Below are 115,343 nucleotides of genomic sequence, written 5' to 3' on the forward strand. Positions count from 1 at the left end.
CCATCTCCAGCGTGAAGCCCGACGGTGCGGCGAAAGTCTGGCCGACCATCGCGACGCGCACCTTGTCGACCTCGGTGCTCTTTGCTTTCTCGACCGCCTGCTTCCACATATGAATGCCGACGAAGGTCGCTTCCATCGGATCGTTGGTCACGCGCTTCGTGCCGCCCGGCAGGTTGTTGTCCTTGACCCACGTGGCCCATTGCTTCTTGAACTTCTCGTTGGACGGATTGCGCAACGACATGAAGTAGTTCCAGGCCGCGAGATTGCCGACGAGCGGCTTCGTATCGATGCCGCGCAGCTCCTCTTCGCCGACCGAGAACGCGACGACCGGCACGTCCGACGCCTTCAGCCCCTGGTTGCCGAGCTCCTTGTAGAACGGCACGTTCGAATCGCCGTTCACGGTCGAGATTACGGCGGTCTTGCCGCCTTGCGAGAAGGTCTTGATGTTCGCGACGATGGTCTGATAGTCGCTGTGGCCGAACGGTGTATAGACCTCCTGGATGTCGGCTTCCTGCACGCCCTTCGATTTGAGGAACGCGCGCAGGATCTTGTTGGTCGTGCGCGGATATACATAGTCCGTGCCGAGCAGGAAGAAGCGCTTCGCGCCGCCGCCTTCGGCGCTCATCAGGTATTCGGTCGCGGGAATCGCCTGCTGGTTCGGCGCGGCGCCCGTATAGAACACGTTGCGCGACATTTCCTCGCCTTCGTACTGCACCGGATAGAACAGCAGGCCGTTCAGCTCCTCGAACACCGGCAGCACCGACTTGCGCGACACCGAGGTCCAGCAGCCGAACACCACCGCGCACTTGTCCTGCGTCAGAAGCTGGCGCGCCTTCTCGGCGAACAGCGGCCAGTTCGACGCCGGGTCGACGACCACTGGCTGGATCTGACGGCCCATCACACCGCCGTTCTTGTTGATGTCGGCGATCGTCATCAACGCGGTGTCTTTCAGCGACGTTTCGGAGATCGCCATCGTGCCGGACAGCGAATGCAGGATGCCCACCTTGATCGGGCCGCTATCGGACTGCGCGTGCGCGAACGGCACGCGGCCGGCGAGCGCGAGCGCGCCGGACATGGAGCCGTACTTCAACAGACTGCGACGTTTCATGTGCTTTCCCCTTGTCATTGATGGTCAATGTTTATGAGCGTCGATTTCAGCCAGCCTGGCTGAGCTCGCACGAGTAGCCGCTCGTCTACTGCAAGGCACATGCCATGTGACACACTCGACGCGGTGCGCGTGCGATGCCCATTGCGGCGCGGCTATCGGCGCGAGGGCGGCGCGTCGAGCCATCGATGCCGCGGCGCGAAACTGGTGCAGTCGCGCGCGCCGCGCTTCGTTCGGGTGCGTGTCGTGCCGCGACGAAGCGCACTTTGCCGCCAGCGAAGCGCCGCTGGCGCGCGCTGGGCATTGGCGGTGCATCGGCGGCATCGGGGCGCCGCGTCTTTGTGCATGACGTGGGATTTGGGTGGACTGAAAGAAAGACCGCCGATGCCGAACAGGGAGAGCCGACACGACAGAACGCGCCCCCGACAGCCCATCCGATATGTCAGCCTTCAGGGGACTTGCTAGTCGCAGCTAATCTGCTTGACGATTCCACCGGGGCCATAGACAAGCCGGCATTCTTTATAGGAAGCGGATAGTTGCCTTGTAAGCACGATGCCAGTGCCTTCGTATCGACACCCGAGCCAGATCGGGACGCCGCTTGATCGAAAACGCCAGCGGGCTATTCGCTCGTGGGCCGGCAATGCTGTGTCGCTAGTCGGGGCGATGCTTGCGTTCCTTTTGGGATCGGCATCGAAGAATGTTATCCCCTGCAAAAAGCGAGGCGACATATCCATCTGGGGAGTCCATTCTTCGGATATCGGCTGACTCAATGACTCATTGACTGAAATTGATGGCAAGCACGCCAGTTCTGTTGCGCAAGCCTGATTGGTGAGAACGAGATCCAGTGACTCGATCAATTCCGCGCCTCCCTCGATATCTTCATGCCCCGGTAAAACCAGACACTTCCATCTGCCCATCGCCGAACACGTCAATTTCGATGCGCTGTCCGACGACGGTTACTAAAACCAGCACGCTATCAGGTCATTGGCGGCTTAGGGAATAGTGAATCCTGGCATCATCAAGTCTGTCGCAGGTCGTACAGTGGATGAGGCATTGCTATCGTGCCAGTATCCTAAACCGATGATTCGGGTTCTACTTCAAGGGAATCAAACTCTATAAGTAATTCAGCGCCTAGTGTGGCCTCAAGAACCGCAATGTTTTTCAACGGCTTCCCTTTCCCCCACGAGTAAGCTTTGTCCAGCGAGGCTAGTGCCTTCCGGTACTCATCCGAATTGAAATCGGTTAGCACCTTGATTGAGTAGACGATGTTCTGTATCAGAAAGTCGTTGGCCCAACATCGGGTGGCCCCGCTGAACAACAGCCGTACTCGCTCTTTCTTGTTATCGAACTCCCGTTGCTGGCAGTCTCCTGCCAAATGACCGTTTACACAAAACTTTTTACACTCTCGTTGCCCCTCCATCAAGGCCAATCGAGTGTCTCAGTGCTTACCAGGCATGGTCCCGCTCATGCCCATGGCCGGATCGCTAACCGAGTGCTTGCCGGTCTCCACCCGTCCTGCAAAGCGACGGTAGAACGCCTTATCGCTATCGCAGGTCACAGCAAAGTCGTACCACTGGCCACTGGACGCCAGAAACCAGTGAAGCGAGTCCATGCCTGTGCCTGCCAGTTGAACCTGCCATGGGCCATCGGTGCGGTAGGCCATCGGCGTAATCGTGAAGTTGCAGGCACTCTTGCCGGTATTCATCAGGTCGGCATAAACGTCGCCGTTGGCGATGTCGTAGCAGACGCGGATTTCCGGCGTGACCCCGCTGTCGGCAAGGCGGCTCAGGTCGCCTTTGAAATGCCGGTGATAACCGTTCGGGCCTAGCACCCAAAGATCATACATGCCGAGGTTGTCCTGCTGCGCGTTCCAACTGTCGGCCAGCGTCTTACCGTCCTCGACCACGTAGCGACGCGGCACGCGATTCAGCTGGTAGCGGTCATACACATGGAACACCGCGGCCTGGGTACCGGTATTGGAAAACAGTAATTCGACAGTGCCGTTGGCCGCGCAGCGCGCGCTTGTGTGCAACTCATAAGGTAGCGCGCGAGAGGGTCGCGTGCCGCTTGCCTGGATCGGTAACTGCATGTCCACCGGCAGCGGCACGGCTGGCAGGGCCTGTTGCGAGTTGCGCAACTGGTCGGCCTCGGCCCGGGTGCTGCGCCCGTTCAGCGTGGGTAACAACTCATTGTTGGGAGTTTTGAAGTTGAAGGCGCTAGTCAGGTCTCCGCACACGGCGCGGCGGTACGGGCTGATATTGGTCTCCTTCACACCAAAGCGCTCTTCCAGGAAGCGCAGCACCGACGTATGGTCGAAGACCTGCGAATTGACCCAGCCCCCGCGACTCCATGGCGAGATCACGTACAGCGGCACGCGCGGGCCGGGCCCGTAGACGCGACCGTCCTGCGCGGGCTGGTCCTTGCTGCCCTGCGGCGCCGGATAGGCGTGGTACTCGAACCGCATGTCGTCATCGGACAGTGTGGTTTTGCCTGCCAACGTCTGATCGGGATTTCGTGACGGCGCCGACGGCGAGGGCATGTGGTCGAAGTAACCGTCGTTTTCGTCGAAATTGATTAACAGCACGGTTTTGCTCCACACTTCGGGCACAGCTGTCAGCGCATCGAGTACCTCTTGAAGGAACCACGCGCCCTGAACCGGACTGGATGGCCCGGGGTGTTCGCAATAGATCGATGGCGCATTGATCCAGCTGACCTGCGGTAGCCTGCCTTCGCGGATGTCGCGCTTGAACGCATCGAGGTAGCTTTCCGGCGTGGTGCCCGGCAGCGTGTTCGCGATGCCCTTGTACAGCGGGTTGGCTGCGTTGTCCGCGGCTGCATCGTAGGCGTGATAGGGCAAGGGCTGCCCGGTATCGGCATAGGGATTGCCCGGCGCTCCACCACTGGCCACGGGGAAGCCCGAGGCCAGATTGGCGCGGCGAAATTGCTGGAAGGCGCCCAGCATGTTGTCACCCCATTCGTCCGGCATGTTCTGGTACGAGATCCAGCTCACGCCCGCATCTTCGAGGCGCTCTGCATAGGTCTTCCAGGTGTAGCCTGTATCGACCGAAGCCGCCAGGCCGTCGATGTAGTCCCACTCATTGTTGACGAAAGCCACGCCAGCGGCAGTGGGACCGTTCGTGCCCGTGATGTGGAAAGAGCGGTTGGCATCGGTACCCGTATGCATCGAACAGTGATACGCATCGCACAGCGTGAAGGCATTGGCCAGCGCGAACTGAAACGGGATTTCCTTTTCCTTGAAGTAGCTCATCGAGACATCTGTCTTGTAGGTGGGCCAATTCGACATACGGCCGCTGTCCCACGCGTTCTGGCTGTCCACCCACGTGTGATTGGCGCCCGATGCGCGCTGTGCGTTGTTGGCGCTGCCGTCAAGGTGATACGGGGTGAGTACAGCGCCGTTGCCGCGCTGCTGCTGCCAGACCTTGCGGCCGTTGGCCAGCGGAATGGTGAAGCGGTCACCGAAGCCGCGTACGCCCTTGAGCGTGCCGAAATAATGGTCAAACGAGCGATTCTCCTGCATCAGGATAATCACATGCTCGACGTCCTTGATGGTGCCGGTGGCGTTGTTGGCGGGAATCGCCAGCGCGCGGCGGATGCTAAGCGGGAAGCTGGCCAGCGTGGCAGCGGCAAAGCCGGCGCCACTAGCGGCTTTCAGAAATTTGCGGCGTGAAATCATTGAGTGTTCTTCTGCAGGCTCGGTCGTAGCTCAAGGCGCGCAGCGCTTGACCGGGGTGGGTTGTTCGGAATCCGACTTGGTGGGCGCGCTTGTGGACGTGTTTGTGGACGTGTTTGTGGACGAATCGGTACCGCCGCACGAGGCGAGCATGGCGGCCGCGATCAGGGAAGCGGCAAGCGTTCTTATGAGTCTTTGGATGGACATGGCGTCAACATTGTCTAATTTAAGAAAGCTTTATGTTTTATTTTCGAAAGAAAAACGTAATGCTGACCCGAGTGTAGGAAGGCAATGTGACCGCTGTGTGATCCGGTGGCCCGACTGAAGAAGCCCAGGCAGCCTTTAGAGAGACCTGGCAAGGGGCTGTCAATACCGGTCAGATGTCGTAACGCCGTCGTGCCGGGTGCGCGGCGACTACGTGGCTGATAGACCTTCAGCGGACGTTGCGCGCGCGGCATCCGGAGCCCCGCGGTACATGCATTCCTTCGACAGCATCAGTCCCTGACGTTCGCGCAGCTTCCGCATGCCGGGGTTGCAAGCCGGAACCCCAGATTTGCGCGCTGCCATTCCAGTTATGTGCGTGCGGTTTCATGCCATTGTGAAAATGGTCGATATCCAGGTCTACAACAGGTTTCCCATCATCTCCGAATAGCCGCATCTGCCCACTGCCCGGATTCGTGTACCACGTTCCCGGCTCGCCCTCGTTTGGAGTTTTGGCAATGTCGAATGAGTCGACATCAGCGATACCCGACTGGTATTCGAACGGCTGCGCGTCACCAAGCAGCGTCGATGCGTCTCCATCGCCGGCTCGCGCACCGATCACGGCGACAGCGACATCGAGCAGACTGCCGTCGCTGCTGCGACCAGACGCGGAGGCAGGTGCGGCGAACAACCGGACTTGCCGCGTGACCTGATCGTACGGGCCGGACCGCATGAGTCTGTCGTTCGGGAGATCGGCTGCCCTTACCGCAAAATTCCTCAGCGGCGTGCTATGGGTTTGCGGAAACAGGTCAGCACGACGGCCTTTGACGGCAAGCAGGCCTCCCCGCCGTACCTCTGCGAGAAGCGCATTGATGACCCACCAGCCACCGGTGCCAGGGTCACGGTCTCGGAAAGCTTGAAACGGTAGGGACAGACGCCGCCCAATGCTTTTGATCAGATCCTGGTCCCGTTCCCACTCGCTATGGTTCAGTCCGGCGATACCGAGAAATTCTCGGGTATCTGCTTTGGCCCTCTCGAGGTCGGCGGCCTTCCTCAGGCACGCCTTGAAATGCCACTCATCACAGATTACATAACAAGCACCCAAGGGCCTCTGACAGCGCAGCTCCACGGAGTGCATCTCAAACACGGACAAGGACATAGGTACGTCGACGATCTATATGAGTCGCTGCCCGGATCGGCAGCGATCAGATAATCACCGTGCGACAGGTTGTCCGTACATGGGCGACGGCCCAAAATTTTGACTGCTCTAGCGAGTGTGCGCAGCACCAAAGACAAACGGCGCAAGGACCATCAGCCCTTGCGCCGCTTCAATGCGCTACCGCGCGGTAAATCTCAATAAGTCGGAACCGACGGATCGACCTGACGCGACCACGCGTCGATCCCGCCTTGCAGATTGAACACGTTGGTGTGTCCGCGCGATTCGAGGAACATCGCGACCTGCGCGCTGCGCGCACCGTGGTGGCAGATACAGACGATCTGCGCGTCGTCATCGAGTTCTTCGCTGCGCGCGGGAATCTCGCGCATCGGGATCGACACGATGCCGGCGATCGACGCCGTTTGCAATTCCCACGGCTCGCGTACGTCGAGCAGCACGGGTGCGGGGCGCGAGGTATCGGCGAGCCATTCGGCGAGTGCGGGAGCGGTCAGGTTTTGCATCAGCGGGACATCCAGTTAAAAGGACGACGGCTTACTCGCCGCTCGTCCGGATCAACAATACAGCGCGAAGCGCGGCGAAAAAGAGCCGCTTAGAACCTGAACCGCGCCGGCTGCACCGCATTGGCGAGCGGCTCGACATAGGTTTCGAACACGTCGGAGATGCGGTATTGCTTTTCGTCGATGCGCGTGATGACTTGCGCCTTCATCACCGGCGCGCTGCCGACGAACGCCGCGAGACGACCGCCGACCTTCAGCTGTTCGAGAATTTCCTGCGGCAGCACCGGCAAACCGCCCGACACGCAGATCACGTCGTACGGTGCCGCGCCGGTCCAGCCGCGCGCGGCGTCGCCGGTTGCGACTTCGACGTTCAGCACGCCGTTGGCGATCAGGTTGCTCTTCGCGAACTCGGCCAGTTCCGGTTCGATGTCGACGGTCAACACGTGTTGCGCGCGATGCCCGAGCAGCGCCGCCATGTAACCCGAGCCCGCGCCGATTTCCAGCACGCTTTCGTGCTTCTTCACCGCGAGCTCCTGCAGCACGCGCGCCTCGACGCGCGGCGCCAGCATATGCTGGCCGGCCGGCAGCGGCACTTCGAAGTCGGCAAAAGCCAGATCGCGGTAAGCGGCGGGGACGAAATTCTCACGTTTGACGATCGACAGCAGATTCAGCACGTCCTGGTCGAGCACTTCCCAGGGGCGGATCTGCTGTTCGATCATGTTGAAACGCGCTTGCTCGATGTTCATGGTGGATTCGGCGGTTTTGGTTTGGCGAGCGGGCGGCGGCTGCCGCTAACTTTTGTCCTGACCCGGCCCCGGCGGATGGCCGGCGGCCGCGACTTCAGAGCAAGCATTCGCATCGCAAGCCGCGTCAGGGGAACTGCGGGATTGTACCAAATGGCTGACTTGCGCCGGCCGCTCGCGGGCAAGCGCCAGGCCGGGCGGACCCCGTGTTAATCCCTAGCGATCCGTCCTTGCGATTCGCATCGCCATCGCCACAAAATGTAATCGATTACATTTTTGCTGCGAGGTCGTGTGTCCCGAACGCCGTCCCGATCGTCGCCGGCCGTGGTGTCCGGCGCGAGCAGTCAACCGCAACCTCAGCCGCAGAGGCGCTCGCCGCGCGCGGCCGACGGGCCGTCGATCGCCGGCGTGGCCGAGCAGGCGGGCGTATCGGTCGCGACGGTGTCGCGCGTGCTGAACGGCCACGAGAACGTGCGGCCCGCCACCCGCGACAGGGTGCTCGCCGCGATCGACGCGAGCGGCTACCGCGTCAACGAACTCGCGCGCAATCTGCGCACCGCCGAAAGCCGCCTGCTGCTGACGATGGTGCCGGACTTCGGCAATCCGTTTTACGCGGAGATCGTGCGCGGCATCGACAGCGTCGCGCGTCAGCACGGCTATTTCATGCTGCTATGCGACACCGGCGCGGACCCGGGGCGTGAGCGCAGCTACTTCGACATGCTGCGGCGGCGCCGCGCGGACGGCGCGATCTGCCTCGATCCGGCGACGATCCAGCAGGCGCTCGGCGAGGCGTCGCAGGCGCTGCCGTGGGTCGCGTGCTGCGAGTTCGATCCGCAAATGGGCGTGCCGTACGTCGGCATCGACAACTACCGCGCGGCGGGCGACGCCGTGCGCCATCTGCTCGCGCGTGGCCACCGGCGCATCGGCTTGATCAATTCCGACGTCGACTATCTGTATGCGCGCCAGCGTCAGCAGGGCTACCTCGACGCCTTGAGCGACGCGGGCATCGCCCCCGATCCGCGCTGGCGCATGAATCTGAACAGCCTCGATTACGAGGCGGGCGCCTCGGCCGTGGCCGGCTTGATGCTGCAGCCCGATGCGCCGAGCGCGATTTTCGCGGTGTCGGACACGCTCGCGATCGGCGTGATCCACGGCTTGCGCAGCGTCGGCAAGCGCGTGCCCGACGACGTCGCCGTGGCCGGCTTCGACGACATCTCGCTCGCCGCGCAGATCGATCCGCCGCTCACGACGATCGCGCAGCCGATGCGCGAGCTCGGCGAGACCGCCGCGCGTCTGTTGCTGCAACGCCTCGCGAATCCGCAGGCCAACGTGCCGGGCGTGCTGCTGCCGCATCGTCTCGTGATCCGTGGGAGTGCGTGAGCCATGAGCCTCGCGATCCGTTTCGACGACATCCGCAAGGACTTCGGGCCCGTGCGCGTGCTGCACGGCGTGAGCTTCGAACTCGCACCCGGGCGCATCTACGGTCTGCTCGGCGAGAACGGCGCGGGCAAGTCGACGCTGATGAAAATCCTCGCCGGTTATGAAACGGCAACGTCAGGCAGCGTGCTGGTCGATGGCCACGCGCAGCGCTTCGCCGGCTCACGCGACGCCGAGGCGCAGGGCATCGTGCTGATCCACCAGGAGTTCAACCTCGCCGAGCATCTGACGATCGCGCAGAACATGTACCTCGGTCACGAGAAGCGCCGCGGCTGGTTAGTCGACGATGCCGCGATGCGCAGCGACGCTGCGCGCTATCTCGCGCAGGTCGGGCTCGAGCGCGCGCCGGACACGAAGGTGCGCGAGCTGATCGTCGCGGAAAAGCAGATGGTCGAGATCGCGAAGGCGCTGTCGCGCCGCGCGCGTCTCCTGATCATGGACGAGCCGACCGCGACGCTGACGCCCGCCGAAACCGAACGGCTCTTCGCGCTGATGCTGAAGCTCAAGGCCGATGGCGTGACGATCGTCTACATCTCGCACAAGCTCGATGAAGTGGAGCGCATCACCGACGAAGTGATCGTGATGCGCGATGGCCGCTTCGTCGCGCGCGGCGAGACGGCGGGGCTCGCGCGTCAGCAGATGGCGAACCTGATGGTCGGGCGCGACGTGTCCGACATGTTCCCCGACAAGCAGACGGTGCCCGCCGACACGCCGATCGCGTTGCGTGTAAACGGCCTGACGGTGCCCGACTGGGTTGAGGATCTAAGCTTCGAGGTGCGCGCGGGCGAAGTGCTCGGCTTCGCGGGTCTCGTCGGCGCGGGCCGCACCGAGGCGTTCGAGGCGATCATCGGCTTGCGCAAACGCACGGGCGGCACGATTGAAATCGCCGGCCGGGCAGTCGATCTGAAGAACCCGCGCGACGCGATGCGCCACGGTCTCACGTATCTGAGCGAGGACCGTAAGGGCAAGGGTCTGCACGTCGACCTGAGTCTGCAGGACAACGTCACGCTGATGACGCTCGAACGCTACGCGCATCCGCTGCTCGACGTGAAAGCGGGGCGCGCGGCCTTGCAGAAGGCCGTCGGCGAATTCGGTATCCGCACGGGCGACCTGTCGAGCCGCGCGCGCATGCTGTCGGGCGGCAACCAGCAGAAGCTCGCGCTCGCGAAGTTCCTGCAGCCCGACCCGAACGTGATCGTGCTCGACGAGCCGACACGCGGCGTCGACGTCGGCGCGAAACGCGACATCTACTTCCTGATTCATCGTCTCGCCGCGCAGGGCCGCGCGGTGATCGTCATTTCATCCGAACTGGTCGAGCTGATCGGCTTGTGCCATCGCGTCGCCGTCATGCGCGCGGGACATCTGCAAGCGACGCTGACGCTCGCGCATCTGACTGAAGAGGAGTTGATCGCTCATGCGACCGGCACCCACTGAAGCCGTGCAATCACGGCGCGCGCTGCGCGTCGCGCAGCGGCTCTACACGCTCGGGCCGCTCGCCGGGCTGATCGTGCTGTGCATCGTCGGCACGCTGCTCAATCGCGACTTCGCGACGCTCGACAACCTGATGAACGTGCTCACGCGCACGTCGTTCATCGGCATCATCGCGGTCGGCATGACCTTCGTGATCATCTCGGGCGGCATCGACCTGTCGGTCGGCTCGATGGCCGCGCTGATCGCGGGCATCATGATCTGGCTGATGAACGGGCTCGCGGCGGGCGCCGCCGGTCACGCGTTGCCGCCGCTCGTGATCGTGACGATCGGCATCGTCGCGGCGTTCGTGCTCGGCGCGCTGTTCGGTTGCGCGCATGGGCTGCTGATCACCAAAGGGCGCATCGAGCCGTTCATCGTCACCCTGGGCACGCTCGGGATTTTTCGCGCGGTGCTGACATGGCTCGCCGATGGCGGCGCGCTGACGCTCAATGATTCGCTATCAGACCTCTACGGTCCCGTCTATTACGCGAGCCTGTTCGGCGTGCCCGTGCCGATCTGGGTGTTTCTCGTGGTCGCGGCGGGCGGCGCGCTGATCCTCAATCGCACCGCGTTCGGCCGGCACGTGCAGGCGATCGGTTCGAACGAACAGGTCGCGCGTTTTGCGGCGATTCGCGTCGATACGGTGAAGATCGTCACGTACGTGCTGCTGGGGATTTGCGTGGGCGTGGCCACCGTGCTCTACGTGCCGCGCCTCGGCTCCGCCACGCCGACCACGGGCCTGTTGTGGGAGCTCGAAGCGATCGCCTCGGTGGTGGTCGGCGGCACCGCGCTCAAGGGCGGCGAGGGACGCGTGATCGGCACCGTGATCGGCGCGATCCTGCTGTCGGTGATCGCGAACATCCTGAACCTGACCAGCATCATCAGCGTGTATCTGAACGCGGCGGTGCAGGGCGTCGTGATTATTTTCGTCGCGTTCGTGCAGCGTGGGCGGCGCTAGCGGCGCGCTTCAAGGCGGCGGCGCCGCAGTGACGACAGCGCAGCGAAGAAAACGCAGCAAAGCAGGCGTAGCAAGGCAGGCGCGGTAAACCAACGGCAGGTCCGAAAAATCGGGGCGAGCGAACGCCTCATGATTGGAGACACACACCATGAAGCAAGTCATTCGAGCGATCGGCGCCGGCGTGCTGGCGTTGGGGATACTGGGCACGAGCGGCGCGGCGCGCGCCGACGACAAGGTCACGCTGGGCGTCGCGATTCCGACGGCCGATCACGGCTTCACCGGCGGCATCGTCTGGTGGGCGAACAAGGCGAAGGAGGATCTCGAGAAGGCGCATCCCGATCTGAAAGTGATCGTGAAAACGGCCGCCAACGCGCCCGAGCAGGCGAACCAGTTGCAGGATCTCGTGACGGTCAACAAGATCAACGCGCTCGTGATCTTCCCGTACGAATCGGCGACGCTGACCCAGCCGGTCGAGCAGGTGAAGCGAAAAGGCGTGTACGTGACGGTGGTCGATCGCGGTCTGACGAACACGAGCGCGCAGGACGCCTACGTGGCCGGCGATAACACCGCGTTCGGCAAGATTCCGGCCGAGTACCTGGCGAAGGCACTCGACGGCAAGGGCAACGTCGTCGCGCTGCGCGGCATTCCGACCACGCTCGACAACGAACGCTGGACCGCCTTCACCGGCGTGATGAAAAACTATCCGGACATCAAGATTCTCGACGCGAAATACGCGAACTGGAATCGCGACGACGCGTTCAAGGTGATGCAGGACTACCTGACGCGCTTCAAGCACATCGACGCCGTATGGGCCGCCGACGACGACATGGCGGTCGGCGTGCTGAAGGCGATCGATCAGGCGAAGCGCAACGACATCAAGATCGTGTTCGGCGGCGCGGGCTCGAAGGGCATGGTGAAGAACGTGATGGACGGCGCGCCGATGATCAAGGCCGACGTGTCGTACTCGCCGAAATTCATCTACGACGCGATCAAGCTGACGGCCGAAGCGCGGCTGAAGGGCGACAAGCTGCCGGCCACCACGATCATTCCGTCGGTGCTGATCACGAAGGAAAACGCCCAGCAGTTCTATTTCCCCGACTCGCCGTTCTGAGCGGCGCGCCGAGCATCGTCTAGCACGCGCGGGCGCGGCCCGCGCGCAAAGTTCGAGGAACCGTACGATGAAAACCATCAAAGGGCCGGCGATTTTTCTCGCGCAGTTCGTGGGCGACGACGTGCCGTTCGACAACCTCGCGCATCTCGCGGACTGGGCCGCGGGTCTCGGCTTCAAGGGCATCCAGGTGCCGTGCGACCCGCGCCTGATCGATCTCGACAAGGCGGCCGCGAGCGACGCGTATTGCGACGAACTGCGCGAGAGCGCCGACAACGCGGGCGTCGCGATCACGGAACTATCGACCCATCTGCAAGGGCAACTGGTCGCCGTGCATCCGGCTTACGACACGCTGTTCGACGGCTTCGCCGCGCCGCAGGTGCGCGGCAATCCGGCGGCGCGCACCGAATGGGCGATCGCGCAGATGAAGCTCGCGGCGCAGGCGTCGCGTCGTTTGGGCCTGAGCACGCACGTGTCGTTTTCGGGCGCGCTCGCGTGGCCGTACCTGTACCCGTGGCCGCAGCGGCCGGCCGGTCTCGTCGAAGCCGCGTTCGAAGAGCTCGCGCGCCGCTGGACGCCGATTCTCGATGCGTTCGACGCGGCCGGCGTCGATGTCTGCTACGAACTGCATCCGGGCGAAGACCTGCACGACGGCGTGACGTTCGAGCGCTTTCTCGCGGCGGTCGATCAGCATCCGCGCGCGAACATCCTGTACGACCCGAGCCACTTCGTGCTGCAACAGCTCGACTATCTCGCGTTCATCGATATCTACCATGAGCGCATCAAGGCGTTTCATGTGAAGGACGCGGAGTTTCGTCCGACCGGCAAGCAGGGCGTGTACGGCGGGTACAGCGGCTGGGTCGAACGCGCGGGGCGGTTTCGCTCGCTCGGCGATGGTCAGATCGACTTCGGCGCGATCTTCTCGAAGATGGCGCAGTTCGATTTTCCGGGCTGGGCCGTGCTCGAATGGGAATGCGCATTGAAGCATCCGCACGATGGCGCGCGCGAAGGCGCGGAGTTCATTCGCCGGCACATCATCCGCGTGGCCGAGCGTGCGTTCGATGACTTCGCGGGAAGCGGTGTCGATACCGCGCAGCTAAAGAGCGTGCTCGGCATCTGACAGCCGGACGGTTAAGCCGACGCAACAACACATGGGAGCGCAAACAATGCAGCGAAGAAGGCTCAGGCTGGGGATGGTCGGCGGCGGGCAGGGCGCGTTCATCGGCGCCGTGCATCGGATCGCCGCGCGGCTCGACGACCGTTTCGAACTGGTGGCGGGCGCGTTGTCGTCCGATTCCGGGCGCGCGCGGGCGAGCGCCGTCGAAGCGGGCATCGCGCGCAGCTACGCGGATTGGCGCGAGATGGCGCGCGCCGAGGCCGCGCGCGAGGACGGCATCGACGCGGTCGCGATCGTCACGCCGAATCATCTGCACGCGCCGGTCGCGACGGCGTTTCTCGAAGCCGGCATCCACGTGATCTGCGACAAGCCGCTCGCGGTTTCGCTCGCTGAAGGTGAGGCGCTCGCAAAGCTCGCGCAGTCAAAAAAGCGGCTGTTCGCGTTGACGCATACCTATTCGGGCTACCCGCTCGTGCGGCATGCGCGCGAACTGGTCGAACGTGGCGAACTGGGCGAGATTCGCGTCGTGCAGGTCGAGTATGCGCAGGACTGGCTCGCCGAGCCGGTCGAAACAGGCGGCGCGAACAGGCAGGCAAGCTGGCGCACCGATCCGGCGTTGGCGGGGCCGGCCGGGTGCCTCGGCGATATCGGCACGCACGCGTATCAACTGGCCGCTTTCGTCACGGGGATGATGCCGCGCGCGCTGTCGGCCGAGTTGCACACGTTCGTACCGGGGCGTCGTGTCGACGATCACGTGCAGGCGATGCTGCGTTATGCGAACGGCGCGCGCGGCATGTTGTGGGCGAGCCAGGTGGCGAGCGGCGCGGAAAACGCGCTGCGCTTGCGCGTATATGGCACAAAGGCGGGACTCGCGTTCGATCAGGAGGAGCCGAACGCCTTGTGGTTCACGCCGTTGGGCGGCGCTGCCGAACGATTGACGCGCGCTCGGGTGAAAAGTCAGGTTGCCGCGCATGCGACCCGTGTGCCGGCCGGGCATCCGGAAGGCTATCTGGAAGCGTTCGCGCAGTTGTACCAGGATGCGGCGTTGCAGATCGATGCGTTGAACGATGGTCGCCCGCCACCAGCCGAGAGCCTGCTGTTGACGACGGTCGATGATGGCGTCGACGGTTTGCGGTTTATCGAGGCGGTGCTGAAAAGCAGTGCGGCGGATGGACGGTGGGTGGAGATCGAAGAGGCGTGAAGCGTTGCAACAAAACGCCAGGTCGGCGAAGCTGCCGAAGCGTCAACCGCCCTTGCTTTTCTTGATCTGCGCTTCGAACGCGATATCGAGCTTGCTGGCCTTGCGCGGTTTCTGCGGGCCGTAGGCGTCGACGAACTTGACGAAGTCGTCGAGCGTCAGCGGGTCCGACACTTTCTTGTCGACTCCGCTCGATTTGTCGACCAGATAGAACAGGCCGCCGGACAGACTGATCGCGGTGAAGCGCGGGTTGCCGGTGCGCGTTTTCAGGCGCTCGACGGCGTGGATGGCTCGGGTGGTGCGCATGATGGGGACTGCGGCGGCTGATTGACGAGAGCGTTACTTTAACAATTATGCCGACGGTATGCGGTTGGGAACTATGGACGAAAACACGCGATGAACCACGACCCGCTCAGCGACGGCAAGATCATCGCTTGCTGGCAGCGCAACGCGTCGCCGTGGACGAACGCGGTGCGCGCGGGCTCGCGCGCAGGCGACAGGTTAGCGAGGCGACGCTCCGGCTTGCTCGCTCAACTCCCGATGCAACGCCCGATACTCCTGCGCCAGCTTATGCCCCGGATCGAGATGAATGACGGGCGTCGCCAGCTGATGCGACTCACGGATCTTCACCGACGATGACAAGCGCGACCCCAGCACCGGCAAGCCTTCGCCGATCAGTTCGTCGACGAGCTTCTGCGGCAGGCTCGCGCGAGGCTGGAACTGGTTGATGACGATGCCTTCCACCTGCAAGCCGTCGTTGTGATCCTGCTGGATCTCCTTGACGTTTTCGAGCAGCGTGTAGAGCGCGCGACGCGAGAAGTCGTCGCAGTCGAACGGAATCAGACAACGCTCGACGGCGATCAACGCCGAGCGGGTGTAGAAGTTCAGCGCGGGCGGCGTGTCGATGTAAATCGCGTCGTACATGTCCAGTTCGTTCAACGCGTCGCGAAGCTTGTAGATCTTGTAGCGCGATTCGAGCTTGCCGTGGAGAGTGTCGAGGTCGGGATGGGCGGGCATGACGTCGAGATTCTCGAAGCGCGTCGGGTGGATGAACGAGGTTGCTTCCACGGGCCTGAAGCTGAAGCCGAGCGCGGTTTCGAAGAAGCCCGCGACAGTGGGGTTGACCTCGCTCGCCTGCGGGCCGAGCAGATACTGGGTCGAATTCGCCTGGGCGTCGAGGTCGATCACCAGCGTACGCAGACCTTCGTTCGCGCTGATGGCCGCCAGGTTGCAGACGATGGTCGATTTGCCTACGCCACCTTTCTGATTGAATACAACGCGCCGCATGGTCTCCCCTTGAACGGAAGCGGTTACAAAGGGCCCAGCATACCTGAGTCGGGTGACGGCGCTGATTTCGACGGGCTGTTCGTGACCGGGTCAGCGCCGCGCGGCATCCACGTCGACCACCACCTTCACACGTCCAGTCCCACTGGCAACGAGCTGATAGGCCTCGTCCGCGCTGCGCAAATCGAACCGTGTCTGATCGACCACGGGCGCGAGCGCGCCGCTTTCCACGAGCCGCGTCGCTTCGCGCATCATCTCGCCGAGGTGCGCGCGATATCGACCGGTCAGCAACGGATACAGCGTGAAGATCCCTGAATAGCTGGCTTCGCGAAACGACAGCGGCGCAAGCGCATGCGTCCCCCAGCCAAGCGCACTGACCACGTGCCCGAAGTGCCGGACCGCGGCAAACGACGCATCGAGCGAGGCGCCCCCTACCGTATCGACGACCAGATCGAATCCTTCGCCATCGGTCAAACTCGCCACGTACTGTTCGACCGTCTGTGCGCGGTAGTCGATAGGCGTCGCGCCGAGCCGCCGAACCAGCTCGGCATTGTGTGCGCTCGCGGTTGCATATACGTCGGCGCCGAGCGCGCGCGCCAGTTGCACGGCGATGTGGCCGACCCCTCCGGCGCCACCCTGGATCAGCACTTTGGTACCGCCTTGCAGATGCGCGCGATCGACGATACCCGCATACGACGTGATGAACGCGAGCGGCAACGCGGCGGCCTCGCGCATCGACAGATTGCGCGGCGCATGGGCGAGCAGGGCGGCATCGACCGCAGCGTACTCGGCGAGTGACCCCTGGATGCCGCCGACGCCGCCGGTCATGCCATACACGTTGTCGCCGACAGCGAACCCGCCGACGCCATCGCCGAGCGCCTCCACCGTGCCCGCGAGGTCGATACCGAGGACGAGCGGCAACGGGTGTTGCGCGTGCGCGGCCTCGCCCGCGCGAATCTTGATGTCGAGCGGATTGAGGCCGCTCGCGGCGACGCGCACCAGGACCTGGCCGGCAGCGGGTTCCGGGCGGGGCAGCGTCGTGTATTCGAGCGGGCCGTTGTATTGGCTGAGGATCAGAGCGTGCATGGACATGGCGGTCTCCTTCGTTCGACGCGTTACCGTGCGGCCGCATCGACGAGGGCGGCCACACCGCTCACCGGCTTCATCAAGTCGTCCGGCAGACCATGCCGCTCACGAAGATAGGCCGTCGAGTTGAACGATAGCCACGCACGGCCGTCCGCGTCCTCCCAGACGAGCACCTTCAAAGGAAGATCGAGCGCGGCGGTCGGCGCGAGTTGCATCAACGGTGTACCGGCTTTGGGATTGCCGAAGATCAGGAGCCGGCTGAACGGCATCGCCAGTCCCTCGCGTCCAGCGTCACCGCTGAAATCGATGCACGCGAAAACCGTCAGCCCTCGCTCCAGAATCAAGGTTTGAAGACGCTCGGCGGTCGCGTCGCCCGCATGGGTGCTTGCAACGGTGACGATGCCAGCGCTGGCGTTCTCTGCGATCGAAGCGGTGGCCATCATGCCTCCCGTGCGGATGTTGTGCTCCGGCAGCGTTCGCGTGATCAGGTCTGCCGGACGGGCAACGGGTTGACCGTGACGCAGCATGCGTCGCATGCGTGCAATGCGCCAACGGAGAAGCGGACCCATGCAGTGTAGGCGTTCGCTGGCGCGGTGTGGCCGATCGTGCGGACGCGCTGTGAGGGAAGTTCTACCGAAAGGCAGATGGAAGCGGATGGGGTGCTCGCTGCACGAACGGCGGCTTCCACATTCGCGAAGCCGCCGTCAGGGGCGCCTGATCGGCGCCCCGATGCCAGATTACTGGCTCAGGTAAACAAACTTGCCATTCTTGATGGTGCCCATCACGCTCGCCCGCTGATCGAGACCGACGTGATCCTTCGGGCTCGTATTGACGACCCCGTTCGGCACCACCAGCTCATGCGCGTGCTCGAGCTCGTCGCGCAACGCGACGCGAAACGCCGGCGTACCCGGCTGCGCGGTCTTCAACGCGCGCGCGACGGCGTCCTGCAGGCGCGGGTACACGCCGGCCGCGTCGCCCGCGAACTGCGTGACGGTGCCGGGGCCGTACTTCGCCTCGTACGCGTCGACGAACGCGAGCGCCGCCTTCTTCGACGGATGATCGGGCGGCAGCGTGCGCGCGACGACGACCGGTTGCGTCGGGAACAGCGTGCCTTCCACGTCTTTACCGCCGAGCTTGATGAATTCCGGCGTCGCGATGCCATGCGTCTGATAGATCGGGCCCTTGTAGCCGCGCTCGATCAGCGTGCGCTGCGGCAGTACCGTTGGGGTGCCCGCGCCGGCGATCAGGATCGCGTCGGGCTTCGCGGCCATCAGCTTCAGGATCTGGCCGGTCACGCTCGCGTCGGTGCGGTTGTAGCGCTCGGTCGCGACCAACTGAATATGGCGCAGCGCGGCGAACTTGCTGAACTCGTTGAGCCAGCTCTCGCCGTAGCCATCCGCGAAACCGATGAAGCCGACCGTCTTCACGTCGTGGTTCGACATGTAGCGCGTCATCACGTCGGCCATCGCGCTATCGGTCTGCGCCATCTTGTAGGCCCAGACCTTCTTGCCTTCCTGCGGCTCGACGACGATCGCCGAGCCGATCAGCGTGATCATCGGCGTCTGGCTGTCGGCGACCGGATCGAGCGCGGCCATCGCGGCCGGCGTGATGTTCGGGCCGACGATCACGTCGACGTGGTCCTCGTTGATCAGCTTGCGGATGTTGCGCACGGCGTTGCCGGGGTCGGACGCGTCGTCGAGGAAGATGTAGTCGGCTTTCTGGCCGGCGATCGTCTGCGGCCACATCAGCATCGCGTTCTTGCTCGTGATGCCGATCACGGCGGCCGGCCCCGTGTTCGACAGGTCGATGCCGACTTTCAGGTCGGCGTGCGCCGCGCCGGCGACGAGCAGCGCCGCGGCCGTGAGGCCGCGCAGGGTGTTGCGTACTTTATTGTTATGCAACTTCATCGGAAGGTCTCCGTAGCGAGAGAGCGGTATGGAAGCGGTTCAAAGCTCATAGGTTTCGTGTTCGCCCTTCAGCGCCTGCTCGATCAGCTTGCGGTTCAGGCTCGGCGAGAGCAGCTCGACGAGCGTGTACACGTAGCTGCGCAGATACGCGCCCTGTTTCAGCGCGACGCGCGTCACGTTGCTGCCGAACAGATGGCCGACCGGCATCGCGCGCAAATGGCGGTCGCGCTCGGCGTTGAACGCGATGTCGGCCATGATGCCGACGCCGAGGCCCAGCTCGACGTAGGTCTTGATCACGTCGGCGTCGATCGCCTCGAGCACGATGTCCGGGTGCAGCCCGCGCAGACGGAACGCTTCGTTGATCTTGGTGCGGCCGGCGAACGCGTTGTCGTACGTAATCAGCGGGTACTGGGTCAGGTCGTCGAGCGACAGCAGCTTGCGCTCGAGCAGCGGATGGTCGGCCTGCATCACCGCGACGTGGTGCCACTGGAAGCAGGGCAGCGACACCAGATCCTTGTAGTTCGAGATCGCCTCGGTCGCGATCGCGAGGTCGGCCTGGTCGTGCAGCACCATTTCGGCGACCTGGGTGGGGCTGCCTTGCAGAATTGAAAGGTGAACCTTCGGAAAGCGCTTCTTGAACTCCGCGATCGCCGCGGGCAGCGAGTAGCGCGCCTGCGTGTGGGTCGCCGCGATCGTCAGATTGCCCTGGTCCTGCGCCGCGAAGTCCTTGCCGACCCGCCTCAGGCTTTCCACTTCCTGCAGGATTTTTTCGACCGATTGCAATATGATGCGGCCCGGCTCGGTCAGCGAGCGCACGCGCTTGCCGTGGCGGGTGAAGATTTCGACGCCAAGTTCGTCCTCCAGCTCGATGATCGCCTTCGAGACGCCCGGCTGGCTCGTAAACAACGCCTTGGCCGCTTCGGTGAGGTTGAAGTTCTGCCGCACAGCCTCGCGGACGAAGCGGAATTGGTGCAGGTTCATATATAACCTCGCCGCATATAAAAAGAATTTTTTAGTCGTTTGAAATATAAGGCGAGTTTATTACGATCTGTCCATCTTTTTCAATATGGATATCTGTATTTGTTATAAGCAAATGAGCGATGGGTCTAAACGCTCGCTTGCGATAGCTGACAAAGCTGGTATTCAAGCCGCGGCCGAGCCGGACGGTCGCGTGTCAAGCAAGTTTCGAAAAAATTGGGGCCCCCGAATGTACCAATACGATCAGTACGACCAGACCATCGTCGATGAACGGGTCGCGCAGTACGCCGATCAGGTTCGCCGCCGCTTGTCGGGCGAATTGAGCGAAGAGGAATTCCGTCCGCTGCGGCTGCAGAACGGCCTGTACTATCAGCGCCACGCGTACATGCACCGCATCGCGATTCCGTACGGCAACTTGCGCAGCGACCAGATGCGCGTGCTCGCGCAGATCGCGCGTGAGCACGACCGCGGCTACGGCCATTTCTCGACGCGTACGAACATCCAGTACAACTGGATCAAGCTCGAAGAAACGCCGGAGATTCTGCGCAAGCTCGCCTCGGTGCAGATGCACGGCATTCAGACCTCGGGCAACTGCATTCGCAACATCACCGCCGATCAATTCGCCGGCGTCGCGCCCGACGAAGTGGTCGATCCGCGTCCGTGGGCCGAAATCCTTCGTCAATGGTCGACGTTCCACCCCGAATTCGCGTGGCTGCCGCGCAAGTTCAAGATCGCCGTGTCGGGTTCGAAGGAAGACCGCGCGGCTGTGCAGATCCACGACATGGGCGTGTATCTGCGCAAGAACGAACAGGGCGAACTGGTGGCCGACATCCTCGCCGGTGGTGGTCTGGGCCGCACACCGATCGTCGGCGCGGTGATCCGCCGCGATCTGCCGTGGCAGCACCTGCTGACCTATAGCGAAGCCGTGTTGCGTGTGTACAACCGCTACGGCCGCCGCGACAACATGTACAAGGCGCGTATCAAGATTCTGGTGAAGGCGCTGTCGCCGGAGAAGTTCGCCGCGCAGGTCGAGGAAGAGTGGCAGCACCTGAAGGACGGCCCGTCGACGCTCACGCAGGCCGAAGTCGATCGCGTGACGCAATACTTCGCGCCGCCCGCTTACGACAAGCTGCCGGACACCGACACGTCGTTCGAAAAGCATCTGCTGGAAAACCGCGCGTTCGCGCGCTGGGTCGAGCGTAACGTGCGTCCGCACAAGGTGTCGGGCTACGCGTCGGTCACGCTGTCGCTGAAGCCGACCACGGTTGCGCCGGGCGACGCGACGGACGTGCAGATGGACGCGGTCGCCGACTGGGCCGACGAATACTCGTTCGGCAAGGTCCGCGTGTCGCACGAACAGAACCTGATCCTCGCCGACGTCAAGAAGCGCGACCTGTTCGTGCTGTGGGAAAAGGCCAAGGCGCAGGGTTTCGCGACGCCGAACATCGGCTTGTTGACCGACATCATCTCGTGCCCGGGCGGTGACTTCTGCTCGCTCGCGAATGCGAAGTCGATTCCGATCGCGCTCGCGATCCAGGAACGTTTCAACGATCTCGACTACGTGTACGACCTCGGCGACGTGTCGCTGAACATCTCGGGCTGCATCAACGCGTGCGGTCACCATCACGTCGGCAATATCGGCATTCTGGGCGTCGACAAGGACGGCTCCGAGTGGTACCAGGTGACGCTCGGCGGCGAGCAGGGCACCGGCGCGACCGGCGCTCACCTTGGCCGTGTGATCGGCCCGTCGTTCTCTGCCGAGGAAATGCCCGACGTGATGACGAAGGTGATCGATACGTTCGTGGAAAACCGCCAGGAAGGCGAGCGTTTCATCGATACGTACACCCGCATCGGCATCGCGCCGTTCAAGGAGCGCGTGTACGCCGCGCGTCAACCGGCTCACGCGTAACCGCGAAAGGATACTGAACAGATGGCTTCTATCATCAAGAACCGCGCGATCGTCAACGACGACTGGAGCGTCGTGCGTGCCGCGGAAGACGGCGCTTTGCCGGCAGTGAGCGAACTGCCGGCCGGCAAGGTCATCGTGCCGCTGGCGCTGTGGCAGGCCGAGCGTGAAGCGCTCGTCGCTGCGCGTAGCGCCGCCGACCTCGGCGTGTGGCTCGCGCCGGATAGCGAACCGGCGGATATCGCCGGCGACTTCGACAAGCTCGCGCTGATCGCCGTGGACTTCCCGGTGTTCCGCGACGGTCGGGGCTACAGCATCGGCCGTCTGCTGCGCGAGCGCTATGGCTACAAGGGCGAACTGCGCGCGATCGGCGACGTGCTTCGCGACCAGATCACGTTCATGTTCCGCTGCGGCTTCGACGCGTATGCACTGCGCGCCGACAAGGACATCAACGACGCGCTGAAAGCGTTCGACGACTTCAGCGTGCAGTACCAGGGCGCCGTGGACACGTCGCCGCTGTTCCGCCGCCGTGCCGCGCAGGCTGGCGCCGACAAGGTTCCGGCATGAGCACCGCGCAATCGTTGAGCCCGGAGCTGGCAGCGAAGGTCGAGCGTCTCGACGCGCTGCTCGACTCGATCGCCGCGCGTCACGCGAACGTGAAGCTCGCGAGCAGCCTCGCGGCCGAAGACATGCTGCTCACGCATGCGATCCTGTCGCGCGGCGTGAAGATCGGCATCTTTTCGCTGAACACGGGGCGTCTGCATGCGGAAACGCTCGGCATGCTCGACCGCGTGAAAGAGCGCTACGGCTACGACATCGAGCAGTTTCATCCGCAGGCGGCCGCGGTCGAGCAGTATGTGAACGGGCACGGCCTGAACGCGTTCTACGAAAGCGTCGAGCTGCGCAAGCGCTGCTGCGAGATCCGCAAGGTCGAGCCGCTCAATCGCGCGCTTGCCGAGCTCAGCGCCTGGGTGACCGGGCAGCGTCGCGAGCAGTCGGTCACGCGTGCCGAGCTGCACGAGGAAGAGCACGACGGCGCGCGCAACATCGCCAAGTTCAATCCACTCGCGGACTGGACCGAAGCCGAAGTCTGGGATTATCTTGGTGCGTTCGACGTGCCGGTCAATCCGCTGCATGCGCGCGGTTATCCGAGCATCGGCTGCGAGCCGTGTACGCGTGCGATCCGCCCCGGCGAAGACAGCCGGGCGGGGCGCTGGTGGTGGGAGTCGCGCGATACGAAGGAATGCGGCTTGCATATCACGGCGATTACTCCGATTGCGGTCGAGCGCAACGAAAACGCGTCGGCCTGAGCGCCGCGTACCGAGCTTGCGGCGCACTACCGCCGAAACCGATCTGAATACTTTCGCCCGTGCGAGAAGCGCTTGCCGGGCGAACCAACGAAGGACCCGCTATGAGCACCACGCTCGATTCCACTGTCAACGCTCCGCTTGCCAACACGGTCAACCGGATGGATCACCTCGATTGGCTTGAAGCCGAGTCGATTCACATCCTGCGCGAACTGGTCGCCGAATGCAGCAAGCCGGCGCTGCTGTTTTCGGGCGGCAAGGATTCCGTCGTGGTGCTCGCGCTCGCACTGAAGGCGTTCGGCCTCGGTGCGAACCGCAAAACGCAGCTACCGTTCCCGCTCGTGCATATCGACACGGGCCACAACTACGACGAAGTGATCGACTTCCGCGATCGTCGCGCGCAACAGATCGGCGCGGAACTGGTGGTCGGCCATGTTGAAGATTCGATCAAGCGCGGCACCGTGCGTCTGCGTCGCGAAACGGATTCGCGCAATGCCGCGCAGGCGGTGACGCTGCTCGAAACCATCGAGCAGTACGGCTATACCGCGATGATCGGCGGCGCGCGCCGCGACGAGGAAAAGGCCCGCGCGAAAGAGCGCATCTTCTCGTTCCGTGACGAATTCGGCCAGTGGGACCCGAAGGCGCAGCGCCCGGAACTGTGGAGCCTGTACAACGCGCGTCTGCACAACGGCGAACACATGCGCGTGTTCCCGATCTCGAACTGGACCGAGCTCGACGTGTGGCAGTACATCGCGCGTGAACAGCTCGAACTGCCGTCGATCTACTACGCGCACCAGCGCGAGATCGTGCGCCGCAACGGCCTGCTCGTGCCGGTCACGCCGCTCACGCCGATGCGCGAGGGTGAGACGAGCGAACAGGCGATCGTGCGTTTCCGCACGGTCGGCGACATCAGCTGCACCTGCCCGGTCGAAAGCGACGCGGACGTCATCGAGAAGATCATCGCCGAGACGGCCGTCACTGAAATCACGGAACGCGGCGCGACGCGGATGGACGACCAGGTCTCCGAAGCGGCAATGGAACAGCGCAAGAAGCAGGGTTATTTCTAAGCACACTTGGGACCGGAATAAGCGCTGAAGCGCTAACTCCGGCCGACAGAGGGACAAGGAAAATCATGAGCAGTATTCATCAACCAGAAGACCTCGGCGTGCTGCGTTTCATCACCGCGGGCAGCGTCGACGACGGCAAGAGCACGCTGATCGGCCGCCTGCTGTACGACAGCAAGGCTGTATTGAGCGACCAGCTCTCGGCGCTGTCGCGCGTGAAAAACAAGCGCACGGTCGGCGACGAAATCGATCTGTCGCTGCTGACCGATGGCCTCGAAGCCGAGCGCGAGCAGGGCATCACGATCGACGTCGCCTACCGCTACTTCGCCACCGCCAAGCGTAAGTTCATCATCGCCGATACGCCGGGTCACGAGCAGTACACGCGCAACATGGTGACGGGCGCATCGACCGCGCATGCGGCGATCATCCTCGTCGACGCGACGCGCGTGACGTTCGAAAACGGCGTCGCGCAACTGCTGCCGCAAACCAAGCGTCATAGCGCGATCGTCAAGCTGCTCGGTCTGCAGCACGCGATCGTCGCGATCAACAAGATGGACCTCGTCGACTACAGCGAAGCACGCTTCAACGAGATCCGCGACGCGTACGTCGAGCTCGCACGTCACCTCGGTCTGCAGGATGTGCGCTTCGTGCCGGTGTCGGCGCTGAAGGGCGACAACATCGTCACGGCGAGCGAGCGCATGCCGTGGTACGCAGGCGAGCCGCTGCTCGACGTGCTCGAAGCGCTGCCGGTCGAAACCGCGAGCGGCGACGCGCTGCGCTTCCCGGTGCAGTGGGTTGCGCGTCAGGACGGCAGTCAGGCCGACGATTTCCGCGGCTACATGGGCCGTGTTGAATCGGGTGAAGTGAAGCTCGGCGACACCATCGTCGTGCTGCCGGCCAATCGCGAAGCGACCGTGGCGGAGATCATCGCGCCGGTGGTCGGCGGCACCGCCCAGGTGGACCGTGCGTTCGCCGGTCAGACGGTGACGATCCGTCTCGCGGAAGATGTCGACGTGTCGCGCGGCGACACCTTCGTGCTGCGCGAAGCGGCACCGGAGCCGGCGAAGAAGCTCGAAGCGGACCTCTGCTGGTTCGACGACGCGCCGCTGTCGACGCAGCGCAAGTATCTGCTGAAGCAGACCACCAGCACGGTGTTCGCGAAGATCGGCGCGATCAAGGAAGTGCTCGACGTGCATACGCTGTCGCAGGCGACCGATCGAAAGGAACTGGCGATGAACGACATCGGTCGTGTCGCGCTGACCTTGCAGAAGCCGCTCGTGTGCGACGCGTACGACTCGCATCAGGGCACCGGCGCGTTCGTGCTGATCGACGAGGCGACGAACCACACGGTCGCCGCCGGCATGATCCGCGCGTTTTCCGCCTGAGCACGGCAAGGCTAGCAGGCGACGGATGGGCCACACAGGCGGCGCAACGCGCCGCCGCGTACGCTCCAACGAACAGGTTGATGCAAATGGGTAAGGTTTATCTGATTGGTGCGGGACCCGGTGCCGCGGACCTGATTACGGTGCGCGGCGCGCGGCTGCTCGGCGCCGCCGACGTCGTGCTGCACGACGCGCTGGTCGAGCCGGCGATGCTCGACTACGCGCCCGCGCGCGCGAAGCGCATTGCAGTCGGCAAGCGCTGCGGCCGGCTATCGACGGCACAACAGTTCATCAACAAGCAGATCGTCGATGCGGCTTTGGAGCACGACGTGGTCGTGCGTTTGAAGGGCGGCGATCCGATGCTGTTCGGCCGCGCCGACGAAGAGATGCGCGCGCTCGAAGCCGCGGGCATCGAGTATGAAGTCGTGCCGGGCATCACCGCCGCGCTGGCGAGCGCGGCCACGCTGAAGCGTTCGCTGACGCTGCGCGGCGTGTCGCGCAGCGTCGCGCTCGCGACGTTCAGCCGCGCGCCAGGTTCCGAGGAGATCCGCGAGCAGGTCAACGCCGATTCGCTGGTGTTCTACATGGGCCGCGACAGCGGCGTCGAGATCGCGCAGCAACTGATCGATGCTGGCAAGCCCGCGACGACGCCCGTGGCGATCGTCGAGGCGTGCAGCACGCCGCGCGAACGCATGCTGACGCTGACGTTGGAAGATCTTGCGGCCGGCGAAGCGCAGCGCTGGGTCGATGCGTCGCAGCCAAGTCTGTTGATGATCGGCGAGGCGTTCGCGGCGCGGCAGACCGAGGCGAAGCGCTCGTCGAACGGGATGCTGGTCGCGGCCTGAATATCCTCGGCAGGGCCGACCCGAGAGCGGCGAATCTGAGCAACCAGAACGAAAAAATCAGAGCTGCCGCAGGCAATACTGCGCGAGCGCATCCAGCACCGAATCATCCTCGCCGACTGCCACCGCGCAGCGAATCTCGACTCCGGGATGCGCGGCGCGGCAATGATCGACGATCGCGGGCAAATCCGTGCGGACATGACCGCCTTGCCCGAAGAACACCGGCACCACGGTGATCGCATCGCAGCCTTGCGTGACGAGTTGCGCGACGGCCGTCGGCAGGTCGGGTTCCATCAGTTCGAGAAAGGCGAGCGTAACCGCAGGAGCTTCGCCCGTCGCCGCGCGCGCGGCGCGCAGCTTGTCGGCGAGCCGCTCGAACGGCTCGCGCCAGCGCGCATCGCGCGCGCCGTGGCCAAACAGAATCAGTCCGTGCATAGCCATCGCATCAGCTCCTGACGATGCCCCTCAGCCCACTGGCGTTAGTGCCGGTCGACCCACTTCAACCCTACGAGCCCCAGCACCAGGTAGACGAGCCCAGGTGTCGCCGCGGTCAACGGCGCGGGCCACGTATTGAGCGTGCCGATATGCGAGAACAGCGTGTTGAACAGCTGGAAGCTCATGCCGAGCATGATGCCGCCGAACACCTTCACGCCGACCACGCCCGCGCGCGTATGCAGATACGCGAACGGCAGCGACAGCACCAGCATCACGAACACCGCGAACGGATACAGCACCTTGCGCCACAGCGCGATTTCATAGCGCTGCGTGTCCTGATGGTTTTCGGTCAGATGCTGGATATAGCGGAACAGATTGAACATCGACATCCGGTCCGGCGACACCAGCAGCACCGACAGGATCTGCGGCGTCAGCTCCGAGCGCAGCGAATACTCGGGCAGCGTGACCTGATTCGCGCGATAGACCGGATTGAGCGCATCTGCCGGCGTACCCGGAGCGTGGGCCACGTCGAGCAGTTGCGTATCGGTCACGCCGGTCAGCAGCCAGTGGCCCGGCGGTTGATAGCGGCCGCTCTGCGCGATGCGAATGTTCGACAGGCGGAACTTCGAATCGAACTCGTAGATGCGCACGTTGCTGATCGTCGCGTCGGGCTTCAGCTCGCCGACGTTGACGAAGCGCGTGACCTGCTCGCCGTCGGCGCGCTCGGTCAGCGTGTCCTTGACCCACACGCCCGACTGGAAGTTGCTCGACACCGACGAGCCGAGCGCCTCGAGCCGCACGCGCTCGGAGAGCTGATCCGTATACGGGCCGACCACTTCGCCGATCAGATAGGTGACGATCACGAGCGGAATGCCGATCTTCAGCAGCGAGCGCAGCGCCTGATTCGTCGCGAGTCCTGATACGCGGAAGATCGTGTATTCGGAGTTCGCCGCCATCTGCGCGAACACGTAGATCGCGCTGATCAGCGCCGCGACCGGAATGATTTCGTAGAAACGCGACGGCGTTTGCAGCGCGACGCGCAGCACCGCGTACTGAAACTTGTAGTTGCCGTGGCCGACCGAGTTCAGCTCGTTGATCAGGTCGAAGAAGAAGAACAGACCTGAAAATGCGAACAGGATGAAGACGAACGTGAGATAGATCTGACCCGCGAAATACCTTTCATAAATGCGCATCGGTCAGGCTCCCTGCGAACGGCTGAACATGGGGCGCGTAAATAGCGGCCGGTTGCGCACCCGCATCCAGAAGATGAACGCGACGATCCCGAGCACGATCACGTGCAGGATCACGAGCCCGACGCCGAACGACATCTTGCCCTGCTCGATCCACGCCTGCACGACGTTCAGCAGATTCGAATAAGTGAGGTAGATCAACACGGCCATCACGAGGTTGATCGTGCGGCTGCGCCGCGGGTTCTGGTGCGCGAGCGGAATGGCGAGCAGCACCAGGTTGATCGCGATCAACGGAAGACCCGCGCGCCACGCGAATTCGGCGAGATTCTCTTTAGTGGGATTGCGCAGCAGCGTGAGCGTCGGCAAGCCGGTGGTTGTCGGCGTATTGACGACCGGCTGGCTCTGGATCTTCACGCCGTAGCGCTCGAACTCCATGATGCGGAAATCGGGGTGGCCCGGTTCGCCGTCGTAGCGGCGGCCGTTTTCCAGCACGACGAAGCGGTCGCCGTTCTTGTGCGTCTCGATGTGGCCGTTCTTCGACACCACGACGTTGACCTTGCCGCCCTCGGTGCTCGTCACGAACACGTTTTCCACATGCCCCTGGTCGGGCGACATCTTCTCGATGAAGAACACGCGGTGCGTGCTCGGCGATTCGCGGAACTGCCCCGGCGCGAGCAGCGAGACTTCGTCGCGCTGCTGGAAGCGCGCGCGGATCAGCTTGCTCTGCTGGTTCGACCACGGCCAGCCGACGAACACGAAGAACATGATCAGGATGATGATCGGCGTGGCGAAAATGCCGATCGGCTTGATGAATTGCGTGAGACTGACGCCCGAGGACAGCCACACGACCATCTCGGAGTCCTTGTACCAGCGCGTGAGCACGAACAGGATCGACACGAACAGCGTCGCGACGAGCATGATGGCCAGATAGCCGATCACGGTGAGGCCGATCAGGACCAGCACGTCGCGCGGGTCGACCTCGCCCGAGGCCGCGAAGCCGACGATGCGGATCATCATCGTCGTCAGCACGAGCGTGAGGAGAACCATGAACACGGCGCCAGCCGTGTACGCGAGCTCGCGCTGGAGGGAGCGTTCGAAAATCATTATTGATGACGAGAGGGGGCGCTCACGGCGACGCTCGGGTTCGTTCCCGTCACGCCTCCGGTGCAGCCGCCGCGGGAAAAATAGCGGATAATTGCGGCTTTCATCCTAAGCCCAGATTTTATCCGAGGACAAGCGCGATGGACTTTAGCATAAAAGCCTGTGATTGGACCAAAGGCTCGACGAACGGTTTCCTGACCGGGAAATCCGATTGCATCGTGATCGGTGTGTTCGAGTCGCAAACGCTGTCGGGCGCCGCGCTCGAGATCGACGCGGCCACCAAGGGCCTGCTCACGCGCATCATCAAGGCGGGCGACATGGACGGCAAGGCGGGTACCACGCTGTTCCTGCACGAGGTGTCGGGCATCGGCGCGTCGCGCGTGCTGCTCGTCGGACTCGGCAAACAGGATGCTTTCAGTCAGAAAGCCTACGGCGAGGCGGTCCGCGCCGCATGGCGCGCGCTGCTCGGCACGAAGATCGTGCAGGTCACGTTCACGCTCGCGCAACTGCCGGTGCTCGAACGCACGGCCGACTGGTGTGTGCGCGCCGCGATCCTCGCGCTGCGCGAGCTGACCTACCGCTTCACGCAAATGAAGAGCAAGCAGGACAACACGCCGCGCGCGTTGAAGCGCATCGTGTTCAGCGTCAACACCGGTGACGATAAGGCCGCCAAGCTCGCCGCCAGGCAGGGCGCCGCGCTCGCCAACGGCATGGACCTGACGCGCGAGCTCGGCAATCTGCCGAGCAACGTCTGCACGCCGACCTATCTGGCGAACACCGCGAAGAAGCTCGCGAAAGACTGGAAGCTGAAGGTCGAGGTGCTCGGCGAGAAACAGTGTGAAGCGCTGAAGATGGGCTCGTTCCTGTCGGTCACCGCGGGCGCGGTCGAGCCGGCGCAGTTCATCGTGCTGCAGTACCAGGGCGCCGCCGCGAAGGCCGCGCCGGTCGTGCTGGTCGGCAAGGGCGTCACGTTCGACACGGGCGGCATCTCGCTGAAGCCGGGCGAGAGCATGGACGAGATGAAGTACGACATGTGCGGCGCGGGCTCGGTGCTCGGCACGCTGCGCGCGGTCGCCGAGATGGGCCTGAAGATCAACGTGGTCGGCATCATTCCGGCCGTCGAGAACATGCCGTCGGGCACGGCCACCAAGCCGGGCGACATCGTCACCAGCATGAAGGGCCTCACGATCGAGGTGCTGAACACCGACGCCGAGGGCCGCCTGATTCTGTGCGACGCGCTCACCTACGCGGAGCGCTTCAAGCCGGCCGCGGTCATCGACATCGCGACGCTGACGGGCGCCTGCATCATCGCGCTCGGCCATCACAACAGCGGCCTGTTCTCGAAGGACGACGCGCTCGCGGGCGAACTGCTCGACGCGTCGCGCGAAGCGGCCGACCCGGCCTGGCGCCTGCCGCTCGACGACGAGTACCAGGACCAGCTGAAGTCGAACTTCGCGGACGTCGCGAACATCGGCGGGCGTCCGGCGGGCAGCGTGACGGCCGCGTGCTTCCTGTCGCGTTTCACGGATTCGTACCCGTGGGCGCATCTCGACATCGCCGGCACTGCGTGGAAGAGCGGCACCGCGAAGGGCGCGACGGGCCGTCCGGTGCCGCTGCTCGCGCAGTTCCTGATCGACCGCGCCGGCCAATGACGCAGTGCGGTAAGCGCGCGCACGGCGCGCGGCAAGCGGGGCGGAGCGGCCGATGACGAGAATCGACTTTCACTCGAACGTCGGCGATTCGCTGCTGTACGCGTGCCGCCTCGTGCGCAAGGCGTATCTGGCGGGCCAACCGCTCGTCGTGCTGGCCGAGCCCGCGCGCCTGCGCGCCTTCGATGAGATGCTGTGGACCTTCTCGCCCCTCGACTTCGTGCCGCACTGCATGGCGGGCACGCCGCTTGCCGCCGACACGCCCGTCGTGCTGGCCACGAATCTCGACGACGTGCCGCATCATCAGGTGCTGCTGAACCTGGGCGCAACGGTGCCGGCGCAGTTCGCGCGCTTCGAAAGATTGCTCGAAGTGGTCGGTAACGCACACGAGGAACTCGCTGCGGGCCGCGAGCGCTATCGCTTCTATCGCGATCGCGGCTATGCTTTGAACAACTACAAGCAGGGCGGCTAGTTCGTTGCGCTGCGCGTCATGGCCGCGAGGGACGCGGCATACGGACCGCCTGCCCTGGCTTCGACTCAAACACGGAGAGCGCACGTGTCCGATCCCCACGACAATTCGATTCCGGTCCTGAACGAGGTTCTCGTGCCGGGCCGCGCGCGCGAGACGCGCGAGGCGTCGACCGATGCCGCCGCGCCTGCATCCCAGCCGGGCGCCGAGCCCGCAACCCCAGCCGTCGCGCAACCGGCGGCGGTGCCCGAGCCCGCTTCCCGCACGGAGCCCGCGTTCGTGCCACCGCCCGCGCATCACGCCGACCCGACGCTGGCGCCCGAGCCGGTACTCGCGCCCCAACCGGTGCCCACGCCCGAGCAACTGAGTTCGCCGGAGCCCGTGCTCGTGCCGGAGCCGATGCCGACGCGAGAAGCCGCGCATGCGGCGGAGCACGAGCCTCTCGCACAGACCGAGCTTCATCAGCCGCGCGTGGCTGATCACACGCACCCGAGAAAACACGCACGGCCGCATCACGGCATTCATGTGCGACATGGGCATGATGACTTGCATGAGGACGTGGAGGTGTCGCCCGGCGTGTTCGATCGTACCGAGCCCTTCATACCGCTCGAGGCCGGCGCGACCGTGCCGCCGGATATCGACCATGAAGGCGCGCACGAAGCCGCTCCCGCTCAGCCCACACTCGATGCCGATACGCTCGCCGCACGTCTGCACGGACGCTTCCAGCGTTTTCTGACGAGCGAGGGGCGCGGCATCATCGAGGCGCGCTGCCGCGACGCAGTGCAGCAGCACACGAGTCTGCTCGTGAGTCAGATCACCCGCGAGGTCGCGCAGACGCTCGAAGCCGAGATGACCGATTGGGTACGTGAAGCGGTGGAAGAAGAAATCGCGCGCCACTCGCGTTGACGCCGCGGTGACCTGAGAGCGCCGTTATTTGAGCGTCAGCACCCAAGCCGCCAGCGTGGCCGCCTGATCGGGCGTCAGTTGAGTGTTCGCAGGCATCGGTACGGTTCCCCATGCGCCGGTGCCGCCATCGAGGATCTTGTGCTTCAGATAGGTCGCGGCGTCGTCGCGTCCCGCATACCGGATAGCAACGTCGTGCAGCGCCGGCCCCATGAACGGGCGGGTGACCGAGTGGCAGCTCATGCAGTTCTTCTGCTGGGCGAGCACGAGCCCGGCTGCTTCGGCACGGGCTGCGGGACTGGCGGCGCTCAATGCGGCGGCGAGCGCAACAGCGGCTGCTACGGCTGCGTACGACATCGATGTCATTATGGTCTCCGCCAGTGCAGATGCCCGGCTCGTGGTCCACGCATTATAAGAGCAAAGGGGCGCACGGATTTTCGTGCGCCTTGCGTAGCGCGGCGGCGGGTTATCCCTGTCGGGGCGGGCCACGCCGGCCCCGGTCATTACCCCGTCACCGCCCCCCGATTCGCCGGCTGGGCGAGCGCGAAATACTTGGCCATCACGCCGCGTGTGTAGCGCGGCTTCGGCGCCTGCCATGCGGCGCGGCGGCGCTGCAGCTCGGCATCGTCGATGTTCAGTTGCAGCAGCAGCTGGTGCGCGTCGATCGTGATCGAATCGCCTTCCTGCACGAGCGCGATCGTGCCGCCGACGAACGCCTCCGGCGCGACGTGCCCAACCACCATGCCCCAGGTGCCGCCCGAAAAGCGGCCGTCGGTGATGAGCCCGACCGATTCGCCGAGCCCCTTGCCGATGATCGCCGAAGTCGGCGCGAGCATTTCCGGCATGCCGGGGCCGCCCTTCGGGCCAAGATAGCGGAGCACGACGACGTCGCCTGCGACGATCTTGTCGGCGAGGATCGCTTCGAGTGCGCTCTGCTCGTCGTCGAACACGCGCGCCGGGCCCGTGATGACCGGGTTCTTCAGCCCCGTGATCTTGGCGACCGCGCCGTCCTCGGCCAGATTGCCCTTCAGGATCGCGAGGTGGCCTTCGGCGTAGAGCGCCTTGTCGATCGGGAAGATCACCTGCTGATCGCTGCGCGGCTTGGCTGGTACGTCCTTCAACTCCTCGGCGATCGTTTTGCCGGTGATCGTCATGCAATCGCCGTGCAGAAGCCCGGCGTCGAGCAGGATCTTCAGCACCTGCGGAATGCCGCCCGCCTTGTGCAGATCGGTGGCGACGTACTGGCCCGACGGCTTCAGGTTGCAGATCACCGGCACTTTTTTGCGGATGCGCTCGAAGTCCTCGATCGTCCATTCGATCTCGGCCGCGTGCGCGATCGCCAGGTAGTGCAGCACCGCGTTGGTCGAGCCGCCGGTCGCCATGATCAAGGCAACCGCGTTTTCGATCGACTGCTTCGTGATGATGTCGCGCGGCTTCAGATCCTTCTTGACGGCTTCGACGAGCACACGCGCCGATTCGGCGGCCGAGTCGACCTTCTCCTGGTCGGGATTCGCCATCGTCGACGAATACATGAGCGACATGCCGAGCGCCTCGAACGACGAGCTCATCGTATTGGCCGTGTACATGCCGCCGCACGAACCGGTCGACGGACACGCATTTTTCTCGATGCCCTCGAAATCCTCCTGCGACATGCGGCCCGCCGTGAATTCGCCGACCGCCTCGAACGACGACACGATCGTCAGATCGGTGCCTTTCCAGTTGCCCGGCCGGATCGTGCCGCCGTACACGTAGATGCCCGGCACGTTCATGCGCGCGAGGCCGATCATGCCGCCCGGCATGTTCTTGTCGCAGCCGCCGATCACGACCACGCCGTCCATCCATTGCCCTTGCACGCAGGTCTCGATGCAATCGGCGATCACCTCGCGCGACACGAGCGAGTACTTCATGCCCTCGGTGCCCATCGACATGCCGTCCGAGATCGTCGGCGTGCCGAAGGTCTGCGGGTTTGCGTCGGCGCGCCTGATCGCGGTGACGGCCGCGTCGGCGAGACGCTGCAGGCCGGCGTTGCACGGCGTAATCGTCGAGTGGCCGTTGGCGACGCCGATCATCGGTTTGTCGAAATCCTCCTTCTGGTAACCGAGCGCGTAGTACATCGAGCGATTCGGTGAACGCGCGATGCCTTGCGTGATGTTCTTCGAACGACGGTTGTAGGCCATAGGGAGCTCCAGTCTGGCTGTTCTGATGAAAGCGCGGGGTTGGCGTCCGCGTGCGCATCCGTTCAGTGTAGTTCCGCCAGACCGTGCAAACAGGCGGTTTTGCGTGACACGCGTCGTGTGTATTATTCGCGGTTGTTCAGGTCGTAAAATATATTAATCATGCTGCCGACGATCCCCGACCTGCGCCAGTTGCGCTATTTCGTCACCGTCGCCGAAGAAAAGCACTTCGGGCGCGCGGCCGCGCGTCTGTCGATGACGCAACCGCCGCTGTCGCAGGCGATCCGCGCGCTCGAGGAGACGCTCGGCGTCGAACTGTTCGCGCGCACCAAGCGCTCGGTCGAGTTGACGGCGGTCGGCGCCGATCTGTTGCCGGAGGTGCAGCGGCTGCTCGCGGCCGCGGAAGGGCTCAGGCCGCTCGCGCAGAGCCTCGCGCGCGGCGAGGCGGGCGTGCTGTCGCTCGCGTTCGTGTCGACTGCGGATTACGGCCTGCTGCCGCTGCTGTTGCGCGATTTCGGCGCGCGGCATCCGCGCGTGCGGCTCGAACTGACCGAGGCGACCAGCGACGTGCAGGTCGAGGAACTGGTGGCCGGGCGTATCGACGCGGGTCTGGTGATCGCGCCGCTGCCGTCGCGGCATGCGGCGCAGCTGTCGTGGCTGCCGATCGCGCGCGAGCCGCTCGTGATCGCGATGTCGACGGAGATGGCGCAACGCTTGGGGGGCAGCGTGGACACAAACGGCAAGGGCAGCGCTGCTGAAGACCCCGCCGCCGAATGGCTCGACGCGCCCGTCAGCCTGCGCGATCTCGCTGACGCGCCGCTCGTGATCTTCCCAAGGCGTCTCGCGCCAGGCTTTTATGACATCATTATGGATTGCTACGGCGTTGCGGGCCTCGCGCCACGGATCGGCCAGGAGGCGATCCAGATGCAGACCATCGTGAGTCTCGTGTCGGCCGGCATGGGCGTCGCGCTGGTGCCGCAATCTTTGCGTAACCTGCGGCGCACGGGCGTCGTGTACCGGCCGCTGTCCGAGTCGGTGCCCGCGATCGAGACGGGCCTCGTCTGGCGCACCGACGAGGTCAGCCCGGTGCTGGCGGGCTTCATCGACATCGTGCGCGCGCATGCGGCGAGCCTCGCGTCGCGTGTCTAGATCCCGCTTCTGATTCCCTGTAAAAACTGCTTTCGAACCTGAACTGCCCATAACTACACGATGCTCATTCACCCCAATTTCGACCCTGTCGCCATCCATCTGGGGCCGCTCGCCGTGCGCTGGTATGGCTTGATGTACCTCGTCGCGTTCGTCGCGGCGATCGTCGTCGCCCGGCTGCGGCTGCGGCTGCCGTACGTCGCCGCGCAAGGCTGGACCGCGAAGGATATTGACGACATGCTGTTCTACGGCGTGCTGGGTACGATCCTCGGCGGCCGGCTCGGCTATGTGCTGTTCTACAAGGCGAGCTTTTATTTCGCGCATCCGCTCGACATCTTCAAGGTGTGGGAAGGCGGCATGTCGTTTCACGGCGGCTTTCTCGGCGTGACGATCGCGATGATGCTGTTCGCTTATCAGCGCAAGCGCTCGTGGCTGCAAGTCACCGACTTCGTCGCGCCGATGGTGCCCACGGGCCTCGCGGCGGGGCGCCTCGGCAACTTCATCAACGGCGAGCTGTGGGGCCGCGTGACGGAGCCGTCCGCGCCGTGGGCGATGCTGTTTCCCGGCGCCGCGCCTGACGACGCCACATGGCTCGCCGCGCATCCGCAACTGGCCGCGCAATGGCATCTGAACGAAGTGTTCGCGCAATATCACATGCTGCCGCGACATCCGTCGGAGCTGTACGAGATCGCGCTCGAAGGCGTGGCGCTGTTCTTCGTGCTGATCTTTTTCTCGCGCAAACCGAAGCCGCTCGGCGCGATTTCCGCGATGTTCCTGATCGGCTACGGCCTAGCGCGCTTCACGGTCGAATTCGCGCGCGAGCCGGACGATTTCCTCGGCCTGCTCGCGATGGGGCTGTCGATGGGTCAATGGCTGTCGCTGCCCATGATTCTCGCGGGCATCGGCCTGATGGTGTGGGCGTATCGCCGTGGGCGTCGCGAGCCGGCGCAGGCGGTTGGCGCGAACTGAGCGGCGCTCGGCTAGCGTAGCGAGCGTTGCATGAAAAAACGCCACGGCATCGATGGATGCCGTGGCGTTTTCTGTTTGGGCTTGCGCTCGCGCGTCACTTCATCTGCACCGACCCCGACACGTTGACCGTCACCGTCGACGTGCCGCCTTCGAGCGACAGCGGCGCGCTCTTCGCGTCGGCGCCCATCGCGCGTGCGCTCATCATCATCATCGGACGCGGCATCACGCCGCTGTGATTCACGTTGACCTCGCGGATCGAATAGCCGCTAAAGCCGAACGCCTGCGAGGACGCCGCGGCCTGCTCCCGAAACGATTTGATCGCCTCGCCGCTGAGCCGCTGTTCGGCCGCGCGCTGCGCTTCCGGCGACAGCGAGAAACGCACGTTGCCAACCTGCATGATCGATGCCATCTGTCCGGCGAGCTTCGAAGCCGCGGCGAAGTCGCGCGATTCGAGCACGACTTCCGTGCGGCCGCGCCACGTCGAGATGCGTCCGTCGCGGTCCGTCGACGGGAAGATCGAGAACGCGCCCGAGCGCGCAGTCACGCCGCTGACGCCGCGCGCTTTCTGCAATGCCGCGTCGGCGCGTTCGTTCAGCGTCGACGTCAGCGACGACGGCTCGCTCGCTTCCTGCTCGTAAAACAGCGTGATTTCGACTTCGTCCTGCGGGACTTCCGCGCTCGCCTGCGCATTCAGCGACAGCACGCCCGAAGGCTGCGGCATCATGGTCTGCGCTCGAGCGGGCGCAGGGTTCAGTGCGAGTGCCACAGGCGCGCCCAAGGCGAGCGCAAGTGCGAGGGACCGTGCGGTTTTTGTCGTCATGACTGGAATCCTTGTTTGAACAGGTTGTGCACGTTCGACGCGAGCGACGGGTGGTGGCGCGCGGTTTGACGGATGCGCTGGCGAATGGATCGGCTTGCCGTCGAGCGGTCAGTTCGAGCTCACGCTTTCGTCGACCGATTAGGCGCGTTTTACCGACGCTTGGTTCCCCAATTAGTGCTTCCCCGCCGCATCGGAAACGATGACCCGGACGGGATCACGACAAGTGCCGCGTCGCGCGTTCGCTCTTAAACCAGCTGTTTAGTGATGAAGCGCCATTCGGCGTCGGTCACCGGCGTGATCGACAGGCGGTTGCCTTTGGCGAGCACGCGCATGTCCTGCAATTCGGCATGCTCGCGCAGCGCGGCAAGCGGAATCAGCGCGATTTTCTTCTTGAACACGACGTCGACGAGCATCCAGCGCGGCGTTTCCGGCGACGATTTCGCGTCGTAGTACGGACTCTTTTTATCGAACTGCGTCGGGTCCGGATACGCGGTTGACGAGACCTCCGCGATGCCCGCGATGCCGGGCTCCGGACAGCTCGAATGATAGAAGAGCACGCCGTCGCCGACCTGCATCACGTCGCGCATGAAGTTGCGCGCCTGATAGTTGCGTACGCCGGTCCACGGCAAGGTGCGATGCGGTGCGTTGGCGAGGTCGTCGATGCTTGCTTCGTCCGGTTCGGACTTCATCAGCCAGTAGCGCATGAATCGGAGTGAGCGTGTGAGATTGAACGAAGCGCAGCAACAGCAGGCGCGTACGGAAAAGCCCCTGAAAAAGGCGCTCAAACGAAAAAACGACGACCAAAGAAAAACGGCATCGAACCGAAGTCCGATGCCGTTCCAGATAAGGTCCCCGCCTTAGCCGCTAGGCCGGCATCCTGAACCGAGGGTTCAGAATTGGTCGCAGTTAGCAACACTTCGGGTACATCAGACTGAGTGACGCGCACGCCCGTGCTACAAATTTCCGCAACCGTGCACATGGCATTGGTTCAAGGAATATATGACCTTGGCGAACCAGGCAGGGAAGCTAAACCGATGAAGCTACAACACATACCGTTGAACACGTGACCAATTCGAAACCGGCCCATTACTGCTTACTGCAAGCTGTACTGCTCGATCACAGTACCTAGCTGTTCGTTCATTTGCTGCATTGTACGCCGGATTTCTTCAGCGGGAAATGCTTCTCCGTGCCGCACGCTGCTTTGCAGCTTAAGCAGTTCCGATGCCAGCGACAGCGCCGCCATCACCGCGATGCGATCCGTGCCGCGCACGTTGCTGCCGCTGCGGATTTTCTTCATCTCGGCGTCGACGCGCGCGACCGCCTCGAGCAGCGCGCCTTCCGTTTCCGGCGAACAGGCGAGACGATAGGGTACTTCGAGAATCGATACCTCGATCTGCTTGGTGGTCATGCGCTTTCTCCGTGTCGGCTCACGTCGCTTTCCGCTTCCTCGTGTTCGGGCTGGGCGGACTCGAGCAGATCGAGCTGGTTATCCGGTTCGCTGCTCGCGCGTGCGCGCGGCAATTTTTCGAGAATCGCATTCAGGCGCACCTGAGCGTCGTCGATCTTGGCGGACAGCGCGTCGCGTTCCGCCTGCAGCGCGTCGCGCTCTTCGCGCAATTGCGCGAGTTCGGCATGCGTGGCTTGTACTTCGGCACGCGTTTGTGCGAGCTGCTCTTCGAGCGCGAGCCGCGCTTCGTTGTGGCGCTGGCTGATCGCAATCAGCTTGCCGATGTTCTGGGAGAGTGATTCGAGTTCGGTGAGCATGTGCTGCGTCCTCTAAAGACATCGCATTTTAGCGCGGAATATTACAGGTTCCGACAATTGTCTCGTTTCGAGACGTAACAGCATCGCTTCGTGCAGGTTCGTTGCGTGTCGTGTCGTCGACCATAAGATAAAAAACCGGTAATCCATCGGACAATAACCTGCATTCAACAGAACCGATGGCGCTCCGGTTGACCTTTCTTGACGCCCCGCGAGGCCGCTCGTAAACTTCCCGCACTCTGGTGCCCGCGCGCGCTTCTCGGCGCGCGCAGTTAAACGGGAAGCAGGGCGCGCGCGGAGCCAAAACCGGATGCGCGAACCTGCGCTGCCCCCGCAACGGTAAGCGACCGCATGTGATGTGCTCATGCAGGTCGGTCCTGATCGCAAGGTTGGAAGTTCAACGTGCGAGTGTGCCACTGCGCGTCACGCGTGGGAAGGCGGGATCGATGTGTCGTAGCCCGGATACCGGCCAGAAAAGAGGGACGTCCCCGCGAAAACGTTGAACAAGGGGACGCCTCGTGACGCGTCGGCCCGCGGGGAAGCAGGCCGCGCACGCTATCCACAGGAATGTCATCCCATGCTGTCCCCCATCGCCCGCGCAACGCTGCTCGCGTTCGCGAGCCTGCCGCTCGTCGTGCATGCGCAAAGCGCCGAGCCTGCGTCCGCGTCCGCGACGCCGCATTCGTCTTCATCGTCCGCCACGGATGCCACCGCCGCAAACGCTGCAATCGCTGCCAATGCCCCCTCCGCCGATGCGTCGGGCAACGTGCTGTCGCCGATCGTCGTGACCGCGCAACGCGGACCACAAGCGTTGCGCGATGCGATTCCGCAGACCACGCAGTTCGATCAGCAGGACATCGCCGACACGACCGCGACCGATCTGCCCGGCCTGCTGCAACTCGCGCCAGGCGCGCAAATCTCGCGCACGGGTGGCCCCGGTTCGACCACGAGCCTCTTTCTGCGCGGCGCATCGTCGACGCAATCGCTGCTGCTGATCGACGGCGTGCGCGTCGATTCGGTGAGCCTCGGCTCCGCTCAGCTCGCGCAGATTCCACTCGATCAGGTCGATCACGTCGAAGTGGTGAACGGCAACGTGTCGGCGTTGTATGGCTCGGGCGCGATCGGCGGCGTCGTGCAGGTGTTCACGAAAGACGGCGGTGATCATCCGCCGCGTTTCAATTTTTCGGTCGGCTACGGCAGCTATCACACGCAGACGCAAACGGCCGGCGTGAACGGCGCGCTCGATCAGGACGGGCGCACGACCTTCAACATCTCGCTCGCGCGCACGAAGGACGACGGCTTTTCGTCGCTCAATCCGCTCGAGGCGCCGGCCGCGAATCCGAACGCGAACGGCAATCTGAACGAGAGCATCAGCGCGTCGCTGCGTCACAAGTTCACCGACAGGTGGGACGCGGGCGTCAGCTACTTCCAGTCGAACAACGACAACAGCTACGACAATGCATACGGCGAGCCGACCGATCTGAACAATCTCTATAGCAAGGTGCGTCAGGTGTCGGTATTCGCGAACGGCAAGCTGACCGACTGGTGGACCACCCACGTCACGCTCGCCGAGGGCGACGACCGCAGCGTGTCGAACACCAATGGCATCTACAACGGCCGCTTCGATACCGACAATCGCCAGTACACGTGGCAGAACGATTTCGCGCTCGCCGCGAACCAGAAGCTGCAATTCGGCTACGAGCATCTCGACCAGACGCTCGACTCCGACACGTTCGCCGCGCCCGACCGTCACGTCGATTCGGTCTTCGCGGGCTACAGCGCGCGCTTCGGCCGCAACCAGATTCAGGCCAACGTGCGACGCGACCAGTACTCGGATTTCGGTGGAGCGAACAGTTACTATCTCGGCTACGGATTCGACATCACGTCGCGCTGGAAGGTAACCGCAAGCTATTCGGATGCGTTCCGCGCGCCGAGCTTCGACGATCTGTACTATCCGATCAGCGGCAACCCGTCGATCCAGCCCGAGCGCAGTCATTCGGTCGAAGCCGGTTTGCAGTACGCGACCGATGCGCTCGGCGTGATGCGTCTGAATGCATTCCAGACGCGCTATACGAATCTGATCGACTACGTGCAGACGATCCCCGGCATCTACCTCGCGGAGAACGTCGGCCATGCGAAGGTGCAGGGACTCGAAGGATCGTGGAGCGGTCATGTCGGCAAGACCGACGTGCGCGCAACGGTGACGCTGCAGAACCCGGTCGATCTCGACAACGGTACCGACCTCGTGCGGCGCGCGCGTCGGTTCGGGTCGTTCGCGGTGAACCGCGGCATCGGTGGCTGGCGGGTTGGCGGCGAGTGGATCGTCAGCGGTCCGCGCACCGATAGCACCGGCAACCTCGGCGGTTATGGCATCGTGAATCTGTCGGCGCGCTACAACGTCACCAAAGCGTGGTACGTCAGTGCGCAAATCGACAATCTGTTCAACAAGGATTATGAAACGGCCTACTCGTATAACTCGCCGCGACGCGGTGCGTATGTCACGCTCGGCTGGCAGCAGCAGTGACGCGCGCGCCGGGTTGGCCGCATGCGTGAGCGCACGCGGATGAGCCGCGCGTCCGCTTCGCTGTGCGCCGCGATGGCGACGCCGCGCCCGATGAACGCGAAACGCGCGGCCGCGATCTGGCTCGGCCTCGCGCTCGCCGCCATCGCGGTGCTCGGCGCCTCGCTGGTGCTCGGCAGCGTGCCGCTCGCGCCGTCGCGCGTGCTTGCGGCGCTCGTGCCGACGCACACGTTCGGCGGCACGGGCAGCGACGATCTCGCCGGCGAGATCGTGCGCACGTTGCGTTTGCCGCGCGCGCTCGCGGGCTTCGCGTGCGGCGCGTTGCTCGCGCTCGCCGGCTCGCTGCTGCAGGTGCTGCTGCGCAATCCGCTTGCCGAGCCGTACGTGCTCGGCGTGTCGGGCGGCGCGGCCACGTTCGCGCTCGTCGCGATGATCGCGGGCGGCGCATGGTGGATCGTCGATGCGAGCGCGTTCGCGGGTTCGTTCGTGTCGATCCTGCTGGTGCTCGGCCTCGCGCGTCGCGAGCTATGGCGCGGCGAGCCGCAGGACACGTCGCCCCGTTTGCTATTGACCGGCGCGGTGATCGCGGCCGGGTGGGGCGCGCTGATCACGCTGCTGCTCAATCTCGCGCCCGACAGCCGTCTGCGCGGCATGCTGTTCTGGCTCACCGGCGACCTCAGCGGCGGCGCGCTGCCGTGGACCGCGCTGATCGCGCTCGCGCTCGTGTTGCTTGCGATCGTGCCGGCCGCGCCGCGTCTGAACGTGTTGCTGCGCGGCGACGCGGCCGCGCAGGCGTTGGGCGTCGCGGTGATGCCGCTGCGTTTGCGTGTGTACCTGGTCGCGTCGCTGGCGGCGGCCGCGGCGGTGACGACCGCGGGCACGATCGGCTTCGTCGGTCTCGTCGTGCCGCACATGCTGCGGCTCGCGTTCGGCAACGATCAGCGCATGCTGCTGCCGGCGGCCGCGCTCGGCGGCGGTGTCGCGGTGATGGGCGCGGATCTGATCGCGCGTACCGTGATCGCGCCCGCGCAATTGCCGGTCGGCGTGATCACGTCGCTGGTCGGCGTGCCGGTGTTCCTGTGGATGCTGCTCAAACGCCGCCCATGATGCGAGCCGAACCCAGCCCCACCCCTTCCATGCTGAGCACGCAGCGCCTGACGTTGCGCGCCGGCGCGCGCACTTTGCTCGACGCGTTCACGCACACGTTCCATGCGGGCGAAATCTGGTGCATCGCCGGGCCGAACGGCGCGGGCAAGACGACCTTGCTGTCGACGCTGGCGGGCCTGTTGCATCCGGCGGCGGGCCATGTCGAACTCGATGGCGTGCGCGTGGCCGACTGGCAGCCGCTGCCGCTCGCACGGCGCCGCGCGTTGATGCCGCAAGGCGCGGCCGATGCGTTCAACGCAAGCGTGCTCGACATCGTGCTGCTCAACCGCTTCCCGCATCTGGGCGGCTGGGGCTGGGAGCGCGACGAGGATCGCGCGGCCGCGCGGGCGGCGCTCGAACGGCTCGGCCTCGCGGACTTCGCGGCGCGCGACGTGCTGACGCTATCGGGCGGCGAGCGTCAGCGCGTTGCCCTCGCGGCAGTGCTGTGCCAGGACGCGCCGCTGTTGCTGCTCGACGAACCGTTGTCGCACCTCGACCTGCATTATCAGATCGACTGCCTCGAAGCGCTCGTCGCATGGACACGCGAACCGCGCCGCAGCGTGCTGTTCTCCTGCCACGACCTGAACCTTGCGCGCCGCTTCGCGACGCACGCGTTGCTGCTCGACGGCGCGGGCGGCGCGTATGCGGGCCCAGTGCGCGACGTGCTGACGCCCGCGTTGACGAGCCGCGCGTTCGGCTATCCGCTGATTCTGATTCGCGACGGCGAGCACGAGGCGCTGATTCCCGCGCCGCGCGTGGGTCACGAATCGCCTGCCGGTCATGACGCACAGTCAGGCTGATTATTTACTCCTATTCCTTGTTTCGATCCTACCTATGACTCGCATCCCACTCCCGACCGGTTTGCCCGAAGTCGCCCCGCTCGATCAAACGCTGCGCGCCGAGCTGCAACGGATCATCGATACGCGCACCAAACCGCCCGGCAGCCTCGGCCGGCTCGAAACGCTGGCGCGCCAGATGGGCCTGATCCAACGCAGTACACGTCCCACCGTGCAGCGTGCCGCGATGATCGTTTTCGCGGGCGATCATGGCATCGCCGCCGAAGGCGTGAGCCCCTATCCGCAAGCGGTGACCGCGCAGATGGTCGCGAACTTCATCGCGGGCGGCGCGGCGATCAACGCGCTCAGTCGCGTCGCGGGTCTCGAACTCGAAGTGGTCAACGCCGGCATCGCGACGCCGTTGCCGTCCACGGACGGACTCGTCGACATTCCGGTCGGACGCGGCACGCGCAACTTCGCACACGAAGCCGCGATGACGCACGCCGAAGCGCTCGCCGCGATGCAGGCGGGCGCCGCGCGTGTGCGTCATCACGCGGCGCTCGGCACGAACGTGATCGGCTTCGGCGAGATGGGCATCGCGAACACCTCGGCGGCCGCGTGTCTGATGAGTCGCCTGTGCGGTGTGCCGATCGACGACTGCGTCGGCCGCGGCACGGGTCTCGACAACGCCGGACTCGCGAAGAAGCGCAACGTGCTCGCGGCGGCGCTTGCACGTCATGCTGATGCACGCGCGCCGCTCGACGTGCTCGCGACCTTCGGCGGCTTCGAAATCGCGATGATGGCGGGCGCGTATCTGGCGGCCGCCGAGGCGCGCATGACCATCCTCGTCGATGGCTTCATCGCGACGTCCGCGCTGCTGGTCGCCGATGCGTTCTCGCCCGATGTACGCGAGTACTGCGTGTTCGCGCATGCGTCGAACGAGGCCGGGCATCGGCGCATGCTCGATCATTTCGGCGCGCAGCCGCTGCTGTCGCTCGACCTGCGGCTCGGCGAAGGCACGGGCGCCGCGCTCGCGGTGCCGTTGCTGCGCGCGGCGGTGGCCTTCGTCAACGAGATGGCCAGCTTCGATTCGGCGAGCGTCGCCGATCGCGAACCGTGAAGCGCGTGAGCACGCGCTTCGCGATAACGCGAAGCTCGGCCCGCAGCACCGTGAACCTGCACTCGCCACGTTCATGAACCCGCTCGCGGAACTGCGCTATTTCTTCACGGCGCTCGGTTACTTCACGCGCGTGCCCGTGCCGCGTTGGGTCGGCTTCGAGCCGCATTATCTGAACGCCGCGGCGCGCTATTTTCCGCTCGTCGGCGTGTTGGTCGGTGGCTTCAGCGCGCTCGTCTATCTGGCCGCGCTGCGCGTGTTTCCGGCGGGTGTCGCGGTGCTGCTGTCGATGGCCGCGTCGCTCGCGGTCACGGGCGCATTTCACGAGGACGGTCTCGCCGATTGTATCGATGCGTTCGGTGGCGCCTATACGCGCGACGATGCGCTGCGCATCATGCAGGACTCGCGCATCGGTGCTTTCGGCGCCATCGCGCTCGTGATCGCTCTGGCGATCAAGTGGCAAACGCTCGCGGCGTTGCCACCGCTGCGCGCCGCAAGCCTGATGCTTGCGGCGCATGGCGCGAGCCGCGCGTGCGCGATCAGTTACCTGGCCACGCTCGACTACGTGCGCGCGGCCGGCAAAGCCAAGCCGGTCGCGCAGCGTCTGAGCGGGCCGGCGCTGTTGTGCGCCGCGCTGTTCGGGCTGCCGTGGCTGCTGTGGCCGAACGGCCCCGGCATGCCCGACTGGCGTTTTGCCGCGCTCACGTGTGCTGTGCTGTTCGCGCTGCGCTTTGCGATGGGCCGTTATTTCGTCAGACGCATCGGCGGCTATACCGGCGATTGCCTTGGCTTCGCGCAGCAGATCTTCGAATTGAGCATCTACCTGGTGGGGCTTGCATGGATATCGTCCTGATTCGACATCCCGCTGTCGCGCTCGAGGCGGGGGTTTGTTACGGCCATAGTGATGTCGCGTTGGCGGAGAGCGCCGAGGTCACGTCCAATGCGTTGGCGGTGAAGCTCGCGAGCTTGCAGGTGCCGGCGCCGCGTGTGCTGATCACGAGTCCGCTGACGCGCTGCGCCGCGCTAGCGACCGAGATCGCGAACGACTTCGGCTGCGTGGTCAGCCACGACGAGCGCTTGAAGGAAATGGACTTCGGCGACTGGGAAGCGCAGCGCTGGGATACGATCGATCGCGCGCTGCTCGACGACTGGGCCGCCAATTTCGAACATTCGCGCACGCATGGCGGCGAGAGCGTCGCGCAATTCGTCGCGCGTGTGCGAGCGTGGTTCGATGCGTTCGCGCTGACGCGCGAGCTGTCGCCCGCATACGTGGTCACGCACGCGGGCGTGATGCGCGCGATCGCGTCGTGGGTGCTGGAGGTGCCGCTCGCGCATTGCGTGCAGTGGTCGCTGGATATGACGGGGATCGTCTGGTTGCGACGTAACGACGAGACGCTGCAGTGGTCGCTCGTGCGATGGAATGCGTGACCCTCGTGGTCATCGGGAAAACTGATCCCTTTTTCTCGCCACACGCGGCGCCGTCATGGCGCGGGTTGCTTTCTGCGCGAGCGCGCCAGTTCGAGGTCCTCGCACAGTTGCCGCGCGCCTTGCGCGATGCGCGGCGCGGGGCGATTGATCAGATCGCCGTCGATCGCAAACAGGTTGTTGTTCGCGACGGCCGCGAGGCCCGGCCATGCGCGCCATGTGTCGAGTTGCGGCAGCATCGTGTCGGGCCGCGTCGCGCCGGGCGCGGCGGTGACGATCGCCTGCGGATTCGCCGCGAGCACCGCTTCGGTCGACACGGTCGGCACGAGCGGCTGCAGGTCCGCGAACACATTGCGGCCGCCGCATAGCGTGATCGCGTCGCTGATCATGTGCTCGCCGTTGAGCGTCATCAGCGGCCGGTCCCATACCTGATAAAACACGCTGACGGCGGGGCGGTTCGCATACCGCGCGCGCAGACGGGCGATGTCGTCGCGATAGGCGGCCGCCGCCGCATCCGCGCTCGCCGATGTGCCGAGCAGCCGGCCGAGCTTGGTCAGCGACACGGCGATATCGTCGAGACGGCGCGGCTCGCTGAAAAAGAGCGGCACGTGTAGCTCGCGCAAGCGCTCGAGCTGGCGCTGCGCGTTGCCATGCCGCCACACGACGATCAGGTCCGGTTTCAGCGCGACGATGCGTTCGAGGTCGAGCGCCTTGTTGTCGCCGACGCGCGGGAGTTGCTTCGCTTCGGGCGGATAGTCGCTGTACGACACCGCGCCGACCATCTTCGGGCCGCCGCCCGCGGCGTACAGCAATTCGGTCACGTGCGGGGCGAGGCTGATCACGCGCTGCGCGGGCGCGGCGAGCGTGACGGTCGCGCCGCTGTCGTCGGTGACGGTGATCGCGGCGTGCGCGCTCAGTGCGGTCAGCGCGAGCGCTGCGGCGCCGAACCAATGGATGAAGCCGTGCGCGGGCGGGGCAAAGCGGATGGAACGAGCAAAGCGGATCATCGGACGAGGGCGGATCACGAAGCGTTGAGCGGCTTGGGTGCGAAGGTCACTGCGCTAACTCGACCGCGCGGTATCGATCGAGTCAACCGCCTGTTGCAACTGTTGTTCGAAGCGAGTCCATTCGGCTTCATCGCCCGGCAGCCCGAAGCGCACGCTGGCCGATGGCATCCGAAGCAATGGCGGAAAAAGACGCGTCCACACGCCGCGCCGCGCGAGCGCTTCATGCAACGCGGCGGCGCGCGCATCGTCGGTCCATGCGAAAAGCGGCGTGCCGCGTGTCGCGAAACCGTGCGCATGCAACAGCGCGGCAAGCCGCGCGCTGTCGCCGATGAGCCGTTCACGCATCCGCGTTTGCCACGCGGCATCGTCGAACGCGGCGCTCACCGCATGACGCGCGGGACCGCTGACCGTCCACGCCCCCAGCCTGTCGCGCAACGCGGCGAGCAATGCGGGCGCGCCCAGCACGAAGCCGGCGCGCACACCCGCGAGTCCGAAGAACTTGCCGGGCGAGCGCAACACGACGAGCCCGTCCCGGTGCGTATGCGTCGCCAGCGACGCGACCCGCGCGGCCGGCAGCGTATCGGCGAACGCTTCGTCGACGAGCAGCGTGCCGCCGCGTTCGCGCAGCTGCGCGTGCCAGTGCAGCAGCCTGGCGGCATCGATATGCGTGGCGGTCGGATTGTCGGGGTTGACGATCGCGACGTGCGTGAGCGCGGCGGGCAGCGTGTCGTGATGCACGTCGAGCGGCGCGACCGCGTGTCCGGCGCGCGCGAACGCGGGCGCGTACTCGCCGTAGGTCAGCGGCGCGATGCCGACCGTCGCGGGCGGCAGCAACGCGGGCAGCGCGCGAATCGCCGCCTGGCTGCCGGCCACGGGCAGCACGTGCGCGGCATCGGGCGCGCCGTAGTAGCGCGCGGCCCGCTCGGCGAAGCCGTCGCCTTCGTCGGGCAAACGGCGCCACGTGTCGGCGGGCAGTGGCGGCACCGGATAGCCGTGCGGATTGATGCCGGTCGACAGATCGAGCCACTGCGCGTACGCAATGCCGTAGCGCGCCGCCGCTTCGTGCAGGTTGCCGCCGTGCGCGATCGGGCCGCTTGCGGCGTGCTCGCGCGGTTGCGTCCAGTCGGTCATGCGCTCATCCCATCGCTACGCGCGTCGTTCCGCTCAGCCATGAAACGGCACGCTCAACAACGCCAGCACGATCAGCACGGCCAGCCAGAGAATCACCGTGCGTTCGACCAGCATCAACGCGGCGCCCACATGACGCGCCTCGGCGGGACGCCCGAAGCCCAGCGTCGGCCGATGCTCGAGCGTGCCGTGATACACGGCCGGCCCGCCGATCAGCACGTTCAGGCTGCCGGCGCCGGCGGCCATCACCGGGCCCGCGTTCGGGCTGTCCCAGCGCGGCGCCTGCTCGCGCCAGCAGCGCCAGGCGGTCAGCGTGTCGCCAAGCAGCGCGTAGCTCGTGGCGGTCAGCCGCGCGGGAATCCAGTTCAGCACGTCGTCGATGCGCGCGGCGGCCCAGCCGAAGCGCAGATAGCGCGGCGTGCGATAACCCCACATCGCGTCGAGCGTATTGGCGAGGCGAAAGCCGAGCGCACCAGGGCCGCCCGCGAGCGCGAACCAGAACAGCGCGCCGAAGATCGCGTCGTTGCCGTTTTCGAGCGCCGATTCGATCGCGGCACGCGCGAGCGCGGCCTCGTCCGACTGCGCGGTGTCGCGCGAGACGATCCGTGCGGTCAACTCACGTGCCGTGGCGAGATCGCGTTGGCCGAGCGCCCGCGCGATCGGCGCGATGTGATCGTGCAGGCTGCGCGCGCCGAGCGCGAACCACAGCAGCGCGACATGCAGCGCGCAGGCCGCGAACAACGGCAGCACGGCGACAAGCCACCACGCGATCAACACCGGCGGCAGAACGGCGAGCGCCCATGCGAGCAGGCCCTTGAGCCGCAGACGCCGGTCATGATTGAAGCGCGCCTCGATGCGCGCGGCCCAGCTACCGAAGCCGACCAGCGGATGCCGGCGGCTCGGCTCGCCGAACCAGCGATCGACGGCGACGCCCGCGACCGCGAGCGTCGCGACCAGCGGCATGGTCAGCGGCGGCATCACTCGCGGATCGCGCTTTTCAGCACGAGCGGCAGTCCCGCGACCATCAGCGTGGCCGCGCTGCTCAACGCGGCGATGCGCTGATTGAGGCGGCCGAGTTCGTCGACGTAAAGACGCGTGGCTTCGCCGAGCGGCACGACGCCGAGGCCGATCTCGTTGCTGACGACGATGATCTTGCCGCGCGCGCCGGCGAGCGCCGCTTCGAACGCGGCGGCCCGCTCGTAGTAGTGCGACAGCGGCGCCGCCGCGCCGTCGGCGGGACATAGCAGGTTTGCGAGCCACAGCGTCAGGCAGTCGATCAGCAGACACTGGCCCGGCGCGTCGTGTTGCGCGAGCGCGCCGGCGAGGTCGTCGTCCGCTTCGACGAGCCCCCAACGCGCGGGCCGCCGCTCGCGATGATGCGCAATGCGCGCATTGAACTCGGCGTCGTCGGTTTCGCGGGCGGTGGCGATGTAGGTGACGGGGAGGGCGCTGTCGCTGGCGAGCCGCTCGGCATGCGCGCTCTTGCCCGAGCGGGCGCCGCCGAGGACGAAGGTGAGGTCGCGGAGAGTCATCCTATGATTGTACCGGCGCGATGGGATAATGCCGCTCGATTGCATTGCAACGCCACTGTCCATCTTCCACCTTCACCGCCGTGACCCGAATGCCCATTCCTCCCGACACCCTGCCCGTGCCCCGCGGCACGCTGATGATCCAGGGCACCACGTCCGACGCGGGCAAGAGCACGCTGGTTGCGGGACTGTGCCGCCTCGCGCGGCGCGCGGGTGCGCGGGTCGCGCCGTTCAAGCCGCAGAACATGGCGTTGAACAGCGCGGTGACCGTCGACGGCGGCGAGATCGGCCGCGCGCAGGCATTGCAGGCGCTCGCCGCGGGCATCGACGCGCACACCGATCTGAACCCGGTGCTGCTGAAGCCGACCAGCGATCGCGGCGCGCAGGTGATCATCCACGGCAAGGCGCGCATCAATCTCGACGCGCGCGCGTATCACGACTACAAGCCGGTCGCGTTCGAGGCGGTGCTGGAGTCGTATGCGCGGCTGCGCGCGTCGTACGACACGATTTTCGTCGAAGGCGCGGGCAGTCCGGCCGAGATCAATCTGCGCGAGCGCGACATCGCGAACATGGGTTTCGCGGAGGCGGTCGACTGCCCGGTCGTGCTGGTCGCCGACATCGATCGCGGCGGCGTGTTCGCGCATCTGACCGGCACGCTCGCGTGTCTGTCCGACAGCGAGCAGGCGCGCGTGCGCGGCTTCATCATCAACCGCTTTCGCGGCGACATCGGTCTGCTGAAGCCAGGGCTGGACTGGCTGGAAGCGAAGACCGGCAAGCCGGTGCTCGGCGTCGTGCCGTATCTGCATGGCCTGACGCTCGACGCCGAGGACATGCTGCCGCGCGAGCTGCGCGCGGCGGCGAGCGTTGATTCGCGCCGTCTGCTGCGCGTGGTCGCGCCGGTGCTGCCGCACATCAGCAATCACACCGACTTCGACGCGTTGCGCGCGCATCCGCAGGTCGATTTTCACTATGTACGTGCGGGTACGCCGCCGCCGGCCGCCGATCTGATCATCCTGCCGGGCTCGAAGAATGTGCCGGACGACCTCGCGTTTCTGCGCGCACAGGGCTGGGACGACGTGCTCGCGCGGCATCTGCGCTACGGCGGCCGCGTGATCGGCATTTGCGGCGGCATGCAGATGCTCGGTCGCGAGATCGCCGATCCGCATGGCGTCGAGGGCGCGCCAGGCACCTTCGGGGGCTTCGGCTGGCTCGACTATGCGACCGTGCTCACGCGCGACAAGACGCTGAAGAATGTGACCGGGCGCCTGGCGCTGCCCGGCACGCCGGACGTCGCCGGCTACGAGATTCATATGGGCGAGACGCGCGGGCCGGCATTGGACACGCCGGCGCTGCGACTCGACCACGCTGGCCCGCACGAGGGCGGCGCGGACTTTGGCCGTCCCGATGGCGCGATGTCCGCCGATGGTCAGATTCTCGCGACCTACGTGCATGGCCTGTTCGATACGCCGGCCGCGTGCGCGGCGCTGCTCGCATGGGCGGGTTTGAGCGATGCCGAAGCGCTCGACTATCCGGCGTTGCGCGAGGCGTCGCTGGAGCGGCTGGCCGATACGCTGGCCGGGCACATCGATATGCGCAGGCTGTTCGCGGCGCTGGGGTGACGCTTTGGGCCGGCCTCTTTTATCGGCTTGAACGCGATTGCTGTGCGGGCGGTTCGCTCAGTACAACACCATCTGCGTGCAACGAAACAGCGCGATGGTCTTACCATCCGGACCGGTGACCGTCGCGTCCCAGACCTGCGTGCTGCGCCCAAGGTGCACACCCTTCGCGACCGCGCGGATCGTGCCCTGCGTCGCGGTGCCGAGGAAGTTGCTCTTCAGCTCGATCGTCGTGAAGCTGCGCGAGTTTTCGGGCAGATGCGCGATGCACGCGTAGCCGCACGCGGTGTCGGCGAGGCCGATCACCGTGGCCGCGTGCAGGAAGCCGTTCGGCGCGAGCAGCTCCTTGCGCACGGTCAGTTCGGCGACCAGCGTGCCCTGGTCCACGGTCAGCACGCGCAGGCCCAGCAGGTCCGGCAGCGTGCCCTTCTGGCGCTCCAGCAGGCGTTCGACGGTGTATTCCGGGCGCAGTTTGCTCATGAGATCCAGGTCCTTGTCGAAAAAAACGGCGGGTTGAAGCGGCCGATTCGCGATGTGGGGGCTTCGGCCGCGCTGAATTTGTCGATATTATCAACGGCTGTACCGGTTGGCGTCCCTGGAATCCGAACTTCGAACGGCAGCGATGGTGGGGCGCCGCCGGCGCCGGTCACAACTGATCGGCGGGAACGGAGCAATAGCGCGGCAAACCGGCTGGCAGCGTCCAGCCTTCTTTCCGGGAGATTTCATGTCGGTGATTGTGGTGGCGAATCCGAAGGGCGGCGTGGGCAAGAGCACGATATCGACCAATCTGGCCGGCTATTTCGCAGCGGCGGGCGAATGGGTCGCGCTGGCCGACCTCGACAAGCAGCACTCCGCGCATGCGTGGCTCGAATTACGGCCCGCCACGCTGCCGAACATCGAAACCTGGGAGGTCAATCCCGACACGCCGGCCAAGCCGCCGAAAGGCCTCGAGCACGCGGTCGTCGACACGCCGGCCGGCCTGCACGGCAATCGCCTGAACATCGCGCTCGATCTCGCCGACAAGGTGATCGTGCCGTTGCAGCCGTCGCTGTTCGATATTCTCGCGACCCAGGAATTTCTCGAGCGGCTGGCGAAGGAAAAGGCGGTCAGGAAGGGCGCGATCGAGGTCGGCGTGGTCGGCATGCGCGTCGATGCGCGCACGCGCTCGGCCGAGCAGCTGCATCGCTTCGTCGAGGGATTGAAGCTGCCGGTGCTCGGTTTTCTGCGCGACACGCAGAACTACGTGCAGCTCGCGGCGCACGGCCTGACGCTGTGGGACGTCGCGAAAAGCCGCGTGGAGAAGGATCTGGAGCAGTGGCAGCCGATCGTCGAGTGGACGAACGGCGCGGGGAAGAAGGGCTGAGGCGGGGGCTGCCCGCCATCAGTCAAGCGTCAAGCTGAGCTTCGCTCAGCTCCAGGCCTGCGTGGGCACGTGGTCGCTGCTGCCCTTGATCTTGTTGTTTTCATCGACGAACACGAGGTCCGGCTTCCAGCCCGCCTTCAACTCCGCCTCGTCGACCACCGCGAACGCCGCGATGATGACCAGATCGCCGAGCTGCGCGCGACGCGCGGCCGAGCCGTTCAGCGAAATCATGCCGCTGCCGCGCTCGCCCTTGATCGCGTACGTCGAGAAGCGCTCGCCGTTGTTGATGTTCCAGATGTCGATACGCTCGTTTTCGACGATATTCGCCGCTTCGAGCAGATCTTCGTCGATCGCGCACGAGCCCTCGTAGTGGAGCTCGCAGTGCGTGACCGCGACGCGGTGAATCTTCGACTTCAGCATATTGCGTTGCATGATCAATCCAATCCTGTGTGACTGCGCAGTGTAACTGTGTTCGCGCGGGCGGTTGCGGCGTCAGATTTCGAGGTTGTCGATGAGCCGCGTCGCGCCGAGCTTCGCGGCGGCCAACACCACGAGCGGTGCGTTGGCGTCCTGCGCGCCGGGCGCGATCAGGTTCGAGCGCTTGCGGATCGCGATGTAATCGGGATTCCAGCCGCGCGCCGCGAGCGTCGCTTTGGCCGACTCTTCGAGCTTCGCGAAGTCGCGCTCGCCCGCGAGCACCGCGTCGCGCACCCGATTGAGTTCGGCGGCCAGCATCGGCGCCTCGGCGCGCTCGGCGGCCGAAAGGAACCGGTTGCGCGAGCTGAGCGCGAGGCCGTCGGTGTCGCGCACGGTTTCGGCGGCGACGATGTCGGTCGGCAGCGCGAACTGGTGGCACATCTGGCGCACGATCATCAGCTGCTGGTAATCCTTCTTGCCGAACACCGCGACGCGCGGCTGCACGCACGACATCAGCTTCATCACGACCGTGCACACACCGTGAAAGAAGCCGGGGCGGAATTCGCCCTCGAGGATGTCGCCGAGATCGTGCGGCGGATGCACGCGGTATTCCTGCGGCTCCGGATACATGTCCCTTTCGGTCGGCGCGAACAGCACGTAGACACCTTCCTTTTGCAGCTTCTCGATGTCGGCTTCGAGCGTGCGCGGATATTTGTCGAAATCCTCGTTCGGGCCGAACTGCAGGCGGTTGACGAAGATGCTCGCCACGACCGGGTCGCCGTGCTGGCGCGCGAGGCGCATCAGCGACAGATGGCCCTCGTGCAGATTGCCCATCGTCGGCACGAAGGCCGTGCGATTCTGGCCGCGCAACTGGTCGCGCAATTCATGGATCGAGCTGATGACTTTCATGATCGGACAGGGATAGGCTCGCGCGGCGCGCGATCCGGTTGGCGCGATACCTGGCGGAATCGCGCGGGTCATCGCCTCACCGGCAAATGACGGGTTCGGAGCGCGGATTGTAGTGGATTTGGGCAGCGGACGCACCGAAACGCGGCGGCACTTCCGAGCGGCGCGCGGCGCGCTTGCCGCGCACTCCCCGCTGAGGCCTGCCAGGGTTCGCTGCGATGGTTTTCGTAGCGAGATTTCCAGGGTCCGGCCGCGGTCCGGCCGTCAAGCGGCCGTCATTCAGCGCTCAGGCCGGCAGATACGCCAGCCGCACGTAAATCGGCGCGAACGGCTCCGCCTGGGTGATTTCGACGAGCGATTCACGGCACAGCTCGAGCACGGCGATGAAATTCACGACGACGACCGGCACGCCGCGGCTCGTGTCGAACAAATCGGAAAACTCGATGAAGCGCGCATTCTGCAATTGCCGCAGGATCAGGCTCATGTGCTCGCGCACCGACAGCTCCTCGCGCGAAATCTTGTGATGCTGGACCAGCTTCGCGCGCTTGATCACGTCGGCCCACGCGGCGCGCAGGTCGTCGCTGTTCACGTCCGGGAAGCGCGGGGCGACACTCTGCTCGATGTAGACCTCGGCGCGCAGGAAATCGCGCCCAAGCTGCGGCAACTGGTCGATGCGTTGCGCGGCGAGCTTCATCTGTTCGTATTCGAGCAGGCGGCGCACCAGTTCGGCGCGCGGGTCTTCGGCTTCCTCGCCGGTGTCGGCCTTCTTGACCGGCAGCAGCATGCGCGACTTGATTTCGATCAGCATCGCGGCCATCAGCAGATACTCGGACGCGAGTTCGAGATTGGTCTTGCGCAGTTGCTCGACATAGCCGAGATATTGCACGGTGACATCCGCCATCGGGATGTCGAGCACGTTGAAGTTCTGCTTGCGGATCAGGTACAGCAGCAGGTCGAGCGGCCCCTCGAAGGTCTCGAGGAACACCTCGAGCGCGTCCGGAGGGATGTACAGGTCGTTCGGCAGCTTGAACAGCGGCTCGCCGTACAGACGCGCGAACGCGACGCCGTCGACCGTGTCGGGCGTCGAATCGGTGGCGGGCGTGGAAAGCGCGGTGTCGGACGGTGCCGGCGCTGGGCCGTGAACCGGGCCGTGTATCGGGCCGTGAAGCGGACCATGCACCTTGTCAGCGTGACTCATCGTCGGCGTGACTGGGGCGCTTAGAAATTCTGGTAGTACGAGTAAGGCGTCTGCTGCACGCGCGAAGTTTTCTGCTCGGCGCGCTCTTCCAGATCGATCGGCTGTTTGTCCCACAGCAGTGCGCGGCCTTTGCGTTGCTCGGCCTCCAGATTGGGCTTCTGTTGCTTGAGCTGGTTCAGGAACTGCGTGATGTCCGATTGATACATGGCTCGACGTCCGTGGTGGGTAGGGTGGCGGCTCTTGGGCTGGCCGCTGTGCGGTGCCGCGGGGAGGGCGCCGTCGTCCGCGATTTTACCGCATGCGTCGCGCGCGGTCGAAGATCGCCGTGGGCCGCCCATTTTTGAGATGAAGCGCGGGGCTCCGCCGGGGGCACGAGAGAGGCCGATCGGGGTCGCGTTGTGGTCAAATAGCATGCCTCGTTCGCATGCGCGGCCGGGGCGCGAGAATTCACTCATTGGCCGGAGGTCCTGTTTGGCGGGAGGTGCGATCGACATGCCGCGTGCGTTGCGCGGCGAGACCGGCCAGGCGCGCGGGCGCGCGCGTGAGCGCAAGGCGCTCGCGCGGTGCTGGCTGCGTGTGTCGCTCGCCATCGGCCTCGGCCTCCTGATGTGGCTGCTCGCCGTGGGCAAGGCTCACGCGGCGAGCAAGGCACCGAGCTACAAGGTCGAGGTGGTCGCCGAGCCGCGCGCGCTGCGCCGGCTGCTCGAACAGCACCTCGATATCTCGCGTTTCGCGACGCGGCCCGACGTCACCGACGACCAGTTCTCGTTCCTGATCACCGCGACGCCACAGCAGGTGCGCGATCTCGCCGCGACGCAGGGCTATTTTTCGCCGCTCGTCAGCACCGACGTGCGCACCGTCGACAACCTGCGGCAGGTCACCGTGCGCGTGGAGCCGGGCCCGCAGACCAAAGTCACGTCGGTCGACCTGTCGTTTCGCGGCGCGGTGCTGACCGAAGACCCGTCGCGCGAAAACGCGACGCGCTTCGCGTTCTCGCTGCGCGAGGGCCAGCCGTTCTCACAGGGCGACTGGGACGACGCGAAGAACGCGTCGCTGCGCGAGCTGCAATCGCGCCGCTACCTCGCCGCGAAGATCTACCACTCGGAGGCGCTGATCGATCCGCGCACGCACACGGCGAAGCTGTCGGTGATCTACGACAGCGGGCCGACCTTCACGATGGGCCAACTCGACGTGCAGGGCACGAAGCGCTATCCGGAACGCATCGTCCACAACGTCAATCCGATCTCGCCGGGCGACATCTACGACACGCGCACCGTTGCCGAACTGCAGCGGCAACTGCAGAACACGCCGTACTTCGCGAGCGTCGCGATCGACCTCGACAACGACCCTGCCAAGCCGCTCGACACGCCGGTGCACGTGAAGGTGTCGGAGTTTCCGTATCACAGTTTCCGCGGCGGCGTCGGCTATTCGACCGACAACGGCCCGCTCGTGCAGGGCGGCTACACGTATCTGAACACGTTCGGCGCGGCGTGGCCGTTCACCGTCGAGGGCCGCGCCGACAAGACGCAGCAATACGGGCAGATCCAGCTGTCGATGCCGCCGGGCCAGCACGGGTGGACCAATAGCGTGCTCGCGTCGTACACGACCACCGACGTCTCCGACACGCGTATCTACAGCATCCGCGGCGGCGTGCAACGCTCGCGTACGTCGCAGTTCCTCGACTACAGCTATTCGCTGCTGTTCTACGACGATCAGCTCGACCAGAACGCGGCGCCGCCGACCCGCGCGCACGCGCTGGTGCCGGGGTGGTCGTGGACGCGGCGCGACACCGACGACCCGCTGTTCCCGCGCCGCGGCAACCTGATCCACGTCGAGGCGGGCTTCGCGGTGAAAGGTCTGCTCGCCGACCAGTCGTTCATCCGCGGCTACGCGCGCGGCCAGCAGTATTTCCCGATCGGCGTCGACGACATCGTGCTGATCCGCGCCGAACTCGGCGGCGTATTCACGAGCGGCAGCTCGAGGGGCATTCCGGCGTCGCTGCTGTTCCGCTCGGGCGGCTCGAACTCGGTGCGCGGCTACGGCTTCCAGAGCATCGGTAACAACGTCGCCGGCTCGATCCTGCCGACCAAGTACCTGGTGACGAGCGCGGCCGAATACCAGCACTGGTTCTCGCACAACTGGGGCGCGGCCGTGTTCTTCGACATCGGCACCGCGACCGACACCTGGGGCGAAAAAGTTTTCTATCCGGGCGCCGGCGTCGGCGCGCGCTGGCGCAGCCCGGTCGGCCCGGTCAATCTCGATGTCGCTTACGGGATCCGCGATAACAGGGTGCGGCCGTATATCACGCTCGGCATCGCGTTCTGAAGTTTTGACGACAACCCTCTACCTTATTTGCCATCGCATTCACGCATGACCACCGACGTCACCGCCCCACCCCCCGCGCAGCCGCCCGGCGCCATGCCGCCAAGACCGCCGGATGGGCAGCAGCCGCCCGACACGACGCCGCCGAAGCGGCGCTGGGGCCGGTTGCTGCTGAAGACGGTCGCGGGCACGGTGGTCGTGCTGGTACTGCTCGCCGCACTCGCGGTCGGTCTGCTGTACGGGGCGCTGACGACCGAGCGCGGCACCGCGTACGCGTGGCACGCGGCCGTGAAGCTGCTCGGCGGCCGGCTCGCCGGCACGCTTGACGGCGGCACGCTCGCGCGCGGCGTGCAACTGCGCGACGTGCGCTGGCGCAGCCTCGACGGCAGCGGCACCGACATCGAGATCGACCGCGTCGCGGGCAGCTGGGCGCTCGCGCGCGAGCCATGGCGGTTCACGATCGACCACCTGCACGTCGGCACGATCGAGGCGCGCGTCGGCCCGTCGTCGAGCACCAGCGAGCCGCTGAGCGTGCCGCCGGATCTGCAGCTGCCGATGCAGCTGGAGATTCGCGACGTGCAGGTCGAGCGGCTGCTGCTGCACCAGGGCGCGTCGACGACGGAGCTGTCCAGCTTCGCGTTTCACGGACGCAGCGACGGGCGTCATCACGAGGCCGCGATCGATCGGCTCGACACGCCGTTCGGGGCGCTGACGGCAGCGGCGAAACTCGATGGCGTGCGGCCGTTTCCGCTCACCGGCGAAGTCGGTTATGCGGGCAAGGTCAACGATGAAGCCGTGCAGGTGGCCGGCCACCTGAGCGGCACGCTCGAGCAGCTCGTCGCCGAGCTCGATGCGAGCGGCATGAAGCTCGCCGGCCACGCGCGGGTCGAAGCGGCGCCGTTCGCCGCGGTGCCGTTGCAGCGCGCGACGCTGAGCTTCGATCATGTGAATCCGCAGGCTTTCGCGCCGGGTGCGCCGCTGGCCGATCTGGCGGTGCGCGCGGAGCTGCAGCCGGTCGAGCAGGGCGCGGCGACCGCGCCTGGCACAGCCAGCGCGGCGAAACCGTCGGCCGCCAGCCATCCGCACCACATCTTCGGCGACCACCACGCGCCGGCCAAACCGGCGGCGGGTTTTGCCGTCGCCGGCCATGTCTCGATCGTCAACGCGAAACCCGGCGCAATCGACCAGAAACTGCTGCCGCTGATCGATGCGAACGCCGACGTGCGCCTCGACGCCCATACGCAGAGCATCTCGAACCTGAACGTGCGGCTCGTGCGCAATGCGACGCTCACCGGCGGCGGCGCGCTGAGCGGCCGGCACGGCCGGCTCGATCTGAGCGTCGCGCGGCTCGACCTGAACGCGCTGCAGGCGACCGTGCGGCCGACGCAGCTGTCCGGCCCGATCGGCATCCGCCTGAACGACGACATCCAGACCCTGACGCTCGATCTCGCCGACCCCGCCGCCGCGCTGCGCGCCCAGGGCAAGATCACGTTCGACCCGGCACGCATCAGCTTCAACGACGTGCGCGTCACGGCGGGCCGCGGCCGCATCGATCTATCGGGCGCGCTGAAGCACGATGAGAACTCGACCTACAACCTGAAGGCGCAACTGACCGATTTCGATCCGCTGTCGCTGACCTCGCAGATGCCCGCGCGCACGCCCGTCACGACCTCCGGCGCGTCCGCCGCGAGCGGCGCGCAACGTGAGCGGCAAGCGCAAGCCGCGGCGCTCGTGGGCAGCACCGCCGGCGCGAAGAGCTCGGCGCCCGGCGATCAGGGCGCCGCCATCGCAAAGAACACCGCGCAGGCTGCGGTGCAGACCGAAGTGCTCGAGCGCAGGACGCCACCGCCCGCGCATGCAGGTCCGCCAGCGCGCAGGATCGAGGCGCGCGTGAACGCCACGGTCACGGCAGCAGGCGTGCTCGCGCCGGTCTTCACGACGCGCGCCGAATTCACGCTCGGTCCGAGCGTCTACAACGACCTGCCGCTCACGGGCGGCGGCATGATCCAGCTGGCCGGCTCGCGAATCCTGCCGAGCCACGCGAATCTTTCGGTGGCGGGCAACCGGGTGAATCTGCAAGGCAGCTTCGGCGCGGCCGGCGACCGGCTGCGCTTCGGCATCGACGCGCCGCAGCTCGATCGGCTCGGCTTCGGCCTCGCGGGCGCGGTCGCTGCGGACGGCGACGTTACCGGCTCGTTCGCGCACCCGAACGTCACGCTGAACTACAAGGCCGACAGCGTCGTGTTCGCGAGCAACCGCGTCGGCCATGCGGAAGGCCACGCCGAGTTGCGCGACGGCGCGAACGGCGCGCTCGCGTTCACGACCGACGCGCGCAATGTCAGCGCGGGCGGCGTCGACCTCGCCACGCTGACCGCCCGCCTGTCCGGCACACGCGCGAACCACACGTTCGAAGCCGCCGCGACCGGCAAGCTGCAGGACCGGCCGCTCGATCTGACGCTCGCCGCCAACGGCAAGCTGACCGACACGCGCGACGGCTCGCGCTGGGACGGCACCGTCACGCGTCTGCAGAATCGCGGCACGCCGGCGCTCAATCTCGAATCGCCGCTCGCGCTCAGCGCCGGGCCGGGGCACCTCACGCTCGGCGCGACGCGCCTGACGATCGAAGGCTCAGTGCTGACCCTGAAGTCATTCGCGTTCGATCACGGCCGCATCCAGTCGGCCGGCAGCCTGACCGACGTGTCGGTCGCGCACTTGCAGGAGCTGCGTCGCCAGATCACCGGCGAGCCGCCCGCCGTGCGCACCGACCTCGTGTTCGACGGCGACTGGGACTTCTCGCTCGGCGCGACGGCGAGCGGCCACATCGAGCTGCGCCGGCGCAGCGGCGACGTGACGGTCGAGATCGGTCGCGGGCTCGCGTCGATGGGCATTGGCGACGTCCGAGCGCGCGCCGAATTCACCGGCGGCAACCGGCTCAACGCGACCGTGCATGCGCAGGCGAGCCGCGTCGGCGTGATCGATGCCGACGCACACACGCCGCTCGTGCTGCGCGACGGCATGTTGAGCGTCGATCCGCAAAGCGCGCTGTCGGGCAACGTGAACGCGAACGTGCCGTCGCTGCGCACGACGGGCGGCCTGCTGGGCCCGAGCTATCTGCTCGACGGCCATCTCGCGCTGAAGCTCGCGCTCGGCGGCACGGTCGCGAAGCCGAACGTGACCGGCGCGCTGACCGGCGACGGTCTGTCCGCGACGGTCGTGAGCCAGAGCGTGCAACTGAAGGACGGGGTCGTGCGCATCGCGCTGTCGCAGAACATGGTGGACTTCCAGCAGGTCGAGTTCCACGGCGCGAGCGGCACGCTGCGCGCGACTGGGCGCGTGCGTCTCGACAGCTCGGAGCCCGACATGACCGCGAGCATCGTCGCGGACAAGCTCGATGTGTTCGCGTCGCCGGACCGCCATCTGTCGCTGTCGGGCAGTGCGAACATCTCGAACGGCGCCGTGGAGCGCGGCCCCGTGATCGACGGCAAATTCGTGGTCGACAGCGCGCTGTTCGATCTGCCCGAGCAGGCCGCGCCGAGCCTCGGCGACGACGTCGTGATCATCCGCCCGGACGGCACGCGCTCGGGCGGCCGGCCGCGTCCGTCCGAAGGCGGCGAGCGGCCGGCGAGCCCGTTCGCGCCACGCGCCAACGTCGAGATCGGCCTCGGCAACCACTTCCGCTTCCGTGGCAAGGGCGCCGATCTCGGCCTCGCCGGCACGATCACCGCGACGAGCGCGCCGAATACGCCGCTGCGCGCGGTCGGCAACGTGCGCGTCACACCGGGTTCGACCTATACCACATTCGGCCGCAAGCTCACGATCGAGAACGGCTTCTTCACGTTCAACGGTCCGGTCACGAATCCGGGCATCAACATTCTCGCGATGCGCCGCAACCAGCAGGTCGAGGCCGGCGTGCAGGTAACAGGCACGCTGCAGGCGCCGGTCGCGCGGCTCGTGTCGGAGCCGAGCGTGCCGGACAACGAAAAACTGTCGTGGCTGCTGTTCGGCCACGGCACCGACCAGGGTAACAACCTCGGCCAGCAGAGCACGATGACGACCGCGCTCGCGCTGCTCGGCAGCGCGACGGGTCATCGGATCGCGCAGACCGTCGGGCTCGACGAGTTTTCGATCGGCCGCAGCGACGTCGGCCTGACCGATCCGCAAGTCGTGATGGTGTCGAAGGCGATCAACGAGCGGCTCGTGATCGGCTACGAGCAGGGGTTGCAGTCGGCGAGCAATGCGATCAAGACGACGATCAATCTGACGCGATACTGGTCGCTGGTCGTGTATGGCGGCACGTTCTATGGCGCCGACGTGCTGTACACGCGGCGCTTCGATCGGATCTCATGGTGACGCGGGCAACATAAAAAAACGGCACGCCTGGAAGCGTGCCGTTTTCGTCATACCTGCCTGCGGCGAGGTGAGGCCCAGGCGCCCGAAGACGCCGCGCGTTACTTCACGCGCATGCCGGGCTTCGCGCCGCTGTGCGGCTCGAGCACGTAGAGGCCCGGTTCGGCCTTCTCGTCCGCCGCCGATGCCGCCAGCACCATGCCCTCGGACATGCCGAACTTCATCTTGCGCGGCGCGAGGTTCGCGACCATCACGGTCAGCTTGCCGATCAGCTGCTCCGGCTGATAGGCGGACTTGATGCCCGAGAACACGTTGCGGGTCTTCTCTTCGCCGACGTCGAGCGTCAGTTGCAGCAGCTTGTCCGAGCCTTCCACCGCCTTGCAGTCGACGATCTTCGCGATGCGCAGATCGACCTTCGCGAAGTCGTCGATCGTGATGATGCCGGACTCTTCTTCCTTCGCGGCGACGGCCTTGGCGTGGGCCTTCGCCTTGGCCTTCGCGTCGGCCGGCGCCGCTTCCGGCGTGGCCTGCAGCGAGTCGCGATTGGCGGCGAGCAGCGCCTCGATCTGCTTCGGATCGACGCGCGTCATCAGATGCTTGTACGCGTTGATCGGGCGCGCCGAGCTGAGCGGCACGGTGGCGTCGGCCCACACGAGCGGCTCGATGCCGAGGAAAGCCTCGACCGCTTCGGCGAGCTTCGGCAACACCGGCTTCAGGGCCAGCGACAGCAGGCGGAACGCCTCGATGCTGACGCTGCAGGTCTCGTGCAGCGCGACCGCGTTGGCTGGGTCTTTCGCCTGATCCCAGGGCTTGGCGGTATCGACGTAGGCGTTGACCGAGTCGGCGAGCTCCATGGTCTGACGCAGCGCACGGCTGTACTCGCGCGCCGCGTAGTGCGCGGCGATCTGCGGCAGCGCCGCGCGCAGCGTGCCGAGCAGCGGATGATGCATCGCGCTGTCCTGCACGCGGCCGTCGAAGCGCTTGATCAGGAAGCCGGCCGCGCGGCTCGCGATGTTCACGTACTTGCCGACCAGGTCGCTGTTCACGCGCGCCTGGAAGTCGTCGAGGTTCAGGTCGAGGTCTTCCATCGTGCTGTTCAGCTTGGCCGCGAAGTAGTAGCGCAGCCATTCCGGGTTCAGGCCGGTGTCGATCACGCTTTGCGCGGTGATGAAGGTGCCGCGCGACTTCGACATCTTCGCGCCGTCGACAGTCAAAAAGCCGTGCGCGAACACGTTGGTCGGCGTGCGATGGCCCGAGAACTCGAGCATCGCGGGCCAGAACAGCGTGTGGAAATACAGGATGTCCTTGCCGATGAAGTGGTACTGCTCGGCCGTCGAGCCCTTGCGGACCCACGCGTCGAAGTCGAGGCCGCGCTTTTCGGCGAGGTTCTTGAAGCTTGCGTAGTAGCCGACCGGCGCGTCGAGCCACACGTAGAAATACTTGCCGGGCGCGCCCGGAATCTCGAAGCCGAAGTACGGCGCGTCGCGCGAGATGTCCCAGTCGGCGAGCTTGGCTTCGCCAGCGTCGCCGAGCCACTCGCGCATCTTGTTGGTGGCTTCCGGCTGCGCGAGGCCGCCGACCCAGGCACGCAGGAAGTTCTCGCAGCGCGGATCGGACAGGCGGAAGAAGTAGTGCGTCGACGTCTTGCGAATCGGCGTCGCGCCCGAGACGACCGAGTACGGATTGACGAGCTCGGTGGGCTGGTAGGTCGAACCGCAGACTTCGCAGCTGTCGCCGTATTGGTCTTTGGCGCCGCATTTGGGGCACTCGCCCTTGATGAAGCGGTCCGGCAGGAACATTTCCTTGACCGGGTCGTACGCCTGTTCGATCTCGCGCGCGTCGATCAGCCCCGCTTCCTTCAGCGCGAGGTAGACGTTTTCGCTGAGCATGCGGTTTTCGTCGGAGTCCGTCGAGTAGTAGTTGTCGAACGAAACGCCGAAGCTGTCGAAGTCGCGCTTGTGCTCCAGCCAGACGCGATCGATCAGCTGTTTCGGCGTCAGACCTTCCTGTTCCGCGCGCAGCATCACCGGCGTGCCGTGCGTGTCGTCGGCGCCGACGTAGTAGACCTCGTGGCCGTGCATTCGCAGCACCCGGACCCAGATGTCCGTCTGGATATATTCGACCAGATGGCCGATATGAATCTGCCCGTTCGCATAAGGAAGGGCCGACGTGACGAGAATCTGACGGCGGCCGGACGGCTCGCCTGCTGGGAGGTCGGTGGCGGGTGCTGACATAAGTATCGGGGGTGCCTGCGGTGGGACGAAACGGTGATTTTAGCAGGGCGCACGCCGCACGCGGGCCGGGCGCGGCGGGCTGGACGCGCGGAACAGAGGGGGATGCGGGCGGGGATGCGGGCGGGCGCTGCGGTGGGGGACAGCCAGGAACGATGCCTGGCGAAGCGGGGTGCAAAACCGCGCGGGCAAAAAAAACCGGGGTCGATAAACCCCGGAGCAACAACGACAAGAGGAGAATGGTGACGTGATGGCTTCGCCAGCCACGTACCGTAAACACAGACCGCGGATTTTCCGCAGAGTTCGAAATTTTTTTCGGTCCGTCGACAAACCGGTCCGGCGGCTCGTCCCGCCCGCAAGCCGGGCGCGTGCGGCTGAAACGCCCGGCCGGCCCGGCGGCGCCTTCTCCTTGAGACTTGTCCTTATTGCGTCGCGTGCTGGGCCGTGGCGCGCAGATAGATCTCGACGCGACGGTTGGCCGCGCGGCCGGCTTCGGTGTTGTTGTCGGCGATCGGCTGGTTCGGGCCCATGCCGGTGGCCGACAGGCGTTGCGGCGCGATGCCGCGTTGCGCCAGATAGCCGGTCACGCTCTGCGCGCGATTGACCGACAGCGTCTCGTTGTATTGCAGCGAGCCGGTGCTGTCCGTATGGCCGACGACCGACGCGACGACTTCCGGATTCTGCTGCAGCGTCTGCGCGAGCTGGTCGAGCACCGGTGCGAACGACGGCTTGATCGCGTAGCTGCTGGTGTCGAACGTGACCGAACTCGGAATGTTCAGCTTGAGCGAGCCGTCCGGCTGCTCGGTGATCTGCGTGCCGGTGCCCTTGGTCGCGCCCGACATGCGGTTGCGGATGTTGTCCCAGTTGTAGCCGGTGATGCCGCCCACCGCGGCGCCAGTGGCCGCGCCGATCGCCGCGCCCTTGCCGCCGCCGAAGATCGCGCCGATCGCCGCGCCGGCACCAGCGCCCACGCCGGTGCCGACTGCTGTGTTGGTGCCCTGTTGGGTTGCGCAGCCGGCCACCAGCGAGCCGGCCACGGCGAATACGGCCACGCGAGTCATGATTCTTGCATTCATTTTGATTTCCTTTCGAGTGCGAATAAACCAGCGGGAAGCGGTCAGTCTATGCAGCGAACATTTCGGCAATGCAGCGACCATTCAGAAAGTTCGGGAACGATTCCTGCGCCTTGCTTCGCGCGGTCCTACAGCGAAGAAGGGTCTTCCGGCACCGTCTGCCGTCAGACACTACAATAATGCCTGAAACACGCAGCGATGCGACCCTACGGCGTCCCGCGTGCCCCGAAGGGTGCCCGGCACGCTCGATTTTCGCAATGCCGCATAACAATTTCTTGCAAATTCCGCCGCGTGGCCGATCGGTCCATCTCGCCGCGCCGCACCTCTTCCCCACGGAGTATCAATGAGTATCGATCGGGCTTTGGTCGACGTCGCCGTCGCGGCCGTCACTGACCCCAACACGGGCGCGCCGTACGCGGCCGCGAAGAGCATCCGCAACGTGGTTGTGGAGGGCGACGCGGTCAGCATTCAGGTGACGCTCGGCTACCCGGCGAAAAGCCAGTTCGACGCGATCCGCCAGCGGTTCGCCGATGCGCTGCGCGCGGTGCCCGGCGTCGCGAACGTGCGCGTCGAGGTTTCGCAACAGATTGCCGCGCACACCGTGCAGCGCGGCGTGAAACTGCTGCCCGGCGTGAAGAACATCGTCGCGGTTGCCTCGGGCAAGGGCGGCGTCGGCAAGAGCACGACCGCCGTGAATCTCGCGCTCGCGCTCGCGAGCGAGGGCGCGGCGGTCGGCATTCTCGACGCCGACATCTACGGCCCGTCGCTGCCCACCATGCTCGGCATCGAGGGCCGCCCCGAATCGCCCGACGACAAATCGATGAACCCGATGACCGGCCACGGCGTGCAGGCCAGCTCGATAGGTTTCCTGATCGAGGCGGACAACCCGATGGTGTGGCGCGGCCCGATGGCGACCTCGGCGCTCGAACAGCTGCTGCGCCAGACCAACTGGCACGAACTCGACTATCTGATCGTCGACATGCCGCCGGGCACCGGCGACATCCAGCTGACGCTCGCGCAGCGCGTGCCGGTTACGGGCGCCGTGATCGTCACGACGCCGCAGGACATCGCGCTGCTCGACGCGAAGAAGGGCCTCAAGATGTTCGAAAAGGTCGGCATCCCGATTCTCGGCATCGTCGAGAACATGGGCCTGCACATCTGTTCGAATTGCGGGCACGAGGAGCACATCTTCGGCGCCGGCGGCGGCGAGCGCATGGGCAAGGAGTATGGCGTCGACGTGCTCGGCAGCCTGCCGCTCGACATCACGATCCGCGAGCAGGCCGACTCGGGCCGTCCCACGGTCGTCGCGGACCCGAACGGGCGCATTGCGGAGCTCTATCGCTCGATCGCGCGCAAGGTTGCGGTGCATATCGCCGAGCGCGCGCGCGACATGAGCTCGAAGTTTCCGAACATCGTCGTGCAGAACACCTGAGCGGCCGTTCGGGCGAGGGATTAGGGGCGATCTCGATCCCTATTTTCACGAACTCTCGCGGTATCATGTCGACTTCACGAGTTCGGCTCGGCGGCCGCAGGGGCGGCCGCCAGGCCGACAAGAGGATCGCATGGGAAAACGAATCGACGGGCACGCGGTACATGCGTTCATCGTCCTGACTGCCAGCTGTGTGCTGTTGAGCGGCTGTGGCGTATTCCTGAGACCACAGGAAAAGCGCGCCGACGCGCAATTGCTGCCCACCGTGGGCAATCAGGCGCACGGCCTCGTGACGTTTATCGAGCGCTCGGACGGCGTCCAGGTCACCTACAATCTCACGGGCTTGCCGCCCAATAGCGACCACGCGCTGCAGGTGCACGAGCGCGGCGACTGCAACGCCGCCGACGGCTCCAGCGCCGGTCCGGTGTTTTCGCCGGCGGCCGAACGGCTCAAGGCCGGCGCGCGCGTCGAGGGCGATCTCGGCAACATCCATGCGGACGCGAACGGCGTGGCCACCGGCTTCATCGTCGCGCCGGACGTGTCGCTCGACGGCATCCGCTCGGTGCTGCAGCGCGCGGTACTGCTCCACCACGACGCGACCGATCCCTACGCGTACCCTCAGCATGGCGCGGGCGTGGCGATCGCCTGCGGCGTGATTCGCCAGCAGTGAACCGCGAGCGCGCTTGCGCCGCTCGGCCGCCGTTCGGTGGCCCGCCCCGCAACGGCGTCGTGCCAGTCGGCGGACCCCCTTCATCGGGCGCGGCTCGCGCCATCGGCGGCAGCCTCTGCGTGATCGCGTAAAATAAGCGGCCTTCGCCGGCTGGGCGCCGAAGTGCCGGGCGGCCGTTTTCATCTACCTTTCGTCACACCTGATATTCACGTCGAGCAGCTCTCACCTATGACCATCAAATCTGACAAGTGGATCCGGCGCATGGCCGAGTCGCACAAGATGATCGAGCCGTTTGCGCCCGATCAGGTTCGCGTCTCCGAAGACGGCCGGAAGATTGTCAGCTACGGCACCTCGAGCTACGGCTACGACATCCGCTGCGCAGACGAATTCAAGATCTTCACCAACATCAACTCGACGATCGTCGATCCGAAGAACTTCGACGAGAAGTCGTTTGTCGATTTCAAGGGTGACGTCTGCATCATCCCGCCGAACTCGTTCGCGCTCGCGCGCACGGTCGAGTATTTCCGTATTCCGCGCAGCGTGCTGACCGTGTGCCTCGGCAAATCGACATACGCGCGCTGCGGGATCATCGTCAACGTGACGCCGTTCGAGCCGGAATGGGAAGGCCACGTCACGCTCGAATTCTCGAATACGACACCTTTGCCTGCGAAAATTTACGCGAACGAAGGCGTCGCCCAGGTGCTGTTTTTCGAAAGCGACGAGATTTGTGAAACGTCGTACGCGGATCGCGGCGGCAAGTATCAAGGTCAGCACGGCGTCACGTTGCCGAAAACGTGACGTCGGCAGCGTCTTGACCCACCGGTTATTCGGGTGACCGCTGCGCTTTCCAAGTAACGCAGCGGTCGTTTTCTTTTTGGAGAATCGCCCATGAAGTTCCGTTTTCCCGTCGTCATCATCGACGAAGATTTCCGCTCCGAGAACATCTCGGGTTCCGGCATCCGGGCTTTGGCCGAAGCCATCGAGAAAGAAGGTGCGGAAGTGCTCGGGTTGACGAGCTACGGCGATCTGACCTCGTTCGCGCAGCAGTCGAGCCGCGCGTCGTGCTTCATCCTGTCGATCGACGACGACGAGCTGCTGCCGTACGTCGATAACGTGGTCGTCGAAGGCGAGACGCCCGAGCTTGCCGCCGCGATCGTCGCGCTGCGCGCGTTCGTGACCGAAGTGCGCCGCCGCAACGCCGATATTCCGATCTTCCTGTACGGCGAAACGCGCACTTCGCGCCATCTGCCGAACGACATCCTGCGCGAGCTGCACGGCTTCATCCATATGTTCGAGGACACGCCGGAGTTCGTCGCGCGCCATATCATCCGCGAGGCGAAGGTGTATCTCGACTCGCTCGCGCCGCCGTTCTTCAAGGAACTGGTGCAGTACGCGGAAGAGGGCTCGTACTCGTGGCACTGCCCGGGTCACTCGGGCGGCGTCGCGTTCCTGAAGAGCCCGCTCGGCCAGATGTTCCACCAGTTCTTCGGCGAGAACATGCTGCGCGCCGACGTCTGCAACGCGGTCGACGAACTGGGCCAGCTGCTCGACCATACCGGTCCGGTCGCGGCCTCGGAGCGCAACGCCGCGCGCATCTTCAGCGCCGATCACGTGTTCTTCGTGACCAACGGCACCTCCACCTCGAACAAGATCGTCTGGCACGGCACGGTGGCGCCGGGCGACATCGTGCTGGTCGACCGCAACTGCCACAAGTCGATCCTGCACGCGATCACGATGACCGGCGCGATCCCGGTGTTCCTGACGCCGACCCGCAACAACTTCGGCATCATCGGCCCGATTCCGCGCAGCGAGTTCGAACCGGAGAACATCCGCAAGAAGATCGAGGCGAACCCGTTCGCGCGCGAAGCGCTCGCGAAGAACCCGAACCTGAAGCCGCGCATTCTGACGATCACGCAAAGCACCTACGACGGCGTGATCTACAACGTCGAGATGATCAAGGAGATGTTGGGCGAATGGCTCGACACGCTGCACTTCGACGAAGCGTGGCTGCCGCATGCCGAATTCCACGAGTTCTATCAGGACATGCACGCTATCGGCGCGGGCCGTCCGCGCATCGGCGCGATGGTGTACGCGACGCACTCCACGCACAAGCTGCTCGCCGGCATTTCACAGGCGTCGCAGATCGTCGTGCAGGATTCGAAGAACAGCCGCTTCGACAAGCATCGCTTCAACGAGGCGTATCTGATGCATACGTCGACGAGCCCGCAGTACGCGATCATCGCGTCGTGCGACGTGGCCGCGGCGATGATGGAAGCGCCGGGCGGCACCGCGCTCGTCGAGGAGTCGATCGCTGAAGCGCTCGACTTCCGCCGCGCGATGACCAAGGTCGACACCGAATACGGCGACGACTGGTTCTTCAAGGTGTGGGGCCCGGACCAGTTCGCCGAGGAAGGCATCGGCTCGCGCGACGACTGGATGCTGCGCCCCAACGACGCGTGGCACGGCTTCGGCCCGCTCGCCGAAGGCTTCAACATGCTCGACCCGATCAAGGCGACGATCGTCACGCCGGGTCTCGACATGGACGGCGGCTTCGGCGAAACCGGCATTCCGGCCGCGATCGTCACGAAGTACCTGGCCGAGCACGGCATCATCGTCGAGAAGACGGGCCTGTACTCGTTCTTCATCATGTTTACGATCGGCATCACGAAGGGCCGCTGGAACTCGATGGTGACCGAGCTGCAGCAGTTCAAGGACGATTACGACAACAACCAGCCGCTGTGGCGTGTGCTGCCCGAGTTCGTGCAGCATCATCCGATGTACGAGCGTGTCGGCCTGCGCGACCTGTGCCAGCAGATCCACAGCGTGTATCGCGCGAACGACATCGCGCGTCTGACGACCGAGATGTACCTGTCGAGCATGGAGCCGGCGATGAAGCCGTCCGACGCGTTCGCGAAGCTCGCCCACCGCGAGATCGATCGGGTACCGATCGACGAGCTCGAAGGCCGTGTCACGTCGATCCTGTTGACGCCGTATCCGCCGGGCATTCCGCTGCTGATTCCGGGCGAGCGTTTCAACAGGACCATCGTCAACTATCTGCGTTTCGCGCGCGAGTTCAACGAGCGCTTCCCGGGTTTCCATACGGATATCCACGGGCTCGTCGGCGAAATGGTCAACGGGCGCATCGAATACTTCGTCGATTGCGTGCGCAGCTGACGATGGGGTGGGTGACGTTTCTGCCGGGCCTGGCAGCGATCGGCCGCCGGCGGCGCGGTGTCGGCATGCTGGCCTTCGCGCTGGCGGCCGGCACGGCGGTGTTCGGCGGCATCGCGAGTCCGGCGGCGCATGCCGAGGTGGCGGCCGCCGATCCGATCGACGCGTCGATGCGCGCATGTCTCGCGCGCGCCGACATGTCGACGACGATGGGGCAGGTGCAGTGCATGGACGCTGCGCGCATCGGCTGGAAGGTCGCGGTCGACAACGCGTACCAGCAGTTGCTCGCGAAGCTGCCGCCCGCGCGGCGCAGGCTGTGGGAAAGGAGCCAGTCGAGCTGGCTTGCGTCGCGCGATGCCGAGAAGCAGTTGCTCGCCGCTGTCTTCGCCACGACCCAGGGTTCGATGTACGTGCTTTCCGAAGCCGACATGCAGCTGCAGCCGGTGCGCGACCGCGCGCTCGCGCTGCGCAGCGCGCTCGCCGATGCGAACGGTCCGGCGCCGCGCCGGCCGCGCGCCTGCAACGCCGACGCGCGGTGCGAACACGCGATGTTCGATCTGAACCGCTACTACCGTGTGCTCGAATCGAAGATGCCGGCGCAATCGCGGCCGACGCTCGTGCACGCGCAACGCGCGTGGAGCGCGTATCTGACGGCGTCGACGCGGCTCGTCGACGAGCACGGGCGTATCGACATCATCGGCGCGCGCGTCGCGACGATCAAACGGCTCTCCGAAACGGCCGGAAACCACTGACGGCCGCCGACCGGCGCCGCCCACCGCGCATTCAATCCCATTGATACCGGTCTTCGCGCGGCTGCGGCAGCGCGAGCGCCGGCTCGCCGCGCAGATCGCGCATCGCATCCTCGATCATCGCGGACATCATGTTGAGCGCGAGATCGTTGTCGTCGGTGCCGAACGGTTCTTCGAGCTGCGACGCGATCGCTTCGTGCGCCATGAACGTGTACGCGACGAACACCGCGAACACCGGCGTGAAAATGCCGATGCTATTGACGAGTCCGAACGGCAGGGACGCGCAGAAGAAGTACACGGTGCGGTGGATCATCACCGAATACGCGAACGGCAGTGGCGTCGACGCGATGCGCTCGCACCCGCCGATCACATCCGACAGCCCGCTCAGATTGCGGTCGAACGCGAGCACCGCGATCGGATCGAGCGCCCCCGCGCGTGCCGCGCGCTGCACCCATTCGCCGAGGCACAGCAACAGCGCGGCTGGCTTGTAGCGCGATCCAATCACACGTTCAAACAGTGCGCGGGGCAGCCGCGCGGCAAGGTCGTCGCGCGGTTCGGTCTTGCGCAACTGATGACGCAGCGCATGCGGGAGCGCGCTCAGTATCGCCAGAAACGCGGCGGCTTCTTCTTTGGGCAACTCGCGCGACGGCAGCGTCAGCGCCTGGCGCGTCAGCGAGCGCGACTCATTGAGCAACTGCCCCCACAGCTTGCGCGCCTCCCACCAGCGGTCGTAGCTCGCGTTGTTGCGAAAGGCGAGAAACACCGCGAGCGCAATGCCGACCAGCGAGAACGGCGCGATCGAGTTCAGGTTCAGGCTGACGGGCAGCAGATGATCGTGTGCGGCGAGCGCAATGATCGAGATGAAGAAGATCAGCAGGAGCCGCGGCAGCAACTGCGGCAGCACCGAGCCGCGCCACGCGAGAAGCATGTGAAACCAGTGGAGATGCGGGCGGATGATCATGGCAAAGCGCTTCGGCCAGGAGACAGAGCGCCTATTATCGGTCGCATTTCGCGTCCCTAAACAGGAAAACCCGCGGCGTGCGCATCGAAGACGACGCGCACGCCGCGGCTTCGTTCACCGCAAGCGCATCGGGACAGCCGTGAGCGGAGGCTCAGTCGCGCGCCGACGAAGCAGCGCCGTGGCTGAGCCAGTCGAGCACGGCCGTCGCGTCGTCGTCGGCGCCTTCGCGCGCTTTCTCGACCGTCTCGGCGACGTCGTCGCTCGGCATCGCGCGCCGAATCGCCACACCGACAGCGAGAATGTCGATCATCACGAGGTGCAGGATGCGCGAGATCATCGACAGTTGCGACTCGCGAATCTCGATGTGATCGGTTTCCAGCGCGACCGTCGCACGCTTCGCGAGCGGTGTGTTGCTCGACGTGATCGCGATCACCTGCGCGCCGGCCTGCATCGCGACGTCGAGCACGCGCAGCAGCTCGGGCGCGCGCCCCGACTTCGACACCGCGACGATCACGTCGCCCTTGCCGAGCAGCGCGGCGGAGGCCGCCTGCATGTACAGGTCACCGTACGCGATGGTCGGAATGCCGAAGCGGAAGAACTTGTAGTGCGCGTCCTGCGCGACGATGTTCGAATTGCCGAGTCCGTAGAACTCGATGCGCCGCGCGCCGTTCAGCAGGTCGATGGCGCGTTCCACGTGCTCGAAGTTCAGATGCTCGCGCAATTGCAGAATCGCGGACACGGTGTTGTCGAGCACCTTCGCGCCGAAGTCGGTCGCGGTGTCGCCGAGATGCACCTGGCTGTGGCTGACCGGAATCGTGCCGGTCAAACCGGTCGCGAGCTTGAGCTTGAAGTCCGACAGCCCCTGGCAGCCGAGCGAGCGGCAGAAGCGGATCACGGTCGGCTGACTGACGTCGGCCTTGCGCGCGATATCGACGATCGGATCATTGATGATCGAACGCGGGTGGTTCAACGCGAGATCGGCGACGCGGCGCTCGGCCGGCGTCAGCGCGTCGCGCATCTGGCGAATCCGCTCGAACACCGCCGACGAGCTGCCGCCCGCGCGGTTCGACAGCTGCTCCGCCAGAATCGCCGATACGCCGAGGAACGCCGGGTATTCGGCGGTGATCACATAGGTCGGCACGTTCTGCAGATACGCCTCGAAGCGGCCCTTCGCCTCGAAGCGCTGGCGGAACGACGAACGCGCGAAGAACTCGCCGAGGCGTGGCACGACGCCGCCGCCGATATAGATGCCGCCGAGCGCGCCGAGCGTCACCGCGATATTGCCGGCGAAGGTGCCGAGAATGCCGCAGAACACGTCGACCGATTCGGCCGCGAGCGGCTCGCCTTCGAGCGCGCGCTTGACCACATCGGCCGTATTTACGCTGGCCGGCACGCGCTTCTTGTCGCGGCCCGCGAGCGCGCGATAGATCATCTCGATGCCGGGACCCGCGGCCACGCGTTCGAACGACACGTGTGACCACTTCTTGCGCGCGTACTGCAGCACGATATCTTCACGCTCGTCGGCGGGCGCGAAGGTGGCGTGGCCGCCTTCGCTGCCGAGCGCGATCCAGCGGTCGTCGGCGGGGATCAGACCCGACACGCCCATGCCGGTGCCGGGGCCGAGCAGGCCGATCACGCTGTTCGGCCGGCGCTGGCCGCCGCCCACCTGCACGCGCTGCGTGTCGGTGAGGCCGGGCAGCGCCATCGCAAGCGCGGTGAAGTCGTTGACGACGAGCAGCGTGTCGAAGCCGAGCGCGCGGCGCGTCGCTTCGATCGAAAAGGTCCAGTCGTGATTGGTCATGCTGACCTGGTCGCCGTCGACCGGGTTCGCAATCGCGATCGCCGCGTGATTGACGCGACCGATCTTCATGTCCTTCAGATACTTCTTGATGACGTCGGCGACACTCGGGTAGTCGGCGCAAGGATAGACCTGCACCGAGCCGATTTCGCCGGGGCCCGTCTCGAGCGCGAAACGCGCATTGGTACCGCCGATGTCGGCCAGCAGCCTCGGTCCATCGGCGTGCTGGACCGCGCCCGGCACAGCCTTAGTTTGCACACCAGTAGACATCGAGTCTCACTCCCTTGTCGTTTGCCAGCTGCGAGATGGCATTTTTTTGTAGCGCGGCGGACGCGGCGTTGAGCACGTCCATCTTGCGCGGCCCTGCGATCAGCAGAAACAGATGCTTCACGTCCTTCAGCGCGGACAGCGACCAGCTCACGCGCGCGTGCGGCGCCGCGCCCGGATGCACGGCGACGAAACGCTCGGTCGTGTTGATCGCGTGATCCCATTCGGGCGCGTCGGCGAAGATCGACGCGGTGTGGCCGTCTTCGCCCATGCCCAGCACCGCGACGTCGGGCGCCGTGGCGAAGCGCGCGTCCGCATTCAGCGCGGCGACGTGCGAATGCAGATCCTGGGTGGTGTCGACGAGCGGCCAGAAGGTCGCGTGTTGCGCGGCGTTTTGCAGCAACGTGGCGCGCGCGAGTTGCGCGTTGCTCGCGCTATCGGTCTCCGGCACCCAGCGGTCGTCGACCAGCGTGATCGCGATGCGGGGCCAGTCGAACGTCTGCGTCGACAACGTTTGCAGGAACGGACGCGGGCTGCTGCCGCCGGACACGGCTAGCATGGCCGGGCGCGCGAGCGGGGTTGACGTGCCGGTGCCGGCCGCCTGTGCGGCAAGCGACGCATGTAACGCGTCGCCCACCGCTTTCGCCAGCGCGTCGGATTGGGCGCGCTGGTCGTCGAAAGCGTGAAGCTCGATCACTTCTCCTCCGTGCTGCTTTCTTGTTAGGTCTGCGGAATCAGCCTGACTGCTCTCGCGCGATGCCTGCAAGGCGGGTGGCCTGCGGACGCATGACGCGATACCGGCGCGACTCCGTTCAGTTCGTCGGTGGTGTTGCCGGCGCCGCGCGCCGAGGTATTTATTGCGCGCGGCGCCGTCCATCAATTCATCAAACTCAATTCTCTTCCTCGAGCCAGCAGGTGCCGTGCTGGGCGAGCATCGCGCTCGCCGCGGACGGTCCCCACGTGCCCGCCGCGTACGGCTTGGGCGGCTTGGTCGAGGCCTTCCACTCGTTCAGGATCGGCTCGACCCAGCGCCACGCGGCTTCCTGTTCGTCACGCCGCACGAACAGCGCGAGGCGCCCGTTGATCACGTCGAGCAGCAGCCGCTGATAGGCCTCCATCTGGCCTTCGCGGAAGAACCGGTCGAACGCGAGATCGAGGTATACGCTCGCGAGGTTCATACCCTCGCCGGGCTGCTTCGCGAGACAGTACAGACGAATCGTCTCGTTCGGCTGCAGACGGATCACGAGGCGGTTCGCGCCCGCGCGCAGCGCCGACGCGCCAAGCGCCGAATGCGGCACCGCACGGAAATTCACGACGATCTCGGCGACGCGGTCGGCGAGCCGCTTGCCCGTGCGCAGGAAAAACGGCACGCCGGCCCAGCGCCAATTCTCGATCTCGACCTTCAGCGCGACGAAGGTCTCGGTCGAGCTATCGGGCTTCACGCCGTGCTCGGTCGCGTAGGCCGGGACTGTGTTGCCACGGATCACGCCCGAATGATACTGGCCGCGCACCGCAACCTTGCCGATTTCCTGCGGCTCGATTGGTTTGAGCGCGCGCAGCACGCGCAGCTTTTCGTCGCGCACCGAGTCGGAATCCATCGAGTGGGGCGGCTCCATCGCGACGATCGACAGCAACTGCAACAGGTGGTTCTGCACCATGTCGCGCAGCGCGCCGGTATTGTCGTAGAAATCGCCGCGCGCTTCGACGCCGAGTTCCTCGGCGATCGTGATCTGGATGCTTTCGACCCACTCGCGGCGCCACAGCGGCTCGAACAGCGCATTGCCGAAGCGCAGCGCGAGCAGGTTCTGCACCGGCTCCTTGCCGAGGTAATGGTCGATCCGGTAGATCTGTTCTTCCGCGAAGATTTCGCCGACCGCATCATTAATTGCGTTCGACGACTTCAGGTCGTAGCCGAGCGGCTTCTCGAGCACGATGCGCGCGTTGTGGTTCAGGCCCACCGCGGCGAGCGCATGGCAGATCGGCACGAACAGCGACGGACCCGTCGCCAGATAGAACACGCGGATGCCGGGCATCTCCTCGATCGCGTCGCGCAGTTGCGCGAAGTCGTCCGGATTGCCGAGATCGATCTTCACGAACTCGATGCGCGCGAGGAAGCTCGTCCACGCGGCTTCGTCGAGGCCGTTCTTCGACACATGCGGCTTGACGTGCCCGTCGACCCACTGCAGATACTCGCCGCGATCCTCGACGTGCCGCGCGACCGCGACGATCTTGCCGCTGTCGGCGAGCATGCCGCCCGCGCGGTGCGCTTCGAACAGCGCGGGCAGGATCTTACGCATCGACAGATCGCCGGTTCCGCCGAAGAGAACGAAGGTGAAGCTTGGGTCGGTATGCATGAGTCTCCGTCGATGTCCTGAAGGGCCGCCGCGCTGATCGGACACTGCACGCGCAGCGCCCCGGAAGAGCGACCGTAGTCCGATAAAATATTTTTTGACACTGAATTGTAGTTTAACTACAATCCAAATCAAGAGGTAGCGTTAATTCGATGAAAAAAGCGTGCGCTGTACAGACGGAATGCACGCTTTTTGCGAATCGGCGGGCGTCCCCGGCACGCAAACGGACAATGGGACAACGCCTTCCGGTACGCGCCAGCAGGGTGCCGGCGGACCTTACGGAAAACCGGGGAGTCGACGGGCTTGCGGGGTCGTTGCCCGCAGCCGACGTCAGGCTGGCGTCGAAGTGGCGTATGAGGTACCTCGAGTCTGCAGCGCGATGCGGGCAGGCAAAAATCAAAAGAGGAGACAGTCAGTTGCATCCCGAACCACTCACCTCTTGAGCGTCCAGCGGCCGGACATCGGTCCGCCGGCACATGCCCTCGCGCATGCGCCCGACCGTGCTCGATCGCCAGTGTTTTGCCTGTTTGAACCAACCACAGCACCCTGGCGACATCAGGGGCCATTCGTTTTTTTGTTCAGGTGTCTGGAGGAGATAAGCAATGAAATTTCGCGCGATCATGGGCGCTCTGTGCGCTGCGGGTCTGATGTGTGGCGTGTCGGCCGTGCAGGCCGCCGAGTCGATCGAAGTGCTGCACTGGTGGACTTCGGGCGGCGAATCCAAGGCCGTCGGCGTCCTCAAGGACGACATGACGAAGCAGGGCTACACGTGGAAGGACTTCGCGGTCGCGGGCGGCGCTGGCGCGGCTGCCATGACGGCACTGAAGACGCAGGTGATCTCGGGCAACGCACCGAGCGCCGCGCAGATCAAGGGTCCGCTGATCCAGGAATGGGCTTCGCAGGGCGTGCTGGTGCCGATCGACCCGGTCGCGGGCGACTGGAAGAAGAACCTGCCGCCGCAAATCGACAAGATCATGCAAGCGGACGGCCACTACGTCGGCGCGCCGTTCTCGGTGCATCGCGTGAACTGGCTGTACATCAACAAGGCAGCGTTGGACAAGGCAGGCGGCAAGGTGCCGACCACGTGGCCTGAGTTCTTCGCGGTGGCCGACAAGATGAAGGCCGCGGGCATTCAGCCGATCGCAATGGGCGGCCAGCCGTGGCAAGACCTGACGCTGTGGGAAGACGTCGTGCTGTCGGAAGGCGCGGACTTCTACAGGAAGGCGCTCGTCGACCTCGACGAGAAGACGCTGACCTCGGAAAAGATGGTTCAGGTGTTCGACACGGTCCGCAAGATCCAGGGCTACTTCGACGCGGGCCGTACGGGCCGTGACTGGAACCTCGCCACGGCCATGGTCATCAACGGCAAGGCCGGCATGCAGTTCATGGGCGACTGGGCGAAGGGCGAGTTCACCAACGCTGGCAAGAAGTCGGGCACGGACTACATCTGCGCGGTGGTGCCGAACACCGACAAGGCTTATACGTTCAACGTCGACTCGTTCGTGTTCTTCCAGCAGAAGGGCCAGAAGGCCGCGACGCCGGGCCAGCTCGCGCTCGCGAAGACGATCATGTCGCCGGAGTTCCAGGAGCAGTTCAGCCTGTACAAGGGCTCGATCCCGGTGCGTCTCGGCGTGCCGATGGACAAGTTCGACGACTGCGCGAAGAAGTCGTACGCTGATGAGCAGATTGCGATCAAGGCCGGCGGTTATGTGCCGTCGCTCGCTCACGGCATGGCTCAGCCGGATGCCGCGGCAGGCGCGATCTCCGACGTCGTCACGAAGTTCATGAACTCGCAGGAAGATTCGAAGACCGCGGTTCAGGCTCTCGCGAGGGCAGCGAAGACCAAGTAAGCGTAAGTACGAAGCGTTGCGCCCGGCGGCTTGCATCCGAAGCACCGGGCGCGCCCTTCGGGCCGTGTGGGATCGGACCTCGCTGCTTTGGTTCGCAGCGCAGTCTGGCGCCACCCGGCTCACCCTGGTTTCATGGAGTCACACCCAGGCCGTCGCGGTCCCGCGCCATGCGTGCACGGGCAGCCCGGCGGTACAGTTTCAGCAGGAGTCGAGTAGTGACTGCTTCCATCAGCGGGAACGGGAAAACGGCCACCGTCGCCCGCCGCACGTCGCCCATGGCGGCCCTTGCCGATCGCTATATTCCGAAGCTGGTGCTCGCACCCAGCGTCGTGATCAGCCTGATCTTCGTGTATGGCTTTATCGCAATCACCGGCTATCTGTCGCTGTCTACTTCGCGGTTGATGCCTCGGTGGGAGTTCGCGGGTCTCGACCGCTATCGCGAACTGTTCCAGAACGACGTGTTCTGGACTTCGGCCGCGAACCTCGGCTGGTTCGGCATTCCGTTCATCGGTATCTGCATCGGTCTGGGTCTGTTGCTCGCGATCCTGCTCGATCAGCAGATCCGCAACGAAGGCGCGCTGCGCGCCGTGTTCCTGTATCCGATGGCGCTGTCGTTCATCGTGACCGGCACCGCATGGCAATGGATTCTGACGCCGAGCATCGGCATCGAGAAGGTGTTTCACGACTGGGGCTGGACGAGCTTCTCGTTCAACTGGCTCGGCGACCCGGACAGGGCGATCTTCTGTATCGTGATCGCGGCGGTCTGGCAGTCCACCGGCTTCGTGATGGCGCTGTTCCTCGCCGGTTTGCGGGGCGTCGACAGCGAGATCTTCAAGGCCGCGCAGATGGACGGCGCGAACCTGCCGACCATCTATCGCAAGATCGTGATTCCGAGCATGCGGCCGGTGTTCTTCTCCGTGCTGCTGATCCTTTGTCACATCACCATCAAGACGTTCGACCTGGTCGTCGCGCTGACCGCCGGCGGTCCGGGCACGTCGTCGTCGCTGCCGGCCATCTTCATGTACACGTTTTCGTTCAATCGCGGGCAGCTCGGCGTCGGCGCGGCATCGTCGATCATGATGCTCGCTACCGTGGTGGCCGTGCTCGTGCCGCTGATGTATCTGGAATCGAGGAGCACCCGCAATGCAGCCTAAGATGACGATTAGCCGTGCCGTCATTTACGCGGCCCTGGTTCTGTTCGCGCTGTACTTCCTGTTCCCGCTGTACGTGATGCTGTCGACGTCGTTCAAGGACATCGACCAGCTGCGCACCGGCAACCTGCTGACGCCGCCGACGAGCTGGAGTTTCGCGCCGTGGATCAAGGCGTGGAGCGGCGCGTGTACGGGGGTGCGCTGCGACGGCATGCAGCCGTTCTTCATGAACTCGGTGCGCATGGTGATTCCGGCCGTGCTGATCTCGTCGATCATCGGCGCGTTCAACGGCTACGTGCTCACGCACTGGCGTTTCCGCGGCGCCGATCCGATCTTCACGATGCTGCTGGTCGGCTGCTTCATTCCGTTCCAGGCGATCCTGCTGCCGATGGCGCGCCTCGAAGGCATCCTCGGCCTGGCGAACACAGTGAGCGGTCTGGTGCTCGTGCACGTGATCTACGGTATCGCGTTCACGACGATGTTCTTCCGCAACTTCTACGTGAGCGTGCCGGCTGAACTCGTGAAGGCCGCGCGGATCGACGGTGCGGGTTTCTTCACGATCTTCACGAAGATCCTGCTGCCGGTGTCGCTGCCGATCTTCATGGTGTGCCTGATCTGGCAATTCACGCAGATCTGGAACGACTTCCTGTTCGGTATCGTGTTCTCCGGCGTCGATTCGATGCCGATCACCGTGGCGCTGAACAACCTCGTCAACACCTCGACCGGCGTGAAGGAATACAACGTGGACATGGCCGGCGCGATCATCGCGGCGCTGCCCACGCTGCTCGTCTACATCATCGCCGGACGTTACTTCGTGCGCGGCCTGACCGCGGGCGCGGTGAAGGGCTAAATCACCCTGGAGCGACGGCGTTTCACCGAACGCGTGCCGTCGTCGCCTGACAAGACGTTTTCAAGCAGTACCAGAGACTAGAGGATTCACAGCATGGCAAGCCTTTCCATCCGTGACGTGTACAAGACCTACCCGAACGGGGTGCCGGTTCTGAAGGGTGTCAACATCGACATCGAAGACGGCCAGTTCCTGATTCTGGTCGGCGGCTCAGGCTGCGGTAAGTCGACGCTGCTCAACATGATTGCCGGTCTCGAAACCGTGACCAAGGGCGAGATCCAGATCGACGGCAAGACGGTCAACAACCTGTCGCCGAAAGATCGCGACATCGCGATGGTGTTCCAGTCGTACGCGCTGTATCCGTCGATGACGGTGCGCGACAACATCTCGTTCGGCCTGAACATCCGCAAGGTGCCGAAGCAGGAGCAGACGCAGATTGTCGAGCGTGTGTCGAACACGCTGCAGATCAAGCATCTGCTCGATCGCAAGCCGGGTCAGCTGTCGGGCGGCCAGCGTCAGCGCGTCGCGATGGGTCGCGCGCTCGCGCGCGATCCGGTGATGTTCCTGTTCGACGAGCCGCTGTCGAACCTCGACGCGAAGCTGCGTATCGAGATGCGCTCGGAAATCAAGCTGCTGCATCAACGCCTCGGCACGACGATCGTCTACGTGACGCACGACCAGATCGAAGCGATGACGCTCGGCGACCGCATCGCGGTGATGAAGGACGGCATCGTTCAGCAGTTCGGCGCGCCGCAGGAAATCTACGACTCGCCGTCGAACCTGTTCGTCGCGGGCTTCATCGGCGCACCGCCGATGAACTTCATCGAAGGCAAGCTGGTCGAGCAGGGCTCGGGCGTCGGCATCGAACTCGACACGGGCGTCGCGCGCAAGGTGCTGGTGCTGCCGTTCGATTCGGGGAAGGTGCGCTCGCACGTCGGCAACAACGTGATTCTCGGCCTGCGTCCGGAACGCATCACCGATGCGCGCGGCGCGCACGGCGACGACGCGAAGCTGCAGCCGGTCGAAGTGAAGGTCGACGTGATCGAGCCGACTGGTCCGGACACGCTGGTGTTCGCGCAGATCAACGGCAAGCGCGTGGTGAGCCGCGTGCACCCGGCGTCGAACCCGCAACCGGATAAGAATGCGACGCTGCTGTTCGATACGTCGAAGGCGGTGTTGTTCGATCCGGCGAATGAAGAGCGGATTGCGTAAGTCGTCGCGTAAGCGCTGAATCCGTCGCTACAGAAAAGCCCCATGCGTTGAATTGCGCATGGGGCTTTTGTTCTTTTGCAGCCGTTACGCCGCCTCGGGCAAACGCAAGTCCGGATTGTTGCGCGCGAGCTCGCTGGCCCAGTCGATAAACGCGCGCAGCCGCGAACTCAGATTGCGGCGATGCGCATACAAAATCGACAGCGGTGTACCGGGGCTCGTGTAGTTGCCGAGAATCTCCGTGAGCGCGCCTTGCTCGATCAGCTCGGCGACCATGAAGCGCGACGGCTGGATGATGCCGTGGCCCAACACAGCCGCCGTGATGTACACCGAGCCGTCGTTGACGGCGAGCGTGCTATCCATCGCGACGCGCTCGATTTCGCCGTCCACTTCGTATTCGAACGGGAAGGTCCTGCCGCTGCGCGCGGACACGTAGTTGACCGCGCGATGCTCGGCGAGCTCCGCCAGTGTGGTCGGCGTGCCGAACTTGCGCAGATACGCGGGCGATGCGCACGTGACGATGCGCGCAAGCCCGATGCGCTTCGCAACGAGGCTCGATTCTTCGAGCGTGCCCATGCGGATCACGCAATCGACGCCGTCCTGGATCAGATCGATGTTGCGGTCCGCGAGACCGAGGCGCACGTCGATCGCGGGGTATTGCGCGTAGAAGTCGTCGAGCGCGGGCAGCAGCAGCGAGCGCGCGAGCGTGCCGGAGGTGTCGACGCGGATCGTCCCGGCCGGATTCTCGCGCTTGCTCGACAGCGACGACTCGGCATCGGCGACGTCGGCGAGAATGCGCACGCAGCGCTCGTAGAACGATGCGCCGTCTTCGGTCACGCTGACCTGGCGCGTCGAGCGGTTCAGGAGCCGCACGCCGACGTGTTCCTCGAGCGCCTGGATCGTGCGGCTGACCTTCGCGCGCGGCAGATCGAGCGATTCCGAAACCTTGGTGAAGCTGTTCGCTTCGACCACGCGCGTGAAGATCTCCATCGCTTCGAAACGGTCCATGGTGTGCCTTGTGGGTGGTGAGCCAGAAGAAGGGCGGGGCAGGTTTGCGACACGACAGGAAGTCTACAGCCAGCAAAACTGGTTGTCTGCCGTGTCTCGTTCGCGCGCAACTGCCACCGCCGCTCGTGGCTCAATCCCGCTCCGGCGCGCCCAGCGGAAATAGCGGCCGGTAGGGCCGCGCCTCGTCGACCGCGCGTGCGAACGAGGGCCGCGCGAGCAGCCGCTGCCGGTACGCGCGCACGTGCGCGAACGCGGGGTCGATCGGGTGCGTCCAGTCGGCGTAGAACAGGAACGGGGCGGCGCCGCAGTCGGCGAGGCTGAAGCTGTCGCCGGCGGCCCATTCGCGCTCGGCCATGTGACGGTCGAGCCATGCGTACGAAGTGTCGAGCAGCGCGCGCGCATCGGCGACGCCACGCCGGTCGCGCTCGGCTTCGGGACGCAGGCTATCGAACACGACCTTTTGCTGTGGAGTCGAAATGTAGTTGTCGAAGAAGCGGTCCATCGTGCGCACCTCGAGCGCTACGCGCGGATCGGCGGGCAATAGCGTGACAGGCCCCGGATAATGCAGGCCCAGATATTCGATGATGATGCTCGCCTCGACCACCGTGCGCCCGCCGTCGACGAGCACCGGGAAGCGCCTGATCGGCCACAGCGCGGCCAATTCGGCCATGACCTTCGGGTCGTCATGCGCGAGCACGCGCATCTCGAACGGCGTACCGTTTTCGTACAGCGCGGTCAGGGCCTTCTGGCAGTAGGACGAGAACGGATGAGCATAAAGCTGCACGGGCATCGCGATCACCTTTGACGGTTGCACAGCACGACTACGCGGTGACGACGAGAGCCACACCGCGCGACGGCCAGGCTGGCCGTTTACTCCACGACGAACGACGGCTGAAAAAATCGACCTCAGACCTTCGCGCTCGCCCCATGCGGCGGCAACGACCCCGGCTGCAACAGCACGACCACCGCACCGGCGCCGCCGTCATGCGGGCGCGCCTGACAGAACGCGATCACTTCGGATTTCTGCACGAGCCACGCGCGCACTTTGCCCTTCAGCACCGGCTCCTTGCCGATCGACCCCAAACCCTTGCCGTGAATCACGCGCAGGCATCGCAGGCCGCGCTTGACCGATTCGCGGATGAATTCCGCGAGCGCCTCGCGTGCCTCGTCGCGCCGCATGCCGTGCAGGTCGATCTGCGCCTGCACGATCCAGTCGCCGCGCCGCAGCTTGCGCACTACGTCGCGGCTCACGCCGGGGCGGCAATACGACAGTGTTTCGTCGGTTTCGAGCAGCACTTCGGGGTCGAATTCGTCGGAGATCGCTTCGTGCAGCACCGCTTCCTCGTCGAGCAGCGTCTGCACCGGCAGCGGCGGCGGGGGATTGCGCGTGAGCGTCGCGCGCGGCGGAATCGGCAGCGGCGCGACTTCGCCGATCTCGCGGCGGAACAGATCGGCGTCCGCGGCCGCTTCGCGCTGCGCCGCTCGCGTCGCCGCCTGTTCGCGCTCGCGCCGCTCGGCTTCGCCCTTCAACGCTTCACGCAACGCACCGAGTCCGGCGAGCCCCGATGCGCGATCGAGCTTCGGTGCGACGGCGGGCGCAGCCGCTGCGGGCGCGGGACGCGTGGCGGCTTGCGGGCGTTTCGGTTCGTTCGGATGGGGCTGATTCTTCGGCATGTCGGCAATACAGGCGGAAAGGTCGGTCGGTGGTGCTGCCAACGCGCTCGACGCACGTTGACCAAGCGGCAAAAACGACAAAGGCCGCCGGCATTTCAGCCGCGGCCTTCGTGAGCCAATGACAGCAGCGCTGCGCCACCGTCATTCTACTGTCGCGCCCGTTGTCGGGACTTCGTCTCGCCATCCGGCAGCGCGCTGCGGATCAGCGGTCTGCTTCAGCGCTCATTGCGTGCTCGCCGGCCATCTCATTGATGGTCTCGAGATAGCGCTGCGCGTCGAGCGCGGCCATACAGCCGGTGCCCGCGCTCGTGATCGCCTGGCGATAGATGTGGTCCTGCACGTCGCCCGCGGCGAACACGCCCGGCACGCTGGTCGCGGTCGCGAAACCGTTCAGGCCGCCCTTCGTGATGATGTAGCCGTTCTTCATCTCGAGCTGGCCTTCGAAGATATCCGTGTTCGGCTTGTGGCCGATCGCGACGAACAGGCCCTGCAGCGCGATGTCGGTGGTCTCGCCACTCTGCGTGTGCTTGATGCGCAAGCCGGTCACGCCGGAGTTGTCGCCGGTTACTTCTTCGAGCACATGGTTCCACTTGATCTCGACGACGCCTTCCTTCTCCTTCGCGAGCAGACGGTCGATCAGGATCGGCTCGGCGCGGAACTTGTCGCGGCGATGGATCACGGTCACCTTCTTCGCGATGCCGGAGAGGTACAGCGCCTCTTCGACGGCCGTATTGCCGCCGCCGATCACGGCGACGTGCTGCTGCTTGTAGAAGAAGCCGTCGCAGGTCGCACAGGCCGACACGCCCTTGCCCATGAACGCCTCTTCCGACGGCAGGCCGAGATATTGAGCCGATGCGCCCGTCGAGATGATCAGCGAATCGCACGTGTACTCGCCCGAATCGCCGATCAGGCGAATCGGCTTCTCATCGAGCTTCGCCGTGTGGATGTGGTCGAAGATGATCTCGGTATTGAAGCGCTCGGCGTGCTCGAGGAAGCGCGCCATCAGTTCCGGGCCTTGCACGCCGTTGGCGTCGGCGGGCCAGTTTTCGACGTCGGTCGTGGTCATCAGCTGGCCGCCTTGCGCGAGGCCGGTGACGAGCACCGGCGCGAGGTTGGCGCGCGCCGCGTAAACCGCCGCCGTGTAGCCGGCGGGACCGGAACCGAGAATCAGAACCTTGGCGTGTTTCGTTGCAGTTGCGGGCATGATCGAATCCTTGTACGGCGCGCGGCTCGCCGCTGCGTAGCCGTGCGTTTTTGAGCTGAAACTGTAGATGGGTATCAGTCGGGCATTATAAAGGGCGGGGCGTGCCGCTGCGCCATCAAGCTTTCTGATCGCCGCGATAGGGTGGCGGCGTGGGCGCTCGGGGCGAACCCGTGGCGCGATACGGCGAATTCAGCGCGCCTCGCGCATGCGTCTGTGGTCAGTCTGTGGTCAAACAGTCAAGTTACCGTCATTTACAGCCTCGCGCGGGACACAGCGTTTACAATAGCCCGGATCGAAGTTTCCGGTAGCCGGGATCGGGCCCGAAGCCGTGCGCGGCGAGGCTCGGGCCGCGTTCCCGGCGGCAGTTTCAGCCTGAACCGGCTACCCCAGGCAACAGGATCAATGGCAAAAGCTCCCTATACCGCGAGCGCGCAGGCATTGCCGCACCGCATGTCGCGCCTCTTCACCGAAATCCGCTGGATTCTGCAGGTGGCCCTCGGCGTGTTCCTGCTGATGTCGCTCGTCAGCTACAGCAGGCACGACCCGAGCTGGACCCATGCCGCGCAGGTCGACCATATCTCGAACTGGGCGGGCCGCGTCGGCGCGTGGACTTCCGACATCCTGCTGCTGCTGTTCGGCCTGTCCGCCTACTGGTGGATCGTGCTGCTCGGCCGCCACATCTCCGCGAACTACAGGCGCATCACCCGCAACGAAGAGCCGCAGGACGACGATGCGCCGCGCGGCGTCAGCTGGCTCGCGGACCCGTTCGCGTTCATGCTCGTGCTGCTGTCTTGCAACGGCCTCGAGGCGCTGCGCATGTGGTCGCTGAAGGTGCAGTTGCCGCGCGCGCCTGGCGGCGTGATCGGAGAGGCTGTCGCGCGCGGCATCTCGCATGCGCTCGGCTTCACCGGTGGCACGCTCGCGCTGCTGCTCGGTCTCGGGATCGGGCTGTCGCTGTACTTTCGTTTTTCGTGGCTGTCGGTCGCGGAGAAGGTCGGCGAATCGATCATTTCCGCGGTGACGTTCGCGAAGCTGCGCCGCGAGGCCGGGCTCGATCGCAAGCTCGGCGAAGCGGCCGCCGTGAAGCGCGAAGGCAAGGTCGAGAAGGGCCGCGTGCGCATCGAGGAGCACGAGCCCGTGGTGATCGTGCCGCCGCTCGCCACGCCGGCGAAGTCGGAGCGTGTCGAGAAGGAACGCCAGGTGCCGCTCTTTACCGATCTGCCCGGCGACTCCACGCTGCCGCCCATCTCGCTGCTCGACCCCGCGCCGGCCGCGCAGGAAACCATTTCCGCGGACACGCTCGAATTCACGTCGCGCCTGATCGAGAAGAAGCTGAAGGACTTCGGTGTCGACGTGAGCGTGGTCGCCGCGTATCCGGGGCCCGTCGTCACGCGCTATGAAATCGAGCCGGCCACGGGCGTGAAGGGCAGTCAGATCGTTAATCTCGCGAAGGATCTCGCGCGCTCGCTGTCGCTCGTGTCGATTCGCGTCGTCGAAACGATTCCGGGCAAGAACTACATGGCGTTGGAGCTGCCGAACCAGCGTCGTCAGACCGTGAGCCTGTCCGAAATCCTCGGCTCGGCCGTGTATGCGGATGCCGCGTCGCCGCTCACGATGGGTCTCGGCAAGGACATCGGCGGCAAGCCCGTGTGCGCGGATCTCGCGAAGATGCCGCATTTGCTCGTCGCCGGCACGACGGGTTCGGGCAAGTCTGTGGGTATCAACGCGATGATCTTGTCGCTGCTGTACAAGGCGAGCGCCGAGCAGGTGCGCATGATCCTGATCGATCCGAAGATGCTCGAAATGAGCGTCTACGAAGGCATTCCGCATCTGCTGTGTCCGGTCGTCACCGACATGCGCCAGGCGGGCCACGCGCTGAACTGGGCGGTCGCCGAAATGGAGCGCCGCTACAAGCTGATGAGCAAGGTCGGCGTGCGCAACCTCGGCGGCTACAACAACAAGATCGACGAAGCGGCCAAGCGCGAAGAGAAGCTGCCGAATCCGTTCAGCCTGACGCCGGACGATCCGGAACCGCTGACGCGTTTGCCGAACATCGTGATCGTCATCGACGAACTGGCCGACCTGATGATGGTCGTCGGCAAGAAGGTCGAAGAGCTGATCGCGCGGATCGCGCAGAAGGCGCGCGCGGCCGGCATCCATCTGATTCTCGCTACGCAGCGTCCGTCGGTCGACGTGATCACCGGCCTGATCAAGGCCAACGTGCCGACCCGTATGGCGTTCCAGGTGTCGTCGAAGATCGACTCGCGCACGATTCTCGACCAGCAGGGCGCCGAGTCGCTGCTCGGCATGGGCGACATGCTCTATCTGCCGCCAGGCTCCGGTTTGCCGGTGCGCGTGCACGGCGCGTTCGTGTCGGATGATGAAGTGCATCGCGTCGTCGACAAGCTCAAGGAGCAGGGCGAGCCGAACTATATCGAGGGCATTCTCGAAGGCGGCGTGAGCGGCGAGGGCGACGAAGGCTCGGCGGGAACCGCGTCCACCGAAGGCGAGTCGGACCCGTTATACGATCAGGCGGTCGACGTCGTGCTGAAGAATCGCCGCGCGTCGATTTCACTCGTGCAGCGGCACCTGCGCATCGGCTACAACCGGGCGGCGCGTCTACTCGAACAGATGGAGAATTCGGGCGTGGTGTCGGCGATGTCGTCGAACGGCAATCGCGAGATCCTGGCGCCGGCGCGCGAGGCGGAATAGCCGCAACGAGCCATTGCGGCCATCGCGCGCGACGCCGCGTGCACCGTCGGGTGCGCCATTGCGGCTCGACGCCGGGCCAGTCACTCTGGGTGCAGCGAGTGCATCGAGCCGGCGCAGCCCATCACCGAATTCATTCAAGGGAGAAAAACCTATGCAAGCAATCGCGCAGCAGGATGCCCGACAGCGTCGAGCGGGCCGCCTCGGCGAGCGCGTGTCCCGCGGCATGCGCAAGATCGCGCGCGCCGTGGGCAGTGTCGCGATCGGTGCGTCGCTGCTCGTCGCCTCGCACGCATTCGCGAGCGGCACCGAGCAACTGAAGGCATTCATCGCGCAGGTCCATTCGGCGCGCGGCACCTTCGTGCAGCAGGAAGTGCGCGCGCCGAGCAAGGCGCAGGGCGCGAGCGGCGCGCTGTCCACCGCGAACCCGGCCAAGCCGACCACGTCGAGCGGCACGTTCATGTTCGCGCGGCCCGGCAAGTTCATCTGGCAATATGAGAAGCCCTACTCGCAATTGCTACAGGCGGACGGCGACAAGCTCTACGTCTATGACAAGGATCTGAACCAGGTGACGGTGCGCCCGCTCGGCAACGCGCTCGGCGCAAGCCCAGCGGCGATCCTGTTCGGCAGCAACGATCTGGACAAGAACTTCTCGCTGCGCGACGCGGGCGTGAAGGCCGGCATCGACTGGCTCGAACTGACGCCGAAGGCGAAGGACACGCAGTTCGAGCGCGTCGGCATCGGCTTCAAGGACGGCAATCTCGAAGCGATGGAATTGCACGACGTGTTCGGTAACGTGACGCTGCTCACGTTCTCGAACATCCAGAAAAATCCGCAACTGCCGCCCGATGCATTCAAGTTCACGGTGCCGAAGGGCGCGGATGTGATCAACGGATAAACCGCGCGATGGGCGCCGGCACGTGGCGCCTTTGCAAACGCCCGCGAAGCCGCGCTTGTCGAGCGCGGCTTTTTATTTCGCGGTGCGTGGATTGCTTAGGGATGCGCGCCCGGCGCCGCGACGAACATGAAATCGACGTACCGGCAGACGTAATGATTTAGTGCGAGACTGGAAAAAGCGGTGTTGCTCATGGGCTGGATTTGACGCGTCCGATCATTTTCCAGGATTGGTGCGCAATCTCTAACAATTTTTTGCTGCGACGCAACAAAATAACGCCTAAACTGATCGAAACTGGTTGTCGCTTCAGATGTCTGGAAAGGTGAGGCATGTCATGAGATTGTCTTCTTCACACGATTCACGCTTGTCCCCATCCCTCCATGTGTTCCAGCAGGAAGGCGGGTGGCATTGGGGAATAACGGTTCCGCGCGCGGCCGGAAGTGGTTTCAAGGTCGTTGCATATAGTGAAAAAACCTTTATCGATGAGGCCGAAGCCCATCGGGAAGGCAATCGCGCGCTTGAGCGTTTCGCCGATACGCCGGCGGTTCCGCTTGAAAGGCAGTAAGGAAGTCAGGTTATCTAACGTATCCGGCAGCCCGTTATTTGGGTTTTCAAGTGGAAAACGCAACAATTACCGCCGGTAAATAATTTAATATGCAACGAATTGCATATTTCTTTGACTTCCGAAAAATCGTAGCGATAATGTCTCGTTTCGAGATATCGCATTTATTTTGACTTTCGCGGAATATGAAACCACCCACGCGCTAAGTGTGGAACTGGACGGCGTAAACTACGCCGGGACTTATCGCGTAATGACGGGCACCGTCGTCGTCCATTTCGCGAACGAGAGCAAATTCGCCTCGTATGCGCCGAATCGGCCGGAGACTGTCGCCCGTTGGCTGCTCACGGATCTGTGTCGCAAGGCCGAATCGCGTCGGCGCAAAGCGGCGAAAAAATAGCCCGCCGCGCGCACTGTGATTGGCCGTTCGACGGTCACAAAAAAAGACCTGCATTTGGATTGCAGGTCTTTTTTATTTTTGTGACAGCTGCGTCTGATGCAACGCGCTGAGGGTGACGCGCTCACGCATACGCGGTCTTGCGCGCCGATACGAACGCGTAATAGCACACCGCGCCGATCGCAAGCGACGGCAGCGTCGCGCCGACATTCGGTAGCCATTGATTGATCACCTGGTACGAGGCGATGCCGATCGCCCATGCGACGAACGCGCTCAGGTGCCAGCCGCCCGAGAAGCCGTAGCGGCCGCGCACATCGGCGAGCACCGCGGCGTCGACGCGACGCTTGCGCACGATGAAGTGATCCATCAGCACGACGCCGAACAGCGGCGCGAATACCGAGCCGATCAGCAGCAGGAAGTTCTGGTACTTCGCCATCGGCACGAGCAGCGCGATCAGCGTGCACAGCGCACCGAACGCGGCCGACAGCAACGGCACGCTCGCGCGCGTCCAGAACGTGCCGGTCGACACCGCGGCCGAGTGGATGTCGGCGAACGCATTGTCGATTTCGTCGATCAGAATCAGCAGCAGCGCAAACCCGCCGCCCGCTTGCGCGAGCGCGCCGGTCAGCAATGCATCGCCGCCGCCGGCAGCGAGCCCATAGACCGCGCCGAGCGCATAGAACCAGATGTTCGCGATGCCATAGCCGTATAGCGTGCCGCGGAACGTCTCGCCGGCGCGGCGGCCGAAGCGCGTGTAGTCGGCGATCAGCGGCAGCCACGACAGCGGCATCGCGACCACGAGGTCGACCGCGCCGCCGAACGACATCTCGCCGGTTCCGGGACGACGCATCAGGTCCGCGAGATTGTGGCGCGCGAGCAGGTTCCACGTAAGCCACGCGGCGCCCGCGAGCAGCAGCCAGATCCCCCACTTGCGCAGAAAGCGCCGCACGAACGACAGCGGGCCGCTGATCGCGAGCAGCGTCGCGAGCACGCCGAACATCACGGTCCACACGAGCGGCATCGACAGGCCGAACGCCTGTTTCGCGAGCGCATCGGCGGAATCGCGCATCACGATCACCTCGAACGAGCCCCAGCCGACCAGTTGCACCATGTTCAGCACGGCCGGCACCGACGCGCCGCGCACGCCGAGCGTCGGACGCAGCGACGACATCGCCGCGAGCCCGGTGTCGGTGCCGATCACTCCCACGAGCGCGAGCAGCACGACGCCGATCACGCTGCCGAGCACGATCGCGACGAGCGCATGCGGCAGCGAGAGCCCCGGCACCAGCAGCGCGCCCGCCTGGGCGACGAGCAGGCCGATGCCGAGCGAGAACCACAGCGCGAACGCGTCGCCGGTGCGAAACGCGCGGCGCGCGTCGGGCACCGGCGTGAGCGGCGCGTAGGTGGAGCCGGCGTCGCCGGCAACAGAATCTTGAGCCATCTGATGTTCGTTCCTGTTGGTGGTGCTGTGATTCTTTGCGTTGCCGGCGCCCCGGGTCGACCATCGCCTGGCCGCCGTCACTGTCATAATGCAGGACGTTGCCCGCGTTCGTGCCTGTGTTTCCGGCCGGGCGCGGGCTTTGCGCCTGTCCCGCGAGGCGCTGCTCCGAAGCGGTGCGTGCCCCGGAAAGCCGAGATTATCCCCAAAACGTCATGTTTGAAGAAACCCGTGCCAATGTTCCGCTCGCCGAACGCCTGCGGCCACGCAATATCGACGAAGTGATCGGCCAGTCGCATCTGCTCGGTCCGAACAAGCCGCTCAGGGTCGCGTTCGAATCGGGCGAGGCCCATTCGATGATCCTGTGGGGCCCGCCGGGCGTCGGCAAGACCACGCTCGCGCGGCTGATGGCCGATGCGTTTCACGCGCAGTTCATCGCGTTGTCGGCGGTGCTGTCGGGCGTGAAGGATATCCGCGAGGCGGTCGAGACCGCGCAGATCCATCGCGCGAACGGCCATCAGACGCTGGTGTTCGTCGACGAAGTGCATCGCTTCAACAAGAGTCAGCAAGACGCGTTCTTGCCGCACGTCGAGTCGGGCCTGTTCGTGTTCGTCGGCGCGACGACCGAGAATCCGTCGTTCGAGGTCAATAGCGCATTGCTGTCGCGCGCCGCCGTCTACGTGCTGAAAAGCCTGACCGACGACGAACAGCGCGAGCTGCTCGAGCGCGCGCGGAAGGAACTCGGCGCCCTCACGTTCACCGACGAAGCGCGCGCCGCGCTGATCGGATCCGCCGACGGCGACGGCCGCAAGCTGTTGAACAACCTCGAGATCGTCGCGCGCGCGGCCGCCCGGCAGAAGACCACCGAAATCGACGGCGCGTTATTGGGCAGCGCGCTCGCGGAGAATCTGCGCCGCTTCGATAAGGGCGGCGACGCCTTCTACGACCAGATCAGCGCGCTGCATAAATCCGTGCGCGGCAGCAACCCGGACGGCGCGTTGTACTGGTTCTGCCGCATGCTCGACGGCGGCGCGGACCCGCGCTATCTCGCGCGTCGCATCGTGCGCATGGCGTGGGAAGACATCGGCCTCGCGGACCCGCGCGCCGCGCGCATCACGCTCGACGCCGCCGAAACCTACGAGCGTCTCGGTTCGCCCGAAGGTGAGCTCGCGCTTGCGCAGGCGGTCATCTATCTGGCGGTCGCGCCGAAATCGAATGCCGGGTACAACGCGTACAACGAGGCGCGGCGCTTCGTCGGCAAGGACCAGTCGCGCGCGGTGCCGGTGCATCTGCGCAACGCGCCGACGAAGCTGATGCAGGAACTCGGCTACGGCCACGACTACCGCTACGCGCACGACGAGCCCGATGCGTACGCGGCCGGCGAAACCTATCTGCCCGACGGCATGCGCGAGCCGCATTGGTACGAGCCGACACCGCGTGGTCTCGAAGGCAAGATCGGCGAGAAGCTCGCGCGCCTTGGCGAGCTCGATGCGCGGTGGCGCGCCGACAACAAGCCGAAGAAGGCTTGAGGCGTTTCGCCTTTGCCGGTGCGTTAAAATCGCGTTTTCATACAACGAACATCCGTCCCATCCCATGCTCGACATCCAGTTGCTGCGCAAAGACCTCGACGGCGTCGCCAAGCGCCTCGCCGACCGCGGCTATACCCTCGACGTCGCGGCCTTCACCGCGCTCGAAGCGGAGCGCCGCGATACCCAGACCCGTACCGAAGAACTGCAGGCGCGCCGCAACAGCCTGTCCAAGCAGATCGGCGCGATGAAAGGACGCGGCGAAGACACGTCGGCGGTGATGGCCGAAGTCGGCGGAATCGGCGACGAGATGAAGGCGTCGGCGGTCAAGCTCGAACACATCCAGAAGCGTCTGTCCGATCTGCTGCTCGACGTGCCGAATCTCGCGCACGAAAGCGTGCCGGTCGGCAACGACGAAGCCGGCAACGTCGAAGTGCGCCGCTGGGGCACGCCGCGTCAGTTCGACTTCGAGGTCAAGGATCACGTTGACGTCGGCACGCCGCTCGGCCTCGACTTCGAGACCGGCGCGAAGCTGTCGGGCGCGCGCTTCACGATGCTGCGCGGCCAGATTGCGCGGCTGCATCGCGCGCTCGCGCAGTTCATGATCGACACGCACACGCAGCAGCACGGCTATACCGAGATCTACACGCCGTACATCGTCAATCCCGACATCCTGTACGGCACGGGCCAGCTGCCGAAGTTCGCGGACGATATGTTCCGCGTCGAAAAGGGCGGCGGCGAAAACACGGTCACGCAGTACCTGATCTCGACCTCGGAAATTTCGCTGACGAACACGGTGCGTGAGAGCATCGTCGAAGCGGACGCGCTGCCGATCAAGCTGACCGCGCACTCGCCGTGCTTCCGCTCGGAAGCGGGCTCGTACGGCCGTGACACGCGCGGCATGATCCGCCAGCATCAGTTCGACAAGGTCGAGATGGTGCAGGTCGTAGCGCCAGACGCATCGTACGACGCGCTCGAGCAGATGGTCGGCCATGCGGAGGCGATTCTGCAAAAGCTCGAACTGCCATATCGCGTGATCACGCTGTGCACCGGCGACATGGGCTTTTCCGCAGCGAAGACCTACGACCTCGAAGTGTGGCTGCCCGCGCAGAACACCTATCGTGAGATTTCGAGTTGCTCGAATACCGAGTCGTTCCAGGCGCGACGCATGCAGGCACGCTTCCGCAACGCGCAGGGCAAGCCGGAGCTCGTGCATACGCTCAACGGCTCGGGTCTCGCGGTGGGCCGCACGCTCGTCGCGGTGCTCGAGAACTTCCAGAACGCCGATGGCTCGGTGACGGTGCCCACGGCACTGCGGCCTTACCTCGGCGGCGTCGAGCGGCTAGAAGTGCCGGCGGCCTGAGCGTCGGCGATGCGCGCGCAGGCGCGGTGTCGTCGCGTGTCTGACGATGCCGCGAACGGCATCAAGGTCCCGCGAAAATTTTCCAGAAGTTTTTTCGACGGGGGCTTGGAAAACTTGTTCGAGCTGATATAATCTTTTTCTCCCAAGCAACGGCCCGCTTGGATCCGACGAAGAAGTAGCGAGTTGGAATACCCGGAAAGGTGGCAGAGTGGTCGAATGTACCTGACTCGAAATCAGGCGTACGGTTTCCCCGTACCGTGGGTTCGAATCCCACCCTTTCCGCCAAATTCTGAAACCCCTTGATTTCACCGAGATCAAGGGGTTTTTTGCTTTGAATTCTCGAACGGCTTTGCCAAGGCAATTCGAAATTGTTCAAGCATCGTTTCTATTTTGGCGAAACCCTTTGTTTCAATTTTTTACATGAGCCATTCGTTGCTCGTGGTCTTTTTCATCTCATTTCCATACAAATATCTTAAGTCATCCGTGCTACACCGTCCCCTAATTCATATATCGGACATATTCGGGGCGTGACTATTGCACGCTATAAGGGGTCGAAGTCAGAAAATTTGCGGGCGACCCGCCCCTCGATCGACTTCTGAAAGTGCGAATCTTCGCCGACCCCACAGATCTCCGCAAGATCTGCCTTTTTTTACAAATAAATACGATTTTTGGGTGGGCTCGGTCATTCGTTCAGGGTACGATTTACGCCGTCAGAAGCTTTTACAGGAAGGATTTTCCTCAAAATGAAAGCTTCGGCAATTAATCGGTAAAGGGTTCGCACCGCAAACGTTTGCGAACCAACGCGCACCCAGCCCTGTCAATCTGAACCACCGCGAGGAGCACTTCGCGCACATCGGTTCAATCGGACAACACAGACGTGCGTTCTAAGCACTTCAGGACAACAGTTTTTTAAGGCCTGCAAATTTTTTGCAGCGAATCCTTATTCATTGTCCATCTGAATCACAGCGAATTCACCTTTTGGTCTTTTTATCGGGAATTTTCCCGACATTTGGAATTACTCCGCGATGATAAAACGACGTCAATTCATTGGGGGCCTCACGGCCCTGAGCGCAAGTTATCTTTTGGCCGCGTGTGGTGGGGGCAGTGGGTCATCGAACGCGAGTGGCAAGGCAGCCGCCGCGACCGGTGCTTCCGGTGCAGCGGCCGCTTCGGGTGCGTCCGCTACCTCCAGCACCGCGGGCAATACCTCGCCGGTCGCGAAGGCGAGTGTCTCGAACATGTCGCCCGATGGCACCTCACTGCCTTCTGCGCCGTACATCATCGACCAGTTCGGCGCGACGTGGACACTCTCCAACGGCGTCATCTACCGCAACGGCGCGACGGTCGGCGATACGTACAACGTGTCGCTCGTGTTGTTCTACGGCGGCAAGATCTGGCATTGCGGCACGGGTGGCGAGTTCTACGTCATTGCGGACGTCCCCAACCATTGGCTGCATTGCAACGATCCGCGCATCGCAATCACACCGCAGGCCGGCATGTTCTATGGCATGAACGGCCACTTCGACTACACGTACACGCCCCAGCAGATCGTCTCGATCCTGAAGGGCATGGGCTGCACGAGCTATCGCATCGGCGTCAACAACAATGCGAACCAGCTGAACGCGGCGATCGGGCTCGCACAGGCTTTCCAGGCGGCGGGCATGACGTTGGTCGCGCTGATCGACCAGGGCGTCTACGACTCCAGCGGCAACCTGCTGGCTGGCGAGAATGCCGCTTACAGCCAGGGTTACGCGGTAGCGCAGTCGGTCGCGAACGCACTGAAACCGTATGGCGTGACCATTTACGAATGCGGCAACGAGTTGACGCGCACGAACGCCACCGTGCTCGACTTCTACGCTGCGGGCACGAAGGCAGCGGACTTCAACAACACGAACTGGCCGGTGATGCGCGGCGTGATGCGCGGGATGATCGACGGCGTGAAAGCGGTTCAGTCGAACGCGAAGTGCGGCATCAATTTCTGCGTCAACGATGTCGGCGCGGCGGACGCGCTGTGGGACGGTGATCAGCCGGATGGCAGCGGCGGCCACCCGACCGTGCGCTGGGACATCACCACGTGGCACAACTACGAGGTGTATGGCGATGTGTTCTCCCTAGGTGCGGACGGCGCCCAACCTGGCTTCGATCTGCCGATCTATTGCAAGGCCCGTTATGGCGTGCCGTTCATGATCACCGAGTGGAACACCGGACCGGAGCAGGACGAGACCTATCGTGGGAACTACATCACGACGAAGCTCGGCGAGTTCTATCAGAACCGCAAGACGCACAATATCCAGAGCGTCATGTATTACGTGCTCGACAGCGGCAACGAGACCTTCGGCATCATGATGAACGGCTCGCCGTTGAATCCGTCGTACAGTGCGTTCCAAAGCTTCACGGCCGCCCATCCCGACAACTAAGCCGCGGATATCGACGCAAGCGGCCCTGCGCGTCAGCAGGAATCGGTGCTGCCCGGTGTCAAGGGCAGCATGTCGCCGGGCCTGACAGCGGCGCCCAACCCTTACCTTCAGCGTATCGAGGCGAGGGGACGGACGTCTCATCCCACCCGAAACCCTTCCATCATCTCAATCAACCCCCGCGCCTGATCCGCGAGCGACGCAGCCGCCGCCGCGCTTTCCTCGACGAGCGCCGCATTCTGCTGCGTGACCTCGTCCATCTGCATGATCGCGATGCTCACCTGCTGAATCCCATCGCTCTGCTCACGCGACGCCTGCGCAATTTCACCGACGATGCTGGTCACGCGCGCGATCGCCGCTTCGATCTGCTGCATCGGCAGCCCGAGCGGAGCTGGACAGTCGAATCGCTGTCGGCGGCGGGCATGTCGCGCTCGCGCTTTAGCGCGCTTCGTCGAGCTGGTCGGCGACACGCCGATCGGGCATCTGACCTCCTATCGCATGTACCTCGCGAGCGGTGCGCTGCGCGATCCGCGGCGGCGTCTGATCGAAATCGCCGAGAGCGTCGGTTATGCGTCGGAGAAGGCGTTCATTCGCGCGTTCCGGCGCTGGTCGGGAATGGCGCCGAAGCAGTACGCCCGCAATCAGCGTGATCCGTACGATATGGCGAAGGGCGGAACGCAGCGGGCGGCATGACAGGACGCCCGAAATTTAGTTCGGGAAACTGAACGATCACGATGTCCGGCTCGATGATCGTTCGAGTCCCTTTGCCGTTAGCCCATCTGAACGAACAGGCCCGCAAGCTGGCCGGGCAAAAGCCCGTCATTGTGATTCGGGCGCGCGCCATGGCATAGCTCCGATAGCGCCACCGCCTCCTCCCGCGCACCGCTTCAGCCGATTTGCGCGGGGTCCATCCGCGATCCTCTGTACAATTGCCCGAAATCGCCCGATCGAGTGGCGGTTGCGGGCCGCCGGGCTTTCGGGCGCGGCGGGTCATCTCGCGCTTGACCCGCGACTCACATCGACTGAATTCATGGCCATTACCTACAAGACTCCCGACGATATCGCGAAGCTGCGCATTGCGGGCCGCCTCGCGGCCGATGTGCTGGCAATGATCGGCGAGCACATCAAGGCTGGCGTCTCCACCGACGACCTCGACGCGCTGTGCAACGACTACATCGTCCACACGCAGAGAGCGATTCCGGCCAACGTCGGCTATCTGGGCTTTCCGAAGACCGTCTGCACGTCGGTCAATCATGTTGTGTGTCACGGCATCCCGAATCGCAACGAGATCCTGAAGGATGGCGACATCATCAACATCGACGTCGCGATCATCAAGGACGGCTATTTCGGCGACACGAGCCGCATGTACTGCGTCGGCCAGCCGAGCACGGTCGCGCGTGCGCTGATCGACACGACCTACGAGGCGATGGTGGCCGGCATCCGCGAGGTGAAGCCGGGCGCGACGCTCGGCGACGTCGGCCACGCGATCCAGAAGATCGCGCAACGCGAGGGCTTCTCGATCGTGCGCGACTACTGCGGGCACGGCATCGGCAAGGTCTATCACGAGGATCCGCAGGTGCTGCACTACGGCCAGCCGGGACAGGGGGCGCGTCTGAAGCCGGGCATGGTCTTCACGATCGAGCCGATGATCAACGCGGGCCGCGCCGGCACGTCGGTGCAGCGCGACGGCTGGACCGTGATCACGAAGGACCGCTCGCTGTCGGCGCAATGGGAGCACATGGTCGCCGTGACCGACGACGGCTATGAACTGCTGACGCCGTGGCCGGACGGCACGGGCGACTACGACGCGCCGTGAGCGGGACCGCCTATTGTGGTCAATAATAAATTTGACTCGCCGGCCGGTTCGGTTAAAGCTACGCGTTAGGGTTTCCAGGGGTTTTCGTCTGCATGAGTCCGTCATTGACCGTTCGCCGCATCACTGCTGATCAGGGCGCCGTTTTTCGCGAACTCCGCACTGCCTCGCTGCGGGAGGCGCCGTACGCCTTCGGCGCGACGCTCGAGGACGCGTTGTCGGCCGATGCCGCCAGTTTCGACGCGACCGCGGCAAATCACGCTGTTTCGCAGTCCGTCGGTACATTCCTGCTCTATACCGAGGGCCATCCGGCCGGGCTGATCGAGGCGCATTTCGACGACACCGCGGCGCGCCGCGCGTTCGTCTGCGAGTTGTGGGTGGCGCCGGCCGTGCGCCATCTGCGCGGCGGCGAGCTGCTCGTCGATACCGCGAGCAGCTGGCTCGCAAATGCGGGCGCCACGGAAATCTACGCGTGGGTCGCCGACGCGAACCGCAACGCGATGCGCTTTTACGAAGCGCTCGGCTTCGGCCCGACCGGTGAGCACCGGCGCGTCGAGCGCGCACCCGAGCAGGTCGAAAGTCTGCTGGTGCGGCACGTGCCGACCACTTCGCAGTTGTTACAGCAGTGATTGCCCAAGCGGCGCGTCGCGCGCGCCGCTCCTCTTCGCCGTCCCTTCATCACGGTCTTTTTCCCGCCAGCGTTTCTTTCGCACCGTCGCGCGTCGGTCGCATCGACGACACGCGTTGCGCTCGCGCGCGCGAGCACCGATTCTCCCGGGAAAAATAGTGGCCGCGCGCGTGTACGCCTGTAAAATACGCAAAATTTTTCGCCGAACGCTATGTCGCCCAAGAAATCGCCCTTTTTCGAACTGCGCAGCGGCTCTGTCGACACGCTGATGTTCGTGGTCAAAACGACCGACCTCGATGCGATGCGTGCCGAGCTGACGCGACGCTTCGAGGCGACCCCCGAATTCTTCGCTAACGACGTCGTCGCGATCGACGTGCGGCGTCTCGCCGGCAACGAACGCGTGCCGCTCGCCGACATCGCGCAACTGCTCGACAGCGTGCGCATGCGTCCGGTCGGCGTGGTCGCGAATGCGGAGCAACAGTGGGCGACGGAGTCGGGAATGCCGCTGCTCGAAGCGCGCGATCGTCGCGGCGCGCCGGCGAAGCAGGCCGATGAGGACAGCACGGCGAGCGCGGCAAACGCGGCAGCAGGCACCGAGGCAAGCGCGGGTACGAGCGCGTCCGCCAGCTCTGCATCCGCAACCGCCAGTGCGGCCACGGGCACGGCCGCTGCCGTCGAACCCACGCCTGCCGCCGAGCCGGTGCGTCTTGCCACGTCGCCGCAAACGCTGGTGGTCGACAAGCCGTTGCGCTCGGGGCAGCGTATTTATGCAAAAGGCGATCTGGTCGTGCTCGGTCTGGTCAGCTATGGCGCCGAGGTGATCGCGGAAGGCAACATCCACATTTACGCGCCGCTGCGCGGCCGGGCATTGGCCGGCGTGCAGGGCAATCACGACGCGCGCATCTTCTGCACGTGTCTCGAACCGGAACTGATCTCGATCGCGGGCATCTATCGAACGACCGAGAACCCGCTGCCGGCCGACGTGCTCGGCAAGGCGGTGCAGATCTGGCTCGAAGAAGAAAAACTGATGATCGAACCGCTGCGGCTCACGTAAAGCGCCGCGAAACGCGCGCTGCCCCGAGCGATTGCGGCACGCGGCGTTTCACGGCGACGCGGGCCGCGCACCAATTGACGCATTTGACGAACACAAGGTAAGGGTAATGGCAAAAATCATTGTGGTGACTTCGGGCAAGGGTGGCGTGGGCAAAACGACCACGAGCGCGAGCTTTGCGTCGGCCCTCGCGTTGCGCGGCAGCAAGACCGCCGTGATCGACTTCGACGTCGGCCTGCGCAACCTCGACCTCATCATGGGCTGCGAGCGCCGCGTCGTGTACGACCTGATCAACGTGATCCAGGGCGAAGCGAATCTGAATCAGGCGCTGATCAAAGACAAGAAATGCGAGAACCTGTTCATCCTGCCGGCCTCGCAAACGCGCGATAAAGACGCGCTGACGATGGAAGGTGTCGAAAAGGTCATCAACGATCTGATCGCGATGGACTTCGAATACATCGTCTGCGATTCGCCGGCCGGTATCGAGTCGGGCGCGCTGCTTGCGATGCACTTCGCCGACGAAGCGCTGATCGTGACGAACCCGGAAGTGTCGTCGGTGCGCGACTCCGATCGCATTCTCGGCATCCTGTCGTCGAAGACCAAGCGCGCGATCGAAGGCAAGGAGCCGATCAAGGAGCACCTGCTGATCACCCGCTACAACCCGAAGCGCGTCAGCGAAGGCGAAATGCTGTCGCTGACCGACATCCAGGAAATTCTGCGCATCGATCTGATCGGCGTGATTCCGGAATCGGAAGCGGTGCTGCACGCGTCGAACCAAGGTCTGCCGGCCGTGCATATGGACGGCACCGATGTGGCCGAAGCCTATAAGGACGTCGTGTCGCGTTTCCTCGGCGAGCAGAAATCGCTTCGCTTTGTCGATTACCAGAAGCCCGGGCTGCTGCAGCGCCTCTTCGGCACCAAGTAAGGGGAGCGCACGTAATGTCGATTCTTTCGTTTTTGCTGGGCGAGAAAAAGAAGTCCGCGTCGGTAGCGAAGGAACGCCTGCAGTTGATCATCGCGCACGAGCGCGCCGGCGGCCATGCGCCCGCCGATTATCTGCCTGCGTTGCAACGCGAACTGGTGGCCGTGATCTCGAAGTACGTGAAGATTTCCGACGACGACATACGCGTCAGTCTCGAGCGTCAGGACGATCTCGAAGTGCTTGAAGTCAAGATCGAAATACCGCAGGCCTGAGCTTCGGATGGACCGCGGTCCATCTCGCATCATGTGCAGGACGTCGCATGGCGTCGCGTCGGAGCGACACGATGCCGTGCGGCGTTCGGCTCGTTCTCTGGCTTCTGTCTGAAGCCATCTCTTCGCATCTCCACGGCGCTCGCCATTTCCCTGTCGAAATGACCGTTGCACTCCAGCGGTGCCGTTACACGCGCAACGTCAGCCTCGCGTCGCCCTCGCGCATCTACTGACGCGGCGAGTCGGAGGTATCCGTCGTGATGTCGTCTGCGGCATCGTCGGCGCGCGGCTCGCCGTCCTCGCTTTCCGCTTCCGGCACCTCGACCTCGGGCACTTCCGGCACTGGCGCAGGCGTGGGCTGCGGCAGCGGCGCCACGTAGCGCTCGGCGAGCGACTCATAGAGCGGCGGCGCGAACAGGCGGGACACTCGGCTCGCGATCAACGCGGTGGCCATCAGCGAAATCACGAGCGCGTGGCCATCGATCATCTCCATCACGATCACGAACGAGGTGATCGGCGACTGCGTGACCGCGGCCAGATAGCCGACCATCGCGAGCGCGATCAGCATCGGCAATTGCATCGAATCGAACACCATGTGCAGCAGATTGCCGAAGCCCGCGCCGATCGACAGCGACGGCGCGAAGATGCCGCCCGGAATGCCGGGCAGGTATGAGCCGACCATCGCGATCATCTTCAGGAACGGATAGAACACCGACAACTGCTCGTGTCCCTCGAGCAGGCCGCGCGCTTCCGTATAGCCGCTGCCGAACGTCGTGCCGCCCGAGATCACGCCGACCACTGCGATCGCGAAGCCGCACAGCGCGGCGAACACGACCGGCCGCTCGCCGTGCAACTGACGCAGCGGTTCCGGAATCCAGCGCGCGGTATTGAGCAGCAGCCAGCCGAAGATACCGCCCGCGATTCCCGTCACGATCGCGGTGAGCACCACCGCGACGGCGAGCAGATCGGGGAAATGCGCGCCGATCTGGATCGTGCCGAAATACGTGTAGTTGCCGTTCAGGCCGAGTGCGACCACACCCGCGATGATGATCGCCGTGATCAGCACGCCACTCGTGCGCGCCTCGAAGCTGCGCGTCAATTCCTCGATTGCGAATACGACGCCCGCGAGCGGTGTATTGAACGCCGCCGACAAACCCGCTGCCGCGCCCGCCAACGCGAGCTGCCGTTCGATCTGCGCATTCGAGCGCGGATAGAACCGGCGCAGATTGAACATCAGCGCGGCGCCGACCTGCACGGTCGGTCCTTCACGGCCGATCGTAAAGCCGCCGAGAATCGCGAGAAACGACACGCCGATTTTGCCGAGCAGAATTCGCAGCGACAGCAGCCGCGTGCCGTATCCGCGCTGTTTCATGTGCAGCGTCGCGATCACCTGCGGGATGCCGCTGCCCTCGGAGCCGCGAAAGAACTTGCGCGTGAGCCAGACCGCGAGTGCGGCGACCGCGGGCGTGATCACGAGCGGCGCCCACACATACCGCTGCCGGACATCGAGAAACGCGTCATACCCCCAGTCGATCAGACGCGCATACAGCACCGCGACCAGGCCGACGGCGATGGCACCGAGCCAGAAGATGCCGTATTGCCGCCACAGGCGTTTTGCGTGACGCATGACAGCGGGCGAACGGGAAGGGAAGGGCCGGGACATGAATTAGATTCGTGCAAAGAGCCAAGTATAAAGCGTGCGGGACCGACCAGAATACGTGAAAGATGTTTGAAATATTGAAGTGAATTGAATCGTGAGGCGGATATCTTTTTGCTGTAACGCGCCGTATTGAGAATCGGACCGCGCGCAATGGCCATTTGGCGGGGATCGGTAATTACGTCAGCTAGAATAGTTTCAATTTCGAACAACCAACAGACCCTCAATGAAGCGAATCCTTATCGTCAAGGTCACTTCACTAGGCGATATCGTGCAGGCGTTGCCAGTCGTCGCCGACATCAAACGCGCATTTCCTGGCGTTCAGGTGGACTGGGCGGCGGACGAAGCATTTGCGCAAGTCGTGCATTGGAGCCAGGGCGTCGATCGCGTGCTGTGCGCGCCGCTGCGCCGCTTCAAGAAGGCGCGTCGCTGGAGTGATCTGAAGGCGATCTGGGCATCGATCGCCGAGCTGCGCGCTTATCGCTACGACTACATCATCGACATTCACGGCGTCTACAAGAGCGCGATCATCGCCTTCCTCGCGCGCTCGTCGCGGCGCATCGGCTATCAATCCCTGGATCTGGGCGAGCGTGGCGCCGCGTTCGCCTACACCGGGCGTTTCGGCCCACGTCCGCAGGGCAGCGCGTGGCACGGCATGCGCATCAGCGCCAGCGAGGCGCTCGGCTACGAAGTGGAAGGGCCGCCCATCTACGACCTGCAGCTACCCGAAACCGTCCCGCAGCCGTTCGCGACGCACGACCCGCCTGTCGCCGCGCTCTTTCACGCCACCTCGAAAGCCGACAAGAAATGGCCGCTCACGCACTGGGCGGCGCTTGGACGCGAGTTGAGCGAGCGCGGTTTTCGTGTGGTGCTGCCGTGGGGTTCGGACGGTGAGCTTGCCGACGCCGGGCAGATCGCCGCGCAGGTGCCAGGCGCGACCGTGCTGCCGCGATTGAGTGTGACCGAAGTTGCGCAGATGATCGGCGCGTGCGCGCTCGTCGTCGGTACCGATACGGGCTTCGTGCACCTCGCGCATGCGCTGCAGAAGCGCACCGTGATGATCTTCGTCGCGACGTCGCCATTGCATTGCGGCATCGAGGCGCCGTATCGCTCGACCTCGATCGGCGACGGCCACTCGGTGCCGCCCATCAGCGCGGCGCTCGAAGCGATCGATTACGTGTACGCGGCAGAGCCGGTGCTCGCGATGCAGCACGGATCAGCCGCCGCCTGAGTCCGTTCGCCCGCTCGCGCAATCGTTTGCGCAAAAGAAAAGAGGCGCGAGGCGTAGTCCGCCCTTGCTGGCGGGGACTGCATCGTCGCGCCTCAAAGAACGCCCGTGTCGGGGAACAGCGGGCGGAGAGGAATCGATTACACGTCTGTTAAAACTGTCGCTTTTCGTTTGACGCCGAAGCGTCCGATGCGCGGACGCCAGGGCGGCAAGCTGATACGCCGCGGTGCGTCGAGGCTCGCACGGCGCGCGTTGAACCGCTCGATTGCGGCGACGCTGGCGCGGCCAGCAAGGCTTCTATCGCGACAGTGCGCTCAACGGAGTATAGGCGGTGTTTTTCGCCATGGTGGCGCGATCCGGCGGCAGCGGTGCGGGTCGATCGAACGCGCCGATCCAGCGCGCCGGTCCTGTAACCGCTCGGTGATGTTCCCTTACAAATGGCAACGTTCGCAGCGGCGCGCATCGTGTCCAATCGGGTCATTCGGGGTTTGCGCTCGAATCAATCTGACTCGATGGAGAACAACATGAAACGCTTGATCCTGACTCTCGTGGCCGGCACGCTGCTCGCATCGGCACTCGGCGGCTGCGTTATCGCGCCGGCGCCGGGCTATTACTACGGCGGCGGTGGCTACTACCATCACGGCTACTACTACCGCTAAGCCGCGCGCCGTGCTTAGGCCCGGAGCACCAGCCTCAGGCGACCAGCATTTCGAACGCCACCACCGCGGCAATGGCCGCGGCGTTCGCGGCCAGCGCCTCGACGACGATGGATTTCCATGTCGTCGGACGGAAGCGCAGCGCGAGCAGCAGCGAGCCGAGCAAGGCCAGCGCGATGATCGTCACGATATCGGCATTGTGAAGATGGACGTTCATGCGGATCTCCCCGTTTTTTATAGGGTTATGTCAGGGAGTATAGGCAAGTCAAAAGGACGCGCAAGGCGGGGGTTTTACCCGGGCCGGCCCGCGGAAACAGCGAGGAACTAATGCCCGCTGCATGCTGCCGCAGACGCGTAAAAACTGCGCGGATGCAGCATCGATCGAACCTCGGCAAACGCGCATCGACGGAGGCGTTGTTCCGCCGATGCGCCTTGCATCATTTCATCAAACTCTCATCACGCGTCTCGCGCATGCACAGCACGCCGACAAGGCTCACGGCCGCGGCGACCGACACGTACGCGCCGACCCACGCCAAGCCGCCGTGCGCGGCGAGCACCTGCGCGATATACGGTGCGACCGACGCGCCGAGAATCCCGCCGAGGTTGTACGCGACACCGGCGCCCGTATAGCGCACGTTGGTCGGAAACAGTTCCGGCAGCAGCGCGCCCATCGGCGCGAAGGTCACGCCCATCAGGAACAGCTGGATCACGAGAAACAGCAGCACGAGCCATGGCTCGCCGCTGCCGAGCAGCGGCGCCATCGTGAAGCCCGACAGGATCGCCGCGATGATGCCGACGATCAGCACCGGCTTGCGCCCGAAGCGATCGCTCGCACGGGCCGACAGCGGCGTCGCGATTGCCATGAACACGACCGCGATGCACAGCAGGCCGAGGAACGTCTGCCGCGGAATATGCAGCGACCCGACGCCGTACGACAGCGAGAACGTCGTCGCGTTGTAGAACAGCGTGTAGCAGACCACCATCGCGAGCGCGCCGAGCACGGTCGGCTGCCAGTGCTGCGAGAACAGCGTCGCGATCGGCACGCGCACGCGCTCCTTGCGCTCGATCGCTACCTGGAACGCGGGCGTTTCGGCAATTTTCAGCCGCACGTACAGTCCGAGCGCGACGAGCACCGAGCTGACGATGAACGGCACGCGCCAGCCCCAGCTGCGGAACTGCTCGTCGGAGAGCGACATTGCGAGCGCGAAGAACAGGCCGTTGGACGCGAGAAAGCCGATCGAGGGCCCGAGCTGCGGGAACATGCCGAACCAGCCGCGTTTGCCGGCCGGCGCGTTTTCGGTGGCGAGCAGCGCGGCGCCGCCCCATTCGCCGCCGAGGCCGATACCCTGGCCGAATCGCAGCGCGCACAGCAGGATCGGCGCGAGGCTGCCGATCGCGTCGTAGCCCGGCACGAAGCCGATCAGCGTGGTCGACAGGCCCATCACGAGCAGCGACGCAACCAGAGTCGATTTGCGGCCGATGCGGTCGCCGAAGTGGCCGAACAGGAACGAGCCGATCGGTCGCGCGACGAACGCGATGCCGAACGTGACGAACGCCGACAGCGCCTGCGCGGTGGCCGAGCCATGCGGGAAGAATACCGGTCCGATCACGAGCGCCGCGGCGGTCGCGTAGACATAGAAATCGTAGAACTCGATCGCGGTGCCGATGAAGCTCGCGAAGATGATCCGCGCGCTACTGTTTTGCCCGCTTGCGGGCTGAGCGGCGGAAATCGGCGAAGTGGACATGCAGGGTCTCCAATTGTATGAGGCCGCGGCGCGCTGAGCCGTCTTCGCAGACAGGCGGCGCGCAACGGCGGCATCCTCGTTGAGGTATAGGTTTGGGCGCCGCACGCGGGGTGGCGGCGCGGCACTGCAGTCGGCTCATGCGCCGCGCCGGCGGGTGTGCGGACGGCGTGAGCCATGCCGGAAGGCTCCGGCGCGGGGAATCGGAAAATTATAGCGAGCGCGCTCCTCGCGCAGCAATGGCGGCGTAAGTTTGCGCGGCAACGAGGGGGCTTTATGAGTTATGCGCGATGACTCGAGTAGCTCGCGCGTGGCCGACCCGTGCGCGGATGCGCTGGGCGGTGCGTGTCAGCGCACGCGCCAACCGCCCTCAGTCGTACGCTTCTGCTTGCGGCGAGGCGAGCTCGCGCAGCTGGAATTTGCCGTTGTCGTTGAACAGCCAGTCTTCGAATAGCTCGAGCTGGCCGCGGCCATTCAGCAGCTTGCCGGGAGGTAGCGGCAGCGGCGCCGAGCGGCGCAGCGTCGCGAGCGCGGTGCTTTCGGCTTCGTCGTCACCGTTCGTGCGATACACCGACGACTCGACGATGTGTCCATCACGATCGACCGTGAACGACACCACCACCAGCGAGCGCAGCATCGGCTGAGGCCTGCCCTGGAGCACATACGACGGATTGCGCTCGACGATCCGTCGTGCGACCGCTTCGCGATATTGATCGAGCGTCGCGCTGTTGATCGCGGCCACCGGTGTGCTGACGGTTTCGTGCGGCGTCAGCGGTGTGATCGTGCAACCGGCTACGGCGACAACACCGAGCGCGGCGAGCGATAGCCGATGCATGCGAGCGGCCGTGAAGGAGCGCAGAGCCACACGGTGAGAAACAGGAGGGGGAGAAGTGCGAGAGAGCATGGTCGACGAACCACGAGGAGAACCTGATTGAATGGTAGTCAAAAACCGTCGGGATTCAATTGGCGTTCGCCCGCCGGATGTCATTGTGCGTGCGCCCCGCTGAGGCGCTTTGCTTTGCGCTGTAATGGCCGGAAATGTGCGCGCATTGGTCGGCGAGCGAAACCCGCCTACACTTTGATGGCCTCTTGCTGAGGTATCGGTGGAAGTCTTTTCAGCCCGCTTCTGGCGGGCTTTCTTTTGCCTTCGATTCGCCATTCACACGCGGCAATAAAAAAGGCGAACCCGCCAGGCGGGTCCACCTTTTCGATCCCGGTTCAACCAGCCACGCCGCAAGCTGAGGCTCACGGCGCTGCCCAGGCGTCGATTACCTCAACGCCGCACGCGCCGCTTTCACCGCGGCCAGCACCTGCCCGGGCGCGGTGCCGCCCGGATGATTGCGGCTCGCCACCGAGCCCTCGAGCGTCAGATACGAGAACACGTCGTCGCCGATCAGATGCGCGACGTTCGGCAGTTCGCCGCGCATTTCGTCGAGCGTCAGGTCCGCGAGATCGCAGCCGCGATCGGCGCACACGCGCACCGCGAGCGCGACTGCTTCGTGAGCATCGCGGAACGGCAGGCCGCGCTTGACGAGATAGTCGGCGAGGTCCGTCGCGGTCGAGAAGCCTTGCAGCGCGGCGTCGCGCATCGCCTGCGGCTTGACCGTGATGCCGGCGACCATTTCAGAGAAGATGCGCAGCGTGTCGGCGACGGTATCGACGGTGTCGAACAGCGGCTCCTTGTCTTCCTGGTTGTCCTTGTTGTACGCGAGCGGTTGGCCCTTCATCAGCGTGAGCAGCGCCATCAGATGGCCGTTCACGCGGCCGGTCTTGCCGCGCGCGAGTTCGGGCACGTCCGGGTTCTTCTTCTGCGGCATGATCGACGAGCCGGTGCAGAAACGGTCGGCCAGATCGATGAAGCCGACGCGCGGGCTCATCCACAGCACCAGTTCTTCGGAGAAGCGCGACACGTGCGTCATCACGAGCGCGGAGGCGGCCGTGAATTCGATCGCGAAGTCGCGGTCGGAGACCGCATCGAGCGAGTTCGCGCAGATGCCGTCGAAGCCGAGCGTCTTCGCCACGGCGTGACGGTCGATCGGATAGCTGGTGCCGGCGAGCGCGGCCGCGCCGAGCGGCAGACGGTTCACGCGCTTGCGGCAGTCGATCATGCGCTCGGCGTCGCGCGAGAACATTTCGACGTACGCGAGCAGATGGTGGCCGAACGTAACGGGCTGCGCGACCTGCAGGTGCGTGAAGCCCGGCATGATGGTCGCGGCGTTCTTCTCCGCGATCTCGAGCAGCGCCGCGCGCAGTTCGGTGAGCAGCTCGCCGATGCGGTCGATCTCACCGCGCAGCCACAGGCGGATGTCGGTCGCGACCTGATCGTTGCGTGAGCGGCCGGTGTGCAGGCGCTTGCCGGCGTCGCCGATCAGCGCGGTCAGGCGCGCTTCGATGTTCAGGTGCACGTCTTCGAGATCGAGCTGCCATTCGAACTCGCCGCGCTCGATTTCACCTTTGATCTGCGCCATGCCGCGCTGGATCGCGGCGAGGTCGTCGGCGGAAATGATCTTCTGCGCGGCGAGCATCGACGCGTGCGCGAGCGACCCTTCGATGTCGACGAACGCCAGACGCTTGTCGAAGAAAACCGACGACGTGTAGCGTTTGACGAGTTCCGACATCGGCTCCGAGAAGCGAGCCGACCAGGCTTCGCCTTTTTTGTGCAGTTGGGACGTCATGGTGTTGGGCGGTAAAAACGAGCGGTGAAGAGGCTGGCAACGCGAGTGCGCGAATCGTGCAAAAGCGCCGCCGCAGCGAAGAAAGACGAAGATTTTAACACCGGGGGAGGGCGGCAAAAGCGCTGCCGCCCATCGCGGGCCTATTCGCGCACCAGCACCACGAGCTTCAGATCCTCGCGATGCGCGGGCTTGAACGTGATCTGGTCATAAACGATGTGCCCGTCGCGCGGATGGTTGAACTCGCGCCTGCCACCTTCGCGCCCGCCGACGTCCTGGGAGGCCCAGTAGCGTGCGAACTCGTCGCTAGCGGCCGACAGCGAATCGATCAGCCCACGTGTGGGCGCATCGTTCAGATGGCGGATCGAGTCGGCGCGGAATTCGGCGGCGAGCCGCCGCGCGCGCGTTTCCCAATCGACGATCAACGCGCGCGCGGCCGGCTCGGTGAACGTGTAGCGCAGCAGGTTGCGGTCGTGCGCGCCGTCGAGCCAGCCGACGAACAGATCGGCCGCGCGCTCGTTCCACGCAAGCGCGTTCCACTGCCGGTCGAGCACGTAGGCGGGCGTGTCGATGAGCTGCACGGTTTGCAGCAGCGTGGCGGGCGCATCGGCGGCGGCGGGGTCGGGGTCGGCCGGATCGCGTTGCGCGGCCAGCTCGAACAGATACGCGCGCTCGGCGCGCGATAGCTGCAACGCGACCGCGATGCGCGCGAGCGCATCGGCGGAAGCGGACACTGGCCGGCCCTGCTCGATCCACGTGTACCAGGTCGGGCTCACGCCGCACAGCTGCGCGACTTCCTCGCGCCGCAGACCGGGCGTGCGGCGACGCGGCCCCGGCGGCAGCCCGACCGCCTGCGGCGACAGCCGCTCGCGATGGGCGCGGATGAAGTCGCCGAGCGCGCGGGCCGGGGTGGCGTCGAGCGGCGGCGGGTGATCGGCGGAGGACGGCGTCGTCATGCTATCGGCTGCGCGTGGAGGGGGGTAATCGAGATACCAGAATAATTGATGAACTTGTACTGGTACATGGCGGGCTCTATTGTAGCGGCTGGATTCGCGCAATGAGAAAAGCCGGGTGTGACCTGCGTCGGCCACACCCGGCTTTTTGTCCACCAATGCGGCAACCTCAACCGGTATTGCGCAACCCCGCCGCGATTCCGTTGATGCTCAAATGAATGCCGCGCCGCACGCGCGCATTCGTGTCGCCCGCGCGATAGCGTTTGAGCAGTTCGACCTGCAGGTGATTGAGCGGATCGAGGTACGGGAAGCGATTCTTGATCGAGCGCGCGAGCAGCGGATTCTCGGCGAGCCGGTCGCTCTTGCCGGTGATCTCCGACAACGCCTTCGACGTGCGTTCCCACTCGGCGACGATGCGCTCGAACACATGCTTGCGCAGCTTCTTGTCGGTCACGAGCGCGGCATAACGCGACGCGACCGCGAGGTCGGTCTTCGCGATGACCATGTCCATGTTCGACATCAGGGTCGAAAAGAACGGCCAGCTCTTGTGCATCTTCTGCAGCAGCGCGAGACGGCGCGCGCGTTCGGCGTCGGACGGCGCGCTGTCGAGGTGCTCGGCCACCGCGCTGCCGAAGCCGTACCAGCCGGTCAGCAGCAGCCGGCATTGACCCCACGAGAAGCCCCACGGAATCGCGCGCAGATCCTCGATCTTGCGTTGCTTCGGATCCTGCAGCTTGCGCGACGCGGGGCGGCTGCCGATGTTCAGCTCGGCGATCTCCGCGATCGGCGTCGACTCGAAGAAATACTCCTTGAAGCCCGGCGTTTCGTAGACCAGCGCGCGATACGCGGCCATCGCCGTATCGGACAGCTGCTGCATCCTTTCCTCGTACACCGGCAGCTCGGCCAACGTGTGGTCGTGCGGCAGCAGCGACGCTTCGAGCGTCGCGGCCACGACGGTTTCCAGATTGCGCCGGCCGATTTCCGGATTCGCGAACTTGCTCGCGATCACTTCGCCCTGCTCGGTCAAACGGATCTGACCGTCGACGGTGCCCGGCGGCTGCGACAGGATCGCCTGGTAGGTCGGGCCGCCGCCGCGCCCGACGGTGCCGCCGCGCCCATGGAACAGACGCAGCGTCACGCCGCGTTCGTTGAACAGCGACACGAGCGCAAGCTCCGCGCGATACAGCTCCCAGTTCGACGTCAGGAAGCCGCCATCCTTGTTGCTGTCCGAGTAGCCGAGCATCACTTCCTGCTCGTTGCCCTGATGTTCGATCAGCGCGCTAATGCCTGGCAGCGCGATCAGATCGCGCATGATGTGCGGCGCGTTGCGCAGGTCGGGGATCGTCTCGAACAGCGGGATCACCATCAGGCCGGCGCGCGCGGGGTCGTGCTCGTCGCCGAGGCGTCCGCGCAACAGGCCGGTTTCCTTCTGCAGCAGCATCACCTCGACCAGATCGGAAACGGTCTCCGTGTGCGAAATGATGTAGTTGCGCACCGCGCGCGCGCCGAACTTCTCGCGCGTCATGCGCGCTTCCTCGAGCACCGCGAGTTCGCTTTTCGCGAGCTCGGAGTAGTCGGCGGAGCGCACGCGCAGCGCGCGCGGCTGCGCGAGCTCGGCGACCAGCACGTTCAGCTTGTCGGCTTCCGGCAACGCCGCGTAATCGTCCTCGACACCGGCGCGCTTGAGCAGCTCGGCGATTACCGCTTCGTGGATGTCGGAGCTTTGCCGCAGATCGATGCTCGCGAGATGGAAGCCGAACACTTCGGCCGCGCGCGCAAGCGGCGCGAGACGCGGCGCGGCGAGCGGCGCGCCGTGATGCTCGGCGAGCGAATCCATCAGCACGTGGAGGTCGCGCACGAAGTCGGAGGCGTCGTCGTAGGGAAGCGCGCGGATCGGCGCCGCGCCTCGGCCGGCGCTGCGCAGCGGCACGCTGCCTTCGCCCAGGCGCACGCGCGCGCTCGCCGCGAGCCGTGTGTATATGCCGATCAGCGCGCGACGATACGGCTCGTCGGTGCGATGCGGCGAGTGGTCGGGCGAGATGGCCGCGAGCTCATTCAGCGCATCGCTCGCGCCGACGAGCACATTCGACATCGATAGCTCCGCGCCGAGCTTGTGCACCTGCTCCAGGTAGTGCTCGAAGATCACCGCGGCCTGCCGCGTGATCGCGTTTTCGAGCGTTTCGGCGGTGACGTTCGGATTGCCGTCGCGATCGCCGCCGATCCAACTGCCCATCTGGAAGAACGGCGGCAGGCGCGCTTCGAGGCCATGCTCCTTCAGCGCCTCCTCGATGTCGGCGTACAGCGCCGGCAGTTCTTCGAGGAAGGTGCTGCGGTAGTACGACAGCGCGTTTTCGATTTCGTCGGCGACCGTCAGACGCGAGTCGCGCAGCATGCGCGTTTGCCACAGCGACGTGACGCGCGCGCGCAGCATCGCTTCGTTGTGCGCGCGCTCGCGGTTCGTCAGCGGCTGGTCGCGCTCGGCGAGCAGACGCGCGATGTCGTGCTGCGCGTCAAGAATGCTCTTGCGCTGCACTTCGGTCGGGTGCGCGGTCAGCACCGGCATGATCAGCGCGTCGTCGAAAAACCGCTGCAGCACCGGTGTCGCGGCGGCACCAGCCGCGGCGAGCCGCTCGAGCGCATGGGCGATCGTGCCCGGCTGCGAGGCCGAGCCCGCGAGCGCGTGAATTCGGTGACGGCGGTTGCGGTGACGGTCCTCGGCGATGTTCGCGAGATGCGAAAAGTAGCTGAACGCGCGCACGACGCTGACGGTCTGCTCGGGCGTCAGCGTGCGCAGTTTCTTGTCGAGCGTCTGCGCGGCGGCGCTGTCGTCCTCGCGACGGAAACGCACCGCGGTCTGCCGGATCGTCTCGACGATGTCGAACACCGCCTCGCCTTCCTGCTCGCGCAGCACGTCGCCGAGCAGACGCCCGAGATAGCGGATGTCCTGGAACAGCGGGTGGTCCTTGTCCTCGCGCGTGCGGCCGCCGCTCTTCGCGGTGGTCGCGGCGGCGGACTGAGCCTGCGGCAGGTCCTTCAGTTTCGACGGTTTCGCGGCGCGCGGGAGTGTTGCGTCGCCATCGACCTTGGCCTTGGCCGGCTTGCGCGCGGTGGCCGACGTCGCGGCCTGTTCAGCCTTGCTGGCCTTGCCGGCTTTCGACGCCTTTTGCGCCTTGTCCTGCTTGACGGGCACCGAGGTCTGCGCGGCCTTCGGGGCTTTGGTGGCGCGAGCGGCGAGGGCGCGGCGCCTGGCGCGCTGGTCGGCGCGCGTGTCGCCATGTTGACCGACGCTCGACGATATAGCGTGCGCGGCAACGTCGGACAGGGCGTCAGGCGCCGCGGCGTCGGCCGGGCGAGCGGTGGGCGAGGCAGTGTTGCGGCGGGCGGGGCGCGCCGATCCGGAAGACGTCACGATGAGTTTCCTCGGGGAAGCCAGGGTCTGTTGATTGATGAACTGCGACTGCGGAACTGCCATCAGCAAGTGCAACGTGAACTGCGTGCAACAGGGACTACGCAACGGACTGCAAGACGGACTGCTAGTGCAACTGCAACGGAGACTTGAAACGGCGACTGCACACGGCGATTGCTCGACCCACTACGAAGCGGTCCGCGCGTGCCGCACCGCGTACGCGGAACGACACGAGCGCTGCCGAATCGCGAGACGCCGACGAGGGAGAGAGGGGCCACGGGCCGCCAGCCCGCGCTGGGACCGAACACGCGGCAGGCATTGCCTCAGCATGTTCGCCGCATTGCATCATCCCGCATGCCGCCGCGCAGTGCGCGAACGACCGTACGTGACAACGCGGAATGGAGGCGTTCGCGCGTGACGCGAAGCCCATCTCCTCCGTCGATACCGCTTGCGCACGGCGCTTCGCCGTGCCTTGGAACCAAAGGGCGCGAACGAGGGCGCGTGCTAACATTGATTGTTATTCCATCCCGACATCCAGCAGCAAGCTAATGAACACCGAGACGTTTTCCACGCCACCCCACACGCTTGTGATTGCGTCGCGAGAGAGCCGCCTTGCCATGTGGCAAGCCGAGCATGTGCGATGTGCGCTGCACAAATTATATCCATCTTGTGACGTAAAAATCCTCGGAATGACGACACGTGGCGATCAGATTCTCGATCGCACGCTGTCGAAGGTTGGTGGCAAGGGGCTCTTCGTGAAGGAGCTCGAAGCCGCGCTCGCCGATGGCCGCGCCGACCTCGCGGTGCATTCGCTGAAAGACGTGCCGATGGAGTTGCCGGCCGGTTTCGCGCTGTCCACCATCATGGAGCGCGAGGACCCGCGCGATGCGTTCGTGTCCAATCAGTACGACTCGCTCGCCGCGTTGCCGGCCGGTGCCGTGGTCGGCACCTCGAGCCTGCGGCGTGAGGCGATGCTGCGCATGCGCTATCCGCATCTCGACGTGCGGCCGTTGCGCGGCAATCTCGATACCCGACTCGCCAAGCTCGATCGCGGCGATTACGCGGCGATCATTCTGGCCGCGGCCGGGCTGAAGCGGCTGGGTCTCGCCGATCGCATCCGCGCGCTGCTCGATCCCGAGGACAGTCTGCCCGCGGCGGGCCAGGGCGCGCTCGGCATCGAGATTCGCGCCGATCGCGCGGACCTCGCCGCATGGCTCGCGCCGCTGCATCATCAGCACACGGCGGCGGCCGTCGAAGCGGAGCGCATGGTATCGCGCATGCTCGGCGGCAGCTGCGAGGTGCCGCTCGCGGCCTACGCAACCTGGGGCGATGGCGCGCTGCATCTGCGCGGCATCGTCGCGACGCCGGACGGCCAGCGCGTGCTGAGCGCGCAGGCGTCGGCGCCGGCGCCCACCGTCGAACGCGCGCTCGCGCTCGGCGAGGAAGTGGCGCACTCGCTCGTGCAGCAGGGCGCCCTCGACATCGTCCGCGCGCTCAGTACGGCGAGCG

General features: G+C 65.0%; 100 protein-coding genes, 1 tRNA gene, 1 other RNA gene and 1 riboswitch (2 of these 103 only partly in view). Of the genes, 51 read left to right on the plus strand and 51 right to left on the minus strand.

The features are described 5' to 3' along the window. From urtA to HDG39_RS19330, 6 genes are all read right to left on the minus strand, one after another. A protein-coding gene (urtA, locus tag HDG39_RS19310) for an urea ABC transporter substrate-binding protein (RefSeq protein WP_184007731.1) crosses the window boundary here: on the minus strand, positions 1–1,108 show its 5' portion. Its footprint begins 191 nt before the window's first position; the window shows 1,108 of its 1,299 coding nt (coding positions 1–1,108); it begins with the start codon at positions 1,106–1,108; its stop codon lies beyond the left edge, outside the window. Positions 1,109–1,566: 458 nt separating this feature from the next. Further along, positions 1,567–2,022 carry an STY0301 family protein gene (locus tag HDG39_RS35860; RefSeq protein WP_409259190.1) on the minus strand — a complete coding sequence of 152 codons (456 nt, stop codon included), beginning with the start codon at positions 2,020–2,022 and terminating at the stop codon, positions 1,567–1,569. A 521-nt stretch (positions 2,023–2,543) separates the two neighbouring features. Further along, positions 2,544–4,799 (minus strand): phosphocholine-specific phospholipase C, encoded by a 2,256-nt coding sequence (locus HDG39_RS19315; RefSeq protein WP_184007733.1) that lies wholly within the window; start codon positions 4,797–4,799, stop codon positions 2,544–2,546. A 430-nt stretch (positions 4,800–5,229) separates the two neighbouring features. Further along, a complete protein-coding gene (locus HDG39_RS19320; RefSeq protein WP_184007736.1) occupies positions 5,230–6,156 on the minus strand; it encodes a hypothetical protein in 927 nt (308 codons plus the stop codon). A gap of 194 nt (positions 6,157–6,350) precedes the next feature. Further along, positions 6,351–6,674, minus strand: coding sequence for a rhodanese-like domain-containing protein (locus HDG39_RS19325; RefSeq protein ID WP_018419659.1), 324 nt, complete (start codon positions 6,672–6,674; stop codon positions 6,351–6,353). Between the two features lie 89 nt (positions 6,675–6,763). After that, positions 6,764–7,417 carry a protein-L-isoaspartate O-methyltransferase family protein gene (locus HDG39_RS19330; RefSeq protein ID WP_184007738.1) on the minus strand — a complete coding sequence of 218 codons (654 nt, stop codon included), beginning with the start codon at positions 7,415–7,417 and terminating at the stop codon, positions 6,764–6,766. Positions 7,418–7,705: 288 nt separating this feature from the next. On the opposite strand from HDG39_RS19330, the gene HDG39_RS19335 reads away from it, so the two are divergent. From HDG39_RS19335 to HDG39_RS19360, 6 genes are all read left to right on the plus strand, one after another. After that, positions 7,706–8,794: a LacI family DNA-binding transcriptional regulator gene (locus HDG39_RS19335; protein WP_184007740.1), complete on the plus strand. Its 1,089-nt coding sequence runs from the start codon at positions 7,706–7,708 to the stop codon at positions 8,792–8,794. Between the two features lie 3 nt (positions 8,795–8,797). Beyond that, complete coding sequence (locus tag HDG39_RS19340) at positions 8,798–10,285, plus strand: sugar ABC transporter ATP-binding protein (protein ID WP_184007742.1); 1,488 nt, start codon at positions 8,798–8,800, stop codon at positions 10,283–10,285. Next, positions 10,266–11,279 (plus strand): ABC transporter permease, encoded by a 1,014-nt coding sequence (locus tag HDG39_RS19345; RefSeq protein ID WP_018419663.1) that lies wholly within the window; start codon positions 10,266–10,268, stop codon positions 11,277–11,279. The genes HDG39_RS19340 and HDG39_RS19345 overlap by 20 nt, the downstream gene beginning before the upstream one ends. Positions 11,280–11,427: 148 nt before the next feature. Beyond that, the gene (locus tag HDG39_RS19350; RefSeq protein WP_184007744.1) at positions 11,428–12,390 is read left to right on the plus strand and encodes a substrate-binding domain-containing protein; all 963 of its coding nucleotides are present in this window, start codon (positions 11,428–11,430) and stop codon (positions 12,388–12,390) included. 67 nt (positions 12,391–12,457) lie between these two features. Further along, positions 12,458–13,507: a sugar phosphate isomerase/epimerase family protein gene (locus tag HDG39_RS19355; protein WP_184007746.1), complete on the plus strand. Its 1,050-nt coding sequence runs from the start codon at positions 12,458–12,460 to the stop codon at positions 13,505–13,507. A 46-nt stretch (positions 13,508–13,553) separates the two neighbouring features. Beyond that, positions 13,554–14,705 (plus strand): Gfo/Idh/MocA family protein, encoded by a 1,152-nt coding sequence (locus HDG39_RS19360; RefSeq protein ID WP_184007748.1) that lies wholly within the window; start codon positions 13,554–13,556, stop codon positions 14,703–14,705. Positions 14,706–14,747: 42 nt separating this feature from the next. Here the strand turns inward: HDG39_RS19360 and HDG39_RS19365 are convergent, their stop codons facing one another. The 6 genes from HDG39_RS19365 to HDG39_RS19390 form a co-directional block, all read right to left on the minus strand. After that, the gene (locus tag HDG39_RS19365) at positions 14,748–15,008 is read right to left on the minus strand and encodes a hypothetical protein (protein WP_184007750.1); all 261 of its coding nucleotides are present in this window, start codon (positions 15,006–15,008) and stop codon (positions 14,748–14,750) included. A gap of 195 nt (positions 15,009–15,203) precedes the next feature. Continuing rightward, complete coding sequence (locus HDG39_RS19370) at positions 15,204–15,989, minus strand: ParA family protein (RefSeq protein WP_184007752.1); 786 nt, start codon at positions 15,987–15,989, stop codon at positions 15,204–15,206. Positions 15,990–16,079: 90 nt separating this feature from the next. Beyond that, the gene (locus HDG39_RS19375; protein ID WP_184007754.1) at positions 16,080–17,078 is read right to left on the minus strand and encodes a zinc-dependent alcohol dehydrogenase family protein; all 999 of its coding nucleotides are present in this window, start codon (positions 17,076–17,078) and stop codon (positions 16,080–16,082) included. Positions 17,079–17,101: 23 nt separating this feature from the next. After that, complete coding sequence (locus tag HDG39_RS19380) at positions 17,102–17,512, minus strand: DUF302 domain-containing protein (protein WP_090805606.1); 411 nt, start codon at positions 17,510–17,512, stop codon at positions 17,102–17,104. 297 nt (positions 17,513–17,809) lie between these two features. Further along, complete coding sequence (locus HDG39_RS19385) at positions 17,810–18,979, minus strand: ABC transporter substrate-binding protein (RefSeq protein WP_184007756.1); 1,170 nt, start codon at positions 18,977–18,979, stop codon at positions 17,810–17,812. 39 nt (positions 18,980–19,018) lie between these two features. Continuing rightward, complete coding sequence (locus tag HDG39_RS19390; RefSeq protein WP_184007758.1) at positions 19,019–19,960, minus strand: CysB family HTH-type transcriptional regulator; 942 nt, start codon at positions 19,958–19,960, stop codon at positions 19,019–19,021. Positions 19,961–20,186: 226 nt separating this feature from the next. Here HDG39_RS19390 and HDG39_RS19395 point away from each other — a divergent pair, with 226 nt between their 5' ends. The 6 genes from HDG39_RS19395 (at position 20,187) to cobA (ending at position 26,461) form a co-directional block, all read left to right on the plus strand. Beyond that, entirely contained in the window at positions 20,187–21,866 is a 1,680-nt protein-coding gene (locus HDG39_RS19395; protein WP_184007760.1) for a nitrite/sulfite reductase, read from the plus strand. 21 nt (positions 21,867–21,887) lie between these two features. Then, positions 21,888–22,430, plus strand: a complete 543-nt coding sequence (locus HDG39_RS19400) for a DUF934 domain-containing protein (RefSeq protein ID WP_184007761.1) — start codon at positions 21,888–21,890, stop codon at positions 22,428–22,430. Further along, positions 22,427–23,173, plus strand: coding sequence for a phosphoadenylyl-sulfate reductase (locus HDG39_RS19405; RefSeq protein WP_184007763.1), 747 nt, complete (start codon positions 22,427–22,429; stop codon positions 23,171–23,173). Before HDG39_RS19400 ends, HDG39_RS19405 begins: the two co-directional genes overlap by 4 nt. 101 nt (positions 23,174–23,274) lie before the next feature. Then, entirely contained in the window at positions 23,275–24,237 is a 963-nt protein-coding gene (cysD, locus tag HDG39_RS19410; protein ID WP_018419675.1) for a sulfate adenylyltransferase subunit CysD, read from the plus strand. A 65-nt stretch (positions 24,238–24,302) separates the two neighbouring features. Beyond that, positions 24,303–25,619: a sulfate adenylyltransferase subunit 1 gene (locus HDG39_RS19415; RefSeq protein ID WP_184007765.1), complete on the plus strand. Its 1,317-nt coding sequence runs from the start codon at positions 24,303–24,305 to the stop codon at positions 25,617–25,619. Positions 25,620–25,705: 86 nt separating this feature from the next. Further along, a complete protein-coding gene (gene cobA / locus HDG39_RS19420) occupies positions 25,706–26,461 on the plus strand; it encodes a uroporphyrinogen-III C-methyltransferase (protein WP_184007955.1) in 756 nt (251 codons plus the stop codon). Positions 26,462–26,518: 57 nt separating this feature from the next. Here the strand turns inward: cobA and HDG39_RS19425 are convergent, their stop codons facing one another. The 3 genes from HDG39_RS19425 to lptF are packed head-to-tail and all read right to left on the minus strand — an operon-like array spanning position 26,519 to position 29,187. Continuing rightward, positions 26,519–26,899, minus strand: a complete 381-nt coding sequence (locus HDG39_RS19425; RefSeq protein ID WP_184007767.1) for a sirohydrochlorin chelatase — start codon at positions 26,897–26,899, stop codon at positions 26,519–26,521. Positions 26,900–26,937: 38 nt separating this feature from the next. Continuing rightward, positions 26,938–28,086, minus strand: a complete 1,149-nt coding sequence (gene lptG, locus HDG39_RS19430; RefSeq protein ID WP_184007769.1) for an LPS export ABC transporter permease LptG — start codon at positions 28,084–28,086, stop codon at positions 26,938–26,940. Positions 28,087–28,089: 3 nt separating this feature from the next. Beyond that, positions 28,090–29,187, minus strand: coding sequence for an LPS export ABC transporter permease LptF (lptF, locus tag HDG39_RS19435; protein ID WP_184007771.1), 1,098 nt, complete (start codon positions 29,185–29,187; stop codon positions 28,090–28,092). A gap of 137 nt (positions 29,188–29,324) precedes the next feature. On the opposite strand from lptF, the gene HDG39_RS19440 reads away from it, so the two are divergent. The 3 genes from HDG39_RS19440 (at position 29,325) to HDG39_RS19450 (ending at position 32,208) form a co-directional block, all read left to right on the plus strand. Next, a complete protein-coding gene (locus HDG39_RS19440; RefSeq protein WP_184007773.1) occupies positions 29,325–30,836 on the plus strand; it encodes a leucyl aminopeptidase in 1,512 nt (503 codons plus the stop codon). Positions 30,837–30,888: 52 nt separating this feature from the next. Beyond that, the gene (locus HDG39_RS19445) at positions 30,889–31,305 is read left to right on the plus strand and encodes a DNA polymerase III subunit chi (RefSeq protein WP_018419682.1); all 417 of its coding nucleotides are present in this window, start codon (positions 30,889–30,891) and stop codon (positions 31,303–31,305) included. Positions 31,306–31,389: 84 nt separating this feature from the next. Beyond that, positions 31,390–32,208, plus strand: a complete 819-nt coding sequence (locus HDG39_RS19450) for a DUF2486 family protein (protein WP_184007775.1) — start codon at positions 31,390–31,392, stop codon at positions 32,206–32,208. 24 nt (positions 32,209–32,232) lie between these two features. On the opposite strand, the gene HDG39_RS19455 is transcribed toward HDG39_RS19450, so the two are convergent. After that, complete coding sequence (locus HDG39_RS19455) at positions 32,233–32,571, minus strand: c-type cytochrome (protein ID WP_026225642.1); 339 nt, start codon at positions 32,569–32,571, stop codon at positions 32,233–32,235. Between the two features lie 137 nt (positions 32,572–32,708). Next, the gene (gene ilvD / locus HDG39_RS19460; RefSeq protein WP_184007777.1) at positions 32,709–34,382 is read right to left on the minus strand and encodes a dihydroxy-acid dehydratase; all 1,674 of its coding nucleotides are present in this window, start codon (positions 34,380–34,382) and stop codon (positions 32,709–32,711) included. Between the two features lie 159 nt (positions 34,383–34,541). On the opposite strand from ilvD, the gene HDG39_RS19465 reads away from it, so the two are divergent. Together HDG39_RS19465 and lgt are read left to right on the plus strand one after the other, a co-directional pair. After that, entirely contained in the window at positions 34,542–35,528 is a 987-nt protein-coding gene (locus HDG39_RS19465; protein ID WP_184007779.1) for a LysR family transcriptional regulator, read from the plus strand. A gap of 60 nt (positions 35,529–35,588) precedes the next feature. Next, positions 35,589–36,494 carry a prolipoprotein diacylglyceryl transferase gene (gene lgt / locus HDG39_RS19470; RefSeq protein WP_184007781.1) on the plus strand — a complete coding sequence of 302 codons (906 nt, stop codon included), beginning with the start codon at positions 35,589–35,591 and terminating at the stop codon, positions 36,492–36,494. Between the two features lie 94 nt (positions 36,495–36,588). Here the strand turns inward: lgt and HDG39_RS19475 are convergent, their stop codons facing one another. The 5 genes from HDG39_RS19475 to HDG39_RS19495 form a co-directional block, all read right to left on the minus strand. Then, positions 36,589–37,314, minus strand: a complete 726-nt coding sequence (locus tag HDG39_RS19475) for an SIMPL domain-containing protein (protein ID WP_184007783.1) — start codon at positions 37,312–37,314, stop codon at positions 36,589–36,591. Positions 37,315–37,559: 245 nt separating this feature from the next. Beyond that, complete coding sequence (locus HDG39_RS19480) at positions 37,560–38,018, minus strand: EVE domain-containing protein (protein ID WP_176379185.1); 459 nt, start codon at positions 38,016–38,018, stop codon at positions 37,560–37,562. A gap of 141 nt (positions 38,019–38,159) precedes the next feature. Further along, a non-coding RNA gene (gene ssrS / locus HDG39_RS19485) (6S RNA) lies at positions 38,160–38,341 on the minus strand. 66 nt (positions 38,342–38,407) lie between these two features. Continuing rightward, complete coding sequence (locus tag HDG39_RS19490; protein ID WP_018419691.1) at positions 38,408–38,722, minus strand: cell division protein ZapA; 315 nt, start codon at positions 38,720–38,722, stop codon at positions 38,408–38,410. Then, on the minus strand, positions 38,719–39,078 hold the full coding sequence (locus tag HDG39_RS19495; RefSeq protein WP_184007785.1) for an ATPase: 360 nt from the start codon (positions 39,076–39,078) through the stop codon (positions 38,719–38,721). The genes HDG39_RS19490 and HDG39_RS19495 overlap by 4 nt, the downstream gene beginning before the upstream one ends. A 220-nt stretch (positions 39,079–39,298) precedes the next feature. Further along, a riboswitch (cobalamin riboswitch) is annotated at positions 39,299–39,563 on the plus strand. 89 nt (positions 39,564–39,652) lie between these two features. On the opposite strand from HDG39_RS19495, the gene HDG39_RS19500 reads away from it, so the two are divergent. From HDG39_RS19500 to cobC, 6 genes are all read left to right on the plus strand, one after another. After that, the gene (locus HDG39_RS19500) at positions 39,653–41,599 is read left to right on the plus strand and encodes a TonB-dependent receptor domain-containing protein (RefSeq protein ID WP_184007787.1); all 1,947 of its coding nucleotides are present in this window, start codon (positions 39,653–39,655) and stop codon (positions 41,597–41,599) included. A gap of 39 nt (positions 41,600–41,638) precedes the next feature. Beyond that, positions 41,639–42,703: a FecCD family ABC transporter permease gene (locus tag HDG39_RS19505; RefSeq protein ID WP_184007957.1), complete on the plus strand. Its 1,065-nt coding sequence runs from the start codon at positions 41,639–41,641 to the stop codon at positions 42,701–42,703. Positions 42,704–42,732: 29 nt separating this feature from the next. Beyond that, positions 42,733–43,542 (plus strand): ABC transporter ATP-binding protein, encoded by an 810-nt coding sequence (locus HDG39_RS19510; protein ID WP_409259191.1) that lies wholly within the window; start codon positions 42,733–42,735, stop codon positions 43,540–43,542. Positions 43,543–43,576: 34 nt separating this feature from the next. Beyond that, a complete protein-coding gene (gene cobT / locus HDG39_RS19515) occupies positions 43,577–44,638 on the plus strand; it encodes a nicotinate-nucleotide--dimethylbenzimidazole phosphoribosyltransferase (protein WP_184007791.1) in 1,062 nt (353 codons plus the stop codon). Positions 44,639–44,711: 73 nt separating this feature from the next. Further along, positions 44,712–45,488, plus strand: a complete 777-nt coding sequence (locus tag HDG39_RS19520) for an adenosylcobinamide-GDP ribazoletransferase (RefSeq protein ID WP_184007793.1) — start codon at positions 44,712–44,714, stop codon at positions 45,486–45,488. Further along, on the plus strand, positions 45,473–46,063 hold the full coding sequence (gene cobC / locus HDG39_RS19525) for an alpha-ribazole phosphatase (protein WP_184007795.1): 591 nt from the start codon (positions 45,473–45,475) through the stop codon (positions 46,061–46,063). The genes HDG39_RS19520 and cobC overlap by 16 nt, the downstream gene beginning before the upstream one ends. A gap of 53 nt (positions 46,064–46,116) precedes the next feature. On the opposite strand, the gene HDG39_RS19530 is transcribed toward cobC, so the two are convergent. From HDG39_RS19530 to cobU, 4 genes are read right to left on the minus strand one after another with little or no spacing between them, the layout of a single operon-like run. Continuing rightward, positions 46,117–47,067: a cobalamin-binding protein gene (locus HDG39_RS19530; protein ID WP_184007797.1), complete on the minus strand. Its 951-nt coding sequence runs from the start codon at positions 47,065–47,067 to the stop codon at positions 46,117–46,119. 54 nt (positions 47,068–47,121) lie between these two features. Beyond that, complete coding sequence (cobD, locus tag HDG39_RS19535; RefSeq protein WP_184007800.1) at positions 47,122–48,198, minus strand: threonine-phosphate decarboxylase CobD; 1,077 nt, start codon at positions 48,196–48,198, stop codon at positions 47,122–47,124. A 33-nt stretch (positions 48,199–48,231) separates the two neighbouring features. After that, positions 48,232–49,173, minus strand: coding sequence for an adenosylcobinamide-phosphate synthase CbiB (gene cbiB, locus HDG39_RS19540; RefSeq protein WP_184007802.1), 942 nt, complete (start codon positions 49,171–49,173; stop codon positions 48,232–48,234). Then, complete coding sequence (gene cobU / locus HDG39_RS19545) at positions 49,173–49,727, minus strand: bifunctional adenosylcobinamide kinase/adenosylcobinamide-phosphate guanylyltransferase (RefSeq protein ID WP_184007804.1); 555 nt, start codon at positions 49,725–49,727, stop codon at positions 49,173–49,175. The genes cbiB and cobU overlap by 1 nt, the downstream gene beginning before the upstream one ends. Positions 49,728–49,816: 89 nt before the next feature. On the opposite strand from cobU, the gene HDG39_RS19550 reads away from it, so the two are divergent. Continuing rightward, complete coding sequence (locus HDG39_RS19550; protein WP_184007806.1) at positions 49,817–51,343, plus strand: cobyric acid synthase; 1,527 nt, start codon at positions 49,817–49,819, stop codon at positions 51,341–51,343. A 57-nt stretch (positions 51,344–51,400) separates the two neighbouring features. On the opposite strand, the gene HDG39_RS19555 is transcribed toward HDG39_RS19550, so the two are convergent. Then, on the minus strand, positions 51,401–51,820 hold the full coding sequence (locus HDG39_RS19555) for a PaaI family thioesterase (protein WP_184007808.1): 420 nt from the start codon (positions 51,818–51,820) through the stop codon (positions 51,401–51,403). A 244-nt stretch (positions 51,821–52,064) separates the two neighbouring features. Between HDG39_RS19555 and HDG39_RS19560 the strand changes: the two genes are divergently transcribed. Further along, on the plus strand, positions 52,065–52,703 hold the full coding sequence (locus tag HDG39_RS19560; RefSeq protein WP_018419705.1) for a ParA family protein: 639 nt from the start codon (positions 52,065–52,067) through the stop codon (positions 52,701–52,703). A gap of 45 nt (positions 52,704–52,748) precedes the next feature. On the opposite strand, the gene panD is transcribed toward HDG39_RS19560, so the two are convergent. From panD to HDG39_RS19580, 4 genes are all read right to left on the minus strand, one after another. Beyond that, entirely contained in the window at positions 52,749–53,135 is a 387-nt protein-coding gene (gene panD / locus HDG39_RS19565; protein WP_184007809.1) for an aspartate 1-decarboxylase, read from the minus strand. Positions 53,136–53,195: 60 nt separating this feature from the next. Further along, positions 53,196–54,029, minus strand: a complete 834-nt coding sequence (gene panC / locus HDG39_RS19570) for a pantoate--beta-alanine ligase (protein ID WP_184007812.1) — start codon at positions 54,027–54,029, stop codon at positions 53,196–53,198. Positions 54,030–54,312: 283 nt separating this feature from the next. Then, on the minus strand, positions 54,313–55,224 hold the full coding sequence (locus tag HDG39_RS19575) for a segregation and condensation protein A (protein ID WP_221305794.1): 912 nt from the start codon (positions 55,222–55,224) through the stop codon (positions 54,313–54,315). Between the two features lie 20 nt (positions 55,225–55,244). After that, positions 55,245–55,430 carry a DUF3460 family protein gene (locus tag HDG39_RS19580; protein ID WP_184007962.1) on the minus strand — a complete coding sequence of 62 codons (186 nt, stop codon included), beginning with the start codon at positions 55,428–55,430 and terminating at the stop codon, positions 55,245–55,247. 265 nt (positions 55,431–55,695) lie between these two features. Here HDG39_RS19580 and HDG39_RS19585 point away from each other — a divergent pair, with 265 nt between their 5' ends. Beyond that, positions 55,696–57,549 carry an autotransporter assembly complex protein TamA gene (locus HDG39_RS19585; RefSeq protein WP_184007814.1) on the plus strand — a complete coding sequence of 618 codons (1,854 nt, stop codon included), beginning with the start codon at positions 55,696–55,698 and terminating at the stop codon, positions 57,547–57,549. Positions 57,550–57,594: 45 nt separating this feature from the next. After that, a complete protein-coding gene (locus HDG39_RS19590; RefSeq protein ID WP_184007816.1) occupies positions 57,595–61,896 on the plus strand; it encodes a translocation/assembly module TamB domain-containing protein in 4,302 nt (1,433 codons plus the stop codon). Between the two features lie 98 nt (positions 61,897–61,994). Here HDG39_RS19590 and metG read toward each other — a convergent pair whose 3' ends face one another. Continuing rightward, positions 61,995–64,127 carry a methionine--tRNA ligase gene (gene metG, locus HDG39_RS19595; RefSeq protein WP_184007818.1) on the minus strand — a complete coding sequence of 711 codons (2,133 nt, stop codon included), beginning with the start codon at positions 64,125–64,127 and terminating at the stop codon, positions 61,995–61,997. A gap of 419 nt (positions 64,128–64,546) precedes the next feature. Beyond that, the gene (locus HDG39_RS19600; protein WP_184007820.1) at positions 64,547–65,200 is read right to left on the minus strand and encodes a YiaD family glycine zipper/OmpA-like lipoprotein; all 654 of its coding nucleotides are present in this window, start codon (positions 65,198–65,200) and stop codon (positions 64,547–64,549) included. A gap of 340 nt (positions 65,201–65,540) precedes the next feature. Between HDG39_RS19600 and apbC the strand changes: the two genes are divergently transcribed. The 5 genes from apbC to HDG39_RS19625 all read left to right on the plus strand — a co-directional run bounded on the left by apbC (position 65,541) and on the right by HDG39_RS19625 (position 71,219). Next, positions 65,541–66,629 (plus strand): iron-sulfur cluster carrier protein ApbC, encoded by a 1,089-nt coding sequence (gene apbC / locus HDG39_RS19605; protein ID WP_018419712.1) that lies wholly within the window; start codon positions 65,541–65,543, stop codon positions 66,627–66,629. Between the two features lie 130 nt (positions 66,630–66,759). After that, positions 66,760–67,296: a superoxide dismutase family protein gene (locus HDG39_RS19610; RefSeq protein WP_184007822.1), complete on the plus strand. Its 537-nt coding sequence runs from the start codon at positions 66,760–66,762 to the stop codon at positions 67,294–67,296. A gap of 228 nt (positions 67,297–67,524) precedes the next feature. Continuing rightward, on the plus strand, positions 67,525–68,094 hold the full coding sequence (gene dcd, locus HDG39_RS19615; protein ID WP_008924193.1) for a dCTP deaminase: 570 nt from the start codon (positions 67,525–67,527) through the stop codon (positions 68,092–68,094). 90 nt (positions 68,095–68,184) lie between these two features. Then, positions 68,185–70,470, plus strand: coding sequence for an arginine/lysine/ornithine decarboxylase (locus HDG39_RS19620; RefSeq protein ID WP_184007824.1), 2,286 nt, complete (start codon positions 68,185–68,187; stop codon positions 70,468–70,470). 2 nt (positions 70,471–70,472) lie between these two features. Further along, a complete protein-coding gene (locus HDG39_RS19625; RefSeq protein WP_409259192.1) occupies positions 70,473–71,219 on the plus strand; it encodes a lysozyme inhibitor LprI family protein in 747 nt (248 codons plus the stop codon). Between the two features lie 31 nt (positions 71,220–71,250). Here the strand turns inward: HDG39_RS19625 and HDG39_RS19630 are convergent, their stop codons facing one another. From HDG39_RS19630 to zwf, 4 genes are all read right to left on the minus strand, one after another. Continuing rightward, complete coding sequence (locus HDG39_RS19630; RefSeq protein WP_184007828.1) at positions 71,251–72,177, minus strand: bestrophin family protein; 927 nt, start codon at positions 72,175–72,177, stop codon at positions 71,251–71,253. Between the two features lie 151 nt (positions 72,178–72,328). Then, positions 72,329–74,245 carry a bifunctional transcriptional regulator/glucokinase gene (locus tag HDG39_RS19635; protein WP_184007830.1) on the minus strand — a complete coding sequence of 639 codons (1,917 nt, stop codon included), beginning with the start codon at positions 74,243–74,245 and terminating at the stop codon, positions 72,329–72,331. Further along, positions 74,223–74,939, minus strand: coding sequence for a 6-phosphogluconolactonase (pgl, locus tag HDG39_RS19640; RefSeq protein ID WP_090803460.1), 717 nt, complete (start codon positions 74,937–74,939; stop codon positions 74,223–74,225). The genes HDG39_RS19635 and pgl overlap by 23 nt, the downstream gene beginning before the upstream one ends. Positions 74,940–75,132: 193 nt before the next feature. Then, entirely contained in the window at positions 75,133–76,596 is a 1,464-nt protein-coding gene (gene zwf / locus HDG39_RS19645) for a glucose-6-phosphate dehydrogenase (protein ID WP_184007832.1), read from the minus strand. Positions 76,597–77,195: 599 nt separating this feature from the next. Between zwf and HDG39_RS19650 the strand changes: the two genes are divergently transcribed. The 4 genes from HDG39_RS19650 to HDG39_RS19665 all read left to right on the plus strand — a co-directional run bounded on the left by HDG39_RS19650 (position 77,196) and on the right by HDG39_RS19665 (position 81,653). Continuing rightward, positions 77,196–78,443 (plus strand): ABC transporter substrate-binding protein, encoded by a 1,248-nt coding sequence (locus tag HDG39_RS19650; protein WP_184007833.1) that lies wholly within the window; start codon positions 77,196–77,198, stop codon positions 78,441–78,443. A gap of 215 nt (positions 78,444–78,658) precedes the next feature. After that, a complete protein-coding gene (locus tag HDG39_RS19655) occupies positions 78,659–79,597 on the plus strand; it encodes a carbohydrate ABC transporter permease (RefSeq protein ID WP_184007835.1) in 939 nt (312 codons plus the stop codon). Then, on the plus strand, positions 79,587–80,444 hold the full coding sequence (locus HDG39_RS19660) for a carbohydrate ABC transporter permease (RefSeq protein ID WP_184007837.1): 858 nt from the start codon (positions 79,587–79,589) through the stop codon (positions 80,442–80,444). The genes HDG39_RS19655 and HDG39_RS19660 overlap by 11 nt, the downstream gene beginning before the upstream one ends. A gap of 93 nt (positions 80,445–80,537) precedes the next feature. Further along, a complete protein-coding gene (locus HDG39_RS19665; protein WP_018419725.1) occupies positions 80,538–81,653 on the plus strand; it encodes an ABC transporter ATP-binding protein in 1,116 nt (371 codons plus the stop codon). 84 nt (positions 81,654–81,737) lie between these two features. Here HDG39_RS19665 and HDG39_RS19670 read toward each other — a convergent pair whose 3' ends face one another. The 4 genes from HDG39_RS19670 to trxB form a co-directional block, all read right to left on the minus strand. Next, complete coding sequence (locus tag HDG39_RS19670; protein ID WP_184007839.1) at positions 81,738–82,658, minus strand: LysR family transcriptional regulator; 921 nt, start codon at positions 82,656–82,658, stop codon at positions 81,738–81,740. Between the two features lie 130 nt (positions 82,659–82,788). Then, positions 82,789–83,448, minus strand: coding sequence for a glutathione S-transferase family protein (locus HDG39_RS19675; RefSeq protein ID WP_184007841.1), 660 nt, complete (start codon positions 83,446–83,448; stop codon positions 82,789–82,791). A gap of 116 nt (positions 83,449–83,564) precedes the next feature. Further along, positions 83,565–84,332, minus strand: coding sequence for a Smr/MutS family protein (locus HDG39_RS19680; protein ID WP_184007843.1), 768 nt, complete (start codon positions 84,330–84,332; stop codon positions 83,565–83,567). 202 nt (positions 84,333–84,534) lie between these two features. Continuing rightward, a complete protein-coding gene (gene trxB, locus HDG39_RS19685; protein WP_184007845.1) occupies positions 84,535–85,536 on the minus strand; it encodes a thioredoxin-disulfide reductase in 1,002 nt (333 codons plus the stop codon). A gap of 402 nt (positions 85,537–85,938) precedes the next feature. On the opposite strand from trxB, the gene HDG39_RS19690 reads away from it, so the two are divergent. Both HDG39_RS19690 and lolA read left to right on the plus strand, forming a co-directional pair. After that, positions 85,939–88,248 (plus strand): DNA translocase FtsK, encoded by a 2,310-nt coding sequence (locus tag HDG39_RS19690; protein ID WP_018419730.1) that lies wholly within the window; start codon positions 85,939–85,941, stop codon positions 88,246–88,248. 151 nt (positions 88,249–88,399) lie between these two features. Next, on the plus strand, positions 88,400–89,143 hold the full coding sequence (lolA, locus tag HDG39_RS19695; RefSeq protein ID WP_184007847.1) for an outer membrane lipoprotein chaperone LolA: 744 nt from the start codon (positions 88,400–88,402) through the stop codon (positions 89,141–89,143). A 355-nt stretch (positions 89,144–89,498) separates the two neighbouring features. Here lolA and HDG39_RS35865 read toward each other — a convergent pair whose 3' ends face one another. Both HDG39_RS35865 and cytX read right to left on the minus strand, forming a co-directional pair. Next, positions 89,499–89,768 (minus strand): hypothetical protein, encoded by a 270-nt coding sequence (locus tag HDG39_RS35865; RefSeq protein ID WP_184007849.1) that lies wholly within the window; start codon positions 89,766–89,768, stop codon positions 89,499–89,501. Positions 89,769–90,220: 452 nt separating this feature from the next. Next, positions 90,221–91,537 (minus strand): putative hydroxymethylpyrimidine transporter CytX, encoded by a 1,317-nt coding sequence (gene cytX, locus HDG39_RS19705; RefSeq protein WP_184007851.1) that lies wholly within the window; start codon positions 91,535–91,537, stop codon positions 90,221–90,223. A 212-nt stretch (positions 91,538–91,749) separates the two neighbouring features. On the opposite strand from cytX, the gene HDG39_RS19710 reads away from it, so the two are divergent. The 4 genes from HDG39_RS19710 (at position 91,750) to HDG39_RS19725 (ending at position 96,840) form a co-directional block, all read left to right on the plus strand. After that, positions 91,750–93,063 carry a replication-associated recombination protein A gene (locus tag HDG39_RS19710; RefSeq protein WP_184007853.1) on the plus strand — a complete coding sequence of 438 codons (1,314 nt, stop codon included), beginning with the start codon at positions 91,750–91,752 and terminating at the stop codon, positions 93,061–93,063. A 64-nt stretch (positions 93,064–93,127) separates the two neighbouring features. After that, complete coding sequence (serS, locus tag HDG39_RS19715; protein ID WP_184007854.1) at positions 93,128–94,423, plus strand: serine--tRNA ligase; 1,296 nt, start codon at positions 93,128–93,130, stop codon at positions 94,421–94,423. Between the two features lie 194 nt (positions 94,424–94,617). Beyond that, positions 94,618–94,708, plus strand: a tRNA-Ser gene (locus tag HDG39_RS19720). A 740-nt stretch (positions 94,709–95,448) separates the two neighbouring features. Next, positions 95,449–96,840, plus strand: coding sequence for a hypothetical protein (locus HDG39_RS19725; RefSeq protein ID WP_184007856.1), 1,392 nt, complete (start codon positions 95,449–95,451; stop codon positions 96,838–96,840). A 137-nt stretch (positions 96,841–96,977) separates the two neighbouring features. Here HDG39_RS19725 and HDG39_RS19730 read toward each other — a convergent pair whose 3' ends face one another. Next, on the minus strand, positions 96,978–97,181 hold the full coding sequence (locus HDG39_RS19730) for a hypothetical protein (protein WP_409259193.1): 204 nt from the start codon (positions 97,179–97,181) through the stop codon (positions 96,978–96,980). Between HDG39_RS19730 and HDG39_RS35870 the strand changes: the two genes are divergently transcribed. From HDG39_RS35870 to minE, 6 genes are all read left to right on the plus strand, one after another. Next, a complete protein-coding gene (locus HDG39_RS35870; protein WP_409259194.1) occupies positions 97,171–97,530 on the plus strand; it encodes a helix-turn-helix domain-containing protein in 360 nt (119 codons plus the stop codon). The genes HDG39_RS19730 and HDG39_RS35870 overlap by 11 nt on opposite strands. 337 nt (positions 97,531–97,867) lie before the next feature. Next, positions 97,868–98,653 carry a type I methionyl aminopeptidase gene (gene map, locus HDG39_RS19740; protein WP_026225654.1) on the plus strand — a complete coding sequence of 262 codons (786 nt, stop codon included), beginning with the start codon at positions 97,868–97,870 and terminating at the stop codon, positions 98,651–98,653. A 92-nt stretch (positions 98,654–98,745) separates the two neighbouring features. Further along, entirely contained in the window at positions 98,746–99,279 is a 534-nt protein-coding gene (locus HDG39_RS19745; RefSeq protein WP_184007858.1) for a GNAT family N-acetyltransferase, read from the plus strand. A 210-nt stretch (positions 99,280–99,489) separates the two neighbouring features. Continuing rightward, entirely contained in the window at positions 99,490–100,332 is an 843-nt protein-coding gene (gene minC / locus HDG39_RS19750; protein WP_184007860.1) for a septum site-determining protein MinC, read from the plus strand. Positions 100,333–100,438: 106 nt separating this feature from the next. Beyond that, positions 100,439–101,254, plus strand: coding sequence for a septum site-determining protein MinD (gene minD, locus HDG39_RS19755; RefSeq protein WP_018419744.1), 816 nt, complete (start codon positions 100,439–100,441; stop codon positions 101,252–101,254). A gap of 14 nt (positions 101,255–101,268) precedes the next feature. After that, entirely contained in the window at positions 101,269–101,523 is a 255-nt protein-coding gene (minE, locus tag HDG39_RS19760) for a cell division topological specificity factor MinE (protein WP_008922443.1), read from the plus strand. A gap of 223 nt (positions 101,524–101,746) precedes the next feature. Here the strand turns inward: minE and HDG39_RS19765 are convergent, their stop codons facing one another. After that, positions 101,747–103,183 (minus strand): chloride channel protein, encoded by a 1,437-nt coding sequence (locus tag HDG39_RS19765; RefSeq protein ID WP_260328084.1) that lies wholly within the window; start codon positions 103,181–103,183, stop codon positions 101,747–101,749. A gap of 220 nt (positions 103,184–103,403) precedes the next feature. Between HDG39_RS19765 and waaC the strand changes: the two genes are divergently transcribed. Beyond that, positions 103,404–104,408: a lipopolysaccharide heptosyltransferase I gene (gene waaC / locus HDG39_RS19770; protein WP_184007862.1), complete on the plus strand. Its 1,005-nt coding sequence runs from the start codon at positions 103,404–103,406 to the stop codon at positions 104,406–104,408. A 521-nt stretch (positions 104,409–104,929) separates the two neighbouring features. Beyond that, on the plus strand, positions 104,930–105,064 hold the full coding sequence (locus tag HDG39_RS35145) for a hypothetical protein (protein WP_260321106.1): 135 nt from the start codon (positions 104,930–104,932) through the stop codon (positions 105,062–105,064). 34 nt (positions 105,065–105,098) lie between these two features. Here HDG39_RS35145 and HDG39_RS19775 read toward each other — a convergent pair whose 3' ends face one another. From HDG39_RS19775 to ppc, 6 genes are all read right to left on the minus strand, one after another. Beyond that, positions 105,099–105,278 (minus strand): hypothetical protein, encoded by a 180-nt coding sequence (locus HDG39_RS19775; protein ID WP_018419748.1) that lies wholly within the window; start codon positions 105,276–105,278, stop codon positions 105,099–105,101. Positions 105,279–105,498: 220 nt separating this feature from the next. After that, positions 105,499–106,806 carry an MFS transporter gene (locus HDG39_RS19780; protein ID WP_184007864.1) on the minus strand — a complete coding sequence of 436 codons (1,308 nt, stop codon included), beginning with the start codon at positions 106,804–106,806 and terminating at the stop codon, positions 105,499–105,501. A gap of 367 nt (positions 106,807–107,173) precedes the next feature. Beyond that, positions 107,174–107,707, minus strand: coding sequence for an energy transducer TonB (locus HDG39_RS19785; RefSeq protein WP_184007866.1), 534 nt, complete (start codon positions 107,705–107,707; stop codon positions 107,174–107,176). Positions 107,708–108,071: 364 nt separating this feature from the next. After that, positions 108,072–109,478, minus strand: a complete 1,407-nt coding sequence (gene argH / locus HDG39_RS19790) for an argininosuccinate lyase (protein WP_184007868.1) — start codon at positions 109,476–109,478, stop codon at positions 108,072–108,074. Positions 109,479–109,618: 140 nt separating this feature from the next. Continuing rightward, a complete protein-coding gene (locus HDG39_RS19795; protein ID WP_184007870.1) occupies positions 109,619–110,431 on the minus strand; it encodes a helix-turn-helix transcriptional regulator in 813 nt (270 codons plus the stop codon). A gap of 166 nt (positions 110,432–110,597) precedes the next feature. Next, positions 110,598–113,900 carry a phosphoenolpyruvate carboxylase gene (gene ppc / locus HDG39_RS19800; RefSeq protein WP_260328086.1) on the minus strand — a complete coding sequence of 1,101 codons (3,303 nt, stop codon included), beginning with the start codon at positions 113,898–113,900 and terminating at the stop codon, positions 110,598–110,600. A gap of 482 nt (positions 113,901–114,382) precedes the next feature. Here ppc and hemC point away from each other — a divergent pair, with 482 nt between their 5' ends. Continuing rightward, a protein-coding gene (gene hemC / locus HDG39_RS19805) for a hydroxymethylbilane synthase (protein WP_184007874.1) crosses the window boundary here: on the plus strand, positions 114,383–115,343 show its 5' portion. 38 nt of this gene lie beyond the right edge of the window; 961 of the gene's 999 nt are visible here — the first part of the coding sequence; the start codon lies at positions 114,383–114,385; its stop codon lies beyond the right edge, outside the window.

It is taken from the genome of Paraburkholderia lebeckiae, from assembly GCF_014201005.1.
GTDB classification, from domain to species: domain Bacteria; phylum Pseudomonadota; class Gammaproteobacteria; order Burkholderiales; family Burkholderiaceae; genus Paraburkholderia; species Paraburkholderia tuberum.

Coding starts and splice junctions, on each gene's coding strand:
- HDG39_RS19745 (WP_184007858.1), top strand. CDS start 98,746: ATGAGTCCGTCATTGACCGTTCGCCGCATCACTGCTGATCAGGGCGCC.
- HDG39_RS19360 (WP_184007748.1), top strand. CDS start 13,554: ATGCAGCGAAGAAGGCTCAGGCTGGGGATGGTCGGCGGCGGGCAGGGC.
- cytX (WP_184007851.1), bottom strand. CDS start 91,537: ATGGCTCAAGATTCTGTTGCCGGCGACGCCGGCTCCACCTACGCGCCG.
- HDG39_RS19665 (WP_018419725.1), top strand. CDS start 80,538: ATGGCAAGCCTTTCCATCCGTGACGTGTACAAGACCTACCCGAACGGG.
- cobT (WP_184007791.1), top strand. CDS start 43,577: ATGACTCGCATCCCACTCCCGACCGGTTTGCCCGAAGTCGCCCCGCTC.
- HDG39_RS19620 (WP_184007824.1), top strand. CDS start 68,185: ATGAAGTTCCGTTTTCCCGTCGTCATCATCGACGAAGATTTCCGCTCC.
- HDG39_RS19480 (WP_176379185.1), bottom strand. CDS start 38,018: ATGCGCTACTGGCTGATGAAGTCCGAACCGGACGAAGCAAGCATCGAC.
- lolA (WP_184007847.1), top strand. CDS start 88,400: ATGCAAGCAATCGCGCAGCAGGATGCCCGACAGCGTCGAGCGGGCCGC.
- HDG39_RS19490 (WP_018419691.1), bottom strand. CDS start 38,722: ATGACCACCAAGCAGATCGAGGTATCGATTCTCGAAGTACCCTATCGT.
- map (WP_026225654.1), top strand. CDS start 97,868: ATGGCCATTACCTACAAGACTCCCGACGATATCGCGAAGCTGCGCATT.
- HDG39_RS19555 (WP_184007808.1), bottom strand. CDS start 51,820: ATGAGCAAACTGCGCCCGGAATACACCGTCGAACGCCTGCTGGAGCGC.
- cysD (WP_018419675.1), top strand. CDS start 23,275: ATGAGCACCACGCTCGATTCCACTGTCAACGCTCCGCTTGCCAACACG.
- HDG39_RS19355 (WP_184007746.1), top strand. CDS start 12,458: ATGAAAACCATCAAAGGGCCGGCGATTTTTCTCGCGCAGTTCGTGGGC.
- HDG39_RS19380 (WP_090805606.1), bottom strand. CDS start 17,512: ATGGCCACCGCTTCGATCGCAGAGAACGCCAGCGCTGGCATCGTCACC.
- ppc (WP_260328086.1), bottom strand. CDS start 113,900: ATGGCAGTTCCGCAGTCGCAGTTCATCAATCAACAGACCCTGGCTTCC.
- HDG39_RS19775 (WP_018419748.1), bottom strand. CDS start 105,278: ATGAACGTCCATCTTCACAATGCCGATATCGTGACGATCATCGCGCTG.
- HDG39_RS19500 (WP_184007787.1), top strand. CDS start 39,653: ATGCTGTCCCCCATCGCCCGCGCAACGCTGCTCGCGTTCGCGAGCCTG.
- HDG39_RS19370 (WP_184007752.1), bottom strand. CDS start 15,989: ATGCGGCGCGTTGTATTCAATCAGAAAGGTGGCGTAGGCAAATCGACC.
- HDG39_RS35145 (WP_260321106.1), top strand. CDS start 104,930: ATGAAACGCTTGATCCTGACTCTCGTGGCCGGCACGCTGCTCGCATCG.
- panC (WP_184007812.1), bottom strand. CDS start 54,029: ATGAAAGTCATCAGCTCGATCCATGAATTGCGCGACCAGTTGCGCGGC.
- lptF (WP_184007771.1), bottom strand. CDS start 29,187: ATGATTTTCGAACGCTCCCTCCAGCGCGAGCTCGCGTACACGGCTGGC.
- serS (WP_184007854.1), top strand. CDS start 93,128: ATGCTCGACATCCAGTTGCTGCGCAAAGACCTCGACGGCGTCGCCAAG.
- minE (WP_008922443.1), top strand. CDS start 101,269: ATGTCGATTCTTTCGTTTTTGCTGGGCGAGAAAAAGAAGTCCGCGTCG.
- HDG39_RS19785 (WP_184007866.1), bottom strand. CDS start 107,707: ATGCTCTCTCGCACTTCTCCCCCTCCTGTTTCTCACCGTGTGGCTCTG.
- HDG39_RS19600 (WP_184007820.1), bottom strand. CDS start 65,200: ATGAATGCAAGAATCATGACTCGCGTGGCCGTATTCGCCGTGGCCGGC.
- HDG39_RS19375 (WP_184007754.1), bottom strand. CDS start 17,078: ATGTCCATGCACGCTCTGATCCTCAGCCAATACAACGGCCCGCTCGAA.
- HDG39_RS19405 (WP_184007763.1), top strand. CDS start 22,427: ATGAGCACCGCGCAATCGTTGAGCCCGGAGCTGGCAGCGAAGGTCGAG.
- HDG39_RS19630 (WP_184007828.1), bottom strand. CDS start 72,177: ATGATCATCCGCCCGCATCTCCACTGGTTTCACATGCTTCTCGCGTGG.
- HDG39_RS19385 (WP_184007756.1), bottom strand. CDS start 18,979: ATGAAGTTGCATAACAATAAAGTACGCAACACCCTGCGCGGCCTCACG.
- HDG39_RS19340 (WP_184007742.1), top strand. CDS start 8,798: ATGAGCCTCGCGATCCGTTTCGACGACATCCGCAAGGACTTCGGGCCC.
- HDG39_RS19325 (WP_018419659.1), bottom strand. CDS start 6,674: ATGCAAAACCTGACCGCTCCCGCACTCGCCGAATGGCTCGCCGATACC.
- HDG39_RS19635 (WP_184007830.1), bottom strand. CDS start 74,245: ATGTCTACTGGTGTGCAAACTAAGGCTGTGCCGGGCGCGGTCCAGCAC.
- HDG39_RS19650 (WP_184007833.1), top strand. CDS start 77,196: ATGAAATTTCGCGCGATCATGGGCGCTCTGTGCGCTGCGGGTCTGATG.
- HDG39_RS19510 (WP_409259191.1), top strand. CDS start 42,733: ATGCTGAGCACGCAGCGCCTGACGTTGCGCGCCGGCGCGCGCACTTTG.
- HDG39_RS19440 (WP_184007773.1), top strand. CDS start 29,325: ATGGACTTTAGCATAAAAGCCTGTGATTGGACCAAAGGCTCGACGAAC.
- HDG39_RS19495 (WP_184007785.1), bottom strand. CDS start 39,078: ATGCTCACCGAACTCGAATCACTCTCCCAGAACATCGGCAAGCTGATT.
- HDG39_RS19455 (WP_026225642.1), bottom strand. CDS start 32,571: ATGACATCGATGTCGTACGCAGCCGTAGCAGCCGCTGTTGCGCTCGCC.
- HDG39_RS19660 (WP_184007837.1), top strand. CDS start 79,587: ATGCAGCCTAAGATGACGATTAGCCGTGCCGTCATTTACGCGGCCCTG.
- HDG39_RS19445 (WP_018419682.1), top strand. CDS start 30,889: ATGACGAGAATCGACTTTCACTCGAACGTCGGCGATTCGCTGCTGTAC.
- HDG39_RS19390 (WP_184007758.1), bottom strand. CDS start 19,960: ATGAACCTGCACCAATTCCGCTTCGTCCGCGAGGCTGTGCGGCAGAAC.
- lptG (WP_184007769.1), bottom strand. CDS start 28,086: ATGCGCATTTATGAAAGGTATTTCGCGGGTCAGATCTATCTCACGTTC.
- ilvD (WP_184007777.1), bottom strand. CDS start 34,382: ATGGCCTACAACCGTCGTTCGAAGAACATCACGCAAGGCATCGCGCGT.
- HDG39_RS19425 (WP_184007767.1), bottom strand. CDS start 26,899: ATGGCTATGCACGGACTGATTCTGTTTGGCCACGGCGCGCGCGATGCG.
- HDG39_RS19795 (WP_184007870.1), bottom strand. CDS start 110,431: ATGACGACGCCGTCCTCCGCCGATCACCCGCCGCCGCTCGACGCCACC.
- HDG39_RS19575 (WP_221305794.1), bottom strand. CDS start 55,224: ATGAGTCACGCTGACAAGGTGCATGGTCCGCTTCACGGCCCGATACAC.
- HDG39_RS19580 (WP_184007962.1), bottom strand. CDS start 55,430: ATGTATCAATCGGACATCACGCAGTTCCTGAACCAGCTCAAGCAACAG.
- cobC (WP_184007795.1), top strand. CDS start 45,473: ATGGATATCGTCCTGATTCGACATCCCGCTGTCGCGCTCGAGGCGGGG.
- cobD (WP_184007800.1), bottom strand. CDS start 48,198: ATGACCGACTGGACGCAACCGCGCGAGCACGCCGCAAGCGGCCCGATC.
- HDG39_RS19690 (WP_018419730.1), top strand. CDS start 85,939: ATGGCAAAAGCTCCCTATACCGCGAGCGCGCAGGCATTGCCGCACCGC.
- HDG39_RS19590 (WP_184007816.1), top strand. CDS start 57,595: ATGACCACCGACGTCACCGCCCCACCCCCCGCGCAGCCGCCCGGCGCC.
- HDG39_RS19530 (WP_184007797.1), bottom strand. CDS start 47,067: ATGATCCGCTTTGCTCGTTCCATCCGCTTTGCCCCGCCCGCGCACGGC.
- HDG39_RS19400 (WP_184007761.1), top strand. CDS start 21,888: ATGGCTTCTATCATCAAGAACCGCGCGATCGTCAACGACGACTGGAGC.
- HDG39_RS19465 (WP_184007779.1), top strand. CDS start 34,542: ATGCTGCCGACGATCCCCGACCTGCGCCAGTTGCGCTATTTCGTCACC.
- HDG39_RS19710 (WP_184007853.1), top strand. CDS start 91,750: ATGTTTGAAGAAACCCGTGCCAATGTTCCGCTCGCCGAACGCCTGCGG.
- cbiB (WP_184007802.1), bottom strand. CDS start 49,173: ATGCCGCCGCTGACCATGCCGCTGGTCGCGACGCTCGCGGTCGCGGGC.
- HDG39_RS19670 (WP_184007839.1), bottom strand. CDS start 82,658: ATGGACCGTTTCGAAGCGATGGAGATCTTCACGCGCGTGGTCGAAGCG.
- HDG39_RS19780 (WP_184007864.1), bottom strand. CDS start 106,806: ATGTCCACTTCGCCGATTTCCGCCGCTCAGCCCGCAAGCGGGCAAAAC.
- HDG39_RS19680 (WP_184007843.1), bottom strand. CDS start 84,332: ATGCCGAAGAATCAGCCCCATCCGAACGAACCGAAACGCCCGCAAGCC.
- HDG39_RS19475 (WP_184007783.1), bottom strand. CDS start 37,314: ATGACGACAAAAACCGCACGGTCCCTCGCACTTGCGCTCGCCTTGGGC.
- HDG39_RS19315 (WP_184007733.1), bottom strand. CDS start 4,799: ATGATTTCACGCCGCAAATTTCTGAAAGCCGCTAGTGGCGCCGGCTTT.
- HDG39_RS19320 (WP_184007736.1), bottom strand. CDS start 6,156: ATGTCCTTGTCCGTGTTTGAGATGCACTCCGTGGAGCTGCGCTGTCAG.
- zwf (WP_184007832.1), bottom strand. CDS start 76,596: ATGCATACCGACCCAAGCTTCACCTTCGTTCTCTTCGGCGGAACCGGC.
- cobA (WP_184007955.1), top strand. CDS start 25,706: ATGGGTAAGGTTTATCTGATTGGTGCGGGACCCGGTGCCGCGGACCTG.
- HDG39_RS19345 (WP_018419663.1), top strand. CDS start 10,266: ATGCGACCGGCACCCACTGAAGCCGTGCAATCACGGCGCGCGCTGCGC.
- minD (WP_018419744.1), top strand. CDS start 100,439: ATGGCAAAAATCATTGTGGTGACTTCGGGCAAGGGTGGCGTGGGCAAA.
- trxB (WP_184007845.1), bottom strand. CDS start 85,536: ATGCCCGCAACTGCAACGAAACACGCCAAGGTTCTGATTCTCGGTTCC.
- HDG39_RS19365 (WP_184007750.1), bottom strand. CDS start 15,008: ATGCGCACCACCCGAGCCATCCACGCCGTCGAGCGCCTGAAAACGCGC.
- HDG39_RS19625 (WP_409259192.1), top strand. CDS start 70,473: ATGGGGTGGGTGACGTTTCTGCCGGGCCTGGCAGCGATCGGCCGCCGG.
- HDG39_RS19330 (WP_184007738.1), bottom strand. CDS start 7,417: ATGAACATCGAGCAAGCGCGTTTCAACATGATCGAACAGCAGATCCGC.
- HDG39_RS19415 (WP_184007765.1), top strand. CDS start 24,303: ATGAGCAGTATTCATCAACCAGAAGACCTCGGCGTGCTGCGTTTCATC.
- apbC (WP_018419712.1), top strand. CDS start 65,541: ATGAGTATCGATCGGGCTTTGGTCGACGTCGCCGTCGCGGCCGTCACT.
- HDG39_RS19610 (WP_184007822.1), top strand. CDS start 66,760: ATGGGAAAACGAATCGACGGGCACGCGGTACATGCGTTCATCGTCCTG.
- HDG39_RS19550 (WP_184007806.1), top strand. CDS start 49,817: ATGCCCATTCCTCCCGACACCCTGCCCGTGCCCCGCGGCACGCTGATG.
- HDG39_RS19725 (WP_184007856.1), top strand. CDS start 95,449: ATGATAAAACGACGTCAATTCATTGGGGGCCTCACGGCCCTGAGCGCA.
- HDG39_RS35860 (WP_409259190.1), bottom strand. CDS start 2,022: ATGGGCAGATGGAAGTGTCTGGTTTTACCGGGGCATGAAGATATCGAG.
- HDG39_RS35870 (WP_409259194.1), top strand. CDS start 97,171: ATGCTGGTCACGCGCGCGATCGCCGCTTCGATCTGCTGCATCGGCAGC.
- cobU (WP_184007804.1), bottom strand. CDS start 49,727: ATGACTCTCCGCGACCTCACCTTCGTCCTCGGCGGCGCCCGCTCGGGC.
- panD (WP_184007809.1), bottom strand. CDS start 53,135: ATGCAACGCAATATGCTGAAGTCGAAGATTCACCGCGTCGCGGTCACG.
- dcd (WP_008924193.1), top strand. CDS start 67,525: ATGACCATCAAATCTGACAAGTGGATCCGGCGCATGGCCGAGTCGCAC.
- waaC (WP_184007862.1), top strand. CDS start 103,404: ATGAAGCGAATCCTTATCGTCAAGGTCACTTCACTAGGCGATATCGTG.
- HDG39_RS19395 (WP_184007760.1), top strand. CDS start 20,187: ATGTACCAATACGATCAGTACGACCAGACCATCGTCGATGAACGGGTC.
- metG (WP_184007818.1), bottom strand. CDS start 64,127: ATGTCAGCACCCGCCACCGACCTCCCAGCAGGCGAGCCGTCCGGCCGC.
- HDG39_RS19675 (WP_184007841.1), bottom strand. CDS start 83,448: ATGCCCGTGCAGCTTTATGCTCATCCGTTCTCGTCCTACTGCCAGAAG.
- HDG39_RS19505 (WP_184007957.1), top strand. CDS start 41,639: ATGAGCCGCGCGTCCGCTTCGCTGTGCGCCGCGATGGCGACGCCGCGC.
- lgt (WP_184007781.1), top strand. CDS start 35,589: ATGCTCATTCACCCCAATTTCGACCCTGTCGCCATCCATCTGGGGCCG.
- argH (WP_184007868.1), bottom strand. CDS start 109,478: ATGACGTCCCAACTGCACAAAAAAGGCGAAGCCTGGTCGGCTCGCTTC.
- HDG39_RS19560 (WP_018419705.1), top strand. CDS start 52,065: ATGTCGGTGATTGTGGTGGCGAATCCGAAGGGCGGCGTGGGCAAGAGC.
- minC (WP_184007860.1), top strand. CDS start 99,490: ATGTCGCCCAAGAAATCGCCCTTTTTCGAACTGCGCAGCGGCTCTGTC.
- HDG39_RS19350 (WP_184007744.1), top strand. CDS start 11,428: ATGAAGCAAGTCATTCGAGCGATCGGCGCCGGCGTGCTGGCGTTGGGG.
- HDG39_RS19520 (WP_184007793.1), top strand. CDS start 44,712: ATGAACCCGCTCGCGGAACTGCGCTATTTCTTCACGGCGCTCGGTTAC.
- HDG39_RS19765 (WP_260328084.1), bottom strand. CDS start 103,183: ATGTCCCGGCCCTTCCCTTCCCGTTCGCCCGCTGTCATGCGTCACGCA.